General features: G+C 50.2%; 91 protein-coding genes (2 of these 91 running past the window's edge). 19 read left to right on the top strand and 72 right to left on the bottom strand.

Features of this window, described 5'->3' with window-relative positions:
• Both AC1VOR_RS06885 and AC1VOR_RS06880 read left to right on the top strand, forming a co-directional pair.
• Window positions 1-57, top strand: partial view of an ImmA/IrrE family metallo-endopeptidase gene (locus AC1VOR_RS06885; RefSeq protein WP_482616744.1) — the 3' portion only. The gene continues 537 nt to the left of window position 1, outside the view; 57 of the gene's 594 nt are visible here — the last part of the coding sequence; the start codon falls outside the window, past its left edge; its stop codon occupies window positions 55-57.
• A gap of 2 nt (window positions 58-59) precedes the next feature.
• Window positions 60-446: a hypothetical protein gene (locus AC1VOR_RS06880; protein ID WP_482616743.1), complete on the top strand. Its 387-nt coding sequence runs from the start codon at window positions 60-62 to the stop codon at window positions 444-446.
• Here AC1VOR_RS06880 and AC1VOR_RS06875 read toward each other — a convergent pair.
• From AC1VOR_RS06875 to AC1VOR_RS06845, 7 genes are all read right to left on the bottom strand, one after another.
• Window positions 427-1,620, bottom strand: a complete 1,194-nt coding sequence (locus AC1VOR_RS06875) for an oxalate decarboxylase family bicupin (RefSeq protein ID WP_482616741.1) — start codon at window positions 1,618-1,620, stop codon at window positions 427-429. The two genes, AC1VOR_RS06880 and AC1VOR_RS06875, sit on opposite strands and share 20 nt — an antisense overlap.
• Before the next feature lie 86 nt (window positions 1,621-1,706).
• Window positions 1,707-3,854, bottom strand: coding sequence for a phytoene desaturase family protein (locus AC1VOR_RS06870; protein ID WP_482616739.1), 2,148 nt, complete (start codon window positions 3,852-3,854; stop codon window positions 1,707-1,709).
• An 18-nt stretch (window positions 3,855-3,872) separates the two neighbouring features.
• A complete protein-coding gene (locus AC1VOR_RS06865; protein ID WP_482616737.1) occupies window positions 3,873-4,694 on the bottom strand; it encodes a 4'-phosphopantetheinyl transferase family protein in 822 nt (273 codons plus the stop codon).
• Window positions 4,672-9,465 carry an SDR family NAD(P)-dependent oxidoreductase gene (locus AC1VOR_RS06860; RefSeq protein WP_482616735.1) on the bottom strand — a complete coding sequence of 1,598 codons (4,794 nt, stop codon included), beginning with the start codon at window positions 9,463-9,465 and terminating at the stop codon, window positions 4,672-4,674. Before AC1VOR_RS06860 ends, AC1VOR_RS06865 begins: the two co-directional genes overlap by 23 nt.
• 18 nt (window positions 9,466-9,483) lie before the next feature.
• Window positions 9,484-10,695 carry an aminotransferase class I/II-fold pyridoxal phosphate-dependent enzyme gene (locus tag AC1VOR_RS06855; protein WP_482616733.1) on the bottom strand — a complete coding sequence of 404 codons (1,212 nt, stop codon included), beginning with the start codon at window positions 10,693-10,695 and terminating at the stop codon, window positions 9,484-9,486.
• Between the two features lie 60 nt (window positions 10,696-10,755).
• A complete protein-coding gene (locus AC1VOR_RS06850; RefSeq protein WP_482616732.1) occupies window positions 10,756-13,713 on the bottom strand; it encodes a beta-ketoacyl synthase N-terminal-like domain-containing protein in 2,958 nt (985 codons plus the stop codon).
• Between the two features lie 401 nt (window positions 13,714-14,114).
• Window positions 14,115-14,495, bottom strand: a complete 381-nt coding sequence (locus tag AC1VOR_RS06845) for a MerR family transcriptional regulator (RefSeq protein WP_482616730.1) — start codon at window positions 14,493-14,495, stop codon at window positions 14,115-14,117.
• A 121-nt stretch (window positions 14,496-14,616) separates the two neighbouring features.
• Between AC1VOR_RS06845 and AC1VOR_RS06840 the strand changes: the two genes are divergently transcribed.
• Window positions 14,617-15,273: a nitroreductase family protein gene (locus AC1VOR_RS06840; RefSeq protein ID WP_482616729.1), complete on the top strand. Its 657-nt coding sequence runs from the start codon at window positions 14,617-14,619 to the stop codon at window positions 15,271-15,273.
• A 43-nt stretch (window positions 15,274-15,316) separates the two neighbouring features.
• On the opposite strand, the gene AC1VOR_RS06835 is transcribed toward AC1VOR_RS06840, so the two are convergent.
• On the bottom strand, window positions 15,317-15,889 hold the full coding sequence (locus AC1VOR_RS06835; RefSeq protein ID WP_482616728.1) for a TetR/AcrR family transcriptional regulator: 573 nt from the start codon (window positions 15,887-15,889) through the stop codon (window positions 15,317-15,319).
• Window positions 15,890-16,049: 160 nt separating this feature from the next.
• On the opposite strand from AC1VOR_RS06835, the gene AC1VOR_RS06830 reads away from it, so the two are divergent.
• The 3 genes from AC1VOR_RS06830 (at window position 16,050) to AC1VOR_RS06820 (ending at window position 20,162) form a co-directional block, all read left to right on the top strand.
• Window positions 16,050-16,949, top strand: a complete 900-nt coding sequence (locus tag AC1VOR_RS06830; protein WP_482616727.1) for a ketopantoate reductase family protein — start codon at window positions 16,050-16,052, stop codon at window positions 16,947-16,949.
• The gene (locus tag AC1VOR_RS06825) at window positions 16,949-17,935 is read left to right on the top strand and encodes an NADP-dependent oxidoreductase (protein ID WP_482617662.1); all 987 of its coding nucleotides are present in this window, start codon (window positions 16,949-16,951) and stop codon (window positions 17,933-17,935) included. Before AC1VOR_RS06830 ends, AC1VOR_RS06825 begins: the two co-directional genes overlap by 1 nt.
• A gap of 223 nt (window positions 17,936-18,158) precedes the next feature.
• Entirely contained in the window at window positions 18,159-20,162 is a 2,004-nt protein-coding gene (locus tag AC1VOR_RS06820; protein WP_482616725.1) for a DUF4832 domain-containing protein, read from the top strand.
• A gap of 201 nt (window positions 20,163-20,363) precedes the next feature.
• Here AC1VOR_RS06820 and AC1VOR_RS06815 read toward each other — a convergent pair whose 3' ends face one another.
• The 13 genes from AC1VOR_RS06815 to AC1VOR_RS06755 form a co-directional block, all read right to left on the bottom strand.
• Window positions 20,364-20,483: a putative holin-like toxin gene (locus AC1VOR_RS06815; protein ID WP_392396872.1), complete on the bottom strand. Its 120-nt coding sequence runs from the start codon at window positions 20,481-20,483 to the stop codon at window positions 20,364-20,366.
• A 161-nt stretch (window positions 20,484-20,644) separates the two neighbouring features.
• Window positions 20,645-21,343, bottom strand: a complete 699-nt coding sequence (gene sigK / locus AC1VOR_RS06810) for an RNA polymerase sporulation sigma factor SigK (protein ID WP_482616723.1) — start codon at window positions 21,341-21,343, stop codon at window positions 20,645-20,647.
• Between the two features lie 157 nt (window positions 21,344-21,500).
• Entirely contained in the window at window positions 21,501-22,439 is a 939-nt protein-coding gene (locus tag AC1VOR_RS06805; protein WP_482616721.1) for an NAD-dependent epimerase/dehydratase family protein, read from the bottom strand.
• 275 nt (window positions 22,440-22,714) lie between these two features.
• A complete protein-coding gene (locus AC1VOR_RS06800) occupies window positions 22,715-23,353 on the bottom strand; it encodes a TetR/AcrR family transcriptional regulator (protein WP_482616719.1) in 639 nt (212 codons plus the stop codon).
• Window positions 23,354-23,498: 145 nt separating this feature from the next.
• Complete coding sequence (locus tag AC1VOR_RS06795; protein ID WP_059051949.1) at window positions 23,499-25,133, bottom strand: MDR family MFS transporter; 1,635 nt, start codon at window positions 25,131-25,133, stop codon at window positions 23,499-23,501.
• 17 nt (window positions 25,134-25,150) lie between these two features.
• Complete coding sequence (locus tag AC1VOR_RS06790; protein WP_482616717.1) at window positions 25,151-25,588, bottom strand: MarR family winged helix-turn-helix transcriptional regulator; 438 nt, start codon at window positions 25,586-25,588, stop codon at window positions 25,151-25,153.
• Window positions 25,589-25,786: 198 nt separating this feature from the next.
• On the bottom strand, window positions 25,787-27,418 hold the full coding sequence (locus tag AC1VOR_RS06785; RefSeq protein ID WP_482617660.1) for a glycoside hydrolase family 43 protein: 1,632 nt from the start codon (window positions 27,416-27,418) through the stop codon (window positions 25,787-25,789).
• Complete coding sequence (locus tag AC1VOR_RS06780) at window positions 27,387-28,436, bottom strand: pectinesterase family protein (protein WP_482616714.1); 1,050 nt, start codon at window positions 28,434-28,436, stop codon at window positions 27,387-27,389. Before AC1VOR_RS06780 ends, AC1VOR_RS06785 begins: the two co-directional genes overlap by 32 nt.
• Window positions 28,437-28,481: 45 nt before the next feature.
• Complete coding sequence (locus tag AC1VOR_RS06775; RefSeq protein WP_482616711.1) at window positions 28,482-29,417, bottom strand: dienelactone hydrolase family protein; 936 nt, start codon at window positions 29,415-29,417, stop codon at window positions 28,482-28,484.
• Between the two features lie 12 nt (window positions 29,418-29,429).
• Complete coding sequence (locus AC1VOR_RS06770) at window positions 29,430-30,788, bottom strand: glycoside hydrolase family 28 protein (RefSeq protein WP_482616709.1); 1,359 nt, start codon at window positions 30,786-30,788, stop codon at window positions 29,430-29,432.
• Window positions 30,781-31,887: a glycoside hydrolase family 88/105 protein gene (locus tag AC1VOR_RS06765; protein WP_482617658.1), complete on the bottom strand. Its 1,107-nt coding sequence runs from the start codon at window positions 31,885-31,887 to the stop codon at window positions 30,781-30,783. Before AC1VOR_RS06765 ends, AC1VOR_RS06770 begins: the two co-directional genes overlap by 8 nt.
• Before the next feature lie 41 nt (window positions 31,888-31,928).
• On the bottom strand, window positions 31,929-33,482 hold the full coding sequence (locus AC1VOR_RS06760; protein ID WP_482616708.1) for an extracellular solute-binding protein: 1,554 nt from the start codon (window positions 33,480-33,482) through the stop codon (window positions 31,929-31,931).
• Between the two features lie 269 nt (window positions 33,483-33,751).
• Window positions 33,752-34,609: an ABC transporter permease gene (locus tag AC1VOR_RS06755; RefSeq protein WP_482617655.1), complete on the bottom strand. Its 858-nt coding sequence runs from the start codon at window positions 34,607-34,609 to the stop codon at window positions 33,752-33,754.
• Window positions 34,610-35,019: 410 nt separating this feature from the next.
• Here AC1VOR_RS06755 and AC1VOR_RS06750 point away from each other — a divergent pair, with 410 nt between their 5' ends.
• Window positions 35,020-35,904: a carbohydrate ABC transporter permease gene (locus tag AC1VOR_RS06750; RefSeq protein ID WP_482616706.1), complete on the top strand. Its 885-nt coding sequence runs from the start codon at window positions 35,020-35,022 to the stop codon at window positions 35,902-35,904.
• A gap of 67 nt (window positions 35,905-35,971) precedes the next feature.
• Here AC1VOR_RS06750 and AC1VOR_RS06745 read toward each other — a convergent pair whose 3' ends face one another.
• Window positions 35,972-38,221: a helix-turn-helix domain-containing protein gene (locus AC1VOR_RS06745; RefSeq protein ID WP_482616705.1), complete on the bottom strand. Its 2,250-nt coding sequence runs from the start codon at window positions 38,219-38,221 to the stop codon at window positions 35,972-35,974.
• A 172-nt stretch (window positions 38,222-38,393) separates the two neighbouring features.
• Here AC1VOR_RS06745 and AC1VOR_RS06740 point away from each other — a divergent pair, with 172 nt between their 5' ends.
• From AC1VOR_RS06740 to AC1VOR_RS06720, 5 genes are all read left to right on the top strand, one after another.
• Entirely contained in the window at window positions 38,394-39,410 is a 1,017-nt protein-coding gene (locus tag AC1VOR_RS06740; protein WP_482616701.1) for a LacI family DNA-binding transcriptional regulator, read from the top strand.
• Window positions 39,411-39,722: 312 nt separating this feature from the next.
• Window positions 39,723-41,153, top strand: coding sequence for a tagaturonate reductase (locus AC1VOR_RS06735; RefSeq protein ID WP_482616700.1), 1,431 nt, complete (start codon window positions 39,723-39,725; stop codon window positions 41,151-41,153).
• On the top strand, window positions 41,141-42,628 hold the full coding sequence (locus AC1VOR_RS06730) for a UxaA family hydrolase (protein WP_482616699.1): 1,488 nt from the start codon (window positions 41,141-41,143) through the stop codon (window positions 42,626-42,628). The genes AC1VOR_RS06735 and AC1VOR_RS06730 overlap by 13 nt, the downstream gene beginning before the upstream one ends.
• A gap of 62 nt (window positions 42,629-42,690) precedes the next feature.
• Window positions 42,691-43,401, top strand: a complete 711-nt coding sequence (locus AC1VOR_RS06725) for a rhamnogalacturonan acetylesterase (protein ID WP_482616698.1) — start codon at window positions 42,691-42,693, stop codon at window positions 43,399-43,401.
• Window positions 43,402-43,567: 166 nt separating this feature from the next.
• Window positions 43,568-43,909 (top strand): cupin domain-containing protein, encoded by a 342-nt coding sequence (locus AC1VOR_RS06720; protein ID WP_482616697.1) that lies wholly within the window; start codon window positions 43,568-43,570, stop codon window positions 43,907-43,909.
• Window positions 43,910-44,001: 92 nt separating this feature from the next.
• Here AC1VOR_RS06720 and AC1VOR_RS06715 read toward each other — a convergent pair whose 3' ends face one another.
• The 8 genes from AC1VOR_RS06715 to AC1VOR_RS06680 form a co-directional block, all read right to left on the bottom strand.
• The gene (locus AC1VOR_RS06715; protein WP_482616696.1) at window positions 44,002-44,994 is read right to left on the bottom strand and encodes a Gfo/Idh/MocA family protein; all 993 of its coding nucleotides are present in this window, start codon (window positions 44,992-44,994) and stop codon (window positions 44,002-44,004) included.
• Between the two features lie 60 nt (window positions 44,995-45,054).
• Window positions 45,055-46,323 (bottom strand): glycoside hydrolase family 125 protein, encoded by a 1,269-nt coding sequence (locus tag AC1VOR_RS06710; RefSeq protein ID WP_482617653.1) that lies wholly within the window; start codon window positions 46,321-46,323, stop codon window positions 45,055-45,057.
• Between the two features lie 81 nt (window positions 46,324-46,404).
• A complete protein-coding gene (locus AC1VOR_RS06705; protein WP_482616694.1) occupies window positions 46,405-47,490 on the bottom strand; it encodes a glycoside hydrolase family 76 protein in 1,086 nt (361 codons plus the stop codon).
• Between the two features lie 32 nt (window positions 47,491-47,522).
• Window positions 47,523-48,581 (bottom strand): glycoside hydrolase family 76 protein, encoded by a 1,059-nt coding sequence (locus AC1VOR_RS06700; RefSeq protein ID WP_482616692.1) that lies wholly within the window; start codon window positions 48,579-48,581, stop codon window positions 47,523-47,525.
• Between the two features lie 10 nt (window positions 48,582-48,591).
• Entirely contained in the window at window positions 48,592-49,506 is a 915-nt protein-coding gene (locus AC1VOR_RS06695; RefSeq protein WP_482617652.1) for a carbohydrate ABC transporter permease, read from the bottom strand.
• A gap of 5 nt (window positions 49,507-49,511) precedes the next feature.
• Entirely contained in the window at window positions 49,512-50,399 is an 888-nt protein-coding gene (locus tag AC1VOR_RS06690) for a carbohydrate ABC transporter permease (RefSeq protein ID WP_482616691.1), read from the bottom strand.
• A gap of 26 nt (window positions 50,400-50,425) precedes the next feature.
• The gene (locus AC1VOR_RS06685; protein WP_482616690.1) at window positions 50,426-51,706 is read right to left on the bottom strand and encodes an ABC transporter substrate-binding protein; all 1,281 of its coding nucleotides are present in this window, start codon (window positions 51,704-51,706) and stop codon (window positions 50,426-50,428) included.
• Between the two features lie 199 nt (window positions 51,707-51,905).
• Window positions 51,906-53,090 carry a GntR family transcriptional regulator gene (locus AC1VOR_RS06680; protein WP_482616686.1) on the bottom strand — a complete coding sequence of 395 codons (1,185 nt, stop codon included), beginning with the start codon at window positions 53,088-53,090 and terminating at the stop codon, window positions 51,906-51,908.
• A 173-nt stretch (window positions 53,091-53,263) separates the two neighbouring features.
• Here AC1VOR_RS06680 and AC1VOR_RS06675 point away from each other — a divergent pair, with 173 nt between their 5' ends.
• Window positions 53,264-54,112: a M15 family metallopeptidase gene (locus tag AC1VOR_RS06675; protein WP_482616684.1), complete on the top strand. Its 849-nt coding sequence runs from the start codon at window positions 53,264-53,266 to the stop codon at window positions 54,110-54,112.
• A 12-nt stretch (window positions 54,113-54,124) separates the two neighbouring features.
• On the opposite strand, the gene AC1VOR_RS06670 is transcribed toward AC1VOR_RS06675, so the two are convergent.
• The 7 genes from AC1VOR_RS06670 to AC1VOR_RS06640 form a co-directional block, all read right to left on the bottom strand.
• A complete protein-coding gene (locus AC1VOR_RS06670) occupies window positions 54,125-55,081 on the bottom strand; it encodes a 3'-5' exoribonuclease YhaM family protein (RefSeq protein WP_482616681.1) in 957 nt (318 codons plus the stop codon).
• 158 nt (window positions 55,082-55,239) lie between these two features.
• A complete protein-coding gene (locus AC1VOR_RS06665) occupies window positions 55,240-57,426 on the bottom strand; it encodes an FMN-binding protein (RefSeq protein ID WP_482616678.1) in 2,187 nt (728 codons plus the stop codon).
• A 391-nt stretch (window positions 57,427-57,817) separates the two neighbouring features.
• Window positions 57,818-60,538, bottom strand: a complete 2,721-nt coding sequence (locus AC1VOR_RS06660; protein WP_482616676.1) for a WIAG-tail domain — start codon at window positions 60,536-60,538, stop codon at window positions 57,818-57,820.
• A gap of 68 nt (window positions 60,539-60,606) precedes the next feature.
• Entirely contained in the window at window positions 60,607-62,583 is a 1,977-nt protein-coding gene (locus AC1VOR_RS06655) for a glycoside hydrolase family 127 protein (protein ID WP_482617651.1), read from the bottom strand.
• A 208-nt stretch (window positions 62,584-62,791) separates the two neighbouring features.
• The gene (locus AC1VOR_RS06650; RefSeq protein ID WP_482616674.1) at window positions 62,792-63,235 is read right to left on the bottom strand and encodes a disulfide oxidoreductase; all 444 of its coding nucleotides are present in this window, start codon (window positions 63,233-63,235) and stop codon (window positions 62,792-62,794) included.
• 28 nt (window positions 63,236-63,263) lie between these two features.
• The gene (locus AC1VOR_RS06645) at window positions 63,264-63,974 is read right to left on the bottom strand and encodes a DsbA family protein (RefSeq protein ID WP_482616672.1); all 711 of its coding nucleotides are present in this window, start codon (window positions 63,972-63,974) and stop codon (window positions 63,264-63,266) included.
• Between the two features lie 185 nt (window positions 63,975-64,159).
• Window positions 64,160-64,792, bottom strand: coding sequence for a 50S ribosomal protein L25 (locus tag AC1VOR_RS06640; RefSeq protein ID WP_482616670.1), 633 nt, complete (start codon window positions 64,790-64,792; stop codon window positions 64,160-64,162).
• A 254-nt stretch (window positions 64,793-65,046) separates the two neighbouring features.
• On the opposite strand from AC1VOR_RS06640, the gene ppk1 reads away from it, so the two are divergent.
• Entirely contained in the window at window positions 65,047-67,158 is a 2,112-nt protein-coding gene (ppk1, locus tag AC1VOR_RS06635; protein ID WP_482616668.1) for a polyphosphate kinase 1, read from the top strand.
• Here ppk1 and AC1VOR_RS06630 read toward each other — a convergent pair.
• The 10 genes from AC1VOR_RS06630 to AC1VOR_RS06585 form a co-directional block, all read right to left on the bottom strand.
• On the bottom strand, window positions 67,118-68,656 hold the full coding sequence (locus AC1VOR_RS06630; RefSeq protein ID WP_482616667.1) for a Ppx/GppA phosphatase family protein: 1,539 nt from the start codon (window positions 68,654-68,656) through the stop codon (window positions 67,118-67,120). The two genes, ppk1 and AC1VOR_RS06630, sit on opposite strands and share 41 nt — an antisense overlap.
• A 162-nt stretch (window positions 68,657-68,818) precedes the next feature.
• Complete coding sequence (gene ptsP / locus AC1VOR_RS06625) at window positions 68,819-70,531, bottom strand: phosphoenolpyruvate--protein phosphotransferase (RefSeq protein ID WP_482616665.1); 1,713 nt, start codon at window positions 70,529-70,531, stop codon at window positions 68,819-68,821.
• On the bottom strand, window positions 70,524-70,799 hold the full coding sequence (locus AC1VOR_RS06620) for an HPr family phosphocarrier protein (RefSeq protein ID WP_018753147.1): 276 nt from the start codon (window positions 70,797-70,799) through the stop codon (window positions 70,524-70,526). Before AC1VOR_RS06620 ends, ptsP begins: the two co-directional genes overlap by 8 nt.
• 308 nt (window positions 70,800-71,107) lie before the next feature.
• Window positions 71,108-71,953 carry a glucose PTS transporter transcription antiterminator GlcT gene (gene glcT / locus AC1VOR_RS06615; RefSeq protein WP_482616663.1) on the bottom strand — a complete coding sequence of 282 codons (846 nt, stop codon included), beginning with the start codon at window positions 71,951-71,953 and terminating at the stop codon, window positions 71,108-71,110.
• 249 nt (window positions 71,954-72,202) lie between these two features.
• A complete protein-coding gene (locus AC1VOR_RS06610) occupies window positions 72,203-73,777 on the bottom strand; it encodes a flotillin family protein (RefSeq protein WP_482617650.1) in 1,575 nt (524 codons plus the stop codon).
• A gap of 59 nt (window positions 73,778-73,836) precedes the next feature.
• The gene (locus AC1VOR_RS06605) at window positions 73,837-74,367 is read right to left on the bottom strand and encodes an NfeD family membrane protein (protein ID WP_482616661.1); all 531 of its coding nucleotides are present in this window, start codon (window positions 74,365-74,367) and stop codon (window positions 73,837-73,839) included.
• Window positions 74,368-74,523: 156 nt separating this feature from the next.
• Entirely contained in the window at window positions 74,524-75,687 is a 1,164-nt protein-coding gene (locus AC1VOR_RS06600; protein ID WP_482616659.1) for an iron-containing alcohol dehydrogenase, read from the bottom strand.
• 192 nt (window positions 75,688-75,879) lie between these two features.
• Window positions 75,880-77,457, bottom strand: coding sequence for a UDP-glucose--hexose-1-phosphate uridylyltransferase (locus AC1VOR_RS06595; RefSeq protein WP_482616658.1), 1,578 nt, complete (start codon window positions 77,455-77,457; stop codon window positions 75,880-75,882).
• A gap of 15 nt (window positions 77,458-77,472) precedes the next feature.
• Window positions 77,473-78,459: a UDP-glucose 4-epimerase GalE gene (gene galE, locus AC1VOR_RS06590; RefSeq protein ID WP_482616654.1), complete on the bottom strand. Its 987-nt coding sequence runs from the start codon at window positions 78,457-78,459 to the stop codon at window positions 77,473-77,475.
• A 1-nt stretch (window position 78,460) separates the two neighbouring features.
• Window positions 78,461-79,639 (bottom strand): galactokinase, encoded by a 1,179-nt coding sequence (locus AC1VOR_RS06585; RefSeq protein WP_482616652.1) that lies wholly within the window; start codon window positions 79,637-79,639, stop codon window positions 78,461-78,463.
• A 160-nt stretch (window positions 79,640-79,799) separates the two neighbouring features.
• Between AC1VOR_RS06585 and AC1VOR_RS06580 the strand changes: the two genes are divergently transcribed.
• Entirely contained in the window at window positions 79,800-80,666 is an 867-nt protein-coding gene (locus tag AC1VOR_RS06580) for an AraC family transcriptional regulator (RefSeq protein ID WP_482616651.1), read from the top strand.
• Between the two features lie 10 nt (window positions 80,667-80,676).
• Here the strand turns inward: AC1VOR_RS06580 and AC1VOR_RS06575 are convergent, their stop codons facing one another.
• Together AC1VOR_RS06575 and AC1VOR_RS06570 are read right to left on the bottom strand one after the other, a co-directional pair.
• Window positions 80,677-81,450, bottom strand: a complete 774-nt coding sequence (locus AC1VOR_RS06575) for an NAD-dependent protein deacylase (protein ID WP_482616650.1) — start codon at window positions 81,448-81,450, stop codon at window positions 80,677-80,679.
• 16 nt (window positions 81,451-81,466) lie between these two features.
• Window positions 81,467-82,243, bottom strand: a complete 777-nt coding sequence (locus AC1VOR_RS06570) for an HAD family hydrolase (protein ID WP_482616649.1) — start codon at window positions 82,241-82,243, stop codon at window positions 81,467-81,469.
• 244 nt (window positions 82,244-82,487) lie between these two features.
• Between AC1VOR_RS06570 and AC1VOR_RS06565 the strand changes: the two genes are divergently transcribed.
• On the top strand, window positions 82,488-83,546 hold the full coding sequence (locus AC1VOR_RS06565) for an acyltransferase family protein (protein WP_482616647.1): 1,059 nt from the start codon (window positions 82,488-82,490) through the stop codon (window positions 83,544-83,546).
• A 3-nt stretch (window positions 83,547-83,549) separates the two neighbouring features.
• Here AC1VOR_RS06565 and AC1VOR_RS06560 read toward each other — a convergent pair whose 3' ends face one another.
• On the bottom strand, window positions 83,550-83,948 hold the full coding sequence (locus AC1VOR_RS06560) for a hypothetical protein (RefSeq protein WP_482616645.1): 399 nt from the start codon (window positions 83,946-83,948) through the stop codon (window positions 83,550-83,552).
• Window positions 83,949-84,144: 196 nt separating this feature from the next.
• Between AC1VOR_RS06560 and AC1VOR_RS06555 the strand changes: the two genes are divergently transcribed.
• Window positions 84,145-84,399, top strand: a complete 255-nt coding sequence (locus AC1VOR_RS06555; protein ID WP_059051910.1) for a KGG domain-containing protein — start codon at window positions 84,145-84,147, stop codon at window positions 84,397-84,399.
• 193 nt (window positions 84,400-84,592) lie between these two features.
• Window positions 84,593-86,278 (top strand): dihydroxy-acid dehydratase, encoded by a 1,686-nt coding sequence (ilvD, locus tag AC1VOR_RS06550; RefSeq protein WP_482616643.1) that lies wholly within the window; start codon window positions 84,593-84,595, stop codon window positions 86,276-86,278.
• An 85-nt stretch (window positions 86,279-86,363) separates the two neighbouring features.
• On the opposite strand, the gene AC1VOR_RS06545 is transcribed toward ilvD, so the two are convergent.
• From AC1VOR_RS06545 to AC1VOR_RS06455, 19 genes are all read right to left on the bottom strand, one after another.
• Entirely contained in the window at window positions 86,364-87,836 is a 1,473-nt protein-coding gene (locus tag AC1VOR_RS06545) for a polysaccharide deacetylase family protein (RefSeq protein ID WP_482617649.1), read from the bottom strand.
• Window positions 87,837-87,964: 128 nt separating this feature from the next.
• Entirely contained in the window at window positions 87,965-89,749 is a 1,785-nt protein-coding gene (locus AC1VOR_RS06540) for a peptidoglycan D,D-transpeptidase FtsI family protein (RefSeq protein WP_482616641.1), read from the bottom strand.
• A 141-nt stretch (window positions 89,750-89,890) separates the two neighbouring features.
• Window positions 89,891-92,074, bottom strand: coding sequence for a methyl-accepting chemotaxis protein (locus tag AC1VOR_RS06535; protein WP_482616640.1), 2,184 nt, complete (start codon window positions 92,072-92,074; stop codon window positions 89,891-89,893).
• Between the two features lie 239 nt (window positions 92,075-92,313).
• Window positions 92,314-93,648, bottom strand: a complete 1,335-nt coding sequence (locus tag AC1VOR_RS06530; protein ID WP_482616638.1) for a peptidase U32 family protein — start codon at window positions 93,646-93,648, stop codon at window positions 92,314-92,316.
• A 31-nt stretch (window positions 93,649-93,679) separates the two neighbouring features.
• Window positions 93,680-94,615: a peptidase U32 family protein gene (locus tag AC1VOR_RS06525; RefSeq protein ID WP_482616637.1), complete on the bottom strand. Its 936-nt coding sequence runs from the start codon at window positions 94,613-94,615 to the stop codon at window positions 93,680-93,682.
• A 15-nt stretch (window positions 94,616-94,630) separates the two neighbouring features.
• On the bottom strand, window positions 94,631-95,686 hold the full coding sequence (mltG, locus tag AC1VOR_RS06520) for an endolytic transglycosylase MltG (protein ID WP_482616635.1): 1,056 nt from the start codon (window positions 95,684-95,686) through the stop codon (window positions 94,631-94,633).
• A gap of 89 nt (window positions 95,687-95,775) precedes the next feature.
• A complete protein-coding gene (locus tag AC1VOR_RS06515; protein ID WP_482616633.1) occupies window positions 95,776-96,075 on the bottom strand; it encodes a DUF1292 domain-containing protein in 300 nt (99 codons plus the stop codon).
• Window positions 96,068-96,385: a DUF1292 domain-containing protein gene (locus AC1VOR_RS06510; RefSeq protein WP_059051902.1), complete on the bottom strand. Its 318-nt coding sequence runs from the start codon at window positions 96,383-96,385 to the stop codon at window positions 96,068-96,070. The genes AC1VOR_RS06515 and AC1VOR_RS06510 overlap by 8 nt, the downstream gene beginning before the upstream one ends.
• A 12-nt stretch (window positions 96,386-96,397) precedes the next feature.
• Complete coding sequence (gene ruvX / locus AC1VOR_RS06505; RefSeq protein ID WP_482616632.1) at window positions 96,398-96,814, bottom strand: Holliday junction resolvase RuvX; 417 nt, start codon at window positions 96,812-96,814, stop codon at window positions 96,398-96,400.
• 9 nt (window positions 96,815-96,823) lie between these two features.
• Window positions 96,824-97,084 (bottom strand): IreB family regulatory phosphoprotein, encoded by a 261-nt coding sequence (locus AC1VOR_RS06500; protein ID WP_018753169.1) that lies wholly within the window; start codon window positions 97,082-97,084, stop codon window positions 96,824-96,826.
• Between the two features lie 131 nt (window positions 97,085-97,215).
• Entirely contained in the window at window positions 97,216-99,840 is a 2,625-nt protein-coding gene (alaS, locus tag AC1VOR_RS06495; RefSeq protein WP_482616630.1) for an alanine--tRNA ligase, read from the bottom strand.
• 405 nt (window positions 99,841-100,245) lie between these two features.
• Window positions 100,246-101,322 carry an AI-2E family transporter gene (locus AC1VOR_RS06490; protein ID WP_482616629.1) on the bottom strand — a complete coding sequence of 359 codons (1,077 nt, stop codon included), beginning with the start codon at window positions 101,320-101,322 and terminating at the stop codon, window positions 100,246-100,248.
• A 130-nt stretch (window positions 101,323-101,452) separates the two neighbouring features.
• Window positions 101,453-102,604: a mannitol-1-phosphate 5-dehydrogenase gene (locus tag AC1VOR_RS06485; RefSeq protein WP_482616628.1), complete on the bottom strand. Its 1,152-nt coding sequence runs from the start codon at window positions 102,602-102,604 to the stop codon at window positions 101,453-101,455.
• Window positions 102,601-103,038 (bottom strand): PTS mannitol transporter subunit IIA, encoded by a 438-nt coding sequence (locus AC1VOR_RS06480; RefSeq protein ID WP_059051897.1) that lies wholly within the window; start codon window positions 103,036-103,038, stop codon window positions 102,601-102,603. Before AC1VOR_RS06480 ends, AC1VOR_RS06485 begins: the two co-directional genes overlap by 4 nt.
• Before the next feature lie 62 nt (window positions 103,039-103,100).
• Window positions 103,101-105,209 (bottom strand): BglG family transcription antiterminator, encoded by a 2,109-nt coding sequence (locus AC1VOR_RS06475; protein WP_482616626.1) that lies wholly within the window; start codon window positions 105,207-105,209, stop codon window positions 103,101-103,103.
• An 82-nt stretch (window positions 105,210-105,291) separates the two neighbouring features.
• Window positions 105,292-106,728: a PTS mannitol transporter subunit IIBC gene (locus tag AC1VOR_RS06470; RefSeq protein WP_482616625.1), complete on the bottom strand. Its 1,437-nt coding sequence runs from the start codon at window positions 106,726-106,728 to the stop codon at window positions 105,292-105,294.
• Window positions 106,729-107,005: 277 nt separating this feature from the next.
• Entirely contained in the window at window positions 107,006-107,215 is a 210-nt protein-coding gene (locus tag AC1VOR_RS06465) for a hypothetical protein (RefSeq protein ID WP_082673179.1), read from the bottom strand.
• Window positions 107,216-107,246: 31 nt separating this feature from the next.
• Window positions 107,247-107,750, bottom strand: a complete 504-nt coding sequence (locus AC1VOR_RS06460; RefSeq protein ID WP_482616623.1) for a PRC-barrel domain-containing protein — start codon at window positions 107,748-107,750, stop codon at window positions 107,247-107,249.
• Window positions 107,751-107,849: 99 nt separating this feature from the next.
• Window positions 107,850-109,001 carry a cysteine desulfurase family protein gene (locus AC1VOR_RS06455; RefSeq protein ID WP_482616621.1) on the bottom strand — a complete coding sequence of 384 codons (1,152 nt, stop codon included), beginning with the start codon at window positions 108,999-109,001 and terminating at the stop codon, window positions 107,850-107,852.
• Between the two features lie 201 nt (window positions 109,002-109,202).
• Here AC1VOR_RS06455 and AC1VOR_RS06450 point away from each other — a divergent pair, with 201 nt between their 5' ends.
• On the top strand, window positions 109,203-111,533 hold the full coding sequence (locus AC1VOR_RS06450; RefSeq protein WP_482616620.1) for an AraC family transcriptional regulator: 2,331 nt from the start codon (window positions 109,203-109,205) through the stop codon (window positions 111,531-111,533).
• Between the two features lie 76 nt (window positions 111,534-111,609).
• On the opposite strand, the gene AC1VOR_RS06445 is transcribed toward AC1VOR_RS06450, so the two are convergent.
• From AC1VOR_RS06445 to AC1VOR_RS06435, 3 genes are all read right to left on the bottom strand, one after another.
• A complete protein-coding gene (locus AC1VOR_RS06445; RefSeq protein ID WP_482616618.1) occupies window positions 111,610-112,626 on the bottom strand; it encodes a glycoside hydrolase family 130 protein in 1,017 nt (338 codons plus the stop codon).
• 126 nt (window positions 112,627-112,752) lie between these two features.
• Window positions 112,753-114,366: a type 2 periplasmic-binding domain-containing protein gene (locus AC1VOR_RS06440; RefSeq protein ID WP_482616616.1), complete on the bottom strand. Its 1,614-nt coding sequence runs from the start codon at window positions 114,364-114,366 to the stop codon at window positions 112,753-112,755.
• 152 nt (window positions 114,367-114,518) lie between these two features.
• Window positions 114,519-115,343, bottom strand: partial view of a carbohydrate ABC transporter permease gene (locus AC1VOR_RS06435; RefSeq protein WP_482616614.1) — the 3' portion only. The gene runs 87 nt beyond the window's last position; the window shows 825 of its 912 coding nt (coding positions 88-912); its start codon lies beyond the right edge, outside the window; it ends in the stop codon at window positions 114,519-114,521.

Below are 115,343 nucleotides of genomic sequence, written 5' to 3'. Positions count from 1 at the left end.
ACTCAGCGGGTGCTATCCCAATTGGAGCGCCAGTTAGGTGGCAAAGGGGGGCTTTAAGGATGCGCATTGCGGCATTTTGCGATTTTTATGGGGAAGCCTCACGTCCGCTGCAATTAATCATTCGGGGCGGCCCGGGGGAGATGGATTGGTCAAAGCCCGCGTATATTCCGGTTGCAGGTCCCTTTGAGCCCTTCACTGCCGAGGACTTTGGGGATTTGTACGGCGTCTCCGTCTTGCTGGAGGATTTGCTTATTTACGAATACGAAGAACCGCCAGAGTACACCGACGGTTCAGCGGAACTGAATATAAGTCATAGCAACGCCGAGGTTTATATCGGCATTAATTTGCCACAAATCGCAGCACGTTGTGCCAATCCCGAAGACATCCGGTTCTTAGCCATTCAGATGGACGATGTCGAAGAGGTACTCAATTATCGCCGTCGTTAGGCTGAGCAACATCAGGTGTATCGTATTTCACCACAGGCCACTTTTCCTTGCGCAAGGCATTCATCAGCATTGGACCTACATGCAGATTATCCTGAACCAGTTCGCGTGGTGTTAATGCCATCCATTGATTGAGGGAGACATCAGCAAAGCGGTCGCTCTTGAACATCTCCAGGAACCAGATGCTCTGCTCTCCAGTATTCTGGATGTAATGTCCATAAGCAAACGGTACATAACCCACATCTCCGGCCCGAACATTGAAGGTGCGCGCCGCGCCGCCCCCGGCAAATACAGTCATGCGGCCTTGACCCGACAAGTAATACTGCCACTCATCGTTGTTCGGATGCCAGTGCAGCTCGCGCATGGCACCGGGCTTGATTTCTACCAGAGCAGCCGCAATCGTTCGGGAGATCGGGAAATTAGACGAATCGGCAATGCGAACACTACCGCCAGGTGTAATGAGGGGCTTCTGCGCCAATAAACTGAATTTGAAGCTAAGGGGGATTTCTCCATAAGGAGAGGTCACCCGCTCACTGTCGACCGATCCGGGAACGGCATCCTGATAGATATAGACCTGCTTGGAAGGAATATGGTCAAATGCCCGCTCGGGAACTCCGAAATTGGCAGATAAGACCTCCTTCGGGGTATGGGCGAACCAATCTGAAATAGACAGTGTGTTCAAGTCTGAGAAGTTCCCGTCATCGAACACCAGCAGGAATTCGCAGCCTTCCTCCAATCCTTGTATGGAGTGAGGAAGCCCCGGCGGGAAATACCATAAGTCTCCTACACCCACATCAGCAATAAAATTTCGCCCTAACTGATCTACCGCAGTTATTCGCGCTTTCCCCTGGATCATAAACGACCATTCCGCCTGCTGATGCCAATGCAGTTCCCGAACCCCTCCGGGTGTCAGACGCATATTTACCCCCGCCAGGGTGGTTGCAATGGGAAGCTCCCTGGCCGTGATTTCCCGGGACCAGCCTCCATGATTAAGCTGCATATGCGTATCGGAGAAGGAGAATTTCAAATTCGGCACTAATCCGTTATCCGTCACCGGGGGAACCAACATATCGGGATTCTCCAGGTCACGCCAAATATCCCGTGGCCCCGGGTCTGTGGCCCCGCTGCCATCATCCCGAATTGGCTCGGGAATCGAGAATTTTCGCTTTTCCGGCATTCCTGACCACTCCTCTTTCCTGATCCATCCTGATCATTCCATGAAGAGTGTATTCCCTGCGTACACAAAATATGTTCTACAAGCCCTCACGGGCCGATTACTACAGATTCATCCCGTACTCCTTCTTTTCTCGGCCGGTTCCTGACCTGTTCCGTTCGCCAATTACCAATATCCGCTGCACATATTTTGCCCGATATAATGGCCGGTTCCACTCCCGCACCCGGGAAGACAGAGGCACCTGCCAAATATAGTCCTTGAATCGGTGATTTGAAGAATGGCCGCTTCGTAGCTATGGACTGATCCAGTGAATAGACGGCTCCCTCAGGCATTAGATTGTAGCGTTCAAAGGTTCGAGGTGTCGCTGTCTCCTGCAGCACAATTTGATCCTTGATGCCCGGGATATGCCGATTGACCTTCTCAATGAGCGATTGCGCCAGTTCAGCTTTCAGCATGGTATATTCGGGCGTGCTTCTGTCCGGGAAATCCGTATAGCGGATGTCTTTATCCAGTAATACCGTCACACTCGCATGACCCGGAGGTGCCAATTGGGCATCCGTATTGGAGTTGATCGTGACTTCCCAGCCTTCCTCCAGATTCTTGATCAAGTTTGGATAAGCAGTAAGATCCATCTTCACACCCAGATACAGCAAGAAGAAGGAAGTCGACATCTTCTGTTCGTTGAGATCGGCCAAAAATTCCGGGGACACCTCTCCTTGGGGCAGCAGCTCATTAAACGTCGATTTTGCATCGATGTTGGATACAACGACAGGGCTGAAGTAGCGCCCTTTAGCGGTCTTGACTCCCTTCACCCGGCCCTGCTCCACCAGAATTCCCTCCACTTTGTTCCGCAAGAACAAGGTTCCCCCATGCTTCTCGACGCTGGCCCGCAAGGCTTCGGCAAAAGCCTGTGCCCCACCCTTCACAGCGTAGCCTCCAAACATAGGGAACGTAAGACAGGCCGCAAGTGCGCTGATCGCCGAAGTCGTCTTGGCCTCCGTTCCCATGTACACCATCCAGGCCGATAGCAGCGCCTTCAAATCCTCATCTTCAAAAAATTCGTCCAGCTTCTGTCTGTATGTGACCTGAATCCATTCGTAGGCATGCTTGCGCTTCTGTGGGTAAGAGAGCAATTCCTTCATCCCGAACCGCTTGGCCAGCAGTTCCGGGGAGAACACGATTCCACTTCTGCCTGCTTCCTGATAGCTCTCTTCATACGCCGCCTTGGATTCGGCAAAGAAACGGGTCAAATTCCCGCTCTCCTCCGGATACATCCGAGATAGCATTACGATGAGCTCATTCAGATTAGATGGCAGATCGATGCTCTGTCCCTTGAACAAAAATCGGGTGCTGTTGCGTGAGAACAATTCAGCCCGGCTTAAACCAAGCTCTCTTAGCAACACATGGATGGAGCCATGCTCGCCGAGTCCGCTGATATCCTGAACCCCCGTGTTGAAGGTAAAGCCCTTGCGGGTAAAAGACGAGCAATAACCGCCCACATGTTGCTGGTGCTCAAATACAGCCACCCGGTAGCCCCGTTTGGCCAGCAAAGCGGCGCAAGTCAAACCGCCAATACCGGCTCCAGCTATGATAACGTCATATTCTCCCGGGGCAAGCGGACGCTCCCGGTCTACCTTTACACGCCAGTCATTCTTGCTGAATGCCCATAAATCGAGCAGGACAGGAGCCATATAGGTAAAAGCGATGGACAGAAATATAAGCAACACCAGGACGGACAGCATCATGATCGGTGCGGCAGGCGAGGAAAGGCAAGCAAATAGTAGCGCCTGACCGACGAAAATAAACATCCAGGCGGTGGTTAAACAGCGGTTCATCGCTTTAAACGTCGATTGATGATGTCCCGCATCCGTGAAATTCTTCGCTGTGAAACCCGCTGTGATCGGACGGCCCAACAATAGCGAGAGTCCTGTTACCGCTGCCAGATACAAATGGCCCCATGCCGCTGAATTCTCCAGCCATATCGTCGGATGGGCCACCATGGTGGCCCATCCGAAGGTGACGAAATAGACCAGGGAAGCCACATCCAGCCACATGGCGGCAAAGCGACGTAGCCTCCATTTATAGAGCAGCAGCACTAACGAAAGCGCCAGCGGAATAAAGCTGACCACCGACACAAAGCCCGCTTGCACCCACCAAAATACAACCCACGGGACCAGCGAAACGAGAAAATCCAACATTCCGGGATATCCGCCCACAGACGATTTAAAATTGTTCACCGCTAATCTCCCTCTCATTTACGAAAATAACAAGCACACCACGCCGCATACCGAATGCTGAATATCATAATCGTAATACACTATTCCTCGAGGATCAGGCCCCGGTGCGTAGACCTTAAGCTCATGGTCCAGTTCAAGCCAGCAACTTACCATCGATTTGGCCATAGGTGTAGCAGCATGCAGCCGCAAGGAGGAAAAGCCGCGGGAAAAGCCCGTTCCCAGGGCTTTTCCCACCGCTTCCTTCACACACCACATCAACAAAACGCTTATGTCAGGAGCAATTTCTTCGAACAAGAACGGCATCAGTTCTTGCTCCTCCGCAGTCAGGAATAAGTCATTAAATCCCTTGCCTCTTGGCCTGACCTGCTCTACGTCAATTCCTACCAAGCAATTTTCTCCTACCGCTGCTCCCAGCAGCCCGCCTCCGTGAGCTAACGAAATGGATAGACTTAGATGGCTCCAGGCCGAACCGGCTGCAAGATACGGCATCCCTTGGCGCAGGCCCTCTTCCACTTGAAGCAAAACAATTTCCTGTTCATCGATATCAGCCATTCCCGCGGATTTGTGCAAATAATCGTGGAGCAAGCGCTTGGCCAGCAGGCGCGTATGAAGCAACTCCTTTTGCCGGGCCGGGTTACGATAAAGGGCAAGATATCTCCGCAACTGCGCAGGAGCCAGGAATTGCCGGGCCAGCGCATATTCCAAGGGTTCCCTTCCAGGTGAAGGGCTAATCGCCTGGGGAACGGGCATCCAGCGAAAAACGGCCTTCTGTGCCCCGCCCCCTAGGCCATCCGTCGTCGGCTTGTCGAATAAAGGCTTAGAACAAATCGTGAGCTCCATCTTCCTTGGCGATCCGAATCAGCTTGATATCGATCATATCGAAGATCGGGCGATTGTGTTCATCGACCACTTGAGCATGGAAATCAAGGGTCTCCCCTTCATCCTTCAGCAAGCGGCAATGGACATAGACCGTTTCCCCTTTCTTGAAGGGCCGATACAGTACAGCGCTGCCAATGCCCCTAGGCACGATGATGTTACCGTTCTTGTGGAAGTCATTGAACAACATGCAGCGGCCCACATTATCGATCGTAATCGGCGAGATCAACGTCTCTGCACTGCTGGTATAAGAGAAGATATGTCGGTCATCAGGCACCGTCACTTGTCCCACTACTTCTTCCTCATTAACGTATCCGACATAGTCAAGACAACGGAAGGACGGACCGAAGGAAATATAATGATTGGTCAATTCGTAGAATCGCTCAATATTCATTGGGGTTGATTCCCTAACCATCTGCACTACATCAACGTCTACCACGCGGGGCACGGGCCGCTTGCGCTCAAACACAGCATACCCCGTGGAATGTAGACGTTCCTTCTCCAATAACAGGCCTTGCCGATTGTAGAAATCCGAACGAATCTCCGTCTTGATCTCCTTGTAGGTGTCATTTCGCGTAACCAGTTCCGCCTTCATGTCCAGCGTAAGCTGGCTGCCGGGGAAGTATTTGACGAATTTGTTGAATTCCACGCTATGAATACGGGTGCCCACCCAATCGGTATCTTCGGCCCGCAACCGGTTCATCAGTAGTCCCAATTCGCCAAAGGCCTCTACATGCATGACCCCGGCGTATACATATTTGCCCTCTACCAAATGATCTTTTAAATAGATATCTTCATCAATGGTTAATTCCTTCTGCACTTCCAGCGTCTCGCCTTCAAACCGTGTCACCCGTTGCAGAAGGGGGAAGCGAATCCGGTCATGTACCTCACCATGGAGACCGGCTTGAATCCGCAAGCTCCGGCCCGATTCATCCAGGGCATCCATTTGGCCTAACGGCTGATTAGTACCCAGGCTTCCGAAATACAGCACCTCAGGATAGTCTCCTCCGTACACCATTTCCTCCAGAAAACGGCGGGTCCCCTCTCGGCTTCCGATAAATTCAAGTCCACGCTGCTCCTTCTGTACCTTCTGTACCTGCGGATCGGTGGCCATCCCGACTTCATCCCAGGCGGTCCAGCCCATCACGAAGGTTTTGAGTTCGGGGCGGTTACGGAATAACTGGAACGCCATACGAACAATCAGATCAGCGCCTCCGGCATAATCCACTTGCCCATCCATGCCAAAGCGGCCGGAGATGGAGCCGATGCAGGCGAAGAACTTAAGCGGATCACTGGCAAATTCATGATACAGATGAAAGAACCCGTTAGCTTTTACGCGGACCACATTCAGCGAATGAGCTTCCGGCTTCTTCGGAACCTTGCCGAAGGAAGGCAGGCCTGCGCCATGAATAATCCCTGTAACCTTGCCATACTTACCCCGAATTTCCTCGGTCAAGCGGCGAATGGCCGGACCGTCCGATATATCGCAGCGATAATAATGGAAGCGATGACCTGCTGCCTTAGCCTCTTGCAGGTTGCGATACAATGCTGCGGCTCCCTTCAGCTTCTCCAGTTCCTGCTTGATCTGAATTGGCGTAAGGTGGGGGGCTTCCTGCTTTCTCTGTTTGAAGAAGATCGTACTATACTGCTCAAATTCTTCTTCGGTATAATTCACCCACACCTCATTTCCCTGAGGAAGCTCTGTCCGTCCTGTTACAATGACAGTAGGGTTATATAGCTCTGCCAATCCTTTTACACATTCATATATAATTCCTCTGCCTCCACCAGACACCAGAATAACGTCCTCCGTACCCAGACGAAGCGGCTTGGCTACCTGCTGAGGATCAATAGGGGCTGGCAGCACCTGAATCGTTTTTCTCCGTCCACGTACATAGCCTATTTCAATCAGCTTCTCAATTAGACCAAATTCCTGAAATAGCGTATCTGCCAGCAATTCACTATCCGACACTTCCGTAAAATCGACTACCTTGCCGCTGAAGGCATCCAGTTCCTTCTCCATGCTCTTGAAGAATCCCGCCGTCAAGGCCCCAAGCGGATTGTAGGTGGTCTCACGTTCCATCCCGAATACTCCGCCGATGCTTGTCGCGGCAAAGCAGCCGGCTTCACTGCCATGTCGTTCCACATCTTCATAAACAGCCTTGGCAGTGTAGAACAGCAAATTAAAGTGGTTATCCACCTCTTGGCGCCAAGCCGCTTCTTCCAGTTCAAAATAGGATAGCTCCGCTGCCAGGGGATACAGGTAAATAAATCCATGAATTTGACCCAAGCGGGCTTTAGCTTCCTCAAGCGACCTCGCGAACAGCTCAAGCTGGTTGAAATCGGTCCGCACCCCGGATGCACCATACTTCTCTGGCGCAGGGGACAGCACGCTAAGCTCCGCCCCCTCTAGGACAAGCCGCTTCGCCAGCTTGGCCGTAATCTCTCCGCCCAGCCGATCCTCAACGACAATGAAGCCCTTTCCCTTGAAGGAAAATACGCGGCCTGCAGCCTGGTCATATTCCCGCTCCACCGTGACCGGGATGTATCGCTCTGCCACGTGCGCTTGATCATAATTGTCCAGCCACTGGCGAAGTCGCTCGTCCTGCGACTCCTGGCTGTCTACCTGGACGGTCTCGGCTGTTTCAGCCGCTGGCGCCGTCTCCAGCCGACTGAGCGTATAGTCCGTAATCTTCGCAATCGTATTAAACTGCTTAATGTTGAGATCGGGATTTATTTCATATCCAAACGTCTCCCGAATTTGCGAGAAAATCTCGGCCTGTTTCACTGAATCAATGCCAAGATCAGCCTCCAGATCCAGGTCGTCCTCCAGCATTTCTGTCGGGTAACCGGTCTTGGCCTGAATGATAGCTTTCACTTGTGCCATTGCTTCAGTTTGGCTTACGGCAGGCAAGGCGGCGGCTGGTTGCGTCTCTGCTACGACTTCGGGTGAAGCAGCGCCACCAGCTTCCATCCCTTCCACTTGACTTAACGTATATTCTGCAATTTTACGAATGGTATTAAATGCTTTTACATTCAACTCCGGATTGACATCATAACCAAAGGTTTCGCGAATCTGCACAAAGATCTCCGCTTGCTTCACTGAATCAATACCAAGATCCGCTTCCATATCCAGATCGCTCTCCAGCATATCTACCGGATAACCGGTTTTAGCCTGAATGGTGTCCTTTACTTTGGCTTCGACTTGAGCCAGGGACACCTCATCCAGTGGTTTGGCCTCGGTATGTGGAGCCTTGCCAGGAAGTACTCCTCCCTCAATCGACTGCACCACTTCATTCACTTCGTTTGCCCATCCCAGATTGGAGCCAATGCGTTGCAGGATAGCTTGCAGGGATAGTTGTGGATCAAGCGGGAGCCTGTCCACCGATAAGTCGAATTCCTTCCGTAGCTTGCCTAGAATCGTGGCAAATACGGTGTCATTCAGTGCCAGCGCCAGCTTCATCGGCTGATCCGAAAGTTCAATGGCTTCTCTTGGATACCCCGTCTCAAGCTGAATGATTCGCAACAGTGTCCCTGTGACTTCGTCCTTTTCGGCGGGACGCCCCGTCGATCCCCTTCCCCCTTGAACTGCTGAGACCAAGTCAGTTGGCAAGCATTGCGATGCGTCGTCCATAATTCCCTGCACCGCTGGCGCCTGGATCAGTTGATGCACCTTCAAGTAAGCGTGAAGCCGCTCCAGGGATACTCCGCCCCCCAGTGCCGCGGAATTGGCTGCATGCGCATAAATGTCCGAGTCACTTAAAATATTTTTCACCGATTTGGTGAGAATGTCCTTTGGCCCCACTTCAATAAAGACATTAGCTTTATGAGCTTCATGTAAGCTGGTTACGATATCGCAAAAGCTGAATGGTTGCAGCAACTGCTTGGACAGCAGGGAGGCCATTTCGTCTGTGGTGAAATGATGCGCTTCATAGAAAGCGCCCAGGATGGTAGAGAATACCTTGGTCTTTGGCGGCTGGTAGGTGAATTGCAGCAATTTCTTGCGGAAGGCCTTCACAGCAGGCTCCAGCAGCTTGGAATGGAAAGCATGGGATACCTGAAGCTTGCTGTAAGATACTCCGTGAACATCGCAGTGGGTCGCAATTTTGTCGACCGCCGCCTGAGTGCCCGACACAACCAATTGATCAGGAGCATTATGCAAGCTTACCGTATAATAGTCGCTTACCCCTCTTAAGACCTGATTTAATTCAAAGCTGCCCCGAGTGGCCTTCAGGCTAATCATGCTTCCCCTTACAGGAGGCTCGATAATGTTCAAGGATCTGGCCCGGTAGTAGGCGATGGCCAAGGCATCGGCAAAGGATACAACCTCTGCGGCAGCCAAGGCGGCAATTTCGCCCAAGCTATGCCCCAGATGAATATCGGCTGCGCCAAATGTTAATTTCATCAGCCTATATAAGGCCACATTTGCCATAATAATGGCGGGTTGCATCACTTCGGCAGCAGCCAAATTCTTCTCGGCTATACTCTTTCCCACCTCATCTTCATAGAAGATAAGTTCTGTCAACTTGCGGCCCGTCAGCGATTGATAGGTCTCATCTGCCTCTTGCAACGTATCCTTGATGACAGGGATCTCTGCCAGATCTTTGAGCATGTTCGGATATTGGGAGCCATGTCCCGTGAACAGAAAAACAGTATTTCCTGTTACACGCTGTTCGTTTCGACTAAAATAGATGCCTTGCGCCTCCAGCGCCTTATAGTTAATTGCCGTCATACTCATCTCGATCATCCCTCTCCTTTATATAATGCCGAACTCTTTGCCGCATTTTTGAAGCTTGTCCAAAGCGATATCAATATCCTCGTCACTTAAGGAGGAAGTAATCGTGGCCCGGAAGCGGGCTTTATTCATCGGAACGGCCGGGAAGATCGCCGTAGCGATGTAGACTCCTTCCGCAAGCAGCCACTTGGTCATGCGCATCGTCGTAAGATCGTCTCCGATCAGAATCGGAATCACCGGTGACAGGCTGTTCAGAATGTTATAGCCCATCTCCATCAAGCCACGTCTGAACCGCAGTGTATTGTGCCATAACTTCTCGCTTCTCCACGTTTCCTTCTCCATAAGGTCAATCCCTTTGAGGACACCCGCCATGATCGATGGCGGCAAGCTGGCATTGAAGATATATTGATGCGAGACATGCCGGATATAATCGCAAGTGTCCCGGTCCGAAGCAATACTGCCTCCCACACCAGCCACCGATTTACTGAACGTCGCCATCTTGATATGAACCCGGTCTTCTACGCCAAAGTGCTCGGACACCCCGCGCCCTGTTGGTCCGAAGAACCCGAGGGAATGGGCCTCATCAACCATCACACTCGCTCCGTATCGTTCTGCCAGCTTAACGATTTCGTCCAGCTTGGCCAAATCCCCGTCCATCGAATATACGCCATCCACTACGATCAGCTTCTTGGGGAAGCTTTCGCTCCGCGTGAGAATATATTCAAGCTTCTCCATGTTGTTATGCTCGAAGATTCGGACCTGCCCTTTTGCCATTTCGATTCCATCCACAATGCTCATATGATTCAATTGGTCGGTGATGATGACGGACTTCTCATCTGTGGCAAGCGAAGTAATCGCCGCCAGGTTGGTCATATAGCCTGTACTCACATAAACGGCATCTTCAGTATGAAAATATTCTGCGATCCGTTCCTCAAGCCGCTTATGCAGTACAGTCGTACCGTTATGCAAACGCGCACCACAGGTTCCTGAACCATATACATCCAGCGCATCCTTCATCGCCTTGATAATCTCCGGATGAGTGGACAATCCCAGATAATTGTTGGAGGTCAGCATAATGACATTTTTGCCCCGATAAGCCGTATTGCCATCCTGTGGTCCTTCAAACACCGGCTCGAACACATATAAATCATTTCTCTTGCCCTCCTTGATGGGGGCCAAAAATGAAGCAAACTCCTTGGCATAATTCTCCGGTATAGGTGCGGTTTTCAGCATATAAAAATCCCTTCCCTTTCTTCCTGCTTCTTAAATGATGAAGTCCTATGAATGACAGAACTAACGCAAGGCATTCAGCTTTCTTCGCAGCTCATCTTGTGTCTTGTATACGATAGCTACTCGGCAAGCAAATGCAGCAGCTACCTCCGGCGAATCGGAACAAATCTCTTCTTCGTTCATCATACGGGTTAGCTTGCTCAGCAACTGCTCGGCGTTTACTTCGCCCGCATAGAACGTATATGCTGAACGCTCCACCTTGACATCATGCACAACGAGGGACTCAATCCATCTATCACCCTGATGCCCAGTCTGATCCTTTGTGGCCTCATTACGGTCCCAAGTTAGCAAGCATTCAGAGCTTGCTTCATCCAACAGCAGCTCATAGTCCCCACCCAGAATTGAATGGGAATGTACACTGGTCAGATTTGTCGATCCCGGCTGTTCTGAATGATTTCCTGTCGGCTCCAAACATTGCGTTGCTCCATGCTCCAGTGCAAGCACCGCCTTAAGCATCACGAATCCACCATGGGCCCCGAAATAAAACTGATGGCGGCCCACATGATTGCCAAAGCTGTTGCAGCATAAGGAGTAACTCGCAAGCTCTTCTGCTGCTCTCCCTGCTATCTGACCGTAGCTGGCCTTTTTGGGCAAATCTGCTTCATTCAGCACCCCTTTAATCCGCGCATAAACCTTCTCTCCAGGCAATACGTCACTGTATTTTTTTAGAACAAAAAATACTGAGCCTTCCGCCGGGATGAATTGTCCTAACTCGGTAAGACATTTCGGACAAGAGTCCTTAAATACTTCTTGAATTTTGCGGAAGAAATCAATAAATTCCGGGGTCATATTCGCATGAACTCCACCAACAATCACGGTGTTGTTCTCGCCGCTGCTAAGACTCAGCATTCCCTGCTCCAATGCGCTCATGAATGAGGTCGTATCAGAGTCGATGACAACGTTCGGCCCGTTGACGTTATAGAAGTTAGCGATTCGCCCGGCAATGATGTTATCCATATATCCTGGCAGTGTATCTTCTCCGACCTTCGGAATATAACTTCTGAACTTTGCAGTGATATCCGTGATCAGCGTATTTTGTAACGTTTCCGGCAATCGGCTGAATTCCGGAATTTGCTTCAGCATTTCAATATACTCGACAAACCGGATACGTAAATCGGCCATCACCGAGGATTCCAGTCCAAGCATGGCACCCACATAAATCCCCGTTTTGGCGGGAACCAGCTTATCCTGCCCGTAATCGGAGATTGCTTCACCCGCGGCCATTAAGGCCATTTGCTGCCCTTTATCAATCTCCGGCAAAATGATAGGCGGGATCTTAAATTTGATGCTAGGGAATTTAAGATCTTCCACAAAGCTGCCTTGAACGGTGGAATTCTCATCAAATATGGCATTAATTTCTTGATTCCAGCGCTTCTCGGGATAGCCCGTACGGGAAACGAAAACCTCATTGATATTGTCCCACCAGGCCTCCTTGCCTGTTCCGCGGCTATCTACCACACCTACACCAACAACGGCAATATCTGGCTGCGGTTGTGAGGGCTTGTCCGACAAACCTTCCAAGGCCAGCTTTCGGTGGTACGGCTCAAGATATTCTTCAACAACTACACTGGCATTAATGCCCCCAAAGCCAAAAGCATTAATAGAAGCGCGCTTGGGTTCACCCGGCACCCGAACCGGCCAGGGTTTGGTGGCTGTATTGACATAGAACGGGGTGTCCTCTAATCGAATTTCCTCTGGCGTACGCCCGAAATGGTGGGTTGGTGGCATAACATTATGCCTCATTCCTTCGATGACCTTGATGAGATTAGCCATACCCGCAGCAGAGAAGCTGTGCCCGATCTGGGATTTAACGGAGCCCAAGGCCACAGATTTCGGGGGAAGTCCCTCCTCCTCAAACAACAATTGCAATGTGTTCAATTCGACCTTGTCTCCAACCAGCGTTGCTGTAGCATGAGTCTCAATATAATCAATATCCTTGGGGCGAAGTCCGGCCCGCTCGATGGACTTCTTCATGGCAGCAAGTTGTCCATGGGAGCTTGGGGCATAAATCGACTTCCCTTTACCATCGCTTGCTGCGCCAACACCACGAATAACCGCATAAATGGTATCCCCCTCGGCCAGCGCATCATCCAGTCGTTTCAGAATGATAGTGCCTGCTCCTTCTCCGGGAATAAGTCCGTTCGCCTTGTGATCCAAGGGGCTAGAATGTGTCGGAGACAAGCCGCCGATCTTGGCGAAGGCTACGTTGCCCGTAATGTTCATATTGCCGAGAACGGCGGTGGTGATGCAGGTCTTCAGCTTTCTCTCCTGGAGATGCTTGATCGCTTCGTCAATGACGAGCACGCCAGCGGAGCAAGCTGAATCCACAATGATGGAAGGTCCGCGAATGCCCAGGAGATTACGAACGGATTTGCCTAAGGCACTGTACATGATGCTTTCTGTATTGGTGTCGTCAAGTGCGATGAAAGACTCGTCCACCATGCGGCGGAACTTCTGTCTGATTTGATCTTTTTCTTGGGAAGGTAGCCCCGTGTAGGCGGGATGCTGTTCGAGATAATAGATGAATTCCTTGGCTCTGAGGTTGATGGAGTAATCCGAAAAGGCCTCGTCACCAAGCATGTTGCCGACAAAAACGCCGGTCTCGCTATTTTGAAAACTATCCTCAGCCAGCTTTGTCATGGACATGGCCTGAAGAATGCTGTCAAGCAACATAAGCTGAGTTCTGCTGAGCTTGTCCAAACGGGTCCGGGGATAGTGGTATTTGTCGAATGGGAACGAATAGGCATCAATCGTTCCACCCAGCTTGCAATAGGTTTTGTCTTCTGCGCTGCGGTTCTCGTCGAAATAGGTTTCAAAGTTCCACCGCTCGGGCGGGGTTGTACGGATTCCCGGCTTGCCCGAAAGCACATTATTCCAGAATCGTTCCACGTCATATCCGTCTGGAGGAAAAATGCAACCATAACCGACAACCGCAATCGGATGAGTCAAATTTTTGTGCATTATTTCACTTTCCTTTCCATGATTTCCCTGGGTTTACAATGCCTTCGCTTGGATTAACATGTGTTTGCTTCCTTGCCAATCATCACCTCCGTGCCGACTGATTATCTATATGAATGGAGTAAAACCGTAAGGGGGGAGCATCTGAGAATGCTTTTTTGTGGGTTTTCTAAACTGGATTTTTTATGAAAATTATCACTTAATTTCCTAGCTAACTAGATTATAACGGTTTATTGTTAATGCGCAATTAATTATCCATTTCGTCATAAAATTGCCATTTTTGGATTTTGTCGGTTTTTGTTTGTTGAGATAGTTTCCTGTCGGATTGAAATTTCGGCTTCTTATAGCAAAACAAAAACAGGTGCCGGATTAGGCACCTGCTCAGAATTAAGACCGCTATTGCTTTAGACTACCGGTTCATCATATTTTCCAAAACCACCCTCGCAAACGATATTCTTATCCAGAACTTCTCTCAGATTTTGCTTGGACTCCTCCAGCTTCTTTTGAGCTCCTTCAATCTCCGCAATTTTCGCCTGAATGACCTCGATTTGCTCAGCTTTGGTAAATTCATTCTTGGCGACCATTAATTTGACGTCATGAATGGAGAAGCCCACCGCGAGGCAGTTCTTCACAACATTTAAGTGGCGGACAATCCCCACTTCATAGTTCCGATAATTATTTTGGTCTCTCAGTACATATTCATCAGGGATCATGCCCATCTTCTCATAGTAACGAATTGTAGATATCGATAGGTCAACCCTTTCGGCCACTTCGCTAATCTTCATATTTAAGCACCTCATTTTTTTCTGTTGCTATAAAGTATACTTCATAGTTTACAATCCTGATAGTGATGGCAGTTAGACCGCTGGCTGTCTAATCATTATATAAGAAAAAGGAGACAAGAAGATGCAAGCTCTAAAGCACATTAGTCAGTTCCAACAATCCAACGATTTCAACGACATCGTCTTGGAGCGCCGTTCTGTTAAGGTTTATAATCCAGAGGTAAAAATCAGCCGCGAGGAAATGACAGAGATTTTGTCCAAAGCTTCCCGTGCGCCCTCTGCGATTAACATGCAGCCCTGGCGTTTTCTCGTCATCGACAGCGCTGAAGGTAAAGAAAAGCTCGCCAAGTTGGCCTCCTTCAACCAAACGCAGGTACAAACCGCCTCTGCTTCCATTGCCATCTTTTACGATGTGAACAACGTTGAATATATAGATGAGATTTTCAGCAAAGCCGTGGAACTGGGATACATGCCGCAAGATGTTATGGACATGCAAATGCAACAACTTAAGCCTTATTATGCAAACGTAACTGCAGCCGAACTTCACAACATGAACTTGATCGACGCAAGTCTCGTATCGATGCAGTTGATGCTGATTGCTCGTGCTCATGGTTATGATACTAACCCTATGGCTGGTTATGACAAAGAGAAGATTGCAGAAGCCTTTGGCCTCGACCCCAACCGCTTCCGGCCCGTCATGTTAATTTCCATAGGAAAAGCAGCCAAAGAGGGTTATCCTTCCTATCGTCTGCCAGTTGAGACAACTACTACCTGGGCATAATTCATTGTATTGTTAAATGAACTCAAAAAAACGGTCTGGGAACTCAACGGAGCCCCAGACCGTTCATTACATAAGGACGCACCAGATCTGCAAGCCTATCCACTCGATCTTTATCCTCCGCATTTAACCAATACAGCGCAGCCCCATAGATTGCCGAACCTGTCATGGCCGCCATGATCTCTAGGTAATTCCTCTCCGCTCCAGGGTAGGTATCTCCTCTCAGAAAAATATTTTCTATGGTCTGCTGTAGCATTTTCTTGATCTTCTTATCCACCAGTGTTGCCATGGAATTAGAGCTCATTCTACAGATACGGTAAAAATCCACAATATACCCGTGCGTCGCCAAGATTAGCTGGGTGCATATTTCATCCGTAAATTCCTCTGCATTCTTCACTTGTTCAGGAATCATCTCATGGAATACTTCTTCTGTAATTTCTTCAAGCAAAGCATATTTATCTTCAAAATGAGCATAAAATGTGGCCCGGTTAATGGTAGCATGTTGAGCAATATCCTTAATGGTCATTGCATCAAATCCTGTGCTAAACAACAAATCTCTGAATGCTTGTCTAATGAGCTGTCGTGTGCGCAACACCCTCGGATCTTCCTGATTCACCATGTTCAACCCCTTTTTCAGACATCAAATATTACAATGTGTTGCCTAAACAACGTTCCTCTAACTCTGCTGATTGAAATCATATCCATGCCATATTATCATCTTATCAAACAGGTGTTGCTTAAACAATCTGTGACTGATTCTTTTGAAAGAAGGGTTTAGGTTGAAGGCTAAAGCATATCGAATTCTGATATTTGGCGCCGGCGTGATTGGCAGTGTATACGCCCTCCGGTTCGCACAGTCGGGACTGGATGTCACGATCCTGGCACGAGGAGAAAGGCTGAAGACGTTGCAAAGGGAGGGCCTAAAATATAACGACAACGGGAGGGACAAGCAAATATCAATCAGAACGATTGAAGCTCTTGAAGACGACGATTTATATGATTTCATTTTCGTCCCTGTCAGATATGATCAGTCCGAAGCTGCTCTCTCGGCGATCCAGCATAATCGAAGCAAGACCATTGTCACCTTGACCAACACCATTGGATATGGCCCTTGGCTAGACATCGTGGGTGATCGTTTGCTTCCTGGGTTTCCGGGCGCCGGTGGAGATATTAAGGAAGATGTCCTATATGCTCAATTCGGATCTGAAAAACATCAGGGAACCATTTTCGGGGAAATCGATGGAAGGATGACCGAGAGAGTGAATGAACTGGCTCAACTATTTGAATCGGTGGATTTGCATTATGAAGTCCAAAAAGACATTCAGGCATTCCACATTTCGCATACGGCATTAGCCATCGTTAACAAGCATTTCTATACCGATAACGGCATGATGAGCATAGAGCAAGCAAGAAGTGAGGATATCTTAAGCGGGATTGCTAGGGATATTAAGCACAATATTCAGCGGGTCGAGCAAGCTGGCATTTCGGTAATCCCACCTGAAACGAAGGCCATGGGACAATTACCGCACAACGATATTATATCCCGTTATCGCCAGATGCTTAGCAATGACTTCATTATTGATGTCAAGCTTGGGAACCATGCGATTAGCCAAAAGGCAGAGATTCTGTTATTGGACAAGATGTTTCAAAGTACGTTCAATTTAAAAGGAGGATTATGATGAAAGCTATTGCTTTGACAAGCTTTGGAATCCCGGAAGTGCTGAAGGAGCTGGAATTGCCAACTCCCTCACTAACCGATACACAGGTGCTCATCGAAATGCGCGCTTCTTCCATTAATCCGGCAGATTATTTATTTCGCAACGGCGCGATTCTCCAGAGTCCAATGGCCCACAAATTTTCGGATCAATTGCAATTGCCTATGGTTCTTGGTAATGAAGTAGCTGGCATTATTCAAGAAGTAGGCAGGAAAGTGACTCATTTCAAACCGGGAGATCGTGTTATGGGCATGGTTCAACGGGGTTCTTATATGGACTATGTTGCAGCGGAGGAAAATCATCTTGCCGTCATCCCTGAAAATATATCCTTTGATGAGGCAGGTGCTGCTCCCACGGTTGCCCTGACAGCTTGGCAAGCACTATTCGAGCATGGCCATCTTCAACCAGAACAACGTATTCTTATTCAGGCGGGGGCTGGAGGAGTCGGACATGTAGCCGTCCAGTTGGCCAAGCAACATGGAGCCTATGTTATTGCGACCGCGAGGGACTACAATCATGATTTCGTTAGAGCACTTGGTGCTGACGAGGTCATCGACTACACCAAAGTCGACTTTACTACCCAAATAACAGCTCCTGTTGATATCGTATTGGATACCGCCAAGGACCCCTCCACTTTCGGTACAGGGTTACCAGGTGAAATTGGAGAGAAGAACTTCTCGGTTATCAAGGATGGTGGAACTTATATCTCAGTAGTCGCATTCGGCATTAATCAACATCCGAAAATCCGCAATATTCACGCCCATTTCTTCCAAGCCCAACCCAATCGTAACGATTTTGAATCTATTGCTCAATCTATGAAAGACAATAAATTAAAGATTCATGTCAATGAGACATTTGCCTTCACCGCTCAAGGCCTGCTTCAAGCTTATCGCAAAAGTGAAGAAGACCCAAAACGAGGGAAAGTTGTCATCACCAAAACCATCAAGTAAGTAAATTTGAACGATGGTTTGTCTATCCACTCATCCAATATATTTTTTGGCGCAAATATTTATTAAAAACTGTATATTATTCCCTAAATTTTTGCGCCAAACTATATAATTCCTTCCATTTAATCAAAAATCATGCTTGAATTATCTAAATTTTACTCTATAATCTCTAGTTAAGAGCGCAAAACTTAAAGAAAATTTGCGCCAAATTATCTGGAGGTGCTTAATGAATATCAACACCATTATTCAGAAAGACCCGTCCCACCCATCGCTCGGCAAGAAATCGGCAACTCTCCGTCTGCTGTTGGCTTTTGTGCTGGTCGTAAGCAGTCTGGTCAGTCTGGCCCCTGCAGCTTCGGCCGCAACATTTACTCCTGCCGAACTGGACAGTCCGCTTAACAATCCATTTAAGGGCTGGGCGCCTCCCGCTACTGGCGGACCGTATGCGCAACCGCACAAGCTGGTCTATGCCGGTGTCACCTGGAAAGAACTAGAACCCACCAAAGGCGTCTTCGACTGGAACGCCATCGAAACCAAATTCAAGTTTGATTATTGGCGGAGTCAAGGTGTGAGAGTGGTCTTCCGGCTGTTGCTGGACAATCCGACTGGCTCCGCACATCGCGACATCCCCGACTGGCTGTATAACGAAATGCTCACGCAGGAAGGAACAGCCGGCACCGCTTATCAGGACAATACCGGCGGCATGGGAACCGGGAACAACACAGGCTTCTCTCCTAACTACAGTTCATCCATTCTCCTCGCCCGCCACAAAGTGCTGCTTGATGCCATTGCAGCTCGTTATTATACCCAAGACGCTCCTATTGCTTTTGTCCAAATCGGCTCACTGGGCCATTGGGGCGAATTCCATACCTGGCCTTATGTCGGCCCCAACAATGAACAGAACTATACGGGGGCATTTCCACCCAATGCGATCTCCAATCAATTTATTCAGCACTATATCGATGCCTTCTCTAATAAATCCGACCGCATTCAGGTCATGATTCGCCGAAGCGTACAACTAGCCTCTACCCACGGACTGGGCATGTTCAATGATATGTTCGGGGACCAACCCAGCTTCGATTCGTCCTGGGGCTGGTACACTGGCACACAAAATGGTTACTGGGATGATATCGGCCAGTTGCAGCCGGCTTATGCGAATTTCTGGAACAACGCGATCTCGGCCGGGGAATTCTATGGTGGCGCAGGTGGACTGCAAGCCAGTCTGACAAGCGGCGCAGGATTTACGGAAACGATGCGTCAAGCGGAACTTAGCAAGCCAAGTTGGTTGGGACCCAATTCCCCTGCCTCCTACGCAGTGGGTGGACCGTATCAGGCCAACATGGATACCTTGAAGAAACGCATGGGCTACCATCTTGTCGTCAAGCAAGTAACGCACAACGATTCGGCTGCCAGCGGCTCCTCGCTGTCGGTATCGCTTAGCATAGAGAACAAAGGTCTCCAGCACTTCCCGTTCAACTGGCCGGTTGAGTTACAAATTCGCAGCGGTTCTACCGTCGTTGCCCGGACTATAACCGATATCCAGCTCAAAAACTGGAAGACGGGTACTTATGCACACACCAACTCCATCACCATCCCGTCGAGTCTATCAGCAGGCACGTACACCGTCGCACTCGCTATTCTCGACCCGGCAACAAATACACCTGCGGTGGATTTTGCCAATACCGGTCGTACGACCGACGGCGCCTTCCCTGTGAGTACCATTAATGTCACCTCAGGCACCGGCGGCGGTGGTGGCGGCACTTCAATCGTTGTGGATGGCTCCGCCTCCGATTGGAGCGCTATCCCTGCTCTAGCTTCAGGCAGTTCATCCGTCGCCACACTGAAGGGAACACGAGTAGATTCGAATCTTTATCTGCTGGTGCAAGGGAGTGGCTTGACCGATTCCGGGGCGTTCTATATTAATGCAGATAACAACACCGCAACTGGCTACAATGCAACAGGCTGGCCAAACAGCGGTGCGGATTATTTGCTGGAAAACAATACGCTCTATGCATACACCGGTACGGGAAATAGCTGGTCCTGGAACCAGGTAGCAACACTTGGAACCAGTCAGTATGCCAAGAATGCCTCCGTAGTTGAAATTGGCCTGCCGCTGTCGGCAATTGGCGTAAGCGCTGGGCAGACCATCCGGGTTGGCTATATTCTCGCCGGTTCAGTCGCAGAGCGACTTCCGGGAGAGAGCGGCATTTTGCCCGCGCTTGAACTATAACCAAGCAAGATAGGCCACAACCTTGAAGGTGTTTTGACGTTTAATTTGCTCCGCATTGAGGTATAACCTTGCCTGTGCTATGATAACAATAGATAAGGAGCCGTGCTCGACACACGACTCCCCTGTACACTTACCGCTTTTAAAGAGCGGTCGGCTGGAATTAAGCGTGGAATAGACCGCATACCTAATCCCTAGGGCGGTCTATTTCTTTGTGTTTTGATTAATCGCTACGACGATGGCCACCACCAGCGTCAGCAGCGCAATAATAAGCGCCCCAAAGCTAATCATGATCGTCAAAGCATCCTTAATCGCCACAGGCATCACCTCCCTTCCGGGAGATTAGCCGACCGTCCCTTTTAAGCCAGTTTCATGTACATGCTATATTATAGCAGATTTTACCTGTAAAACAGCAAAACAAAAATACCTTCAAGAGCTTGCCCCTATCGCAAGACAGGCAGCATCCTTGAAGGTGTTTTGCATTACTATTTCTTCTTATAAAACTCATGATACAGCTTCATGAGCGCCCTTTTCTCTATACGCGACACATAGCTACGGCTGATGCCAAGCTCCTTGGCAATTTCGCGCTGGGTCCGTTCTTCTCCCCCATGCTCCAGCCCGAAACGCCCTTTGATGACTTCCTGCTCCCGCGCGTCCAAAATGTCCAGATTCCGATAAATCTTGCTCTTCTCCATCTTGAGCTGGACCCGATCTACGACCTCATCGGCCTCCGTACCCAATATGTCAATTAATGTAATTTCATTACCTTCTTTATCAGTTCCGATGGGATCGTGCAAGGACACGTCCTTGCGGGTCTTCTTCAACGATCTTAAATGCATAAGGATTTCATTCTCGATGCACCGCGCCGCAAACGTAGCCAGCTTCGTACCTTTGTTCGGCCGGAAACTCTCGATCGCCTTAATCAGGCCAATCGTACCGATTGAGATCAAGTCCTCCAGATCCTCGCCGGTGTTGTCGAATTTCTTGACAATATGGGCCACTAATCTCAAATTATGTTCGATCAACAGGTTGCGACTAACCGGGTCGCCTTCGGCCATGCGCTTCAAATGAAGCGCTTCTTCAGCTTCTGTGAGGGGTTGGGGAAAAGCGTTGTTTTTGACATAAGAGACGAGCAAGGTAAGCTGTTTGATAAATAAAGCAATCGTACTGATCAGTCCGGGCAAGGATGACACCTCCTGAAGAAATGTGCATTTGTCTGCGGTCTGTTCATTTTATGTGGGCAGAGGCCCAGTCGTGCCTGTACGGGAAAAAGAAAAAGCACCGCCCCTTAAAATAAGGTGGCGATGCTTAACCTACTGTGCAGCAAACAGCCCTCTAGCGTTAAACTTGCTGCTTATACCATTCCAACGTTTCGCGAATCGCTTCGGAATGTGGGGTGGTGTCCGTGCCGAAAGCAGCCGCGTATTTGCCGTGATCTACTACGAACGGCTTATCGAACATATAGATTGTTCCCTTGACCTCCCGCATTTCACCGCCGAACAGAGCAAGCATTTGAAGCAATGGCTTAGGCAGAGCACTGATTTTGGGCTTCTGACCCAGATGGGTGAAGATCAACTCCACGATTTGGCGGGTCGTTAACGTTTCCGCGCTAGGGATATGCCACACTTGGCCCAAAGCGGCTTCTTGCTCCCCAAGAGTAACCAAACCACGCGCATAATCACGAATATAAATATAGGTATGTGGTGCATCTACGTTTCCTAATACCCCAGCCGCTTTCCCAGCCAATACCGCCCGGAATACCCGCGCGCCCAGCGCGGATTCGAGCACGCCAGGGCCATAGAAATCCGGAGCCCGGCCGATTGCTACACGAGCCTTACCGCTGCGGTGGGCATCCAGCAATGTCTTCGCCATGGCAGCCCGCACAATCCCCTTCCCATCGGTCGTCCGCTCTGGCAGATTCTCCTTCAAGGGTTGATCGGTGGGGCCGTACATATACAGATTATCCCCGTAGACCAGCTTCGCTCCCGTAGCTTCGGCTGCTCCCAGGATACCTTCTGTAATCGGCGGGAACAATTCCGGCCAGCGGGTATATGGAGCTTTGGCACAATGATAAATGACCGTAGCCCCCTGGCAAGCTGCCAATATGCTCTCACGGTCAACCGCATCTCCCTTCACCACCTGCACCCCGGCGGGAACCTTTGCGGCTCCGCTCCGATTCACCATACGTACCTGCTTGCCGCGAGCCAGCAGCTCATCCATGACCGCCCTACCCAGTGGCCCGGTGCCAATGACAACGTGTAGTTCCTCCTTGTTTGCCATACCCTGTCTCCTTTTTTGTGAAAAAGTATACAAGCTCTTATAGAGGATGTTCAAAAAGTCGTCTTCCCAGAACGAAGCATTCCGAGGAGCAAAATTCGACATCGAATCTTGAAGTCCCAGCTTCATCCAACTCAAGCGTTTTGAAAAAACGCACCTCGGAAGCATAAGCTATGGTCCTGTAAACCTGACTTTTCGAACACAATCTTATACATGAATTATACAAATATAATTAACTTAAGTAAAGTTTTTTAATCGTGTACACCTTTCGACAAGCACTAAGTATTTTTTTCCAAAAGTTGCAAGTGTTCTTCATAGAATCCGATGATATCCTCCGAACCAAACTGCTGGGCCGTCAGATACGTCCCGTAAAAGATCGTAAACAGCACCTTACTCGCCGTATCAATGGAGATCAAAGGATTCAACGTGCCTGCATCATGGGCTTCCTCCATGGCACGCGTGAATAAATCCAGCATATCCGGCGTCTCCCGCCCTGCTTCTATATGCTCAGGGAATAGCAGCCGAACCTCAGCTTCGCTCAATTCCGGCATGGCGGGATGCATATTCATTTCCGCCAGAAATGAAATCAGGCTGGGCAGCAAGCCCGGCTTATCCTCAGCTTGATTGGCCACCTGAATAAGCAGATGACGGATGGCGTCGAAGCCCCGTTTTTGCAATGTATCAATCTCAATAATGCGCTCTGTCAACCATACCCTCATGAAGTAGACCAACACATCCTCCTTTTTGGGGAAGAATTTGAAGAAGGTCACGCGAGATACCTCCGCCTTACGGCAAATATCCTCCAGCATTACCTCATGAAACATCTTCTTCTCGATCAATTCGAGAGCGCTATGATAAAGAGCCAACTTGGCACGCGCTTTCTTTAATTCCCTAAGCGGAATATTGGATAGTCCCATATTCACCATCCCATCTCATAAACTTAACTCGTGTTAATTATTTTATTCATGATTACATTTAAAAGTCAAGCTACAAAAAAACGGAGACCCCGCTTCACATTCAGCGGGACCTCCGGCTATTCTGTCAAATCAACCTTTTCAGTGTTTAGATATGGTGCGTAACAGGCTCTGCTACGCTACCTTCCTGACTATGCTCCTTGGAGACGAGAGGCGTTGGCTCCTGATTCGTAGAGCGCAGCGGCAACTCCTTCAGGAAGAAGACCAGGATGAACGCAACGACCAAGACCAAAGCCCCCGTCAAGAAGACCGTGGATAACGTGGTGCCCAGAGCATCGCGAATCCCTTGAATCATTTGGGCGAACAGCACTTGCGCATCCGCTGGCAAACTCGCCTGAGTTTGTTCAATCAGCGGCTTGTTCATTAACGTTTGTGGGTTGGCAAAAGCCAACATCTGCTGGGACACCTGCGGGTCTAAAGTGCTCAAATCCGGCGCCAAAGATGATTGCATCGTGGCTTGCAAGTTTTTCGCCAGATTATTGGACATAACCGTCCCCATCACGGCAATCCCGATCGTACCACCCAGGTTACGGAATAACTGAATGGACGCTGTTACGACGCCAAGCTCCTGGTGAGGCACTGCATTTTGCGTTGCCAGTGAGAAGACCGGCATACCGACGCCAAGTCCAAAGCCGAATACAATCATGCTAAGGACGGCCATCGGCACATTGTTCATAAAGACCATAATCCCTACACCAGCTACCATGATTGGCACGCCGATTAGCGCAAATTGCTTGTATTTGCCCTTCTTGGCAATCAATTGCCCTGTCACTGCACTGGAAATAACCATAACAATCGACATCGGCATCGTCACGTAACCGGCATAAGTTGGGGAGATACCCAGCACACCTTGCACGAAGAACGATAAGTAGACCAGTGCCCCCATCATGCCGAAGTTCATAATAAATCCGATAATATTGGAAATCGTTACTACACTGTTTTTAAACAAATGCAACGGCAAAATCGGATTTTCCACCTTGGATTCGGCAAAGATAAATAGAAGTCCGGATACCACGGAAGCCGCCAATAAGCCCAGAATCTGCACCGATCCCCACGAATACGTTGTTCCCGCCCATGAGAAGGCGAGCAATAGTGGCACAATGGTGGTGGTCATGAGCAAAGAGCCCCAATAGTCGATGCTCTGGGAGCTGCCGCGCTCCACTTTCGGAAATAACATCATGATCATGACAAAAGCTACGATACCCAGCGGCAAGAAAATCCAGAACAACCAGTGCCAGTCCAGATGATCGACCAGATAACCGCCGAGTGTAGGACCAAGCACACTGGAGAAACCGAAGATTGCTGTCATGTAACCCATCCATTTACCACGCTCACGCGGCGGGAAGAGGTCGCCTACGGAAGTGAAGGCGCTTGACTGTATAATCCCGGCACCGATCCCTTGAAGCCCGCGATAAGCGATAAATTGAAATACATTAGAGGACGTCCCGGTCATGAAAGCCCCTGCCATAAATAGCAAAATACCAATAAGCAAGAACGGCTTCCGTCCGTACATATCGGACAGCTTCCCTACCAATACCGTGGCAATCGTTGACGTCAGCAGATAAATATTAATCGTCCACGTGTAATAATCCATGCCGTCCAGAATTGAAATGATTCGAGGCATAGCCGTGCTCACAATCGTCTGGTTAATCGCCGCAAAGAACATGGCAGCCATAACCGCGATCATGATTGAAACTTTACGTTTCATTGTTAAGTGTTCCATGGTGTTTCTCATCTCCGTTATGATTGATTTTCTATATTTGAGAGCATAACGTCAAAAATCCGGCGCAAATGCTGCAAATCCTCTTCCTGCAATTGATCAAATACGTTCTCTAGCATTTCCTTCTGCTTCTCACCGACCTGTCGGTTCACTTCCCGACCCTGCTCGGTAATCGAGATATGAACCACCCGGCGATCATGCTCCGAACGCTCGCGACGTACATAGCCATCCGTAATCATGCGATCCGTGATCCCCGTAATGGCCGCTGATGTAAGACATAATGCCTCTGCCAATTGAGATACCTTCTGCGTGCCCATCGTATCGAGCATGTGCAGCATCTTGAACTGCGGAAAGCTCAGATTGTATTCTCCCCCGCGCTTCTTCCATTCCTGGGTAATGGTTTTGATCAAGGTCCCGAAGGTTGAAGTCACCTCAAACAACTCGTCTCTTCTCGTCAATGAGCTAATCCTCCTTGTCAATCCTTGCCGAACGCTGTCCTGCTTAGTTAAACTTTGAATTAGTTTAGTACTTAAATATTTTAGCATTTAACAATATACCTCTTAATGATTACCTCGTCAACTCAAAAAATGCAACAAAAAAAGCCGTCCCCGGTCTAAGCCAAGGACAGCAATGGTCATACAACATCTATTCGGATTTTATTGATCATATCCCTCATAATGAAAATAACTGAAATCTGCATAGCTACCTTGGTGCATCTGCATATCGTGAGCGGCTATGCCAACAAAGTTGCCTGTAAAGCCGCCAGATAGAAAGCTGATCGGCTGAGCAGCAAATTGCGCTTGCCAGCCTGCTTCAGCGGTATGATTCTTCATATGCGGCTCTTCTGCCCGGCAGTAGAACCGGGCTTCTGTGCCCCGTACCTCTACCGCCAGATGTACTGCGCCCTCGTTCGGAAGCAGCACCGGCTCTGGCTCCAGAATAACCTCGTCTCCGGCGCAGCGCAGCAAACGCAATACCTTGCCCTGAGATTCCTCGTGACTAATATACGCATAGAGATAATTGTCTTCGTTCAGATACAGCAGCAGCCCCGCCATTTGCAAATAAGTGTACGGCGCATAGTCCAAGCAGGTCTCCGCACGAAAGTGCACATCCCGCTGACGAATCGCCAGCAGATGATGCCGGAACAAGCTCTGCGGGGATTCCCCCGCGGTTAGCCGTAAATATCCGGGCCGCTTCTTCAAGGAACACCAGCTTTCGTCGGGCATCATCCGCAGCGTGTTCCATTCGGATTGCAAAACATTACCATCAAAATCGTCTTGAAATCGATAAGGCAGCGCATGACGTCCCCGCCCGGAATCTGTGTCACTGGCAGGCTTCTCACCCGAAGCAGTAAGCAAAGTCTCCCGAGGTGCAGGGACCTTAATCTGCGGGGTGTTCCCCCCTGCGGATAGCCGCAGCCAGCCCTCATCATCCCAATACACCTGCTGCAAGGCCGTCTCTCTGCCGAGAATGGCATATTTGCCCTCTACCGGACGTGTGCAGAGATGGGCCATGTACCACTCTCCCCCCGGCGTTTCCACCAAGCTGCCATGACCAGCACATTGAAGTGGTAATGCCGGATCATCCCTTGAAGTCAGCATCGGATTACGTGGGTCCACCTCGTAGGGGCCCTCCAATTGCAGGGATCGGGCAATCGTGACTGCATGTCCGCTGCCCGTTCCCCCTTCGGCCGTCACCAAATAATAATATCCATTCCGCTTGTAGATATGCGGAGCTTCCGTCTTCCTCAACGCCGTGCCATCAAACAATTTAATCGGCTTGCCCACCAAACGCCGCTGGCGAGGATCATACTCCTGCATAACGATACCACTGGACTTGTTGCCTTCCGGAATACGGTAATCCCAAATCTCGTTAAGCAACCACTTACGTCCATCCTCATCATGGAACAGGGAAGGATCAAAGCCGCTGCCGTTCAAATAGATCGGTTCCGACCATGGCCCATTTATGGAAGGGGCCGTAATCAGATAATTATGTACATCCTTGAAGGGCCGCCGGGTGCTCTTGACATCACTATAAATCAAATAGAACAGCCCATCATGCCAACTTAGCTGAGGTGCCCATACACTGCAATCCTTCGGGTTCCCTCTCAGATCAACCTGGTCAGTCAACAAATCGGTGCAATGCTCCCAATCCGTTAAATTATCCGAGCTATACACACGCACTCCCGGCAACCACTGAAACGAAGATACCACGATATAGTAAACATCCCCAGCCCGTACAATGCACGGGTCCGGATTAAAGCCGCGCAAAATCGGGTTCTGAATTATTGTTCTCAAACTCCCAGCCTCCTTCAGACAACCTGAGGATGCGATAGAAAAAATGCTCCTCTGCTTCCCCGAAAACCTCTTGCCTGCTCCAAGCCTCTTCCCCGTGCTCGCAACAGGCAGCCCACGGTACCCGGCTAACTCGTAGTTTGATGGCCCTTGTCCCCAATCCGTATTCTCCATAGCGGACCGTCTTCTCCCGGCCCGAGTCATCCCAAGGGTCCCAGCCCTGTGGATGAATATGTTCCCCCAGCTCACAATTCACAAAGGATGTAGCCGCGTGCTCGCGCCAAGGCCTGCCAAGGAACACCGAGCCCGTGCCCACTTCAGGCTCTGCGCTCAAGCGACATCGGGAGAACACATATCCCGCCGCTTGCTCCGGCGCGGTCGATGCCGCTGTAATATAGCCGGGACTGAGCGGATTCATGCGGGCCAAACTATGAATCTCGCAATCTTCAAAATAAGCCGTCGCCCCGCCAAAGATAAAATCGATATTCCCCTCAATTCGGCACTGATCATAAAGCTGACGATACTGCTGATGATGCTCCCTTAATGGAAATCCCCCGAACGCGGGCCGGGTCAGTGGATAGGGTGGCAGCGGGCCCGTGAACAAGGTATCCTGGTGCCCTATCAACCGGCAATGGCGAAAGACCGCCAGATCACAATGCGCATAGACCGCTAGTGCCTGGCCAGCTTGCTCCCCTGGTCCGGCTGTATTTTCAATGGTCAGATGCTCCAGCACTAGGCGGCTTCCCCCAAGAAACAGGGTTGGCGTTGCGAAGGTTCCGATTTCCTCGCCCGCTTCGTTAAGCTCCGTCGCATGGCGATTCATGCGAATCACAACCTCGCCCAAACCAATCAGGGCCAGATTTGAGCGGTCAATCCGCACCATCTCTTCATATACACCAGGATGGATATAAATGATTGCCGTCCTATCAACCGGCTGCCGTTCCGCCAAGTCCACCGCTGCTTGAATGGTCGAGGTATCACATCCCGGCTGCTTCCCTACCCAAAGCTTCATTCCGTCGCCTTCTCCCCTAGATGATGGAGTCCCGAACATAATCAGTTAGCCAAGCAGGTGTTGTCGCAAGAACGCCAGCCAATCTGTGCGCATCTCGGCCGTTTCCATATGACCGCCGCCGGTCATGATAGATTGCCAATGCTTTGGACGTCCCGCAGCCGCATACGCCTCTTGCAAGCCTTGATCCAGCAGCCGTACGCCTTCCGGTGGACAGAGACGGTCATGAATGCCCGTCAGGCTCATCCGGGGGCGTGGCGTGATTAGCTTCTGAATATCCAGTGTCGTAAAATGCTTAAGTAGCCCCGGAACATAGTAATAAAATCCGTGGTGATCTAGTCCCCGTTTGGCAATCAGTGTGGCTGCATCCACCTGGCCGCATAGATCCACTGCAACCCCGATGCGTTCATCAAGGGCAGCCAGCCACCAGGCCATCAGTCCGCCCATCGACATCCCCACAGTCGCCAGTCGTGCCGTGTCTACATCCTCACGCGTACAAACATAGTCAATAAGCCGGTGGCTATCGTACAGCATCATGCCCCACAGGACACGTCCCTGCCACAGCATCTCCTTGACAAGTTCATGCTCACTCTTGCCGCTTCGTTCATAAAATCCCCACATATCGATGCAGCAGACGGCACACCCCAATTCCGTCAAGACCTTGACATAAGGAGGCTGCTGCAAATAAGAGCTGCCCTCCAATAACTCCTTGCGACCATGCGTATAGTTACCTCCGTGAGAGTGATTCACCACGACTAATGGAAAAGGACCCTTCCCCTTCATCGGCTTGGCAAAATAAGCGGGGACCGGCTCCTCCCCGTTCAAGTCCAGCAACAGCGTCTCCAGTACATAACCTTCCCGCCGCTCTTCCTTCAGCAGGCGGAACGTCAGCGCCCCTCCCTGCGGTAAATCACCCAGCAAACGCCATAGCTTCTCACGTTGCTTATCTGCCGTATCCCCCGAACAAGATTCCTTCGAATTCATAGACGCACATCCTTACTTTGGACTAACCCGCTCATCGGAAGGAATAACCTCAACCTGCTCCACCAATTTTTCTGGCTGCTTCGTGTGCTTTGATGCGCAATCACGGAACTCAACGCCTTCCCCATTCTCGACATAAAAGGCAGGGCCCACATGATTCTCCACCGTAACACGATTGAATGACACATCACGTACATTGCCGAGGTAAAATCCCCGCCCTGCCATTTCCTCAATACCGGCCATCATGGCAGGCACCCCTGGAGTCGGATGCTCCGCCATAGAAATATCTACGTCCGTGAAGGTGACCTCCGAAATATAGCGTTCTGCCAATCCGTACATAAATCCGGCGGCGGCTTGCACTTGCCGGGCCGTGATATGACTGAAGTGAACTCGCCGGAAGCAAGGCGTCTCCTCGGTGATGGGGTACGGATTTTTGTCCCAGACATAACGTTCCTTGCCACGAGGGCCGCAGAAATAATACAGCTTCAAAATAAACGGACAAATAACATTGTCCATCACGATGTTGCTGATACGTATATCTTCCACTACGCCACCCCGGCCGCGTCTCGATTTCAAGCGAATGCCGCGGTCTGTATGCTGGAACACGCAGTTGCTGATCGTCACGTTCCGAATGCTGCCGCTCATTTCACTACCAATAACGACCCCGCCGTGTCCATGAACCATTGTACAGTTCACAATCGAAATATTTTCACAAGGTACCCGTTCCGATGCATCTTCGGTCCCGGCTTTAATCGCAATACAGTCGTCGCCTACATCAATATGGCAATTGCTGATGCGCACATTACGACAGGATTCCGGATTAATTCCGTCTGTGTTGGGCGAATCGGCGGGATTCAGGATGGACACATTGTCGATTGTCACATCGGAGCAGCGAATCGGATTCACTGTCCAGCTTGGTGAATCGGTCAGATTCACATCCCGAATCGTAATTCGCCGACAACGATCGAAGCTGATCAGCTTGGGCCGAGGGAAGGCTAGCGTCTCCGGAGCATTTCGGTGCATATCCCACCAAGGCTGGCCATTCCCGCGAATTGCCCCTCCGCCCGTAATTGTGACCTGCTCCAGGTCCTCCCCGTACAGGCAAGAAGCGTAAACCTCCCGGTCCACGCCCTCCCAGCGGGAAGATACAACCGGATAATCCGTAGGATCGGTGCTGAACGACAGCACCGCCCCCGGGCTTAGCCGCAGCTCGATACGACTCGCCAGCCGCAGTGCACCGGTCAGGAAGGTACCGGCAGGGACGTATACCGTCCCTCCCCCAGCCTGAGCGGCCTCGTCGATGGCCTGCTGAATCGCTGCGGTGGACAGCTTGCTCCCATCCGCTCTTGCCCCGTAATCGACAATGCTACGCACCAGCGGCCTCCCCTTTCCTCAGTGCCTCATATTCCGCACAGGCCAGCAAGAAAGCACCAACGCCCTTCTGATCATTAACAATAATCGGCTCGCTAAGATAGTAGGCGTAAGTGCCATCCCTTTGATCGGCACCTCCAAGCCCGGCTACCTGACAATTCTTGTTCAGGTTCAGCCAGCCCTCCTTGGTCTCCAGTACAAATTCAGCAATCAGACCACTGAACGCATGGTCCAGCACATTGTTCCAGTTCCCATCCAGCAAACCCAGACGTTCCCCCTTGGCCAAAGCATAGACGATCATCGACGAAGCCGAGGCTTCCAGATAATTTCCTTTCCGTCCGCCCATATTCACCACCTGATACCACACACCACTCGCCGGATCTTGCACCTTCCGCAGAGCAACCAACAACTCATTGAACATCCGCTTCAGTTCCCCGTAGTCGGGCTGGGTCTCTGGTAACAGTTCCAGTACATCAGCCAAAGCCATCACCAGCCAGCCCAGCGATCTGCCCCAGAAGTTCTGAGATAATCCCGTCCCCGGATCACACCAAGGCTGTACCCGCTTCTCATCCCATGCATGGTAGAACAGCCCACTCTTATCATCGCGCGTATGCCGTTCACATAACAAAAATTGCTTGGTTACATCCTCCAGCCCTTGCTGGTTCTCATACTCTAGCAAATACTCCAGATAGAACGGTGCCCCCATATAAAGCCCATCAAGCCAGATTTGGTAGGGATAAATCTGCTTATGCCAGAATGCTCCCTCTGACGTCCGCGGATGCGTGCGCAATTGATCCCGCAGTTGATTGGCCGCTAACCGATATTTCTCCTCCCCGGTCTCTCGATAAAGCAGGAATAACAGCTTGCCGTTATTGATATGATCGATGTTGTATTCATCCTTGCGATAACCCTGAATGCTGCCATCTTCGCCGATAAAGTGATCCATATTCTCCTGAATATATTGGAAATAACGTGGGTCACCCGTTTGCTGCCACAAATTGGCGAAGCCCTTAAGCACAACCCCGTAGTCATAAGACCACTTCCCGCCGTACCCCTTATCCTCATACAATTTTGGCGTACGCTGCATCACCGATTCCGCCATTTTTTTGGCCCATGCTGTATAAACTGTCTGTTGCGTCAACTTTATTCCCTCCCTATTTCCTGATACTCTGCTTCATATTCGCTAATGATTTTGCTGCCACCTGACTTTTTCCAATTCTCTACAGCCGCCTTGAAGCCATCGGCATCAATCTTGCCAAGAATATATTGATAGGTCGCGTCGGTAATGATCTTCTGTAGCTCCGACCCTTGTGTATTGAACGTCTCCGATTCCAGTGAATAGGCGGGGTTCAGTACGGCATAGCTAGCATTCTCGGCAATGAGTTTATCTGCTTCGACCTTGAGCGGATCCGCATCATGAATTTGGAAGCCGGACTCCTTCGGGCGGGAAGCCGCAAACGGCTGCACCTCCTGCTTCCATACATCAGAATCGATAATCGTGGCCGCCTGAGCGTCATCCACCGTATAATGCACATCCTGAATACCGTAAGTCATGAGTGCGTAGACTTCTTCATTCATCAAATCATTAACGAATTTCAGAATTCGCTTGAGTTCAGCTTCGTTCTTCACCTCGGATTTGGGAAAAGCCAGCAGCCCCCCAATCCCGTTATTAGCCGCCCAAATGGCCCGTTCGCTGTCATTGCCCGTCACCGTAATATCGTTCACCAGCACCAATTCCATATGATCCTGAATGCCTTTGGACAAATTCTTCAAATTTTTGCTATCGAACAAGGCACCAACATAAATGCCAGCCTTCCCTTGAGCAAACTTCTCTTGTTGATCTGTCTTCGCCGTCACGGCAAAGTCCTGATTGATGTAACCGTTATCATACAATTCCTTCATAAAACTTAGCGTTTGGAGATAACCCTCGGTCTCAAATTCCGGCGTCATCTTGCCGTCCTCGCTGACCTGCCAAATATTTGGTGTGCCAAAATAGGAGCCCAAGGTCTTGAACGCCCCATAAATAAGATCATTGCGGTCCACGAACCCGGTCGTATCTTTAACTCCGTTCCCATCCGGGTCCTGCTCGGTGAAAGCCTTGGCCACCTGCATCAGTTCATCCGTTGTTTTCGGAACTTCAAGGCCCACCTTATCCAGCCAATCTTTGCGAATGACTACGCCGTTGCGAGCCAAATCCTTTTGCAGCGGAATTCCATACAATTTGCCTCCTATAGAAGCTGAACGGCGTGTATCCTCGGAAATCGCCTGCAAATTCGGAAATTCGTCCAGATAAGGCTCCACTTCCCAGAACATGCCTGATTTGAGCGCGCTCCGCACGGATGAATTGTCGAGAATCGTCAATGTCACAATGTCTGATAGTGAATCGGAAGCCAGCGCTGTATTGATTCGTTCCTCCTTGGAGGCATCCGGTACCCAGGAGAATTTAATTTCCGTATTGGTTAACTCTTGAATTTGTTCCAGTACCGGTCCCGATGGTGGGGAAGCAGTATGCAGGACATTGAGCCAGGTAATCGTAGCTTTCTGATTCAGGTCAATCGCCGCAGTGCCGTCTCCCCCGGATTGCCCGTTGCCGCCTGCGCCCGATGAACCTCCGTTCCCCGTTCCTCCTCCGCAAGCGGATACCAGCAGCGCACCGCAGAGCAAAACAACAGCCGTTCTCAACCATCTAGCAGACATGGTTTCAACTCCCCTTTTCGTTTGTTATGGGCAAGCTACATAAAATGGTGAATAATAAGAGCCTGCGGCCAATATGGGCTTACACTCGCTGTTAAACCCGGATTTTTTGGAAGCAGTTGAACCTTACAAGGTAAAAATCCGGCTTTAAAGGCGACCGCTCCCGCTGTTTCAGCTCCATATCGGCTCTCCGGCCACTTATTCACGATTCTTCTATATCTTCCTCTTCTACACTAAAGCAGAAGCAAGAATTCCAATTAGCGGCGAATCGGTCAATATACTCCGTCCTCGCCAAGCTTCTTCGCCAGCTTGTTAGAGCCAACGACGAGAAGCAATCCCACCAAGCCTTTGAACAAGCCTACGGTTGTACTGAAGCTGAGCTGCCCGTTCTTCAAGCCGGCGGTGTAAATATAAGTATCAAATATTTCGGCCACCTCGCGGTTTAACGAGTTCAGCAGCAGGTACATATGCTCAAAGCCAAGGTCCAGCGTGCTGCCGATTTTCAGAATAAGGAGTGTGATAATAACCGGGCGAATCGCTGGCAAAGTAACATGCCATGTCTTGCGCACTCTTCCTGCGCCATCCATCTCCGCAGCTTCATAAAGCTGGGTGTCCACGACGGTAATCGCCGCCAGATAGATGATGGTGGACCAACCGAGCTCCTTCCAGATGATCTGGCCGATATACACTGTCCGTAACCATTCCGTTGAGGTCAGGAAGCTGATCTTGGGCAAGCCTACCGCGGCCATCAATTCATTTAATACGCCTCCGTCCAAGGTCAGAAATACATAAGTAATCGACACGATGATAACCCAGGACATGAAATGGGGAATGTAAATCACCGTTTGAATGATATTTTTGAACCACTTACGGCTCACCTCATTCAGCATCAAAGCCAACAAAATCGGCAATGGAAAGAAAAAAATCAGGTTCATAGCGAACAAGATCAGCGTGTTGCGCAGAAGCATAAAAAAGGTAGGCTCAGTGAACAACCGAATAAAGTGCTTGAAGCCAACCCACGGGCTGTCGGTAATACCCAGATAGGGCTGATAATCCTGAAAGGCGATGATTAAGCCACCCATAGGCAAATACTTAAAGACCAGAAAATATAAGACGCCGGGAAAAATCATAAGATACAGCAGCTTATTGCGCCGTATTCCCGCCCGGAACGACGAGATTCTCTGCTTCCGGTCCGGCCCCACGGGTAGTTGCTCTGGATCGATGACTACAGTGCCTGATGCTTTCACGGGGTAACCTCCTTCATCTCCAAGGTGGTGTAGTAACTCGCACCTTTAGCGTAAGGCACCGCCCGTATTCCGTATATAATCATTACATGATAGCGATTTCAGTCCAGCTTATATCGGGGTTTTGCGGCTTGTGGACCTTAAGCTATGATTATCAGCTAAGCTAATGAGCATCTGCCTCTGCCCTTTGTTTTGTCCCCCTACAGAACACCTCAGAATCGGATTATATACGGAATTCCAGACCCCTGTTATGGTGAAGCTGGATACGTTAACCCATTAGGAGGAGGATTCACTTCATGGCGCAAGCTCTACGCAAAAAAACAACCATCGGCAGCCGTATTTTTACCATTGCTAACAGCACGCTTCTGGTTCTGATCGCTCTCATCTGTTTGCTTCCCTTCATTAATGTCATCGCCAGTTCCTTCGCCTCCACCCAAGAGATGGTGGCCAAGCGCTTCATTCTGTTCCCGACGACCTTCTCACTGGATGCTTACAAATACATTCTGTCTACGCCTACGATCTTCAAAGCGCTGGGAGTTTCCATCGGTGTCACCCTGGCAGGCACAGTGGTCAGTATGATCTTGACCTCTCTGATGGCATATGGCTTATCGCGAACCTATCTTTACGGAAGGAATTTCATCAACTTCGTGGTTGTATTCTCCATGCTGTTCAGCGGCGGGATGATTCCTACCTTTCTCGTCGTGAAGAGCGTTCACTTGATCGACTCCTATTGGTCCATGATCATTCCTGTGGCCATCAACGCCTTTAATCTGATCATTATGCGCAACTTCTTTCAGGCACTTCCGGACAGTCTGGAGGAGTCGGCCAAGATTGATGGCTGTACCGATTTTGGTGTATTTTTCAAAATTATGCTACCCCTGGCCTTGCCCTCCATCGCCACCATTTCCTTATTTTACGGCGTGGCCTACTGGAACACTTATATGAATGCCATTCTCTATATTAACGATTCGCTCAAATGGCCGATCCAGGTATTGCTTCGCCAAATCGTCATCGTCTCCAGCGGCATGCAGGCGGATAACACGTCAGTGGACGTCATCCCACCAGCGCAAACCATCAAGATGGCCGTGATCGTCATCGCCACCGTGCCGATGCTGCTCGCCTATCCCTTCGTACAGCGGCATTTCGTCAAAGGCGCTTTGCTTGGCTCGGTCAAAGGATAGTCAGCCAGAGGCCGGGGCGCGGAGCTTTCCTCTAAGCGGAAAGCTTCCGTCAACTCACATGCATCCCTTAGTTGGCCTGCTTCATCCGGCGGAATTCTCCTGGCGTGATATGTTCTTTTTTGCGGAAGGAACGGATAAAGTTTTGCGAGTTATGATATTGCAGCCGCTCGCCAATTTCCTTCACGGTCATATTAGTCTCTACCAGCCATTTTTTGGCCATTTCCAAGCGGTAGCCCATCAAGTATTCACTGAACGTCATTCCGTATTCCTTACGGAATATACTGCTTAAATAATTGGGATTGTAATGCAATCGATCAGCGATATAGTCCAGCGACAGCTCCTGATCATATTCGGCCCGGACAATGGCAGCGATCTCCTCGGATAGACTGCGGAACTGCTGGTTTGTCTTGTCCTTGATGCTCCGTACCATAGGGAAAATGACCTCGCTAACCAGCATACGTTCGATTTCCTCGGGATTACGGGTGTCGAGCAGCACATGATAGAGCGCATAGTTGTTCTGGGTTAATAGCACTTCTATCCCAAGTAGTTGCTCCAGTTGAATCAGATTGTTTACGAATCGCACGAGGGCAACCTCGAAATTCATAGAGTTCTTGTTCTTCTTCATCATTTCAGCGAGCAACAGATACAGACTTTGACTTACCTGCTCCTCATCACCCAAACGAATGGCATCGAATAGCTGGGATTCCAGCTCTACCGGATAATGCAGCAGTACAGAGCCGGACACGACCATGGAGATGTCTTCGTAGAAAATAATCGATTCCTTGCCAAGGTTCAGGCGGTGATGCAAGGCCTGCTTGCCCATTTCACATGCCAGCTTGCTATCCAGTAAGCTGTCGTAGATCTCGCTGATGCCAACGCTGATCGACGCCTTCAAATATTCACGGACGCTCTTCATCAACAGGGTGGCTTTCTCCAATACCTGCTTGCGAATATCCTGATCCGTCTGCCCCTTGAACATCAGAATGGTGGCCTGCGTCTTGTCGTTAAGCAAAATTGGCAGCATTCGCTGATCTGCGGAAATGTTCTCCTCCACCAGCTTATTGATGGCGAGCAGCAGCAAATCCCGGTCCGAAGGCTGTCGATCACCCAGATGATCCAGTTGAACGAGCATCGTCACAAAGCGCCACCCATCCAGCTCGTGGTATCCAATCCGGTTCAGCTTCTGAGCTAATTCCTCGGCCGAGACCCGGCTGCGGAACAAGTTCAATATCAACTGCGTCTCAAGCTGCGGACGTTCTGCCTCCATGAGACTCTCTAAGCTTTGCTTCTCGGAGACAATGGTATCGATAGAAGAGATAATCCACTCGATTTCGTTCTTGGCGGCGGGAAGCGTATCTCCAGGCAGCCGATGCTTGATTTGCTGAATGGGCTTCGTATAACGGGAAGCAATGACATAAGCAACAATGACGATCAACAAGGTCAATACCAAACTTAACGTAACGAGGCCAAAGCGGGTCATTTTCAGCGCTCCCGCAATCTCCTCTTGATCCAGCACCGTCACATAAGTCCAATTGTTATAACTGGATTTGGCGTAAATTAGCTTGGCAGGCAAATGGCCGCCTTCCGACTTCTCCGGAGTCAGTGTCCCATTTGAATCACCGGCAGCAGCCAGCTCGGCAATCCGTTTCAGTTCCCCTGCGCTAAGCAGGCCTTGGCCTGGATGCGTTTCATACATCAAGTCTCCCTGCTTGTTCAGGATAAACACTGGGGTAGACTCCTCCGTCTGGATCATCTGGTCTAACGTTTCCAGGGAGATATCCGAGAGGGCAATCGCCTGCTTTTGAGTAGAGAATACGGGCAGCGTATTCACAAACCGGATACCGGTATCGGTACGAATCCAGAACAAACTTTGTGATCCAGGCTTAATATACATATCCACGAGTTGCGCACGTTCTTCGTTGGTTAGCAAGGTCAGGCGGCCATCAGCCACCTGCCAGTTATGTACCAGGCTGATCAGGGCATACTCCGTCCCCTCCATCCCCATGGTGGCGATATAGTTCAGTTGCGAATTTACATTGCGGTAAGCGATGAAGTCCTGTGCAGTAAGCGGATTGTTTACGACTTCGCGAAAGGAGGTGGTTGTGCTGTAAGTATCAAAGGCGTATTCGATGCTCTGGATTTTGTGTTCGAAGTTGTTTTTTGTTTGCGTAATGAGACTCTGCTTGCTTCCGGCCACCCGCTCGATGACCGAACCTACAGTACTGAAATAAATATAACTGCCAAATGAAGCGACGAGACCTACGCCAAGAATCAGAATAGGGATAAAGATTTTGTAAAACATCCTGCCTTTATTCATAACCATTGCCCCTTTTTCCAATAGATACCACTCTCATTATAGCGCTTACAGTAAATTAATGACAAACTAATTTTTACGTGTGCATAGTTTATTTTAATTGACTTTTTTAGAATTTGGGCCTTAAAATGAAAACGTGAAACCTATTCTGCTTATTTGGAGAAGATACGATGCTATGATTACGATTAAAGACATTGCCCGCGTAGCCGGCGTCTCCCACACCACGGTATCCCGGGCCTTGAACGGGAACCCGCTGATCAAGAAGGAGACTCGGGACAAAATTGAGAAAATTGCCGCCGAAATGAACTATGTGCCTAATTTCAGCGCCAAAAGCCTGGTCATGAAGAAATCCTATACGATCGGCCTGTTCTTCTCCAGTATTGATGAGGGAACTTCGGACAGCTTTCTGGTTGAGGCCATCAAGGGAATTCATCATGCCCTGGACGAGAATTACAGCCTTACTGTACACGGCATCGACGGTATCCTTCATCTGGAAGGCATCTCCTCCCAACGCTTCGACGGCATTCTGGTTATGAGTCAAAGCGAGGCCGACAATGCCTTCATCTATCACGTCAAGCGTGCAGGGATCCCGCTGGTTGTGCTTAACCGCCAGTTGGATGATCCGGGCATCGCCAATGTGGTAGCTAATGATCGCGAGGGCGTGCGTGAAGCACTGGATTATGCCATCGCCCAAGGACATCGCCGACTAGCGATTATCGAGGGCAAACCCGGCTTCAAATCAGCCGTCGAACGCAAGCAAGGCTTCCTGGAAAGCCTGCTCTCTCACAGCCTTTCACTACCCACAGCCTACCAGGTGCATGGTGATTATAGTATTGATAGCGGATACCGGGTCATGGAGACGTTGTTATCCCTTCCCGAACCGCCAACGCTGGTCTTCTGCGCCAACGACGACATGGCCATTGGAGCGATGAACGCTTGCTTCGCGCATAACATCACGATACCGGATCAAATTTCTTTTATCGGCTTTGACGATATCGTATTCGCCCGATATACCAACCCTGCTCTCACGACGATTCGCAAGCCCGTGGCTGATATTGGGGAGCTTGGCACCCGCACACTGATTGAATTAATGCAGCCGAAGAACGGCGACTCTACACAGGATGTAACAACTGGTGGGCAAGTATTTGTGCCGACAAGGCTGATGACCCGTCACTCGGTAGCCAAACTTTAAGAGGTCGTTCAAAAAGTTGCTTTCTTGCAGAAACATTTGAGTTGCTCACGTACCCGTACGCTTCCGAAATCGTTTTCTCCAAAAACGTGTAGCTCCGCTACTTACGTCCCTAGCTTCATGAGGGCTCAAGCGTTTTGGAAAAACACACATCGGAAGCATAGCCTTCGGTCCTAGTTAAGCACAATTCGGAGCCTATTGACCTCTTGAGAAATTTTTCACTTATAACTCCGTGTTTTTTTACTCAAAAATGTTCACGTGTGCATTCACCATTCTGTTATTCTCACTCTATTATAAAAGGAGACGATGATTTCTATGTCCACCATTCTATCCCGCACTCTTTACCCTAATCTGCCTTCTTATCCTGAGCGTGTCATCCAATTCGGTGACGGTAACTTTCTCCGCGCCTTTACCGTGTGGCAAGTTCAGCAGATGAACAATCAGGGCTTGTTTGAAGGCAGCGTCGTTATGGTCAAAACGCTGGCCAGTCCGCGGAACGAGCATTTCGACAACCAGGACCACCTTTATACCGTGCTGCTAAACGGAATTATGGATGAACAAACCGTACGTAAGCCGGAGATTATGAGCTGTATAAGCCGGATTGTGGACCCTTATGGCGAATATGAACGTTTCCTGGCCTTGGCCGAGCAGGATTCGCTGGAGTTCATTACTTCAAATACTACCGAAGCGGGCATTGCCTATGATCCGAAGGACCGTCTGGAAGATGCACCTCAGAGCAGCTTTCCCGGCAAGCTAACGGCTCTGCTCTATCGCCGTTTTCAACTCGGCAAGAAGGGCTTCACCATCATCCCTTGTGAGCTGATCGACCGGAACGGAGAACAATTGCGGGACATCGTGCTTCGTTACGCGGCAGACTGGAACCTGGGCAACGATTTTATCCACTGGACGCAGCAAGAGAATACCTTCTGTTGTAGCCTGGTTGACCGGATTGTCCCCGGATTTCCGCACGACACTGCCGCAGCGTGGGAGCAAGAACTGGGCTACAGTGATCGCCTGATGGTTACGGCTGAACCCTATCTGCTCTGGGTCATCGAAGGCCCTGAGGAAGTGGCCGAACGGCTACCCTTGCGACAAGCAGGAGTCAATGCCGTCTTCACCCGAGACATGACCTTATATCGCGAGCGGAAGGTCCATCTGCTGAATGCCCCGCACACCGCCATGGCTGCCCTGGGACTGCTGGCTGGTATTTCTACCGTTGAAGAGACGATGACCGACCCGGATTTCTCTGTATACGTCAAGCGGCTGCTGGAAGACGAACTGATTCCGATGCTGGATTTGCCAAAGCCAGAGCTTGCGGAATATGCTCGCACTGTTAGAGAGCGCTTTCTGAATCCTTTTATCCGGCATGAGCTGGCTTCGATCTCCTTAAACAGCGTATCTAAATTCAAGGCCCGTTTGTTGCCAATACTCCTACGCTACCAGCACGAACGTGAAGACTTGCCGAAGCTGATCACCCTTGCCCTGGCCGCCCTTCTACTCGCTTATCGTGGAGATCGTCTGGAGCGCAAGGATAATCCCGAGGTATTGGCTCTATTCGATGAAGCATGGAAGCAGCCGGAGAATTTGGTTCCAGCTATTTTGCAGAAGAGTGAATTGTGGGGCCAGGATCTTTCTACGGTTCCGGGCCTTGCTGACAGGCTCAAAGAAGACATTCAGCAGTTAGATGCCCTGGGTGCCCGGGCCGTATTACAAAAAACGGGAGGCGAAATTCCGTGCAACGATTAATGAAAATGAACGCTCGCGACAATGTCGCCGTAGCCTTGCAGCCGATTGAAGCTGGTGAGAGTCTGGAATTTCAAGGATTACAGCTTATTGCTCATGAAGCGGTGCCTCAAGGCCACAAAATGGCTTTGCAGCCAATTGCAGCAGATCAGGATATCATCAAATACGGTTATCCCATCGGTCATGCTACCCTGGATATCGCTGCCGGAGATTGGGTGCATACGCATAACGTCAAGACCAATCTTGCCGGAACCGAGCAATATGAATACGTGCCAGATTTACAGCCGGTCACTTATCCAAAGCGTGATTTGACCTTTGAGGGTTATGTCCGGGCGAGTGGTAAGGCTGGTATCCGCAATGATCTTTATATAGTACCAACGGTAGGTTGCGTCAATGGGATCTCCGAGCTGTTGATCAGCGCCTTCAAGGCAGAGCACCCTGATTTGGGGGCATTTGATAATATCACTGTCCTGAAGCACCCCTATGGTTGCTCACAACTTGGCGACGACCACCAGATGACCCGCAGCATTCTGCTGGATATCGTCAAGCATCCCAATGCTGGTGGTGTCCTCGTTATGGGGCTGGGCTGCGAGAACAATATTGTAGCTGAGTTCCGCGAGCGGCTGGGTGATTATGACGAGAATCGCGTCAAGTTCCTCGTTGCCCAAGAGGTAGAAGACGAATTAGAGGCCGGACTGAAGCTGCTGGAGGAGATTTACGAAGCAGCCAGATACGATCGACGCGAGTCGGTGCCGCTTAGTGAGCTGAACGTCGGCTTGAAGTGCGGCGGCTCCGATGGATTCTCAGGGATTACAGCCAACCCGCTGCTTGGCGCTTTTTCCGACTTTCTCATCTCGCAAGGGGGCTCCACCATTCTGACTGAGGTACCTGAAATGTTCGGGGCCGAGAAGATGCTGATGGCTCGTGCCGAGAACCAGGAAGTATTTGAGCAGATCGTTTCCCTGATTAATGATTTCAAGCAATATTTCCTGTCCTATGGCGAGCCTGTATATGAGAACCCTTCTCCCGGCAACAAGGCTGGTGGCATCAGCACGCTGGAAGATAAGTCGCTGGGCTGTACCCAGAAGGCAGGCACCGCGCCGGTGGTTGACGTTCTGCAATATGGGGAGAAGCTACGCAAGAAAGGCCTGAGCCTGCTGCAAGCCCCCGGCAATGACCTGGTCGCCTCCTCCGCTCTGGCTGCGGCGGATTGTCAGCTTGTGCTGTTCACTACCGGCCGCGGTACACCATTTGGCAGCTTTGTGCCAACGGTGAAGGTAGCGACTAACGAACAATTGTTCAAGCGTAAGCAGCATTGGATGGACTTCAACGCTGGCACCGTGTTGGAGACGCCGATGCAAGAGGTACTGGAGCAGTTTATCGCTGACATTATCGACATCGCCAGCGGACGCAAGACACAAAACGAACAAAACGAAGTTCGTGAGCTGGCCATTTTCAAAACAGGTGTCACCTTATAGTGCATTTTAGGAGAAACGACTTTTTGAACAACCTCTTATAGGACTTGTTAGGAGGAGTAAGCATGTCACTTACCGTATTTATTGCGGGTGATTCCACCGCAGCGCTCAAGGGAACCACCGAGAAGCCAATGACCGGCTGGGGAGAGTACCTTCAGGATCATTTCGTCGACTCCGTACGAATTGATAACCGGGCCGTCAACGGTCGCAGTACAAAATCCTTTCTGGATGAAGGCGGACTGGAAGCTATTGAACGGGACTTCCAACCGGGCGACATTCTGCTGATCCAGTTCGGTCACAATGATGGCAAGCAGGAGGACCCTGCGCGTTATGCCGATGCCAAGAAGGCATACCCGGACAATTTGCTCCACTTCATCGCCACAGCTCGTAGGCTAGGAGGTACTCCGGTGTTGCTCACCTCCGTCAGCCGTCGCATGTTCACGAGGGAGGGAACACCGGACCCGCTGGCTGTAGGCGCTTATCCGGAGGTCATGAAGCAGGTCGCCGCTGACTCTGACACGCCCCTGCTCGATATCTTCACCGCCTCCCAGCGCCTTTACGGCGCACTAGGCGAGGAGGGCTCGCGGCATCTGTTCATGCATTTGCCGCCAGGAGCCCATGCGAATTATCCTGATGGCATTCAGGATAATACCCATTTCTCCGATACAGGCGCCCGCCACATCGCCAGACTGGTCGCCCAGGCCATCCGCCGCGCGGAAGGATTGGATATGCTGAAGCAACATCTGCTGGGCGGTGCGGTGGGCATCGACGCTTAAATTCAAAAGGCAAGAACCTGCGGCATAACTTCTGCCCAGGTCCTTGCCTTTAATATTTTCATTTTCTTGATCTGAATCAAGTATCTAACAAACGGGTAGTGTTAACATGTGAAGTAACAAAGAAGAAGCTCCGGTCTCAAGCAACCGGACAAGGAGGATGTTGCTCATGGAAAAGCTAACATTAGAATCATTGCAGGATTATCAAACGGACAAGTTCACGAAGCGCATCGCCTTCAAGAAAGGCGAAAGTGTCGTATTTGTACTGAATTTTATGCCTGGACAGGGTTTGCCTACACACACTCATCCCGGTACAGATGTCTTTATCTTGGCACTGGAAGGTAACGGCACCGTAACGGTCAACGAACAAGCCTCTCCGCTGAACAAGGGGGATATTATCCATGTGGAGGGAAGCGAGGCCTTCGCCTACACCAATTCCGGACTTCAGCCTGCCAGCCTGTACGTGACTTTGACCAAAGTACCTTCGCCGGAATACGCACAAAATATTTAATAACAGCAAAGGATAGGCTCTGCGGCCAGTAACCATGACAGCCGTGAGCCTATCCTTTGTTTATGTTTCCTCTACTTGTGTACCTATGCTTCCTATAGCTGAATGATCGACTTCTCGCGAATGGAGCGGTAAGCAGCCTCCATCAGGCGTGTCAGTTCCACCGCCGATTGAATATTTTCCTCAGCCTCGGTTCCCTGCTGAATATGACTAATCCATTGGCTGAATGCACTTGGACGCCGTTCTGGCAGCGGTAATTCCTGCCAAGTCTTGGCAAGTTCCTCTCCTTGCTTCGTGGTACGAAGCAGCAGCTTCGGCTCAGGTGTGCCGTATAGCAGGGTGCCTTCTGTACCGTGAACCTCAATCGTGAACGGTGAGAAGGCATTGACGAAGCCCGCCTCTACGATGCCTGTTGCACCGGATGCCGTGGTCAGTGTCAACACCGCATTGTCTTCCACCGCTTTGCCCGTTATGTACCCGAACTGAGCAGTGACTTGAACAGGTGCTTCGCCCAGGAATAAACGGGTCAAATAAGCGGGATGGCAGCCCAAATCAATCAGCGCCCCACCGCCGCAAGCCTCTGCATCATAAAAATGCTCGGGCAACCAGCCTGCCAGAGACCCATTATGCGACAAGCGTACGCGCACCTGCGTAACACTTCCCACCAAACCTTGGCCCAAGGCTTCCGAGATAGCCAGCGTATAGCCATCATTCAGCCGCGGCAGGGATACGGTCAGCTTCACATGATGCTTCTTGACCTCATCCAGAATTTCATTCACTTCCTGAAGCGTAGGAGCCAGCACCTTCTCGGTAAAAATATGCTTGCCCGCACGTGCCGCTGCTACCATCACATCCCGGTGCATATTGGTCGGAGCATCCACAATTACGCCATCGATGTCACTTGCCAACAATTCATCCAGCGTCTCAAAGAACGGAACGCCCAGCTTGGCCGCCTGTTCCTGGCCTCGTTCCGGCAATTCGTCCCATACTGCCGTTATTTCCGCATCTGGATGTGCCTGAGCCTCCTTCGTGTAGTCCCAGGCATGCACATGCCAGAAGCTAACTTTCCCTATCCGTATAGCTGCCATAATAACCATCCCTCCCAAGGTGAGTAAATATCTCTAATGTATCATACGTCTGGCTGTATTTTAACCCCGTTTGATCTCCAGTCCGCACAAGCTTAATACGAACTCAACGAACATGGCGTTGGACCAGGAGAACCACTCGCGAGTATACTCATCCGGATTATCCTTGTGGAAGCCCTCATGAACAAGCCCTGTCCCGGCATCGGTCCGTTCGAACATACCCAGAATCTCCTGCTTCTCGGCCTCTTCCGTCGCTGTAATGCCCTGAATGGAGAGCGCGATATGCCAAATATAATTTTCCGGCGTATGCGGGCTGCCGATGCCCTTGGCGTATTCTCCTTCATAATAGTAAGGGTTCCTCTTGCTCAGTATCATTCGCCGCGTGTTCAGATACACCGGATCATCCTTGCCGCAATAGTCGAGATAAGGCAACGACAACAGACTTGGTACATTGGCATCATCCATGAGATGAACGCCACCAAGCCCGTCTACCTCATACGCGTACACCGGACCAAATTCCTCGTCCTGGATAAGAGCAAACTCCCGGATTCCCTGCTCAATTTCCTGCCGCAAGGAACGTGTCTCCTGCTCCAGTTCCGCATCCTGATAAGCTAGCTCATTGATCTCCAGCAAATAGCCAAGGACAACCACAGCGAACATATTAGACGGCACTAGATAGCCATACTTACATGCATCATCGCTCGGACGGAAGCCCGACCAAGTCATCCCGGTATATCCCGTCTTGCCCGGCAGCGTATTCGTCTCGCCCCCATTTTCCCGGATGAAGGTATATTTCGACTGCTCATCATGGTGCTGCTCGATTCGCCACGTCTGCAGAATCAGCTTGGCCGCCTGCTTGAATTCCTCTGTAAAATGCCGGGTCTCCCCGGTATTCTTCCAATATAGATAAGCTAATTGAATCGGATAGCAAAGCGAATCCACTTCATATTTACGTTCCCAAATCCAGCCCGACATCTCGGTCAGGTCCGTATGATGGCCATGGAAATTATCAAATTCATTAAACGCATTGGCGTAAGGGTCCCGCAAAATATTGCGATATTGAGCAGCCAGTACCCCTTCAATCACTGCCCGTAAATCGCCGTCCTGACCGGCGGGAATAAGATAAGGACGAAGCTGATTGACGGAATCCCGCAACCACATCGCCGGGATGTCCCCGGTCAACATAAACACGGTGCCATCTTCCTGACGGCGGATCGTCGTTTCCAGTGTATTCTGGTAGCAACGTTTGAACATGTCTACAATTTTAGGACGGTCCTGCAACTTCTGCTCTACCAAAGCGATAATATCAGCCTGCGTAAGCGGTTGAGTCATCATCATTCTCCTTTTTCCTGTCATCATTAAGTCATCATAACGCTGTTCCAACTCACTCTCGGCTGTCCATCAGCTTGTTCACTACGCCTCAGTCAGTTCCCCGGTCAAGATAGCCGCCGCTTCCAGCAACATCAGTCCGCTCAGTTGCACACTTAGCTGCACCGGAAGCGTAGGCGGTTCCTTCCAGGATGGGCCGCACAATCCCGTAGGTTGCAGTAATCCTGCGTTCCAGAGCCGCTCCGCGTTGGCCAAAATGACACTGCGAACACGCGGACATTCCGGATCTACCCGAAGCAATTCCACCAGGTAACGAATCAGGATGCCCTTGAACAATCCCGTATCATCGATGCCCTCATCCGGAAGCAAGTCGGTATCCGGCTCACATAGCTGGTCGAAGCAAGCCCCCGCAGTTCTTCGTGCCTGCTCCAAATAAGCGGCGTCCCCGGTGCATTGATACAACTCCACGCCCGCCCCGATAAAGACCCCTTGGCAATACGTAAATGTCCATTCCATATCGATCTGTCCATCCCCCAGCCGATTAACACCATCCCAGACAAAGCCTGTGATCGGGTCTACCAGATGGGTTAGATTCCAAGCGTAGATCTTCTTGGACCAAGCCAAATTTTCGCTGTCGCCAAATCTCCGGTAGAGCCGGGCGGCCAGGATAGCAGCAGGGGCATTGGCTGGCGTGTTTTTATAATCGAGTTGATCCTTCTTCCAGGCCATGCCGCCCCCATAGTGCTTGTTCCAAGCCGTCTTGATGTCCTCCCAAAGGTCCAGCGTCTTTTCTTTATACCATGAATCGCCGGTCGTGTCATAGGCACGAAGTAATGCCAACGCCGTCCATTCCATATCATCGTAGTAATTATGCTTGAACGTATTCCCGTTATAGCTCTCCAGACTGTGACAAAATCGGGCAATACGCTGCGGCAGCTCAGCCTCTCCACTCCGTTCCCATGCATCTACCAGCACATCCAGAACATGCGCTTGCCACCAATAGTAGAAGTTCTCCCCTTCTTTGCTGGCTGCTTGCGGATACCACTGAGCCAGAATCCCCGTCTGCTCATTCGTATAACAAGTAAACAGGTCATTATGCATTTGTGCTGCGCGTTCACTCCAAACTCCGGTATATTTTCCCGAAGGCCTACCTGCGCTTGTTCCTGACATTCGTCTACCTCCTCTGCCCTTGACCAGTTGGTTCAATCCCTGGAATGAATAGCCGCCATCATTTCCAGCAGCATCGTCCCGCTAAGCTGCGAGCTAAGCTGGACGGTATCCTCCGGCAAGGGACGCTTCGCCCATTCCGTACCGAAGAGTGGAAGCTCGGAGTCGTCTTGCACGGTCCAGACTCCTTCCGCTTGCGCCGCTAGAAATTGGGGGACTTCGGGATACTCAGTCGCCTCTAGTGACAATTCCGCCACATAGCGCATCAGAATTCCTTTAAATAGCCCGGCGTCGCCATTCCCCTCATCGGGAAGCAGTCCGGAAGCAGGCTGCACCAGGCGGTTTTTCACCATACGGAACGTGCGCATTGCCTCCTCCAGATAGAATGACTGACCCGATATCCGGTATAATTCTACGGAAGCTCCTATAAATACACCTTGGCAGTACGTGAACTCCCAATCCTTATCAATGGTCCCGTCTCCCGTCCGATTCATGCCATCCCAGACAAACCCAGTATCCGGGTCGACCAGATAGGCCCGCTGCCAATCATAGATTTTCTGGGCCCAGGCCAAGTCCTCCTCATTACCAAAGCTGCGATACAGCCGGGCAGCCAAAATGACCGCCGGGGCATTAGCTGGCGTATTCTTGTAATCCAGTTGCGACTTCTGCCAGGCAATCCCTCCGCCCATGGCCTCATTCCACCCCGTCTGGATATCCTCCCAAAGCACCCGGACCGCCTGCAAATACCTGGGCTCGCTTGTGGCCTGGTAAGCACGCAGCCAAGCCAGTGCCATCCATTCCATATCATCATATAGCTCATTAGGCCATACGCCGCCATTGCGTTGCAACAGTCCATCATATAATTGCTCCAGGCGGCGCGTATATCGATCTTCTCCCGTACGCACCAACCCATCCACCAACGTATCTACGGCATGAGCCATCCACCAATAATGAAAAATATCGTTGCAATTTCCGTTCTTACAAGGAGTCTGGATATCATACATCAGGATGCTTTCGTTCCAGAACTGCTGGTCCAGTGCTTGCTGCGCCCGGTCTGCCCGTTCTCCCCATAAGCCTGTCGTTGTCTGATTCATCTTATCTCTCCTATCCCTTGATTCCACTAAAGGCAATGCCTTGGATAAAATAACGCTGCAGCAGCAGGAATAACACCAGAATCGGTAAAATCGCCACCAGCGCCCCTGCCATCATCGGACCATAATCGGTCTGGTAGTTGTAAGAGAACGCCTGCAATCCCATCTGAATCGTTGCCTTCGCCGGATCATTCAGCACAATCATCGGCCACAGGAAGCTGTTCCATCCGGCCTGGAAGGTGAATATCCCCAAGGTCGCCAAAGCCGGCTTGGTCAGTGGCAAATAAATGCGCCAGAAAATTTTAAACTCCCCGCACCCTTCAATACGCGCCATTTCCATCATGTCCTTCGGCAAAGTCAGAAAGAACTGGCGCATAAAGAATACCGCAAAGGTCCCCGACGCCCCGGGTAGGATAATCCCCCAGAACGAGTTCATCAAGCCGTAGCCCCCGCTACCGAACAGATCATTGCCGCCCATCAGCGGAATATGTCGCAGCACGTAAACGCTTGGAATCATCGTGACGATGCCGGGAACCATCATGGACACCAGCAGCAGCCGGAAGAACGGCTGGTTCATCTTGAAGTTCAGCTTGGCGAACGCATACCCACTGAGCGATCCAAAGAACAGATTGAGCAGCACGCCGGAAGCAGCCAACACGAAGGAGTTCCAGAAGTAAAGACCAAACGGGACCGTCGTGAACGCATTTAAATAATGCTCAAAGGTCAAATTCGTCGTGACCCACTTGATGGGCATGCTGAACATTTCCTCATCCGGCTTGAACGAGGTCAGCAAACTCCAGTAAAAAGGCAGAAACATAATGATTGCGATAATGCTGCATAGTAGATAGAACAGAATATTCAACGTACGTTTTCTAACGGGAAGCCCCAACTTCATAGGGGAAATATGATTCTCCCTTGTTGCGCCCATTTCCCTCATACGATCGGCTCCTCTGCCTTGGTGATCTTCATGCTGATCAGTGAGAAAATAAGAATTGCCATCGCCAGCACAAAGGCTTGCGCTGAGGCATACCCCATCTGCAATTGATTGAAGCCCTGCTGATAAATGAGATACACTGGCGTCTTGGTCACGTTGGCTGGGCCGCCCTGCGTCAAGACAAACGCCTGATCGAACAACTGCAGCGCGCCAATAATCGCCAGGACGCTGACAAGGAAGGTCGTTGGCCGCAGTTGTGGCCAAGTGATATAGCGGAAGCAGGCGAACCGTGAGGCCCCGTCCAGACGGGCTGATTCGTAGAGATAATCAGGCACCCCCTGCAAGCCTGCCAAATAAATAATCATATTGGAACCCACTGATTGCCATAAAGTCATCAGAATTATTGAGATCATAGCGGTCTCCGTCTGCGATACCCAGGCGGGACCAGCGATACCGACATAAGACAGCATTCCGTTAATTAACCCGTATTCGGGATGCAGCATCCAGATCCATACCGTCGCTGCAGCAACGGCAGAGGTTAATGTCGGCAGGTAATAGAAGGTTCGAAATAGCTTCACCCCGCCCTTACGCTTGTTCAGCAGTATAGCCAGCAGCAATGAAATCAAAATATTAAAAGGAACGAACACCACCGCATAAAACAACACGTTGATGAAAGTCTGCCACAACAGCGTATCGCCGATTAAACGGCGGTAATTCTCCAGGCCTACCCAATCGTTTGTACTCAGCACGTCGTAGTTGGTGAAGCTCAAGTAAAGCGCCATCACGACGGGGATGACCATGAATACGGCAAACAGCAGCATAGTAGGTGTAATAAACAGATAGCCCATTCTGGCTTGATGCCGCTCCAGCTTATTAATGGATGCCATTTTCCCTTCCCCCTTTGGCGATCCTTCTACTTAACGACCGCATTGTCCGCAAGCAACTTATCCCCTTGCTCCTGGGCCTTCTTCAATGTCTCCTCGATCCCTTGCTTATTTTGCTGCAATAGCTCCAGGTTGGGAATCAGCGCATTCTCCTCCATCACGGAATACCCCGGATGCGTTGGGCGCGTCTTGGCGAATTCCAGTGTTTCCGTGAACGGCTTCCAGAGTGGATCGGCTACGAAGAAGTCATCCTCAAGCGCCGGCTTGTAACCTGGCATATTCAGACTCGTTTTAGCCCACAACATGGCGTTATCTTTATTGGCTGTCCACCATTTGATAAACTCCCAGGCTTCCTCCGGATGCTTGGAGCCTTGGGGAATAACCAGACCAAATCCGCCCATAACGCTGCCTTGGTCTCCATTAGGACCGCTTGGCGGTGGCACGATACCGTATTCCAGGTCCTTTCCATATTTATTGTAGGTGCTCATCATCCAAGGTCCGGTGTACAGCATGGCAACCTTGCCGGTAACAAATGCATCATTGCCCTCGCCCAGGCCTTCCTCAAATCCAACTTTATACACCTTATTGTCGTTCAGCAGACGTTGCCAAAATTCCAGGACCTGCTTGCCCTGCTCGCTGTTGAAGCCCGTCTTCCCGTCTTCACCAAGCATTTGCCCGCCGGCTTGCTGCAAATACATGCTAAACAGACCAGGATCGGCCATGGAGAAGCCGGCGACCTCCAGTTTGTTGCCGTTCCACTTGGTCAAGGCGGTGGCAGCCTTCTCCAGTTCATCCCAGTTGGTGGGCGCCTCTAAGCCCGCTTCCGCAAACATTTTCTTATTGTAGAACAACGCCCGTGCGTCTACCGTTAACGGCAATCCATATAACTGCTCGTTGTATGTCAACTCCTTGAGCGATTCCTCATAGAAATCTCCTGCATTAATTCCGTCCCGGGTCATGTACTCATCAATGGGACGTAGCACATTCTTTGGAGCGTACAATGAAGTTCTCCAGCGATCCCAGAACAGAACGTCTGGCGACCCGCCGCTTGTCGCAGCCGTCAGGAATTTCGTAATCATATCCTGTTGAAGCACGTATTTAACCTCGATTTTATCTTGTGACTGGTTGAAGGCATCTACCATCGTCTCAAACTGCTTCTGTCCTTCTCCGCCCCAATCGCCCCAAAACGTCAGTTGAACCTTGCCATCCTTGCCCTCGCTGCGTTTGCTTCCCTCATTACTACCTCCGCATCCAGCCAACAGAGCGCCTAGCATAACAATCACCAATGTAACCATAAGTCCTTTTCTCATGCCCAAACCCTCCCTTTTCGTTTCAAGCATCATGGTTTTTGAAGCGCTTTCAATAGATAAAGTATATTAGCATAATATCATTATGTCAACGACTCATAAATAATTCTCCTGATATATAAAAAAACTCCCTGATCGCTGCTATGAAAGCGATCAGGGAGTTGCTTATTGCCTTGCTATGAGAAATATTCTTTAGGCTTATTCACCCTTGCGAACTACGAGCAGGTCCCGTAGATTGGCCCGGAATCAGTTCAGCAGACAGCTTAACTTTGCTGGCTACCGGGCGTTGCTCCATAATTTCCATTACATTGTCGATCGCCAGCTTGCCCATGCTCTCTTCACCTTGGCGCATATGGGTGAAGACATAACCCTCCCCCATTCTGAACTGCGGGTTATCGAAGCATATGATCGAGATATCTTCAGGGATGCTGAGGCCCAGCCGTTTGACCGCGGCCTTGGCAAGCAAGGCGATATAGTATTCAATCGCAAAGAACGCAGTGATTGACGGGTTAGCCTGCAAATGTTTCATTATCTTCTCAATGTCACGCTCGATATTCTCGTCGCTGAATGAATTGGGCAAGGTGGAGGTCAGATTGCATACCCATAGACTGCGGTCTACCGCCACCCCTCTTGCAGCATGAGCCTGTACGAATCCCTCAATCCGGTCCTCCACGGCCGAGGTATCGACCGGGGGAGGAGATAAGAGCGAGATATGGGCATGACCCAAATCGAACAAATACTCCGCTGCCATCGAAGCTGCCGCAGCATTGTCGGTGCTGACGGAAGCTGCTGCGACCCCCTTCAGCTCACGGTCAATCAACACCAGCGGGAATTGCTTGATCACCAGCTTCAGAATTTCCGCATTGAAATATTCTCCTTGAGCGGGGAACACAATCAGACCGTCCACACCAAGCTCCAACAACTTGCGGATGGTCTCTTCCTCATTCTCCTGAACCCCGAACGTCCGCCGCAATACTACGTAACAATCCCGTTCACGTGCCGCGTCCTCAATCCCGTAGATGAGCCGGGTACCATAACTGCCCGCGAAGTCCGTCAGAACGACACCGATCAACTTACCGGTACGCTCTTTGCCGGAGGCAAATCTTCTTCGTTCAGACTCTGGACCTCCCACTCCCGCGGCCTCGAATCCCTCCGATTCGGGGTCTGCCACAAAGGAGCCCCGCCCCGGCTTCCGTACGATAAACCGCTCGGCTGCGAGCAGTTCCATTGCCTTCTTACTCGTAATCCGGCTTACATGGTATTCTTCCGCCAGCTCTTTTTCCGAGGGAATCCGATCCCCCGGCTTATAGCCATGGTCTATAATCTTCTTCTTTACATCATCGAATATTTTTTCGTACATCGGCTTTGACGAGGCTGTTTCGTTCATACCCATCCTCCTACACATCCTCCTACACATCCTTACAGACTTACAAGAAATTGATATATAGAATAATATATCATGATATATATCCAATGTCGAATGATGTTTAAGTAGTATGTTATAATCAAGGCACCGCAACGAAGGTATTAGTCTACTTTTGCATATGAGAGGAGCATGCTATGTTGTCCCGCAAATCCCCACATACCACCGATACGGCTGCCCGTATCCCAACTTCGCCCTTACTTACTCAGAATGTATACATTCGACTAGGAGTCGGCTTGCTTTGTACCGCAGTCTTCATGATGCTCCTGACCTGGAGCACGGCAAGCGAACCTAGCCAAGCTGCAGCAATGCCAACTAAACTGGCCTCGGAGAGTGCTCCGGATAACGAAATACCTGTGAAGCAGAACCGTTTGCCAGAAGGCAAGGGCTTTGTCTACCTCGACGAGATTCTCCCGGATGCGCTCTACGACATCCGCTATTACAGCGACGAGAATTTTATCGGCAAGCGCATTGATGGTTATAACGCGCCCTTCGCCATTATGACTTTGAGATCTGCACGAGCTTTGAAGAAGGTAAGCGACGAGGTTGATAAGCAGGGATACCGATTGAAGATCATTGATGCCTACCGCCCGCAAAAAGCAGTAAATCATTTTCTAGCCTGGTCCAAGCAGCCGGGAGACACTGAGATGAAGGAGATATTTTACCCGGATATCGACAAGAAGAATTTGTTCAAGCTCGGATACTTGTCCTCCAAATCGGGACATTCCCGCGGCAGCACCGTCGATTTGACCCTGGTCTACAAGCGAACCGGCGAAGAAGTCGACATGGGCAGCCGGGTAGACTTTCTCGGTGCGATCTCAGCCCATGGTGCGAAGCACCTGACCAAGGAGCAGCGGACGCACCGTTATATCCTGAAGACCGCGATGGTCAAGCATGGCTTCAAGCCATACAGTAAGGAATGGTGGCATTATACGTATAAAGACGAGCCTCACAAGAATACCTACTTTGATTTTGATGTCGAGTAGTCCTATATTCCCCTACCATTTCAAACGGTAAATGCCCTTGTTCTCCAGGCCGCGAATGTACGGTGTCCATTCCTCCGACTCCGGCGTGGTGGACAAGGCATCCTCCGCCATTTGCAATTTGGCATCCAGTGCATCGATATGATGCAAGGCTACTGCTTCGGCAATCTGAGGTTGCACCGGACTGCCCCATTCCCCTAAATTATGATGCGACAACACCAGGTGCTGTAATCCGACCACCTTGGGCGAATCAAGCGCAATGCCAAGACGAATTGCCGCTTCGGTGATCCACTGGGAAGCCATGGAGATATGTCCAAGCAGCTTGCCTTGCGTACTATATTCGGACACGATACCAAGTTCGGCCACCAATTCCTCGGTTTTGGCGATATCATGCAAGATAATGCCTGCCTTTAACAAATCACGATTCAGGAAAGGGCGCTGTCCGCACAGGAACTCGCCAATCTCCAGCATCCGTACGGTATGATAAGCCAATCCGGCAAAATAGGCATGATGATGCGTTTTCGCTGCCGGATACACGGCCAGCTTCTCCTCCACCTTGCCTACACAGAACTGAACAAGCGAGCGAATCTCATCATCCTTGATTTCGGCAATGATTCCTTGAATGGTCTGAACCAGCGTTTCCGGGGTAATCGGTGCTGAACGAATGAAGTCTGTTAACTTCACCTCGTCCTCTGGCTTGACCGGGCGAATCTGCATCACCTTAACTTGCAGCTTCTCGCGATAGGTTTGCACAAGTCCCCGAACCTTGACCAGTCCCATAGGAAAGAATGTTTCTTTATCTGTAGATGAAGCGTCCCAGAACTTGGCCGGAAGCTCCCCGGTGGCGTCACACAGGACCATATCGAGATAATCCTTCGGCGGATTAGCATTTGTCTGCTTCACTTCCAGCGTTTTCAGCAAATAGTAGCCTACGAATTCGTCCTGGGTTTTTAATTGATTAATTTGCGTCAACGATAATTCCTCCCGATGTATAATATCCCTATTATACATCGGGACTGTGAAAAGCTCAGCCCAAAAACATCTATTTTTTCTATGACAAGAAGCCCCGGCAGGTGCCAAGGGCTTCTTGTTGTTAAGCTTTGAGCGAGTTGATTGGCAAATGCTGTTGCCTATCTTCCTGCATTCTCAAGCGCGTTTTTGACAGCGTCTACTACTTTGGCAGAAAGCTCCTTAACGCCATCCGTATCCCCGAAGGCTGCCGGACGATATCCGTATTTATGCAACGGACCTTCCGTAGTCGGAGTTTCAATTTCGTCCTTGACTGTCTTCTCGTCTTCCGTCAATTGCTCTACAGGCTTCACCTTGCTGTTCTCGTCAAGATAGAAAACCTCCATCTTGAATGGCACGTTATTCTGCACCGTAACCATGACGTAAACGGAACGCTCTTGATCCACCCCGGCAAAAATACCATTGATATATGCCGCCTTGTACGGTTCGCTAATTTCAGCTTTCTTATACGCATGATCCACAGCAGCCTTCAACGCGTTGCTGCTGCTTGTTGCACCAGCGACCGCATCCACCGTGGCAGCCCGTTCTCTCGTACCCGCAAATAACAGATCACGAGTCAAAATCGGAATGCCTCTTACCACATCGGCATAAGCCGATTCTCCACGATCAATCATGTTGACGCCAACCCGGTACAACTTCAACCCTACGATAATTCCGTTGCGCAATGTAACATCAGCGCGATTCGTGCCTTTATCATAAGCATCTCCGTAAGCGACGAACTCGCCATCCTTGTAATTCCCCTGTACCTTTGAGGCATTATTTAACAGATCGGCAAAGGCGGCTCTGGCCGACATGGACAGATTCTCTTCGCCTACGATAGGTGTCATATTCGCTCCCTTGGCGCTAAGACCCTTCTCCAGTTCCAGCACTAATACTTGTTGCTCATCCGTCAGCTTATCATTAGCAATCAGCTTACCATCAGCGCCGAACAAATGAACTTTGACCTTGGTAACCAGGTCTTCCTGAATGTCAGCTAATACCAGCACTTTGGACAAATTATCTACTCCGGCAAAGGTACCCTCGAAATAGCGAGCTTTGCCAGGAACCTTCAAGGCTTTCTCAAATGCCCGCTCCACGGCCACGTTCCAGCTATGGCAGCTCTCTGTTGCACCAGCTACCGCATCCACATCATTTTTGAACTCAGCTACATACGAGCCCTTCTCCAGCAGTTTGGCGACCATGGGTGCATTGGATTTAACGACATCTGCATACGCCGTGTCGCCACGATCCAGCAGGTTAGCCCCCAGTCTGTACAGCTTCACGTCAACGAGCTTGCCGTTACGGATATAAATATCAGCTCGCTCTACACCCTTGTCACGTGCCGTACCGTAAGCGGAGTAGAAACCATCGATATATTTCGAATCGTTATTCACCTTTGCGTTCTGTTCCGCATCCCAATAAGCATTCGCCGCAGCCTTGAATTCGGCCTCCTGGCCCTTAACTGCAACCGCATCGCCTCCGTTCACCAGCAAGGCCGAAGCGAGGGATTTAACAAGTGCCGCTTGTTCTTCAGTCCACTTGGCTTCGTCTACGGCACTGCCGCTGGCATCCAGTGGGTATACTTTGATGACCGTACGCTTCGTAGCATCGAAGCTGGCGAATACCATATATTTGCCTTCAGGATCTACGCCCATATGCTCACCGGCAAAGTAAGTTACCCCTTGCGGCTTCTCCTTCAGGGCTCTCTGGAAGGCGCGGTCGATGGATAGCTTCCAGCCTTCGGCAGAACGGGTAGCTCCTGCCACAACGTCCACCTTGGCAGCTTGCTCTTGCGTCTTGCCTAGCAGATTCTTCTTCATGATTTCATAAGCCTGCCACAGGCCGCTGTAGTTGCTCCGCGCATCCCGGTCGATTAGCTTGGGACTGGTTCTGAGCAACTCCAGCGCGCTAATCTTGCCATCCTTAATTGTAACCTTGGCTCCTTCGGTACCCTTGGAATAGGCATCTCCATAGGTAACGTACACGCCATCGGCATAACGGCTTTCAGCGGGTTTAACAACCGGAGCCTGTGTTTTGACAGGTGTGGTTGTTTTCGCAGGTGTAGGAGTAGTTTTGCTTGGAGTCTTGGTCGTTGGTGTTTTGGTTGTGGTTTTACTTGGCGTGGTGGCTTTAGTAGGAGTCTTCGTTGTTGGTTTGGCTGGTGTCTCCTTGGCTGGCGTTTCAGCAGCTTCCGAAGCCGCAGATACGGCGTCGATGCCCGTCAATTGAAATCCGGACACCCCTACCGTCAGCGACAAAGCTGATAGGACCAATGTCGCGCTAATGGTAAGACATATTAACTTTTTCAAATACAATCCTCTCCCTTATGAAATTCATCGGACGTTGCCCTTGCTTATGTATGTTCATGATGTTTACCCCAACTTTTTATCTGCCCTTTGCCCGACAATGGCGATCCATTCTCCGGGCAGTCGCGCCCCTCCCCGACTATGCAGGTATTGTTCATACCACTCACTTGCATTAACGTGAAATCATTCACATAACAAGATAAAAAAATAATTTGCAAGCGGTTTCCACTATAGTAGGTAATTCGTCGCAGAATTGCTGTACGTAAAATCACAGGCACTGAAATATATGTCACCCTCATGTAAGAAGCACCTTTCTCAACACAAAAAAAGGCCGCAACAGGGCGACCTTTTCTTGTGTTACAGCCATTAATACTTGCCTATAGAGCTTAAATGATCAGATATTTCCAATGGCAACCCAGGTGACACAACCGTAATTAACTGAACTGTCCTTGAGTCTCGAGACCGTCAATACCGCCGAATCTGTAGCTTGCTCTTTGAGTGTCGCATAATAAGCGGAATGATTCGTCATCGCTACAATGACGATCTCGGATGAAGCAAACGGAATCTCAAAGGTAATGGCAATTTCCGTCTCCGCTTCATGCTGTTGCAGCAAGAATGCCGCCATGCCAAACTGCTGCTGGGCGACTACGCCACTTGCCGATTGCACAGGAGCAAAGCTCAGGTGCTCAGGGCCAAGAGCCCCGGATTGCACATGGCGGCTGCCCACCGATTCTGCGCCAAGCTGTTCTGCGCCGATGGCTCCTATGGCCAGATGCTCCTGCTGTACCGCCTCTGATTGTAAGTGAAGGGAACCCACCGCCGCTTGATCCAGCGCCTCAGCATCCACAACCCCAAGCCGCAAGTGCGCGCGACCAATTGAAGCCGGCTGAATATCCTTGCCGTTGATGCCATCCTCCGGCAGCAAGCCCTGTTGCAACAACTCAGGAGCCAAATGCTCCAAATCAATAGCTTCGGCCACAAGGTGATAGCCATTGACCGAGCCGGCTGACAAATGTTGCCCGGCTACGCTATCCTCAGCCAGATGGGAGGAACGCACAGCCCCTTCGCCTAATTTGTCTGCCGTAACTACTCCCCGCTGCAAAGCCCGCTCCGTCACTGAATCAGCCGCCAAATGCCCCTCTTCCACCGCTAGTGCACCCAATTGCTCCGATGTGACTGATCCTGGGCCAAGATGCGACTTATGGATGGCCCCCGCAGCCAATGCTGCTTCGCCAACAGCTCCCGGAGCCAGATGTCTGGACTCTACCGCCTGAAGCCCCAGCTTCCCGGAGGTTATACTACCTTCAGATAACTTGGAGGAAGTTACGGACAAATCGCCCAGTTTGTCTGTGGTCACACTCTCAGGAGACAACTTGAGGCTTGTGACCGCTTGGTCTTGAAGATGCTGTGAGAAGACAGACCCCTCGCCCAGATGTTCCTCTCGAACTGCCCCCTCTTGCAGCAGTCTTCCATCCACACACCCCGGAGCAAGATGGATCCCGTGAACTGCTCCCAGCGCCAGATGACCCGAAGTAATTTGCCGGCCTCCAATCGCCGCTTCCGTGATCGCGCCAAATCCGATGGACCGCATCGTAACACTGCCCGTTCCCAGCTTCTCCGCCGTTACGCTGCCAGCTTGCAAATGATGGGTGCCGACTGCTCCCGAGGCGAGATGTTCTCCCGATACCTCGGCACCTCCCAGCTTCTCACCGGTTACCGCACCATCCGCCAAATGCCATTCCTGCACTGTCAATGGGGCCAGTTGTCCGGCCTGCACCGAGGCGGGAGCCAGATGAGTGTCCGTGACTGCGCCCGGGGCTAGATGTCCAGACTGCACAACGCCTGGAGCGAGATGACGGGCCAGTACGGCCTCATTGGATATTTTCCCCGGGAGAATACTTTGGTCGGCAATTTTGGAGGAAGTAATGGACTGCTCGACAATATGCGAGGTTCCGACGCACTGGTCGCTAAGCTTTGTGAAGAGGATCGACTTGTCGGCAACATGCCGGCCTTTGATTTCTCCATCTCCAATATGAGCTTGCCCGATGCTTCCCGTCTGCACATGCCCGCTGGTTATGGCCCCTGGCCTGATATGACGGGATTCAATAATCCCTTCCCCCACATGATCTCCCGTAATGCTCCCTTCCTGCAACTGGTCAGTCCCTACACTTGACCAGGCCAGATGCTCCTGGCCAATTTGCCCTGGAGCCAGATGTCTTGGAGAGACAGCATGATCCGCCAAATGGCGGCTTTCCACGGCTCCTTCCGCCAGCTTGCCTGAAGTTACAGAAGTGTCACGCAACTTGGACGTCGTGACGGATTGGTCACCCAGCTTGGAAGTATCCACCGCCCCATTAGCCAACTGGGATGCCTGAATTGCGCCGCTACGAATTTTCTCTCCGGTGATGGCTTGATCCTGCACCAGATCCGACGTAATCATCCATTCACCGAGATGACGACTTTGAATGGTTCCTTCCGCCAGCTTCTCGCCCGTGATGGCCCGATCCGCCAACTTCTCCGGTGTGATACTGCCATCCGCCAATTTCTCCCCGCGGATAGATTGGTCACGGATAGCCCGCCCCTCGATGGACCCCTCCGCCAGATGATTGCCGTTCACCGACGAAGGAGCGAGCTTCTGGGAGGTTACGGCCTGGTCGGCCAACTTGGCGTTCTCCACCGCATAGTCCGCAATCCAGGCAGTACCAATGGAGCCACGCATAATCCGGGACGCATCAATGGTAAATGGAGCAATTTTCTCTCCCGTTACAGCTGCATCGATGAGATCGTCCGTATAGATAATACCCGCTTCCTGATGAGGTGCTTCCTTCTCCAGCAACTGCTCATGCAATAGTTGTTGTTGATTCCGGTCCAAGGCATCCTCCTTCCCTGGCAGACCGGTTGCCAAGCTGGGCTGGTCTTTCCTGGGGGGTGCCGGTGACAACGTTGAAGTCTGGTGAATATGAAGCTCCTTCGTTTTGGCTTGCGCCAATCCTTTCCGTTCTTCCAACATCTTTAATTCGTTAATCTCGGGATTATCCACATAGTAGAGCGATTTTTTCGCTCTTCCGGATTTCACAGGCTTGATCTTTTTCAGAGCCGCCCTCTCCTTTGTCAAAAGATGATCATCTCCGGTATCATATGCGGATAATTAGGCACTTGTCACAGCCTCACCCGAGAAGGCAATCAACGTTCTCGCAGCCACACCGTCATCTCTCCCTCGCCGCGGTTCGCCCAGGCATAATACGGGATAAATTTGAGCGCGACCTGCTCCTCGGATGGATGGGCAGCGGAACTGTACAAGCCACCTTGCCAGCCCTGCTCCGACAGTCTGATTCCCTCTGCCTCGACCGTAACCACTCCACCAAGCAATTCCTTGGCCCAGGTATCACGCAAAGCGGCAGACCTTGGCAAGATGATCTCATGCAAATGAGGCCCTTGGTCCGCTTCTTCTAGGCAGTAGACCAGCGGCCCACGTTGCAATGCCACCTTCCCGGCATTGGCTCTTACGAGCGGATGGCTGTACATCCGGGTAACAGGCATTTGCAAAGTCAATTCCACCTTATCTCCGGCCTGCCAGTCCCGCTGCAGCCAATAGTACCCATTCCGAACCAGAGCTGCATCCAGCGGCTGAACCTCTCCATTCACCGCTATCTTCGCCTCAGGACACCAATCCGGAATTCGAAGAGCTAACGTGAAGCGCTCTACTCCTGCTGGCTCCACCGCAAATTGTACAGTCCCCTCCCAAGGATAGTTTGTCGTTTGCGTCACCTTAACAGTTCCAGCCCCTACCTTAAGCTCCGCTTCCCCGCCGATGTATAAATGGGTGTAGAGGATATCCCCTTGAACTGAATAGATATACTCACCCAGAGAGGCCAGCAATCGAGCTACATTGGGCGGACAGCAGGCGCAACCGAACCAGCCCTGACGTACCGGTTTGACATGATCTACGCTATGATTGCCCCCTCCGCAAGCCTTGGGATCTACCTCAAGCGGATTGACGTAGAAGAAATGCTTCCCATCCCTGGCCATTCCACCAACTACTGTGTTATACAGTGCGCGTTCCAGCACATCGGCATATCTCGATTCGGGAGCAATGCGCAGCATCCGATGGGCAAAAAAGATCAGGCCAATGGAGGCACAAGTCTCCGCGTATACGGTATCATTCGGCAAATTGTAGTCAAACGAGAAGGCTTCGCCCTGAGGCATGGAGCCTACTCCGCCGGTAATATACATCTGCTTCCCGGTCACGTTATCCCAGAGCTTGCGGCAAGCGGCCAGCATGGTTTCGTCCCCAGTCATTCCCGCTACATCCGCCATCCCTGCCAGCATATACATGAGCCGTACGGCGTGTCCGGTGGCCGTCTCTTGCTCCCTGACGGGGAGATGAGCCTGATGATATTCCAGGTCCACTCGTTCTCCCACCGTGCCGGGCCAGAACGTCTTGCCCCCTCGTTGCTTGAACTCCTCCTGGAAGAACGACGGCTGCTGCCCGCGCTGATCCAGAAAATACTGACTGAGCTGCAAATAGCGCTTTTCTCCAGTCACCTCATAAAGCTTCACCAATGCAAGCTCAATCTCCTGATGCCCATCATAGCCAGCCAGCTTGCCGGGCTCGTTGCCAAATACTTGGTCAATATAATCCGCGAACTTACTCACCACTTGAAGTAGCTTGTTTTTCCCCGTAGCCCGGTAGTACGCAACCCCTGCCTCAATCATATGTCCAGCGCAATAAAGCTCGTGACACTCCGTCAGATTGGTCCAGCGTTTATCCGGCTCCTTCAACTGAAAATACGTATTTAGATACCCATCCTCCCGCTGAGCTAGAGCAATAATATCGATCATTTCATCGGCAATTTGCTCCAACTGCGGATTTGTATCCGTTTCCAAAAGATAAGCCACCGCTTCCAGCCATTTAGCCACATCGCTATCCTGGAATACCATCCCATAGAATTCACCCTGCTCCAAGCCGGCGGCAATCCGAAAATTACGTACCGCACCACTAGGCTCGGCTGCTTCTACCCGATCGTTCAGCGCCTCCCACTGATAAGGCACCACTACATCCTTCACCAGACCAATATAATAACTCCAGAAATCATCCTGAATTCGTACTTGATGAAGTGCCACTCTTCCAGACCCTGATTTTGTATGATTAGCTTGCATCACGAGATATCCTCCTTTGGGGAATTAAGATACTAACCTCCTTCATTTTAGCTCATCTGATCCAAGCCGCCCATTCATCCCCTCAACCGAAAATTACAATATTTCACACTCCTTATCCTGGGAAAATATCCTGACGATTCTCCCTAATTGCTCGCAACACAAAAAACGCCCGTCACAGCCAAGGCCGCACGGACGTTACATGTTATTATTAGTCCTCCAACTCTTCCTCAGCGGGCTGCTGCCGGGCCGCCAGCAGGAACAAGACAATCAATATTGCGGCAATTAGCGCCATGAAGGGAATCGTGATAAAACCGAACCACCCGCTGCCGAGGTAATCCACGTTGCAGGGAACCCCTACCTTGCAGGGAAGCAGGCGGGATAAGGCAGGAATTTTTTGCTCAGCGTAATGATATACGGAAATTGCACCTCCGACGATGCTAAGCAGCAGAGAGTACGGAATGATATGACGATCCTGACGGTACGCTGCCACACCCAGCAGCAGAACCTGGGGATACATGAAAATGCGCTGGAACCAGCACAAGCGACAAGGCTCATAATGCAGCACCTCACTCAGGTACAGGCTGCCCGCCGTAGCCACCAGCGCCACCAGCCAGGCCATATAAATACCGTAATTCCTCAAAAAAGCCCGCATACCCTGTTATTCCTCCCGTCTATCCCCTCTATTTTTCCAATTCCAAATCAATGGTCTTCTTGAGCGCCTCGTAATCTCCCAAATGACCGACATATTCAATGCCGTTGATGAAGAAGGTCGGCGTGCTGTCCACCCTCAGACTGTTGCCTTGCGCCAGATGTGCTTCAACCTCGCTCTGATAAGTCGCTTCGGCGATGTCTTGCTGCAGCAGTTCGTAATCAATCGGCAATTCCAATTGCTTAGCCAGCTCTACCAGGAACTCCTGCGAGGCCCAACCGGCATTCTCCTCTCCCTGATGCTCATAAATCGCATCGAAATAAGGCCAGAAGGCTTCCTGATTCTGATGATACACGGCTTGTGCAGCGAGGGCTGCCGTGAACGAATCCGTCCCGATAAATGGCAGGTTCATGAAGTAGAAGGCCACCTTGCCTTCATCTATGTAGTCTTTAACCAGGTTCGGCTTAACCATTTCATTGACGCTCTTACAGGCCGGGCACTGATAGTCCCCGAATTCTACCACTTTAACTGGCGCGTCAGCTTGCCCTAACACGGGCAGATTGGCATAATCAAATTCCGCAGCCTTCGGTGCCGGCTGGAACGCCAATACGGCAATGATCAGGACAATCAGTAGTCCAACCGTCGTGAACCAGATCAAACGTCTCGTTTTCATCTTTTGCTGTTCTTTCAATTGCTCGGCTTTGCGCCGGGCCAAGGCATTGGTTTTGGTTTTTGGCGGCATGCGACCCCTTCTTTCCTATCATATAAATTCTATTAATCCTGCAACCATTCTAGTTACAAAAGCTGGATTCGTCAAGCCGGACAAAAAAGCAGGCTACCCCCTTGAAGTCGAGATACATGGGATAACCTGCCTTCCATTAGCCTGAAATGACTTGATGTTCCTGACAACAGTTCCGAAGACCAGGCTTAGCCCTCGTCCGTGTTCTTAGCCCCTGCATCCGGCTCACTATCCGCTGCACCCGCATCCTCCGCTGCCGTATCCAGCGTTTGTTGCAGAACGACCGCAAGTACCTCCTCCGGTTGAGCGTGCAGGATAATGCCTTTCGGCAATTCGACTTCGCTGGCTGTCAGCTTGTCACCGACATCAAGCGCAGTAATATCTATCTCCAGGCTTGCAGGCAATACGCCCGGCAGCCCCTCTACGTCCAACTCCGTTGCCTGAAATTGCAGAATTCCTCCAACCTTGGTGCCTTGCGCTGTACCCGTAAAGCTTAAAGGTACTTTTACGCGAATTGGCTTGTTCTTGGACACCTGCTGAAAATCGGCGTGAATAATTTCTCCTCTGCGTTGTTGAAGGTCCTTAATCAGCACCGGTAGAGTTTGTCCCCCTTCAACCTTCAGGTCGAAGAATTCCGATCTTCCCGTACGTGCTACCTTCACAAGCTGCTTGACATCCACATGAACCGCAAGGTTCTCGGACTCGCCTCCATAAACGACGGCCGGAACACGGCCATTTTGTCTCAACTCGCGCAGCGAAGAGCGATGGAATTCCGTTCTGGGCGTAACGTTTAGTTGGAACGTGTGATGGTTCGTACTCATCTTGCAACAACCTCCTCAGAATAGTTCCCTGTCTGGCGCGCATTGGCGCCCTACTCATATATTACCCATCTTTAGCAACAACCTACCAAGAAACTCTCAATTTCTCGAATAAACTTTACATAGAGTTATAATTTTTACATAGAGTTTACAAAAGTATGCAATTCGCTTCTTTCCGGCATAGTAAAATGAGGAGGAGGACAGCTAACTTGCCTGTTTCTCAGTCAGAATCGTCACTTAAAGCGGAGGTCATACAAATGGCGCTTACGGAAATTAAAAAACAAGGACCACGGTACTTGAACCGCGATCTCAGTTGGGTAGAGTTTAATCGGCGGGTGCTATTGGAAGCCAGAGATGCAAGCACCCCTTTGCTGGAAAGGGCCAAATTCCTGTCCATCGTCTCCAGCAACCTGGATGAATTCATGAGTGTGCGTGTCGCCGGCATACAGGATCAAATCCGGGCCGGATATGTGAAGAAGGACTTTACGGGTTATACCCCGGCCGGGCTGTACAAGCGTCTGATTAGTCGCATTTCGGCCATGGTTACAGAACAGTACCGTACCTTCCGGGATATATCCAGACAGCTTGTTCGGGAAAATATCATGTTCCTCAAATACGATGATTTGAATATGGCGCAGCGTAAATCCATGGAGACCTACTACCATGATATTGTCTTTCCGGTCCTCACTCCCATGGCCGTCGATCAAAGCCGCCCTTTTCCACTGGTACATACAGGATTTGTCTATTTAGCCGTTGTGCTCAAGCGAGAAAATGAGCCGCAAATCGATGAGGACGGGGAGGAGAGATCACCCTATTTCGCCATTGTGCAGATCCCGTCCAACTTGTCCAGAATTATTCCCTTACCGAATCATTCCAACAGTAAGAAACAAGCGTTCATCCTTATTGAAGAACTGATCCGTCACCATATCCAAACGTTGTTCAGCGGTTACGAACCGCTGGCCGTTCATGAATTCAGGCTTACGCGTAATGCGGACCTGGCCTTCGATGAAGAAGGAGCCGAAGATTTGCTGGAGGAGATTGAGAAGGAACTGCGGAAGCGGCGTTGGGGCTCACCCGTCAGGATGGAAATTCAGAAGGGTATTCACCCTTACGCCCTTGAATTGCTGGAGGAGGAATTTGAGGTCGGTGAAGCCATCTTTGAGATTGATGGGCCGCTGGATCTCGGCTATCTCGGCCGTCTCCCTGGTGCGGTAAAAGGGTATCCCAAGCTTCGTTATCCCCAAATCGACCCCGTATATCCGCGGGAATTCGGGCACAACACCGATTTCTTTGAAGTGTTGCAAGAACGCGATGTGCTAATGTATCACCCTTACGAGAGCTTTGACGCGGTTACCGATTTTATTGACCAGGCCGCAGAGGACCCGGCGGTGATGGCCATCAAGATGACGCTGTACCGGGTCAGTGGTAACTCTCCATTGATTCAGGCTCTGGCCAATGCCGCTGAATCCGGCAAGCAGGTGACCGTCGTCGTCGAACTGAAGGCCCGCTTTGACGAGGAACGTAATATTGCCTGGGCGCGTAAGTTGGAGAAGGCCGGCTGTCACGTAGTCTATGGCTTGGTCGGCTTGAAGACCCACGCGAAGATTCTGCTTGTCGTTCGGCAGGAAGGTCGCGACCTCAAGCGCTACATCCATGTGGGGACTGGTAACTATAACGATACCACCGCCCGCCTGTATACCGATATCGGCTTGTTTACGACAGACCCGCTTATCGGAGAGGATGCTTCCCAGTTGTTCAACCTGATCACGGGATACTCGGAAGCGGGGCACTGGAAGACATTGACCGTAGCTCCGACGAGCATGAAGGACAAGCTACTTGAGTTAATCCAGCGGGAAGCTGAACATGCCACTGCCGGAAGGCCAGCACGAATCATTGCCAAGATGAATTCTTTATCTAATCAGGAAATGATTGATCAGCTATATGAGGCCTCCTCGGCTGGCGTTAATATTGATCTGATTGTACGTGGTGTCTGCTGTCTTCGTCCGGGTGTTGAAGGACTGAGCGAGCAAATTACCGTACGTAGTATCGTGGACCGCTTCCTGGAGCATTCCCGTATCTATTACTTCGAGAACGGAGGGCAACCGGAGGTTTACATTTCGAGTGCTGACTGGATGACCCGTAACCTGACCCGCCGGATTGAACTGATGTGTCCCGTCACCAAGGAGGAGACCCGGGAGACCTTGGTGCAAATCCTGAACCTATCGCTTGCTGATAATGTCAAAGCAAAAAGGCTGGTATCCAGCGGAAAGTATGAACCGATCCGCAATACCCAGCCTGATTGCCGCAGCCAGTTCTCCGCCCACCAGATTAATTTATGGAAGACGGGTGAACCGACCAATCTAGTGTAATTCCCCAAGCTCGCTTGAAGCTTTTGGCCGCAGTCGTAAGCTGCCTGATTTCCAGGTAAGTTTGACTGCGGCTTAATAATTTCAGCCGCAAGGCATCCCCCTTTAGCGCTACCTCCCAAATTTGCAACGACTGTGTCTCGCTGGCATCCATGGCAAGAGCAACCTCCACCAAAGCACCCAGTCTTTCAACTAACTCATCGTCCTTTTCCTTAAGCAGACCCCGATATACGCCAAAGTTCACTTTCTTGCCGTGGTTAGCTGGATAATCCACAATCAAGCTGCATAATATAGCCTCCCGATGGGTTAAGGCCCCAAGGGGAGCTTGAGTCATCCAGTATAAGGTATGCTTATCGTATTGATGGTAACGAATATCCCCACCAATCTTATATAGGCGCGAAGCAGTCTGCAGGAGCCGACTGATTTGCGGCTCCTCCGCACCTGCCGCCAGCAGATGGTAAAGCTGCTCCGCATGGCGACTGACTTGGCGAAAGTGCTCCCGTGGGGCTTGCGTATGAAAGGTCAGCAAAGTCTCGGCCTGACGCTCCAGCACCTCAGCCGCAGCAGGCAATTCCAGCCCCAGCGTATGCTGAAGCAGCCCCTCACGCAGGCCTGCGCCGCTGACCTGACAGTAAATGGCCCCGACCCGGCGGAGAACCGTGTGCAGGATGATTGTCCCCGGCACAATAATATCCACACGCGATTTGGATAAGCCATCCAGGCGCCTACGCTTCTCTAGCGGAAGGTCGGGTAGCGTTTCGGCATAATACCGAAGACTGTCCGTCTCCAGCCGATAGTTATGGGCCAGGCGGAGTGGATACTTCCGCCGCCGCTGATCCAGCTTGCCCAGCGTACGAATAGTCCCTCCCAAGCCGATAAGCGGCAAGCCCGGATGCTCATCGATCCAGGATAAGCCGCTCAGCAAGCGCTCTACCTCACTCTGCAAGCGCCCGATCTGTTCAGCCGTCCAAGGCTCCGAAGCCGGTCCGAACCTGACCTGGGCATTGACGGCTCCGATCGGCAGCGATACGCTGCTTATCATGCGCCGCCCCTGGAACAGCACAATCTCCGTGCTCCCCCCACCGATATCAATAATAAAGCCGTCCTCGTCGGTCATCCCCCCTGCAACGGCCACGAAACCATAATAGGCTTCCTGCTCCCCGGAGAGAATCTCAATGTCCAGGCCTGTCTCAGCTTCCAGCAAGGTCTTGATTTCCTCGGCATTCGCCGCATTGCGGATCGCTGCCGTAGCCGCAACTCGGACCTGTTCGCACGAATAGGCTCGGCAAACCTCACGAAACTGGCGAAGAATGGGCACAATAGAGAGGATTTCAGCCTGCTCCATGGCTCCTTCCGAGTTCATCTTTTCACTTAAACGAGCCGATTCCTTCTTCTCATTAATTAGCCGATAAGCACCTTGCGGTGCGGTTTCATATATAGCCAGCCGAATCGAGTTGGAGCCGATATCGATAATGCCTATATTGGTATAGTTAGTCTGCATATAAAGTTACTCCTGTGATCCTAATAGAGTTAGTTCAAATAGTTGATTTTAATTCACTTTATCCCAAAAGCGACCAAAAATAAACCATATTGCAAAAAAAACCGGCGCACAACGGCGCCGGCCTATAGGAAACCCGCAAAACGGTTGGAAAAGCTAACCCTGTTATTCTTCGATGCTGCGAACCAATTCGACCACTTGCTCAGCGGTCTGCATTAGCAATGCTTTGGCTGCCAGTTCCTTCATTTCTGCTCTGGACAACCGGGAAATTTGCGAACGTGCTGGTAAAATGGAGGTTGCGCTCATGCTGAATTCATCGAGACCCAAGCCGAGCAGCAGCGGAATGGCTGTAGCATCGCCTGCCATTTCACCACACATGCCAGCCCACTTGCCTTCCTTGTGAGCAGCTTCAATCACCATGCTGACCAGACGCAGAATCGCCGGGTTGTATGGCTGATACAGATAGGAGACACGTTCATTCATGCGGTCTGCGGCCATCGTATATTGAATAAGATCATTGGTTCCAATACTGAAAAAGTCGACTTCCTTCGCAAACTGATCTGCCAGAACGGCAGTTGAAGGAATTTCTACCATGATGCCCAGTTGAATTTCTTCGGATACCTGAACGCCCTCGGCCTTCAATTTGTCCTTCTCTTCCAACAGCAGTGCCTTGGCCGCCCGGAATTCATCCAATGTAGCGATCATCGGGAACATAATCCGCAGCGATCCATACACACTGGCCCGCAACAACGCGCGAAGCTGAGTACGGAAGATATCCTTTTGCTCCAGGCACAGGCGAATGGCCCGGAAGCCCAGGAACGGATTCATCTCCTTCGGCAGGTTCAGATAAGGCAACTCCTTGTCGCCACCAATATCAAGCGTTCTGACGACTACAGGCTTACCTTCCATTTTCTCCAATACGGTCTTGTAGGCATTGAACTGGATGTCCTCCGAAGGCAGCTCTGTACGTCCCATGTAGAGGAACTCGGTCCGATATAGACCTACGCCCTCCCCGCCGTTCTCAAGCACGCCCGTCACATCGTTAGGAGTCCCGATATTAGCCGCAAGCTCCACGTGCACGCCATCCTTGGACTCTGTCTTGACCCCGCGAAGCTTCTTCCATTCTTCGATCTGACGAAGATGGTTGTCACGTTTGTCCGTGTATTCACGGATCACTTCTTCGCTAGGATTGACAATCACATGACCATCCAGACCATCCACAATAACAAGATCGCCGCTGTTCACTTGCTCCAGCACGTCCTTGGTTCCTACCACAGCCGGGATTTCCAGGGAACGAGCCATAATCGCGGAGTGCGAAGTGCGTCCACCGATATTCGTGGTGAAGCCTTTGACATAGTTACGGTTCAATTGCGCCGTATCCGATGGCGTCAAGTCCTCGGCAATCACGATGACTTCTTCACTGATATCGGCCGGATTGACATAGGTCAATCCGAGCAGGTGCGTTAGTACCCGCTTGGTGACGTCCCGCATATCTGCGGCGCGTTCTTTAAGATAAGCGCTCTTCATGTTCTCGAACATGGTGATGAATTCAGATGCCGTTTCATCCAGCGCAAATTCTGCACTAGCCTTAGCCGATTCAATTTTATCACGAACCGGAGTCAACAGTTCAGGATCGTTTAAGATCAGCAAATGAGACTCAAAAATCTCCGCTTTCTTCTCACCAAGCTCTTGAAGCGTGCGCTCTTTAATCGCCTCAAGCTCCTGCTGGGATTTTGCCAGTGCATCATCCAGCCGCGCAAGTTCTGCGGCCGGATCAGCAGCTTCCCGGCGAGTTACCGTGTAGTCGGGATGCTCCAGCTTAAATGCCTTGGCAATAGCCACGCCGGCGGAAGCGGCAATACCGGCAATATTAAGCATTCACTTCTCCCAACCCTTCGTTGACCATGACATCAGTGAGCGCTTGAAGTGCATCTGCAGCTTCTTCTCCTTCAACGATCAGTTTGAACGAATCTCCTTGTTCCAAGCCCAGGGACAATACGCCCAGAATAGATTTCAATGTTACTTTTTTGCCGTTAGCCTCTGCAAAGGATTCGGCTCCCTTAAATTTATTTGCTGTATTAACCAGTGCCGTAGCCGGGCGTGCGTGAATTCCATCCTCATCGGTAATTCTGAACGTTCTTTCCATATTCGATCCTCTCGCTTTCTGCTTATAATTTTAGGTAGATGTATATGATACGCTCCCTTTATTGTAAGGGATGGCGATAACCAAAGCCAAATGTGTAACGAATACAAAAATAAAAAGCATGAGCTAATAGAGTCCCCTCTCATGTATCAAAGCTACCTAGGGATATGTTACCCCGGATTCACGCGATACAATCAAAAAAACTATAATCAACTCATGCCTGATCGAATCAGTCACACATTGTGATTATGAAGTTAGTTGGTTACAATTCAAAAGTATAACAGAGCTTTTTTTCACATGCAAGCGAAGTTCTATTGAACATTCTCCGGAGCGACTCGGTGCAAATGCAGCGTCAAGTAGCTAACTTCTGCCTGATACACCGGCATCTTTAAACGCTGCTCCATGATGAGGGTAAGCTTCTCGGCTAGCAGATAAAGCGCCGGGTACTCCTTCTCTAGCAAGCTAGCTAACTTATCGACTTCGCTCACCTGTTCCCCCCGGCGTACCCGTTCAATGGCAAAACGCAAATGCGTAAGCAACCGGGAATAATCCAGGGAATCTCTCAAGATCGTGAAGTGGAGTTCCTCTTCAATAATCTTGACCAAATCAGCGATTAATTGAGCATGTCCACGAACCTCGCTAATATGACGGTTGGTCATGGCACTATTGATGTGCAAGGCAACGAACCCTACCTCGTCCTCGCCCAAATCAACCCCCATTTTCCGATGAATCAAATCAATGGCATATTGCGCCAGCTCGAATTCTAACGGATAGATTTCCTTTGTTTCGAACAAGAAGGGATTATGGAAGGCGAGATCCTGCTCGGCACGCTTGATTGCGAACGCCAAGTGATCCGTGAGAGCGATATGAATATGCTCATTAAGCTGTACATCCGTCTTTCCCGAAATATACATAATGATCTCGCCAATCGTCTCGATTAACTGCTCATCCACCTGAGGCACGAGTTGCTTATATTGCTCCTGTTCTTGCTGGCTCGTGAGAATAAACAGTTTCTCAATCGCTTCCAGCGGGATTGAGTCTCCCGTCTTGCGATTGAATCCGATGCCTTTGCCGATTACAACGACCTCGCCATGCTCCGGGTGTCTTGCAATAATGACGTTGTTGTTCAACACTTTGGCTACGCTTAGGCTGTTCACAATCGGTTGCACCTCTTCTTGTCTGATTCTCGGAAATCGCTTACACCCATTATAATCGATTTGCTCCGCTTCTGTCAGCGGATTTCACGGCAATTTGAAAGCGTCCTCGCCCAAGCAGGGCGGGACGCTGCATTTCTTGCATTCAGTGATCTCTATGCCAAGTTACCTTTCTCCTTAGACATTGTCAAGCGTCAAGCGGAGAAATTTCATGAGCAAATGAGGGTCTTCCCCTGATAGTTCATTGCTCTTCTATATTTGAGGGTCCAAAGGAGGCTCCACAATCTTCGGAGCAGGCTGCTCAGCCTGTGGTTGTGGCGGAAGAACCGCAGCCGGTTTGTTCTCAACGGAAGCCGCGAGCGGAGCTGGTGTAGAAACGACCTTACCCTTGGTCAAGCCCTGGATCAGCTTATCCAGTTCAATTCCCGATACGCTCTTCAGCATATCCGGTGCCGTAGCCATCAGTTCAGTTACATAATTGCTAACCCGTGCGGCGCCTTCACCTTTCCCTGTATCCACTACAGTCAACTTATCGATGCTGGACAACGGCTCGGCAATTTGACGAGCCAAGTCAGGCAGCATCTTGACGACAATATCGAGTACAGCCGCTTCGCCAAATTTTTGGAACGCTTCAGCCAATTTCTCCTTCGCTTCGGCTTCAGCCAAACCACGCAAGCGGATTATTTCCGCATCGGCGGTACCTTTGGCACGTTCGGCATCAGCAATTGCCAGACCTTCGAGACGCTTCTGTTCCGCAGAAGCCTTGGCTTGCGTCTCAATCGAATATTGCAAGGCATCGGCTTCCCGCATTTTACGGGCTTTGTCGGCTTCTGCCGCTTGTTCTACCGCATAACGATCGGCATCGGCTTTCTTCTTCACTTCAGCATCATATTGTTTCTCACGAACGGTAATTTCTTTCTCTTGCAGATCAATTTCCCGTTCCTTACGGACGAGTTCGACCTTCATTTGCTCCTCGACCATCAACTGCTTGGCTTTAGCCTCCTGGATATGGTAGGCCTGGTCCGCTTCCGCCTTGGCCGTATCCTGAACCTTCTTAAAGGAAGCTACCTTCAGTTCCTTATCCTTCTCGGCTTCGGCAATGTTGGTATCACGCAGCACTTCCGCCTTCTGCCCGGATTCTTCGGCAAGCGCCTTTTGAATCCGCGCATCCCGCAGCGCTTCCGCCTCGGCAATGTCGGCATCCCGCTTAACTGCAGCGATCCTTGGTTTACCCAGCGCCTCCAGATAGCCGTGCTTGTCTCTTACATCCTTAATAGTGAAGGAGACAATTTGCAGACCCATCTTCTTCAAGTCGCGGGCAGCTACACCTTGCACTTCTTGAGCAAATTTGTCGCGGTTACGGTATACTTCCTCAACCGTCATGGAGCCCAGAATGGAACGCAAATGACCTTCCAGTACTTCCTGCGCCTCACCCTTCAGCGATTCAATAGGCTTGCCCATGAATTGTTCGGCTGCTGTCGCAACATCCTCAATGGAGCTCCCTACCTTGATAATCGCAACCCCGTCCGCGGATACCGGAACGCCCTGCTCCGTATATACTTCAGGGGTCATGACATCAAGCTTGTGAGACAGCAATGACATGAATTCGGCCTTCTGGAAGATCGGCCAGATAAATGCACCGCCACCGCGTACGATTTTGATTTTACGACCGGACTGGTCGTCAGAAATATTTTTGTTGCCCAGGAATGAACCGGTAACGATCATCGCCTCATCCGGGCTGACCGTTTTGTATCTAGCCCAGAAGGCCAGACCTAGAACCAGAATCACCGCAATAACAATCAAAGGAATAAACAAAAAATCCGGAATGTTCTCAAAAAACAACTCACATCAGCTCCCTCTTCTTAGATAGATACTTCGTTTCGTCGCTACAATGAGCCAGTATCCAGTTCCGCCACCTGCACAGTCCCTTCCTTCGTCGTATCTACCACGACGACAGAAGTACCGGCGGGAATATCTTTGCGATCCCAGCTAGAGGCAATGTGAATCGTATTGCCGGCGACCAGCCGTATCATGATCTCCCCATAACCCTGTGCCGGAATCGGAACGGTGACCTCGCCCATTTTTCCGGGCAGTTCAGAGTTTGAGAAGCCGGTAGAATTTTCGCTATTTTCCATGGGCTTAACGTAGGCGAAATAGACTCCCACTGATAATAAGCCTGCAATCAATATAGACGCAATCACGATGACTGCCGGACCAAGTCCGGTATAACGGGTTAGCAAGATGCCCGCTCCACCAAAGGAAGTAACCGCCGAAGCCGAAATGACCGGCTTCAGGAAATCAACGGACATAAAATCGAACAGGCCGTCCAGCCAGCTTCCAATCAGATCCCCCAGCACCGCGCTAATGACTGCGAACAAGGCCCCTCCAACAAAACAGCCCCAAAACAGCGTCTCCATGCTCTCTCCCCCCTCTGCCCAAAATATGCAACTCTAAGTGGTATTTTGAACTCGCACTCTATTTGTTTCATACGTTCTTCCTGCCGTTTTCGTTTCAAAAAAACAGTCGGACTACGGGGCCAAGCCCCCTTAAACCGGCTTGGTAACTAAGTTTTTTTACAAAGACATGCGATAAATCTCCAGGACATCAGCATGGTCCAGTACTGCAAAATTGCCGAAGGGACCAAACCGGACTGCTTTACCAGCCATGACTTCTAGTTGGCTGTCATCAATGCCATAGTCGGCCAGACGGCTTGGAGCGCCGATGGAAGACCAGAAGGACTGCAGCGCCGCAATACCTTCAAGAGCAACCGTCTCGTCATCTTTGCCAGTGGGATCGATATGGAACACCTTCTCCGCCAGTCGCTTAAACCGGGCAACATCATGCTGCAAATTGTATTTCATCCAGTTCGGGAATAGAATAGCCAATCCGCCGCCGTGCGGAATATCATAGACTGCAGACACGGCATGCTCGATGTTATGAGTCGCCCAGTCACCGGAATAACCCATGTCGAGTACCCCGTTCAAGGCCATTGTGCCGCAAAGCAGAATGGTTGCCCGATGATCCTCGTTCTGCAAATCCCGGACCAGTTTAGGGGCCGTTTCAATGACCGTACGCAATAAAGCTTCGGAGAATTCGTCCTGCAGCGAAGTATGATCCGTATGATGGAAGTAATGCTCGAACACATGTGACATAATGTCAACCATGCCATATACCGTTTGCTCCTTAGGTAACGTAACCGTATAATGCGGATCTAGAATAGAAAATGCGGGATAAGCGAACTTACTTCCCCAGCCCAACTTCTCCTGCGTAGCTTCGTTAGAAATGACGGAGTTCCCGTTCATCTCTGACCCTGTGGCTGCCATCGTAAGCACCGTACCCAATGGAAGGGCATCCTGCGGTACCGCCTTATGCTCTGCAAAATCCCACATATCACCCTCGTATTTGGCTCCCACGGCAATGGCTTTGGCACAATCAAGCACGCTCCCTCCACCAACCGCCAGAATCAATTCAATCTCCTCAGACTTGCACAGCTCAACCCCGCGATGAACTGTCGACAGACGTGGATTCGGTTCAACGCCGGGCAGTTCCGTCCATACGGCTCCAATCTCCTGCAAGATAGCCACGACCTGATCATACAAACCGCTGCGTTTAATGCTGCCGCCCCCATAAACGAGCAGCACCTTTTGCCCATATGCAGGTACTTCGGTGCTTAAGGCTTTCAATTGACCTTTTCCAAAAATAAGCTTCGTTGGATTATGAAACACAAAATTGTCCAACTCATATTCCTCCCCGCTTGTTATGTATGTCTTGAATAATATTGACATCACCGTAAAGGCCTTCCACCTCTAATTATACCGTCAACGGCAAGCCAATCACAAACCAAAAACACGACTTCGGCCCTAAGTCCCAAAACAAAGAAGCCGTCCAGGTCTTAATCTCCCCGAGACGGCCTTGTTTCTTATTCAGGCTTATTGCTTGCGATATCCGGCGGATACGACAAATCGGTCAAACGCCGCCCGTCCTTCATCCGTTGTCTTGAACACACCCGCATGCTCAAGAATCTCGGCAAATTTACGCCCAACCTGATCCTGGAGTAAGGCCTCTGCCGCTTCCCGGGTCAATGTTCCTGCGGCATTCGCCACCAGTTCCTTCACCCATTCAGCATGCACAGCGAGCGGTGCGGCAGGATCGGAAATTGTCTGCTCATAGAGGGCTGTATTTCCTGCCAGAATATCGGCGATATCCGCCAATTCTTCCTTCAGACGGCCGGGAAGAATAGCCAGACCCATGACCTCAATCAAGCCGATGTTCTCTTTCTTAATATGATGCATCTCGCGATGGGGATGGAAGATTCCTTCTGGATGTTCCTCGCTGGTACGGTTGTTCCTCAGTACGATATCCGCTTCGTATCCCCCGTCAGCACTACGCCGAACGATAGGCGTCACTGTATTATGCGGCACCGATTCTCCGTTCTCCTCGCTAAAAGCCAGCACCCCTGCGGACGGATCGCTATAGGTCTTCCATTTCTCATACAGGTCATCCGCGGCATCCAGTACGGTTGCCGGGTCCATGCCATGAATACGGAGGACCGTCATAGGCCAGTGAACAATGCCTACGGTGACCCCGGCAAACCCCGGGTGTGCATAAGAGATTTCCACAGGCGCCTGTTCCAGTGGGAAGGTGTGTCTTCCCCCTTGAAAATGGTCATGCGTCAAAATCGAGCCGCCCACAATCGGCAAGTCAGCATTTGAACCAATGAAATAATGCGGAAATGCCGTGGTGAAATCCAACAAACGTTTAAATGTATCCCGCGTCAGCTTCATCGGTACATGGTCGTGGTGGAACACGATACAATGCTCGTTATAATAGACATACGGCGAATACTGGAAGAACCAGGGTTCTTCGTTTAACATTAACGGAATTACTCTCAGGTTCTGTCTGGCCGGATGATTCAGCCGACCGGCATAACCGACGTTCTCCCGGCAAAGCTGACATTTGGGATAAACCGGAGGAGGCAGCAGCTTCGCCATGGCGATTTCCTTCGGATTCTTCTCGGGCTTCGACAGATTGATCGTAATTTGCATCTCTCCGTACGTCGTGGACTGATTCCAGGCCACATTTTGCTGTACTCGATCCATACGAATATAATTGCTGTCTACCGATAGCTTGTAGAAAGCTTGGGTAGCGGCTTCGATGCCCTGCTCACTTTCTGTTTTGCGGAAGGCGGCAATCGTCTCGGAAGGACGCAGCATCAGCAAACCCATAATTTTAGCATCCAGAAGGTCCCGATAAGTCGCCGTATTCTCTGGAATCAGTCCGATTTCCAGGCCGTAATCAATCAAAATTTCAAGTGGCTCCTGTGGTCCCTGCAATACCTCCGCAGCAATTGCGCCAGCATAAGGTTCGTCGAAAGCAAACAACTCCATTAAGCGGTTCCGCGAATAATCTACATCCCACCAATCAATCATCCCATGCTCGAGCGCATAATGGACCAACCGTTCAATGGCATGCCGGGCTTGCTGGCCCTTGTTCTCTCCTGCTCCCATCGCTTCTCTCACTCCTTAATCGTTGTAGCCGTTCGGATGGTTCTCATGCCATTGCCATGCACTTTGGATGATATCCTCCAGCTTGTCACGGGAAGGTTGCCAGCCCAGAACGGACCGGGCCTTATCTGATGAAGCAATCAATACAGCCGGATCTCCGGAGCGACGTGGACTGATAACGACGGGGAAATCGCGTCCTGTTACACTTTTTACCGTCTCGATAACTTGCTTGACCGAAAATCCTTGCCCGTTGCCGAGGTTGAATATATCGCTTGCCCCGCCCTCCAGCAAATGAGCAACTGCACGCAAATGAGCATCAGCCAAGTCGCTTACATGAATGTAATCGCGGACGCAGGTACCATCCGGAGTGCTATAGTCATCACCGAATACCTGAATCGATGGACGCTGACCTAAGGCGGCTTCAATAATTAACGGAATCAGATGGCTTTCCGGACGATGATCCTCGCCAATTTTGCCACCCTCATGGGCACCAGCGGCGTTGAAGTAACGCAAGGAGACGTATTTAATGCCCAGTACCTGATCGAACCAAGCCATCATCCGTTCCATCGTCAGCTTCGTTTCGCCATACACATTGGTCGGACGAGTAGGGTCACTCTCTTCAATCGGCACCTTCTCAGGCTCGCCATAGGTTGCCGCTGTCGAGGAGAAGACAATTTTGCGCACATCTGCCTGGTCCATCGCTTCCAGCAAACATAACGTACCGTACACGTTATTATCATAATATTTCACGGGGGCCTTCATGCTCTCGCCTACCAGTGAGTTGGCCGCAAAATGAATGACCGCTTCAATCGAATTCTCCGAGAATAACTTGGCCAATAGCGCCTTATCACGGAGATCACCTTCGTAGAACTTTCCACCCAGCACCGCCTCACGATGCCCGGACTGCAAATTGTCAATGACCACAACCTCTTTGCCTTGACTAAGCAGCGCTGCCACTGTATGCGAACCGATATATCCTGCTCCACCAGTCACCAAAATTGCCATGTTACTTCTCCCCTTTCATTTCATGTACTCCGTCACCCACGCCACATACATAGAATTCGCCTTCCAGTCCGGTCCGCTGCTGATAAGCCTTGCCAACCTCAGCCACAAATCGGTCTACAGATGCCTCATGCACCAGGGATACCGTACAGCCTCCAAAGCCAGCGCCGGTCATACGCGCGCCAAGCGTTCCTTCGATCTTGCGAGCTTCCTCGACCATCACATCAAGTTCCAGACAACTTACTTCATATAAATCCCGAAGGGAATCATGGGACGCGTTCATCAATTCACCGAAAGCCTCCAGGTCATTGCCGCTGAGCGCCTCCACCGATTGCAATACCCGAGCGTTCTCTTCTACCACGTGCTTGGCTCGCTTGTATAATACTTCGTTATCAAAATCGCCCTTCCACTTTTCTAGCTGCTCCGGCTTCAGATGGGCCAGGTAATTCAGTTCAGGTTCACGCTTCTGCAAAATTTCCAGCGCGGCATCACACTCCGAGCGGCGCTCATTATACTTGGAATCGACCAGCCCGCGCCGCTTCTTCGTGTTGCTAATGACCAACTTATACGATCCTGTGCGGAACGGAACCAACTTGTATTCCAATGTGTCACACATTAGAAGAATCGCATGATCCTGCGCCCCATTAGCGACTGCGAACTGGTCCATAATGCCGCTGTTCACGCCTACATAATGGTTCTCTACCCGTTGGGAGAGCCTGGCGATCTCCACCTTGTCCGTCTTCTTACCCTCCATGCTTAACAAGGCAAAGGCCGTAACCACTTCGATAGATGCGGAGGAAGACAGGCCTGATCCATTGGGAATCTCACCGTGGAACAGCAGGTCGTAACCACTCGTTAACGGAGTACCCATATTCTTTAACTCCACAGCAACCCCGATGGGATAATCAGTCCATTCGCCGGTCTTGTATCTTCCGAGCTCCTCCAGAGCAATTTCAGTGGTAAAAGGAAGATTTGTTGAAGCGAAGGATACCTTATTGTCCTGGCGCTTGCGAATAGCTAGCGATGTGCCAAATTCCAATGCTGCCGGAAATACGTAACCTCCGTTATAATCAATATGTTCTCCAATCAGGTTCACGCGTCCTGGCGCATTGAACACGCGCAGCACAGCGCCGTTATCCTCGTATTTAGACATAAACAATTGTTCCATTTCCTGTTTGTTCATTAATTAACACCCCATCGTCATGGAATCATTACTTCATGTATCCAGTATAATAAAGACATGCCAAAATGATAATGAAGGATTGCGAGTTGTATATAGATAAATGTGACTTTCGAAGATAGAATAGAAGAAGAAACATACCATACCAAAGGAGATAACCAGCATGAATCGAGAAACCTACAGTGCGGCGGCCAACCCCGAGTTAGAAGAAGCCAAGAATCTGCATGTGTTGTTCGCAGGGGAAAGCCAAACCCTGCCGGATCACCGGCTGGGGCCGAAGGTGTACGATTATTTCCTGCTGCACTTTGTAGAGCAGGGGAAAGGGCGCTTCCGCACCGAATCCGCTGCTTACGATCTGCATGAGGGAGATTGCTTTCTGATTCTACCCGAGCAGTTGGTCAGCTATGCGTCCGATTTGACCGAGCCCTGGCGTTACCGCTGGATCGCCTTTGCCGGGACAAGAGCCGCAGAGCTTGTCCAACAGGCTGGCTTTGCACCGGAGCAGCCCGTGTTCCGTCATGGTCCGGGAAGCCCGATCCCGGCTATGTTGGACCGTGTCCTGCGAGCCTTCCAAAGCAAAAAGACCAGCGCTCATTTATTGTCGCTGGGTCTTCTCTATCAACTTATGGGGGAAGCTCAGGAAACGCTGGTCAAGGAATCGGCTTTGCCCGCTGGCGAAGCCGGTGTACAGCGCATCGTCAAGCAGATGATTCACTATATGGCCAGCCAGTATGCCCATCCTGTATCCATTGAGCAGATGTGTTCCTCCTTAGGGTACAATCGGGCGTACTTATCCCGCATCTTCAAGCGGGCTACCGGACTTGCACCTGTTACGTATTTGCTGAAGCTGAGAATCGATAAATCCCGACAGCTTCTTCGCGAGCGCCCGGAACTGTCCATCGAGCAAATTGCCGCCTCTGTGGGTCTGACTGATCCGTTATACTTCTCGCGGCAATTCCGCCGTTTCCATCACGAATCCCCCAGCGAATATCGCCGATCCGTCAGCGGTGCCGAGAATTCGGCGCCCTAGCTGGCTGTACTTATTCACTTTCAATCGCAGAACCGTCAGCAGAGCCAAAGCCCAGACGTCTCCCAACTTCACCCAATACCGCACCAATCGGTTCGGTTATGAGCAGGTCTGCCCGGTGGTCATAGGCTGTGGCTGAAGCGTTGAGCAATACAGTCCATTTTCCCCGGAAATAAGTGACCAGGTGCGCCGCCGGTTGTACCGTCAGCGAAGTCCCCCCAATCAACAGCATATCTGCCCCAGCGATAGCCGTCACGGTACGCTCAATGACCCCATCATCCAAACTTTCTCCATAAAGCACTACATCCGGCTTAATCACACCGCCACAACTGCAATAAGCCACCGTATGCTCGCTCCTCATCACCTCGTCCAAGGTATAAGCCCGCCCGCAGCCCAAGCAGGTATTACGATGGATCGAACCGTGGAGTTCAAGCACCTTCCGGCTTCCTGCCAACTGATGCAATCCGTCTATGTTCTGTGTAATAACTGCATCCAGCTTACCTGCCCGTTCCAATTCAGCCAGAAATACATGCGCTGCATTGGGCGTTGCTTCGGGATGAATCATCTTTGTCTTGTAGAAATCATAAAACACTTCGGGATGTTGATCGAAAAATCGACGGCTCAAAATCTCTTCCGGCGCATAGGGCGTATCATTCTCCATCTGATAAATACCCGCAGCGGAACGAAAATCGGGAATACCACTCTCCGTAGAGACCCCTGCACCACCAAAAAATACGATTTTGGAGCTCTCCTTCACCCATGAGGTTAATTGCTCTATAGCTGTCATATTATTCTCTCCCTTCCTATTCAATCGTCAACTCATCGTATCCTTGAATTAAAAGATCCGCATCCCTGAGATAAGAAACAGCCGTAGCTAATTCCTCATTAGCCTCCGCCAGACCAATAGTTAGGCGAACCCCGGCATAACGACCCATCTGCATGTCTGCATTGCTGTCTCCAATGACTATGGCTTCACCGGGTTCAACCCCAAGCTCCCGGCAGGCCAGCAACGCCATATCCGGCTCCGGCTTGCCTCGCTTGACCCGATCCCGCCCCACAATGCTATTGAACTCATTCTGGATTCCCATCCACGTCAAATGCTCCAAGGCTTCAGCGGTGCCGTCGGACGTAACAACGCCCAACTTCAGCTTGGCAATACGACACATCTGCACAAATTCATATAGTCCCGGGAGTGGCCTAGCCTCCCGCCGTTCCCTAAGCTCTGCCATGGCCAAAGCATTAAGCCTTCGCACCGCCATGATTGCCTCATTCCATGGAAGTCCGGCAGCGTACAGGGAAGAAGCTAACAAGGCAGTGACCTCGTCTTCCGTTCCCATAGCAAGAGGACCTTTTTTATCGTAAGCCACAACTCGGCCCGTCTCATCCATCTGTACTCCTGGCAAGATAGCCTCCTGCAGTGCCTCGGCAAATCCCAGTGCCGTGAGTTCCTGCCGAACCAAACGAATCAGCGTTTCCGCCCAGCTACCCCAAAGTCCCATAAAATGAAGTATTGTCCCATCTTTATCAAATAAAATGGCCTGACACTCTATCGCCTTACCTTGTACCCGAATGATCGCCATTGTTCATCTCGTCCCTTCATAGGTCGGCATACCATCTAACCTGCTTTCCTGATTATAACATTTCCATCGGCCTATGACGCCTTACGACATTCAGGGGTTCGTCACATTTGAAATCGCTACCAATTCATTACTTGTGATTATTATCACAAAATTAAATCTCTGAACATCGTATTTTTAACTTAAGCTAATATTTAAATTTTTAAACTTTCAAAAAAGAAACAAGAGCTGGAGGAAAAGAGCAACCATGAGCATACCGGTATCAAGCAACCATGCGCAAGGCGAGGTGTTTTTTCTTAATTTACGTTTCCTGCTAATCGTTAGCGTCTTTGTTGGCAATGCCATTGAACCCCTCATCTGGCGGATGGATAGCATGTACTCGCTGTACCAGTGGATTTTCACCTTTCACATGCCCTTGTTCGTGTTTGTTACTGGCTATTTCGCCAAAAACAACCTAAAGGGAACTCCTGGCCGAAAGGTAATGCTGCAAATCGGCTTGCAATATATGATTTTTCAAAGCCTTTATTCAATGCTGGATATGTTATGGTTCCAAGTGGACTCTGTTCACCGTTCCTTCTTTGCCCCTTATCTGCTGCTCTGGTTCCTTGCCAGTCATTTGGGGTGGCGGACCTTTATGCTGCTCACCCGCCAGTGGACACCAGGCCGACAGCTCGCCCTCTCTGTTGTTTTAGCTGTTCTTGTCGGCTATCTGCCGATTGATGGTGTATGGCTTAGCATCTCACGAACCTTCGTATTCCTGCCCTTTTTTGTACTGGGGTATCATTTCTCTGATCGGCTGCTAGCCTATTTGCAAAAGCCCAAGGTCCGCATAGCTGCCGCCTCTGCTTCACTTGTCTGGCTGCTCGTCCTTGGCCTGGGCCTACTCCATATCGCACCCGGCTGGCTATACGGCAGCCTGACTTATAAGGAATTAGGCTCTGCGGCCTGGATGACCGGCTTGTTCCGTTTACTATTGTATCCTGTGCAATTACTGGCAGGTCTGGCCTTTCTGGGTTTCGTTCCCGTCCGAAGTGGCCGAATTACAGAATGGGGCCGTCGTACGTCGTATGTTTTTTTGCTCCATGGGTTTGTTGTACGTTTTGTCGCCCTGTCTCCGATCTATGAGCATATCCATAACCTTGCAGGAGCATTGCTGCTCATTCTTGCAACCACCGCTCTTACCATACTGCTGACCCATCCGCTCGTCCGCCGTTGCACTGCGCCATTAATCGAACCACCTACGGGCTGGTTGCTGGCACCGAGACGGCATACGCTGAATCAACCAGGAACAGCAAGCAAGTCGTAGCACTTAAAGTGCGCGGATAAGAGAACCTATTAAGATCTGATATATTGCAAACACGACTCCTGCAACTCCAAATTGAATCATGAGTTGCAGGGAGCTGCTTGTAAACGTGAGATTCCTAAATAATAAAAAAAGCAAGCCAAAACCAACTCCAAAACTAAAATACAGCCCTATTCTCAACAACTGCTCCGCAATGTATCTTCTTTTTTTAATACACCTATACACCCATTGGTCTGCCAACAGAGTTAAAGGAATCCCGAACACAATATAGAAAAAAAACAGCATTACACTCCCCATTAAAAGCATAGATTCCATGGAATAGCCTGTTTTGCCTATTTGTAACCAAGTGTAGACAGCAGATAATGTGATTGCGGATAGTAATGCCGAGAGCATCTTAACCAACATATGCTAATCCCCCATAATAATAATAATGCCTGCAAGCAAAATATAAATCGCATGGTGCCCATTACGCAATAGCCTGGGTCCCCCAAAGGGGGACTTTTTACGTTATTTCAACTTTCTGCTACCAGGCTCGTTTCAAAATGGATATACGTGGTAAATAGAACATACGCAGTCCAAAAATGGAGCAAGGAGGGATATGATGGCACGAAATCACAACAAAATGACCCGAGAAGAGGCCGGACGTTTGGGGGGACTGGCCACTGCCAAAAATCATGGCAAGCAATTTTACCAAGAAATTGGTCAAAAAGGCGGCGAAGCAACTTCCCGAACTCATGATCGGGATTTTTATCAGGAAATCGGCCAAAAAGGCGGCGAAGCAACCTCCCAAAAACATGATAAGGACTTTTATCGTAAAATCGGCCGTAAAGGCGGGGAATCCCGCAATAAAACATAATAAATCGACTATAGTGTCTAAATCTCCGGAAATCCGGGGATTTTTTATTTTGTGCAGAAAGAATCGCGTCCCCATGCGGGCTCTCCCATAGATATGCTGTAGAAAAACCTACCTACTTGTGATAGACTTTAGAGAAAACCTTTAGCGGTGTAAAGCTACAAAATACACTCTATACCTGGGGGGAGAAGGAATCATGACAGCCAAGAAAATGCGTTCAGATATGATTAAAAAAGGCTTCGATCGTGCGCCTCACCGCAGTTTGCTGCGAGCAGCCGGCGTAAAGGAAGAAGATTTCGGCAAACCGTTCATCGCGGTCTGCAACTCTTATATTGATATCGTACCTGGACATGTGCATCTGCAAGAGTTCGGTAAGATCGTTAAAGAAGCCATTCGGGAAGCCGGAGGTGTTCCTTTCGAATTCAACACCATCGGGGTAGATGACGGCATTGCGATGGGACACATCGGCATGCGCTACTCCTTGCCTAGCCGGGAGATCATTGCAGATTCGCTGGAAACTGTCGTTTCCGCCCACTGGTTCGACGGCATGGTCTGCATTCCCAACTGCGACAAAATTACACCGGGCATGATGATGGGCGCCCTTCGCGTTAATATTCCGACAGTCTTCGTTAGTGGTGGACCGATGAAAGCTGGCGTGGACAGCAAGGGTCGCAAGCTCTCGCTTACCTCTGTCTTTGAGGGCGTTGGTGCACACCAAGCTGGACAAATTGATGATAGCGAGTTGCTTGAGCTTGAACAGTACGGCTGTCCAACCTGCGGCTCTTGTTCCGGCATGTTCACAGCCAACTCCATGAACTGTCTGGCCGAAGCTTTGGGCCTGGCATTGCCTGGTAATGGTACCATTCTAGCCGTTGCTGATGAACGCCGCGATTTCGTGCGTCAATCCGCTAAGCAATTGATGGAATTGATTAAGATTGACTTGAAACCTCGGGATATCGTGACCAAGGAATCCATCGACAATGCGTTTGCTCTGGATATGGCGATGGGCGGGTCCACCAATACGGTGCTGCATACCCTCGCTTTGGCTCAGGAAGCCGGGATCGAATATTCATTAGAACGGATCAACGAAGTGGCTAATCGCGTGCCTCATATCGCCAAGCTAGCACCAGCTTCAGACCTGTTCATCGAAGACGTACACCGCGCCGGGGGCGTGAGCGCCGTAATTCATGAGCTCTTGAAGAAGCCGGGCGCTGTATTCGGTGATCAAATGACCGTTACTGGCAAGACGCTTGCTGAGAACGTAGCAGGTTGCGAGATTACAGATCACAGTGTAATCCATTCCATTGATAACCCTCACTCAGAAAGAGGCGGACTTGCCGTTCTCTTCGGTAACCTGGCTCCGGAAGGTTCCGTGATCAAGGTAGGGGCTGTTGATAAGTCCGTTGGTGGCTACCATAAAGGCCCTGCCATCTGCTTTGATTCGCAAGAGCAAGCCTTGGAGGGGATTGCTTCGGGGAAAGTCAAGGAAGGCAGTGTCGTGGTCATTCGTTATGAAGGTCCTAAGGGAGGCCCGGGTATGCCAGAAATGCTGGCTCCAACCTCGCAGATCGTTGGGATGGGACTCGGCGCCAAGGTGGGCTTGATTACTGATGGACGCTTCTCTGGAGCCTCCCGCGGTATCAGTATCGGGCATATCTCTCCGGAAGCCGCAGAAGGCGGCCCGATTGCCTTCGTCGAGGATGGCGATATCATTGAATTGGATCTCAACAACCGTAAAATTGAATTGCATGTCAGCGAAGAAGAATTCAACAGCCGTAAAGCAAATTGGAAGGGCTTTGAGCCGAAGGTTAAAACCGGTTATCTGGCCCGTTACTCCAAACTTGTTACAAATGCCAGCTCCGGCGGCGTAATGAGAATCTGACCAACGATATAGGTTTAAATAAACAACTTAAAGAAGCCGTTCCTTCATAGGAACGGCTTCTTATTTGATATTACATGTAAAGCAACTACGGACGAGTAGGTACCGTGGCTGCTGCACCTAATAAAGCTTCCTCCTCATGCTGTTCGGGCTCCGGCTTGCTCTCTGCCGCTGCCGTGGGCAGCTCCTGCTTGACAGGTTCCTTCTTCACCGTGTGCTGACGATGGGAACCATCCTCCGTGAAGGTACCCAACAAATGGTCTATCGGCATTACGATCATTTTGGGTACAAGCTCCAGGGAAGCTTTTACCCTTGAAGTTCCTGCGGGATGAATCACGCTCATTAATAATTTCAGATAGATCTGAGAAGACCAGGCGAACCAGCCCTTTGGCAAATCCGTGACAATAAAACCAAACTTCTCTGTCCCCCGATTAATCATGCTAACGCCATATAGAGCCTTAACATCCTTTAACTCAGGGTGCTCCAGGATATATTCAGCCAGCTTCGGCAAGCTCTTCTCCACGCCTCGAATCATTTGAATAGCCAGTTGGACCGACGTTCTCGAACGCATTCCGAAGTCAAACAGCTTCTGATTATCGAAGTGAAGCTCCATGACCTGATCTCCATTTTCCAACAATTTTCCTTCGTTTAATGGTATGGTCTGCCCGTGATAGGGACGAATTCGGAAATGTAACAGCGGCTCCTGCTGATTGGGTGTTTTGATTTGAAATAGAACATGGAACAGCTTCTCCCACAACAGCCATAAGGATACAACCATTCGCTTGAACCAAGAGATTTTAGCAGCCCCCTTCCGTTTGGAAGCCGCAGCCGCAGGCTCCTTGAATGTCCGCCGGGCAGTCTCCCCGTCCTGAATCATATCGTCAATACGTATGCTTTGCAGGCCGCGGTCATCCGCTACCTTCAATAACCGTTCCAAGGCCGTTAGCATTTCTCCGGGAGCCCCGCCATTAGCTCCAAGGGTCGAACCACAATCATGGAGCAGGAATACCTCTCCGCCCCGTAGCTTCTTCACCATACGTTTGAACAGACGATCGGCACCAACCCTCTGCCGCCAGTCGCCAAACATCGCCGACCATAACACAATTTGTGTATTATTGCGGTTGGCGAAGTCGAACAGATTAACGATTCCCCATGGTGGGCGATAATAGTGGGAATCGATGCCAGTAACCTTGCGAATAATCGCATTGGTCTTCTGAATCTGCTTCTTCACCTCTGCCGGTCCCATAAGCCAGTTGGTTTTATGTACATAGTTATGTGAGCCGATCAAATGTCCCTCATCATGAATGCGTCTAAGGAGCTCAGGATGTTTCTCAGCATTGGAGCCAACGACAAAGAAGGTCGCCTTGGCATCATGACGTTTGAGCAAATCCAGTAATTGCGGCGTATATTTCGGGTCAGGACCATCGTCAAAGGTAAGTGCAAATTTATCCGCTGCGGTTCCATGCTTAAATACACGAAAGCCGAAAATCCGGGTAATCAATCCAGGTATAAACGCATAAAGCGTTGAGATGTAAAATAGCCATAGCAGCAAAGTCTCCATATTCTGCTTTCCCCACTTCTCTATGATCAATGCCTTTGGCATGTCTCCAAAAAGCATGGCATCTACACTATTTTATCACAGACGTCTGTAGATTAGGCGCATTATTTTGGGAAAGCGATGGAAACGGTTCATTCCCGGGTAGCCAGTAGGTCCATCGTGCGCCGAAATAGCTCGGTAGCCTGATGTACGGAGCCTGCTGGCCGGTTCTGAACCAATACAGCAACAGCATATTTGGGTCGACTCACTGGACCGTAGCCTATGAACCATTGATGATTAAGCTTATGTTCTGATTGGATTACTTCGGCCGTTCCGGACTTTCCGGCCAGCGGCCACTTGGCTTGCTGTAAACTGCGACCTGTACCATCTGTAACCGTAAGCCTCATCCAGGACAATAATTGACTCGCTGTTCGCCGGGTAATCTGTCCCGCTGTCGAGGCTGTCCGCTGAATGGGAAGCTCCGTCAGCAGCGAGCCATCTTTATAGCGGATCTCGCTGACCAGGCGTGGAGCTGTGACCTGACCCCCATGCAGCAAGGTCACGACCAGATTAGCTGCCTGAAGGGGGGATACAAGCACATCGCGTTGACCAATGGCCGATTGAGCCCGAACCCCACCGTCCGCTTGAGTAACATCATTAAATATCCTCCCAGCTTCCTCCTGGTCAAGCTGTACCAATGGTTCACCATCAAGAAAATGCTGATCCCTCCAGCCAATCGTACGTCCGAAGCCAAGTTGATCAGCAGTTCTGCGAATAGCTTCCCCGTTCAGGCGCTCTCCCAAGGTAGCAAATACAACATTGCAAGATTGGGCAAAACCTTCCTCCAGGGTCAACTCCCCATGCCCGCCCTTCTTCCAGCAAGACAGTCCATACTTTCCGTAATGTCCATCGCAATGGAATTTCTCGCCTGGCGCACTTACCCTTTCCTCTAGTGCAGCCGCGGCAATGACGGTCTTGAAGATGGAGCCAGGGGGAACCGCCTTAACAGCTTTGTTGCCCCAACTGCCTTGTGCAAGATTGATCTGGTAAGGAGTGTAATAAGGCACGGACACCATAGAGACAATATCTCCTGACAAGGCATCCAGCACCACAATGGCTCCTTCCTGCACATTCATGTCAGCAGCCAACTTCTCGAGCTCACGCTGCAAGTCCCCATCCACCGTAGTCCGGATTTGCAACGGATAATACTTGCTGGCAGCAGCATTTAGGCGAGTATCCATCCCCCCAAGCGGTTCTCGCCTTCCATCTACCATATAAGCCGCCCGGACTCCACCAATACCCCGCAAGAAACGATCAAACGTTTTTTCCAGTCCCGCTGCTCCTACCTGTAATGACAAAGACAAGCCGGAGCGTTGTTGTTTCTCCCGCAACTGACGAATAACGTCCGGACGTTGTCCCACATAGCCTAACCACTGATTGCCTCGCTGCCCAGTCTCATAGCGGGTCACATAGGGCAACACCTCAAGCCCTTCCATCACGGGGAGGGCCGAGGCATCCTCATGACTTAGCTTAAGGAGGTCATCCCTTCCATTCTTGTGGGTAGACCATGCAAAGGGCCTCTCTAACGTCTCCCACTTGTGTTGCAATTGGGAAACCGAGGTGCCCAGTGCCGTTGCTAGTTCAGCCAGCTTATGCTGGTCTGGCAATTTATGAATGGGAAATAGCGTGGGGGTCCAGTCTATTTCACCAGTCAGTGCCTGACCATTCCGGTCCAGAAAATGTCCCCGACCCGAATCCAGTTCCACGCTCTCCTCCCGCTGACGAACGGCCAATTCATTCATGGTCTTGCCGCCAACCGTAATTGCTCGGAAAGCAGAGTTCATCTGAATCCAGGCTAGCCGTAAAGCAAAACACCCTATAATGACAGAAAAGGACAGAAGAAGATAAAAAATTCGTTTCTTAAGTAGCAGCGACATGAAGTCTCCTCCTTCTTTCCCCATTATTTCCCGGGAAACCGACGATAAACCAATATTTCCAGCAATCACGGTAAATAAACAACAGCCCGTTTAATCCATAAAGGATCAAACGGGCTGTATTTATAAGTAATATTGCGAAATTTATACCGTAAACTTAGACAGGGATTCTTTCAAGCCGGATGACACGTTTTCGAGCTTGCTCGACAACTGTACCAAATGCTCACCAACCGTCTCCTGCTCATTACTCAACGAGGCTACCTCTTCAGAGGTAGCTGATGATTGCTGAGCAACCGCACTTACGTTGCTCATTGCTTCAGACAATACAGATTGGGAATCGTTAAGCTCGTCAATGGAGGTCGTTACTGAATCCAATTGACGCACAAAACCTTCCATTTGCTCCTGCACGGAAACAAAGATTTGGCTGGTTTCCTGTACAGATGTAATCTGCTCCTGGAAGAGCGGACTAGCATCAGACAATGCTTTGACCGTCTCGTTCATTTCTTTCTGAATCGTATCCGTAATCTCGCCAACCATAGTGATGGATTGACGCGATTGATCGGCCAATTGACGAATCTCATCGGCGACTACCATGAATCCACGGCCTGCCGCACCAGCACGAGCTGCTTCAATCGTAGCGTTCAGAGACAAAATGTTCGTTTGCTGTGTAATATTCTGCATCACATCCAGCACTTTCATGACGGAGTTCGTACTGGCCTTCAGGGAATCAACCTTCTCCGTCAATGCATTAATCATTTCAACCGTAATATTCGTCTTCTCCAACAACCCGTTCAAATACTCCGTACCTTGTTGACTAGAGCTTTCTACTTGGCGGGCTGCCGTTTCCATCTCTTTGTTGCTTTGAATGACGCGTTCCATTTGACGGGAAATGTTCTCTGTCAACTCATTACCGCGTTCAGCTTCATTCGCCAAGCTCGTTGCCCCGTTGGCGATTTCTTCGGTAGCTACAGCAATCTCTTTAGCAGACAAAGCTGTTTTATTGGAAGCTTGCGCCAATTCGGTGGCTGTATCCAGCACATCCTGCGCAGAGTGGTTACTTTGCTTAACCAACTCCGTAATTTTCTCCATCATCACGTTAAAGCTTTCTGTCAGTTGTCCAATCTCATCTTGGGCCTTGGTTTTCATACGGACGTTCAGGTTACCCTGGGAGCCCTCTTCCATGAGATTTCTCAACTTGCCGAGTGGATGGGCGATCATGCGAACCATCCAGATCCCGATCAATACCGCAATAATAGCTACAATGATCAAAGAGAAAATGGTTACCAGCATAATTTGGTTGGCACTTTGAGCAAGTTCACCAGCATCAACTGTTCCTAACAATTTCCAACCGGAGACCTGTTCATTAAATACAGCCAATACCGTACTGCCGTTGGCATCTTTGGTCCGCAGACTGTTTGAAGCGCTGTCTCCAGCCGCGCTCAAATCAAACTCAGTTGCCTGACCTTCATCGCCAGCCACCGAGGAAGCAACGACAATATTATCTTTGGTCAGCATTTGCAGTTTGGAGTTACTGCCCAGATTAACCTCTTGCAGATAGCTTGTCAGTATATCAAGATTGACATCAGCTACCAACACAAAGCGCTTCATACTATTTACACTTTGAACTGAACGAGCCAGTCGGAATACTTCTGCATTAGAGGATTCAGAAGGAACCTGAAGCCACATCGTCTTTGTTGCTTCGCTCAATTCCTTGAACCAGGCTTCATCCCGAACACTACTCAAGAAGGCTGTATTTGCACTTCCCGAAGTGACGTCCTCGACAATTTTGTCAGCGGAGAGCATGTACACCGCAGAAATTCCTTTGGTAGAGAATGTTAGCGTATTCAAGCGTGTTCTCATTTTATTGGTTGCAGTAAACCGATCATAGTCTGTGATGTCTGACAAGGAAGCATCCATAATCGCGCTTTGCATCTCATCGTCCAAGAACATTTGCTGCAAGTTTTCTTCATACTTCTGCATCACAATATCCAACTTCTGAGAAGTTTGAACAATGGTTTGCAGGTTGGCATTTTCTGCATTATCCTGAATAGTGCTCTTGGCCATTTGTGTAGACATAATGCCAATTGTTAATACGAAGAACATAATAGCGATAAAGAAAACTAAAAACAACCGAATACCTACTGATTTGGAAGGATTAATTTGCTTAGGCAGCTTGTCTCGCAATGATGTCAAGGTAGACTTGAAGTCGAAGCTTGCCGCACTCTTCGTCTTTTTGTTAGCTTTTACCCCTGCCCCTTCTCCCTTCTTTTTCTTCTGCTTCTTCTCGCTGTCCGTTGTTTGGTCCTCGTTCTTTGGAACCAGACTCATGTTGATCACCCACCACTCATAATAGTCGCATCCCCAAGACTGGGCTTGAGGTCATGCGTAAATACTGCCATTTTCAACATTCATCGTTAACTGTCGGATGACATTTTTAACGTTCTCTTCTTAATATCGGCTATGTACGGCCTGGATTTTAAATAATCCTAACAAAAAAGTCCTAAATATTAAAAAATAGGCCTTTCGTCCCATCGGAAGAAAGACCTAGTAGCCTATTGCAATTTTTGTTATTTCTTTTTCCGCATCATATCAAAATAGGAAACGGGGTGATCCACCTTCATTTTAATTCGTTGCAGCGGGTGTCTTGCAGCATCCAGCACATTTCCTTTTTCATCATAGATCGCTTCCACCACTTGCTTGAAGAAGGTGTCTCCCGGGCCGAAGAATTCCACTTCTTGTCCTGGCTTGAAATGATTTCGTTGCTGTATAGTCGCCATACCGGTAGCTGAATCATAATCCATCACTAATCCGGCAAAATCATACGGAGCCGCCTTCTCCTCAGGCTCATAAATATGATCCTCGTGGTCAGGGGTATCATAGAAGAACCCCGTATTTAATGGCCGATTCGCCGCCTTGTTGATTTCCTCAACCCACTCCGGCTTCAGCACATAATTGTCTGGATCAGCCATATAGGCATCAATCGCCTTGCGATAAACATTCACAACCGTAGCAACGTAATGGATGGATTTCATTCGGCCTTCAATTTTGAAGCTATCCACACCCACATCCACTAAATCAGGCACATGATGAATCATGCATAAATCCTTGGAGCCCATCGTAAAGGCGTTGTCCTGCTGTTCGAACAATGGCAATTGCGTTACACCCAAGCGGAAGGGTTCCGGCGCCGGGCTTTGCATTGCCTCTTCCTCAGACACCCAGGCTTCCTCTTCACGAGCATCCTCGAACAAATCGTATTTCCAGCGACAGGACTGACAGCAACCTCCCCGATTGGAGTCACGATCTGTAAAATGGTTGGACAATACACAACGCCCCGAGAAGGAGGAACACATGGCTCCATGAATAAAGGCTTCTATCTCAACATCAACATGACGTTTGATTTCTTCGATTTCCTCAAAGCTGGTCTCACGGCCTAGCACGACGCGCGGAAGTCCCTGGTCCTTCCAGAACTTGACCGTCTGCCAGTTCACCGTGGATTGCTGGGTGCTCAGATGTACCTCCAACTTGGGGACCACACGCTGAGCAGTTTCAATAATGACCGGATCAGCCACAATAATTGCAGAGATACCTGCCTCATACAAGTTCCGCAGGTATTCTTCGATGCCTTCCACATCTTCATTATGCGCATAAATATTCGTAGCCACGAACACCTTGGCTCCGTATTTCTTGGCAAATTCTACGCCTTCTCGCATTTCCTCGAAGCTGAAATTATCCGCATTGGAACGAAGGCCATATTTCTGTCCTCCGATATACACGGCATCCGCACCGTAATGAACGGCGAATTTGAGCTTCTCCAGATTACCCGCAGGGGCGAGCAGTTCCGGTTTGGCCAGTCGGTTGCGCTTACCCGCATATTTCCGGACATGTGTTTGTACAGTTTGCATCTTCGTTCACCTCTTGCTTTTTCATTCAATTTTAATAAACCTGCTCCTTGTAGAAGAAGCCAAAGGAAAGTTCTCGTTCGGGGTCCTGTATCTCGCGAATAGCATCGATCCAGGCCTCATCCAACTCGTATTGCTCAGGGTCCTGAACATACGTATCCATTGCTTGACGATAAGAAGCGATAACTGTCTCATTGTATCCGATTGGCTTTAATATCGTCTCAATTTTGAAGCTGTCCACATCAGCCGCCATCAACAGATGAAGATCTTCCAATATGCAAATATCATCTGAACTCATGATATGTGTTCCGTTGACATCTTCGTAAATAGGAAATTTCTCGTCCCGCCGCTCTGCTTCGATGAGGAATAACCCCCGGGTCAGCCCGAGATCGCTCTGCGGGTCAACCGGACGTCCCTGATGAGTCATATAGCTTTGTACGAGACTGCGTTTGGAATGATAAATATTTGTCATTCCATGCACTTGAACCTCGGCCTCAATCTTCAGCGCAGGGTGCATGCCCGTCAACTCATCCATATTCAGCTCCCGAGCCAAAACAACGCGGGTAGCTCCCTTGCTACCCCAATAATTGGCGGTTGCAAAATTGGTCGTCGTCATCTCGGAGTTCCAATGCAACTTCAATTGCGGCGCTTCCTCCCGCACAATTTGCAGCACGGCCGGATCGCCGAACTCTACTGCATCGACACCAAGCTCTGCCAGACGCTTCACATAACCTCGTACATCCTCCAGGATGTGATTGCCCATCAAATTGTTCACGCGAACGTAGACCCTTGCTCCACGCTCATGAGCGATGCGAACGGCTTCACCAATGTCCGGCAACTCCATGTCACCAGGGAGCCTCATGCCGTATTTGGCTTCGCCAATTAATACGGCACTTGCCCCGGCTTGCAAATAACGCTCGAGTTCCTTCAACGAGCCGGCGGGAACCAACAGTTCCGGTTTTCTTGTCATACCTGTCTACCACCTTTAATTATTGGCCATGGCCTTGCTCTTCTCGATATTGCTCAAATGCTCTTTATAGGTCTTGGCAAAGAGATGCTCTCCGCTGCCGTCCTTCTTCGTCACATAAAATAGATACTCCGATGCTGTCGGCGCCAGCGCTGCCTCTACGGACTTCAAGCTTGGTGCCGCAATCGGCCCCGGCGGCAGACCTGCATACAAGTAAGTATTATAAGGGCTATCCACGCTACGCAAATCTGAATGAAGCAGCCGTTCCTTCGGCTTGTCGAGTACGTACTGCACTGTAGCGTCAATTTCCAGCTTCATATCTGCCTTCAGACGATTGTAGATGACACCGGCCACCATGCTGCGCTCCGAATCTGCCACTACTTCCCGCTCCACCAATGAAGCTATCGTCATCAGTTCATTCAACGTAAGCCCGCTGGCGGTCAACTTCTGATCAAAATCAGCAATAGAGCCTAGCCGTTTACCGGTCTCTTCGAACATACGCGCTACGATATCCTGCTCTGTACTGCCCTTCTCCAGCTCATAGGTCTCGGGGAACAAATAACCTTCCAGGCGATGAGTAAGCTGACCATCCTCCGGGATATCCGCTAACAGTTCTCCGCTTAACCCCGATGCCTCATCTACAATCCCCAAGAAGATCTCTTGGTCCGCCAGTCCTTCTTCCGCCAGCTTCTCAGCCATCTGCTTGACGGTAAAGCCTTCCGGAATGGTAAAACGAATCATCTCCGCCTTAACCACATCCCCCGTATTCAGCTTACCGATGATTTCGTCATACGTCACCCCTGGATTCAGATCATAGATGCCGGCTTGGAAGCGACTCCCCTCCGACTTCCATTTTAAATAGGATACGAATAAAAATGAATTTTTAATTAATCCCTGTTTTTCCAGTATATCTGCAATTCCCGATGTTCCTGTCCCGGGCTCAATCGTAATACGAATGGCTTCCTCCGAGGCTGGAACAGGCTGTATTTGCGTATATACATAAGTTCCTGCTGCCGCTACAGCTATCACAGCAAGCAGAAACAATATCAGTAGCCACTTCATTACCTTCTTCAACAGCTCAACCCCTTTACAGCCAAAAAGAGCGGTTAAAAATCCCGCTCTTCCCAGACCGATCTATCATGCTCCCCTGCTAGTAGTTACACCTATTCAGGGAAAGTCAATTCGTCGTAAAGCTCGGATACGTTCTCCCATTCATCATCATCGTCAATGGTGGTCAACTCTAGCTCATCACCGGACGTAATGATTTTGAATATTTCCGGGTCATCGCCTACGGATGCACTCTCAAGGCGAAGCACGGCATATGCAGCCCCCGCTACGTCAAATTCCTGCACGACCTGATAATAGGAGGCGCTTCCCGACTCATCCTCAAGCTCCACAACGGGGCCAAAGGCATCGCGAACACGCGAGGTAACTACAACATCGCTTGCTGAATACTCAGTCATGTTGGTCTTCCCCGTCGAATTCATCGATCAGCGTGTTGAATGTTTCCTCAACGATTTCCCATTCCTCGTCGCTTTCGATCGTGTACAGCTTAAGATCGTCGCCGTCTTCCTCATAACGGAACGCGTATACCTCTTCGCTCTCCTCATCCTCATTCTCGTCAGAATCCAGAGGAACGACCATCATATACTTTGCATCCGAACCGTCGACTTCGAATTTCATAATCACTTCGAACTCTTCTTCATTGCCCTCTTCGTTGGGGATATAGATAATTTCCGGTTCTTCTTCATTTCCGATACGATCCTTAGCCATACGCGATCACCCTCACCTTTTACTCATAGAATCCAAATAATTTTGCAGAATCAAGCCTGCAGCCATTTTGTCGACGACATCCTTGCGTTTCTTCCTGCTCACATCTGCTTCCAGCAACGTACGATGCGCGGATACAGTCGTTAGCCTCTCATCCCACAGATGGACCGGCAGGTTCAGCTTACTGCGCAAATCCTCGGCAAATGCCATGCATATTTCTCCACGGGGACCGATCGTGCCATTCATATTTTTCGGCAATCCTACGACAATCGCTTCAACTTCATGCTCTTTCGCCAGTTCGCCAATACGATGGAACTCCTCGCCTTCCTTACGTCTCTCGATGGTCTCCACCCCTTGGGCGGTCCACCCGAAAGCATCGCTGATGGCGACTCCGATCCGCCGGTCCCCGTAATCCAAACCCATTATTCTCATGCCTTGCTCCTAACGATGGCCCGCCATGTAATAGCGCACCAGTTCTTCGATCAGTTCGTCGCGTTCCTTCTTGCGCACCAAGCTTCTTGCATTATTATGGCGCGGTATATAGGCCGGGTCACCCGACAATAGATAACCGACGATCTGATTAACCGGGTTGTATTCCTTCTCCTGCAGTGCTCCGTAAACCGTAAGAAGGATTTCCTCCGCGGACGCTTCCTGTTCGTCGCCCTTGACATTGAATTTGACGGTTTTATCCATGGAGTCCATGATGACACCTCGCTTCTTCGACATACGTCTTGATGACCGTAACAGTGATACCCTTAGTCTAATCCTACTATATCATATCATGGGTTCCATAAGGAAATTTTCACTGGACTTACCCTGCTTGATGGAAGCTGCTAGGCTTGAGCTGCGATCCAATCGGCAGCAGCCTTCAAGGCTTCGCTTAGCTTGCTGGCATCCTTGCCCCCAGCTTGGGCCATGTCTGGACGTCCGCCACCGCCGCCGCCGCACACTGCGGCCACTTCCTTCACTAGCTTACCAGCGTGAAGTCCTCGTTTGATTTCCTCCTGCGGTACAACAACTACAAAGCTTACCTTGTCCTCCATCGGAGAACCCAACACCAACACGGCATCCGGCAGTTTGACCTTCAACTCATCGGCCAGCGTGCGGAGCGCATCCATGCTTCCTGCTTGAACCTGAGCAGCCAGCAGCTTGGTTGGTCCCACGCTGACAACTTGACTGGTCAATTCCCCGGCTTCAATGACGCTTAGCTTACTTTGCAGCGACTCATTCTCACGAGCCAATTCCTTCAATTGCTGGAACAAGCCCTCAATCCGCTTCGGCACATCGTTGACATTTGCTTTGAGTTGACCGGCGGCTTGCTTGAGCAACTCAAGCTGTCCGTCCAGGAACAGATAAGCTCCGCGTCCCGTAACCGCTTCAATCCGCCGCACACCGGAGCCGATGCCACTTTCGCTCACAATTTTGAGCAACCCGATCTCCGAAGTGTTGTTCACGTGACAACCGCCACACAGCTCCAAGCTGTAATCGCCAATTTGCACAACGCGAACGATATCACCGTATTTCTCGCCGAACAGGGCCATTGCCCCCATCGCCTTGGCTTCATCAATCGGCTTCAAGTCAATGTTCACTGGCAAGGCATTCCAGATTTGCTCATTCACACGACGCTCGATCTCTACCAATTCCTCAGCGGAGATGCTACCAAGATGAGAGAAGTCAAAACGCAAACGTTGAGGTTCAACTAAGGACCCCGCCTGATTGACATGCTCACCCAAGGTATCCTTCAAAGCCTGATGCAGCAGATGCGTCGCCGTATGGTTCTTCACGGTATGACCGCGTTGTTCTTTATTAACGGCAGCCGTAATGTCTGCATCTACCCGCAATTCTCCAGAATTTACCGTGACTTGATGCACATGTTGCCCTTGTGGAGCCTTGAATAATCCAGTGACCTCCGCATTGCCCGATTCGCTGCGAAGCACGCCCTGATCACTCACCTGGCCGCCACTTTCCGCATAGAACGGCGTGGATGCCAGTATGACCTGTCCAGATTGCCCCTCACTTAATACATCGACAAAAGCATCGTCCACGATTATAGCTACAATACGGGTTGGGACTTCAAGCTCATTATATCCAGTGAAATCGGTTTTAGTCGTAAAGTCGGCAAGTACGCCGCCTTGCACCTTCATGCTGCCACTATCATGGCGAGCAGCCCGGGCACGTTCCCGTTGCTCTTGCATCGATGCTTCAAACCCTTCACGATCCACTCCCAGGCCATGCTCTGCTGCAAAGTCCTCAGTCAAATCAAGCGGGAACCCGTAAGTATCGTACAATTTGAAGGCATCTGCACCGCCGATCAAGGTACGCCCTTCCTCCTTGGCCTTCGCGCTGATCTCTGCCAAGATAGCCAGTCCATCGCTCAGGGTCTCATGGAAGCGTTCCTCCTCCGCACGAATGACCTTTTCGATAAATTCCTGTTTCGTCACGATGTCAGTATAGTAAGCTCCCATTATTTCCCCTACCGTGCCTACCAGGTTAAACATAAAGGGTTTGTCCATTCCAATCAGCTTGCCATAACGAACGGCGCGGCGCAGCAGACGACGAATGACATAACCACGTCCTTCATTGGAAGGCAGAACACCATCGGCCACGGCAAAGGCTACCGTACGGATATGGTCGGCAATTACCTTCAGAGCAACGTCGCTCTCTTCGTTAGTCCCATATACCACTTTTGCCAGTCCGGCTGTCTTTTGAATTATGGGTTGGAACAGATCGGTATCGAAGTTGGAATTCACATTTTGCAGAATGGATGCAAAACGCTCCAGACCAGCCCCGGTATCAATATTCTTGTTCGGAAGCGGCGTGTAGCTGCCATCCTTGTTATGGTTAAATTGCGAGAAGACCAGGTTCCACACTTCCAGGAAACGTTCGTTCTCTCCGCCAGGGAAGCATTCGGGATCAGAAAGATCACCATAAGCCTCTCCACGGTCATAAAAAATTTCAGTACATGGTCCACAAGGCCCTTCCCCAATGTCCCAGAAGTTGTCCTCCAGCTTCACAATCCGTTCAGCGGGAATGCCTACCTTCTCGTTCCACAGCTTATAAGCCTCTTCATCCTCAGGATATACCGTAACGGACAATTTCTCCCCGTCAAATCCAATCCAGTCCTTGCCTGTAAGGAACTCCCAAGCCCATGTAATGGCTTCTTCCTTAAAATAATCACCAATCGAGAAGTTGCCCAGCATTTCAAAAAAGGTATGATGCCGGCGTGTCTTTCCTACGTTCTCTATGTCATTGGTACGAATGCATTTCTGCGAATTGGTCAGACGCGGATTTTCCGGCTTGACCCGACCGTCGAAGTAAGGCTTGAGCGGTGCCATCCCCGCATTGATCCAGAGCAGAGACGGATCGTTATGGGGCACGAGCGAGGCGCTCGGCTCGATTTTATGGCCTTTGCTGGCGAAGAACTCCAGCCATTTAGAACGAATTTCACTTGCTTTCATGAATTTGACCCCCTGAATTGATATCAATCTGATTCTGTTCTGAAAATACAAAAAACGCCCCTGAACATCAGGGACGATTCAATCTTAATCGCGGTACCACCCTGGTTATCACAAGACTCTGCCGCCATCAGCCGCAAGAGTTACCTGCAATCGCCTCGTTAGTCCGGTAACGGGGACCTGCCGGTGGATTTCACGTCCACACTCCGAAATCAGCTTTCCGTTCAGGCACATTTCGGGTCCTCTCAGCCATCTCTCCGAATCAGCCGCAAGGCTTAAAGGAGCGAAGGGGCCCTTCTCTGATAAATCCGCCAATTGAACGTACTTCATTTCATCAACGTTTTGGGTTCATTCAACAACATATCGTTTTAAGTATAAAGGGCAGATATCCCCCTGTCAATGCGCCTTTTACATCGCTTTTCGCCGCACGAAATAAGCGTGGAAATGCTGTAGAATGACTTTGATGACGGCAAAAAAAGGCACCGCCAAGATCAACCCGGGAATACCGGCAACCTCACCGCCAATCAAAAGAGCCAAAATGATCATCATCGGGTGCAGGCGCAAGCTCCGTCCCACCACCTGAGGGGATATCACATTACTTTCAATCGTTTGGCAGAGCATATTGACGAGTAGAACAAGCAGAACCATCTTCCATGAAATCGTGGTAGCCATCACCATAGCAGGGGCTGCCCCCAGGAACGGCCCCAGGTACGGGATGATGTTACAGATCGCCACAACGCCGGCAAGCAGTAAAGCAAAGGGCATTCCAATCGATATGTAACCGATATAAGCCAGTACCCCGATGATGACGCAGACCAGGAATTGACCTCGCACGTAGTTGCCCAAGGCCTGGTCAATTTCTTTGAGCAGCGAAATCATGGATTTTCGCCGGGAACGGGGCAAGTATTGCAGCATCAGCCGCTCAATGAGCTCAATGTCCTTCAAAATATAGAAGATGAGGAACGGAATGATAAATGCGTTGAATACCACCTCAATCGTCGCTCCGATATTGTCCAGAAACCGGGTAATGCCTTGCGCCATCCTGCTCTCGAATTGGTAGAACCAATGATTCATCCCCATGCGGATGCTCCCTGGCAAAATACCATTATCAAAACGGTTCATCATCTGCTGGGTATGAATGGTCAATTCCGGCAAATGCTCACTCAACTCCTCGATCTGCTCCACGAACATCGGAATAACATTAATCAGAATGACCGAGAGAACGGTTAGAAATACCGCATAGATTAGTAATACAGCCATGGTCCGGGGTACCTTGCGCGCGCCCAGCATGCGGACAACTGGGTTAAGCACATAGGAAATAATTACGGCCACGACAAATGGAGCAAATATGGCTTTGAGAAAATGGTATACGAGTGCAAACATAGGCCGAAGCTGCCAGACAAAATAGAGAATGATCAGCCCGAGCAGCACCCAAACCGCATAGCGAAATAGCTTATTCTTATGAAGCTCGTCCCTCGGCTCCATGCTTATCCCTCTCTTTCGGTTTTCGTACAGTTCATTATTGGCCTAGAAAGGGAAAAATATGAAAGAAAATAGAAAAGCCCGTCTTAGACCACATATGTGGTCTAAGACGGGCTTTGTCCGTGCCTTATGATTACCGCTTCAATTGTTCATAATGGGCAAGTGCCGCTTGGTGAATCGGATGACCCGCTTCCAGCCCGGTGTACCGGGTGAGAGTTGCCGAAGCACCCACTTCTTGCAACGAAGCCTGCAATTCTACGGCCTCCGGATCATCGGCGGAGACGAATAGCAACGCCATTCCCATCGTCTTGGCCAAATGGTCGTAGCCAAGTGCATGCTCATATGCCTGCTTCGCCGGGGATACCAGGCGGTCTCCAGCGGACAGCTTGCGGATCGGTGAACGGCCAACCCGCGAAACCTCGTCCGTTAGTGCCGGATTTGCGAAACGCTCCAAAATCGTTTCAATATAGGCCTGATGCTCGGTCTCCGAGAAGCCATGCTTGGCCACCAATACCGCTCCGGTCTCCGACAGAACTGAGCGTACATGCTGAACGACCTGCTTGTCGTTCATCGCCTCTTGAATAGTGGCATGCCCTTGCAGATATCCCTGATAAGCAGCCGAACAATGGCCGGTATTTACTGTAAATAGCTTGCGTTCAATATAAGGCTCCAGACGTTCAACATAATGTACACCCTCTACGCGATGAAAGCCCGGGAACATTTGCGATTCGTCTACCGCCCACTCATAGAACGGCTCGACTACCACCTGGAGTGGATCTTCATGCTGCTGGAGAGGAACAATCCGATCCACAGCCGCATCCGGGAAAGCTACATTCTCCTCGGCCCAACGGCGAGTATCTTCGTCCAAGCCAGCATAGACATGCTCCTTAAGCTGGGAGCTGCCTCCAATCGCATTCTCGCATGCAATAATGTGCAGCTTGCCCCGGGTGCCATCCGCTTTGCGCAGGACAAGCCCTTGCGCGATGGTTCCCGCGATATGCTTCAGAATGGATACACCCACAGCCGTGGTTACCAGATCGGATTCCGCAATCGCTTGTGCCGCCTCTGCAGCAGCCGTCTTGCTATTGATCGCCGTCACGCCAGTAACGATAACTGTCTCTTTCTGGTCACTAGCCAGTGTAACCGGATATCCCTTGCGCCGCGCCAGCTCCGAAACGACCGTATCATTCACATCTACGAAGCAGACTTCATATCCCGAGCCCGATAACAACAACCCGATAAAACCTCTCCCGATATTCCCTGCGCCGAAATGAACTGCCTTCATGCTTCCATTCCTCCTTCAAGGATGTCCGCAACCTGCTCTTCCGTTGTAGCATTCATAATACGCTCCAGATTGGATTCATCCGTAAATACCATGGCTACATTCGTTAATACTCCCATGTGATCGCCACCCGCAGCAGCGATACCGATGACGATGAAAGCTGGCTCATCTCCGCCAAAATCGACGCCTTCCGGGAAGCGGACTACGGACAACCCCGTAGACGAGATCAGCGATTTCGCTTCCTTGGTGCCGTGAGGAATGGCTAGCCCACCACCCATATAAGTAGAGACGATTTCTTCGCGTTCGAGCATTTTATCAACATATTCTTCCGTAACATGACCTGCTTGAACGAGCAAATTGCCCGCCATGCGAATCGCTTCATATTTATCTTTGGCTTGACCATTCAGGATGATTTTCTCTTTAGACAGTAGTTTCATTGTAGCTCTCTCCTTTTTATGTCAGTTCCTATCAATGCAAATCCTTGGTGAAACAGTTAAACTCAGATGTGCTCAAAATAGTCTAGCAGTTCTGTAGCCAGAAAATTGCGAATATCCTCACACCTTCCCGTCTCCAGCAGCTCAATGAGTTCAGGATTTAGCAGCATTGCACTAATCTCACTAAGCACTTCCAGACTTTCGTGAGGCAATTGGCGTGGGGCGAGCATGAACAGGATGGCGCCAACCTCGGTATCTCCATCCAGCAGCACAGGCTCGCTTAAGCGGAACAATGCCAGTGAACGGTAATTCACGAAGCGGGTCCGGGTGTGAAACAACGCAAGTGATGTACCCGGAATGACCTGGCTGGCCATCTTCTCCCGTTCAAGCAACCGATCCGTCACCGCCTGCACATCTGCCACCAGAGCCACTTCCTCAGGTCCAGGGTTGCTAGAAGCCAGAGATGCGGTGGCAACCCGGCTCATTTCCTCTAAAGCCGCAGTTACCGTCTCGCGTAGTGAACAGTTCGCATTCTCAAGCTCAATCACCACAAATTGCTGGAGTAGGCTGACCACCTCATTTAAGGAGGCGGTTAATCCTTGCAACTTCTCGAACGCCCGGGATTTAACCGGTTGCTCTGACTCAGGAACAGGCTTACGAGATTTCAAAGTCGTGTCCTGAACATATTGCAGCAGGCGTGCGCTATCCTCCTCCGTCAACAATGGACTCAGCTTGACGTAACGATCAGCGGGCAATGGCAAATCAATGGTAGAAATGATCAAATCATAATCTTCCTCTGGCAGCCGCTTGGCCTCGTACCATGATACATTACCCAAAACTTCGATCTGTGGCATCTCTTTCGCTAGCCGTGTAGCCAGTAATTTCGACGAACTCAGACCGCTGGAGCAGACCAGAATGGCCCGGACATTGCGCCCTAACTGATTCAACCGCTCAATCGAGGCTCCAAAGTGCATCACCAAAAAACCAATTTCCTCATCTGGCACATCCAGATCGGCAATGCTCTCGTTCATCGCCTCACGCACGATGATGAACAATTCCTCATAATCCTTGCGAATCGCTCCGAGCAGTGGATTGCGAATTCGCGAGCCTTCGCGAATCCGTTTGAAGGCCGAACCCATATGCTCCAATAATCCACTCCCTAATAGCCGATCCTCCTGGAACGGAATTCCCGTCCGTTTCACCACATTCTCGGTCAAGCGATAGACGGTATCCACCAGTTCCAAGTCCGCCTGCACAAGATCCGGGGAGGCGTCCCTCGCCCGATTAAACAAATGAATAATATAACCTATCTCCTCAGGGGGGAAACGCAGCGACAGCTTCTCCCCCAAGCTCCGGGCAAAGCGAATCGCCTCACTTTCATCCCGTTCATTCCCCGATGTAGAAGCAGATTTCCCCGGATCTGCTACAAAAATGCCCGCCTTCATCCGATTAATGCATACCGAGAGATGAATCAATAGCTCTGTATAGGCATTTTCGGACAAATGCTCCGTCCAGTCCCAATTCATTTCCCACAATGTATTCTCTACCGTCATCAGATTGTGGGTTCCAACGATGGTTAGCAGCTTGGAAATAGCGGATGAGCCCTGACTTTCCATCGATCCTCCGATCAGATCGGAGTAATCCAAATGATCGACCGCCAGTTGGCATAAGGCATCACGCTTGCCATGCTCCTTACCGGCAAGCTCAACCCCATAGCCTCTGCGGCGAACCAATTCCAGATGGAACCGCCTAACCCAAGGCTCTACTTCATCCAAGTCATTGCTGATGGTTGCTACCGTCACCTTCAAGCTGTGAGCCAATGCAAATAACTTGCAAGGCTCGTGCTCTTCCAGCAGACGGCAAACCAGCCAAATCTTCCGTTCTTCTCCGGAATAATCGCTGGGATTATCCACGAGCAGCAGTCTTCTGGCCTCTTGCAGCCGCTCTCCCTCGTCATTGCCGCCGGAGTCGCTCCATACCGAGATTCCGGTACCGGATTTACGATGAAGCACCAGGCCAAAGAAGGCGAGAATCTTCTCAATTTCGTCCAGTTCCCGATGGACGGTTCTGACGCTAACATTGATTTCTGCCGCAATTTCTGCCGCAGTCATTCCGTTTTTACGTCCGAGGAGGAGAATGAGGATTTGCTTTTGACGTGCGGTAACCTTCCTCATTATCTGACCCTCCTAAAAATAGACGCAAAACACCGGCGAATTAGCTCGCCAGTGTTCTGCCCCCTCATTGTAACTGGCGCAATTAACCTTTCAGTCGTTCAACCAGTTCATCATATTTGGGACTCTTCAAGAAGTTGTCGATGGAAATATGCTCTGCGTCCGGTTTGTTCGCAATGGCACGTTCCGTTAATGTTTTCTGTGTAATGACGATATCAGCATCCGCTGGGATTTCGCTAACTGCGGAATTGACGACCGTGATATTGATACCGGCATCCTGCAGTTTCTTTCTCAAGACCGAAGCCCCCATGGCACTAGAACCCATCCCGGCATCACAAGAGAACACGATTTTGTTAATGTTCTGCTTTTGGACACCCGTCGTTGCTGCAGATGCAGCAGCTTGGCTCTTCACTCCTGCCGATTTCATTTCCTTCACCTTGGCAGATGCTTCATCCAAGTCCATTTCCTCGTCGTTTTGCTTGCCCGTCTTGAGCAGCAAAGCAGCTACAACGAAGGAAGCAATTGTTGCGGTGAGCACACCGCTGAACATCGGCAGGAAGCCACCTCTAGGTGTCATCGCGATATAAGCGAAGATACTACCTGGAGAAGGTGAACCGGAAAGAGCTGCACCCGTCAGTTGGAAGGTAAATGTACCAACCACACCACCGGCAATAGCTGCCAGAATCAATACAGGTTTCATCAAAATGTACGGGAAGTAGATTTCGTGAATCCCGCCCAGGAAGTGGATAATCACTGCACCCGGTGCAGATTGTTTTGCCGAACCGCGTCCTACCAACCAGTAAGCAAGCAGGATACCAAGTCCTGGACCCGGGTTGGATTCAAGCATGAACAGCATCGATTTACCTACACGAGCCACTTCTTCTGCTGCGATTGGTGTAAGTACACCATGATTGATTGCATTATTCAGGAATAATACTTTACCTGGCTCAATCAGCAGGTTGACCAAAGGAATCAATTTGGCTTCCATCAGGAAGTTTACGCCCGAAGATAATACTTGACTGATACCTTGAACGAATGGCCCTACACCGGCATAAGCGCCCAGCGCCATAATCCCGCCGAAGATCCCGATCGAGAAGTTGTTGACCAGCATTTCAAAGCCGGAACGAATTTTACCATCAATCGCTCTGTCAAACTGCTTCATTACCCATGCCGAGAGCGGACCGACGATCATCGCTCCAAGGAACATCGGAATGTCTGCCCCTACGATAACCCCCATCGTGACGATGGCACCGGTAACAGCACCACGCTTGCCGTGAATCATCTGTCCACCGGTATAACCGATCAACAGCGGCAGTAAGTATTTGATCATCGGGTCAACTAGCTTGGCCAAGTATTCACTTGGAATCCAGCCGGTTGGAATGAAGAGGGCAGTGATTAACCCCCAGGCGATAAATGCGCCAATGTTAGGCATAACCATGCCGCTCAGCGCACGTCCGAATTGCTGTACTCTGACCCTTACTCCGCCAGAACCTGTTTTCTCTTTCGTTTGTGCTATAGCCATAAAGAGAAACCTCCTTAAAATGATGTACGGACCATCAACAATCTTGACTTGTATGACTACCGTGTTTCTATATTCATCCTAATTCAAAGCGCTTTCTTTCTCAATCAAATCAAAATACGGTTTCGTCATGATCATTGTTGACAACATTTGAGAAGTAGTTCCCCCAGGTTAATAAAAAAGCTGTCCTCTCTATTATGTACTAAATAGGGGACAGCTTCTGGTATTTCCACCGGACGTCATGAATACCTTATAAAAGTAGCTCAGCACGACTTAATATTTATGAGGAAGCATGCATTTGCGGGAAATCCTGCACCATTTCCTCACCGAAGAACAGATCGTCCAGGGAACTGAGCGTACCGTCCTCTTCAACTTGGTAGACGGACATTTTATCTCCGTTTACCGTCAATTCAATAAAGCAACCCCAGCAGTAAAATTGATGGGAACCAATCTTCCCAATATCCTTGGAGCTGCAATTCGGACATTTCATCATCCATTTATCACCTATCCATCAACAGAATTCATGGTTTTTCAAGCAGTTCGTCGCTGCTAGCGGGGACCATGATCGCACTCTCCCCGCGGGTCATTTCCGGTGTGAAAGGCAATAATTTGCGCCCTTCCAGCAAATCGGTGAAAAACCCGTCACTAATTTCAATTCCAGTAATTGTGTTTCCCAATTCATGCTCAAAATAAACATCCGTCATAAAACCTAACTGAATTCCGTCCTCAGTCAGAACGGGTAATTCCTTCAACTTGACAGTTCCCGTCAAGAAGGTATTCTGTATATTCTCAGCCTTCCACTTGCGGATGGCCTGTTGATTACGAATCATAATCGCATCTTCCCCATAAGCGACAATGTCTTCCCAGAGCACCACCTTGACGGAGGAACTCCACCGCAGGCGATTCTCTAACTGAATGCCTGCAATCGACCAATCATTATTCAGCATCATATCGATCACTTTCCCCACCTGTTTGCCTTGATCTACATCAAAGACAGCCAGGCCGATCATTTCCTGCATTCTCATGGCGATAAGGACACTCCCCGCTGGGCAAATAGTTGACGCGCAGGCAACTTGCATACCCTCCTTCCTCAAAATCGTCGTAATCCCGATAAAAGCTGCCCATTATTTCCTTCTACGGAGACGTTCCAGGATGGTTCCAATTTTTTGGGTAACATCATCAATTTCTTTCCTAGTATTACCCATTCCTACACTAAATCGAATCGCTGAACGCAAAAAAGTTGTCGGAAGCTGCATAGCTTCCAGTACATGAGAAGGCTCAAGGGACCCTGAGGTACACGCTGAGCCGCTAGAAGCGGCAATTCCCTCCATGTCCAGATTCATCAGCATCGTCTCCGAATCCACTTCCGGAAAGCTGATATTAACAATATGCGGCAACCGCTCGGCCGGATGACCGTTCACATGGAAGTCCTCGCTGGTCAATCGTTCTCCCAAACCCTCCAGCAATGCCGCAATCAGCATGCTCTCATGAGCGTTGCGGGCAACCCGCTCTTCCACCGCCAGTTCTACCGCCTTGGCAAAGCCGGCAATCCCGGCCATGTTCTCCGTTCCCGCACGCCGCTTTCTCTCCTGAAGTCCCCCATACTGAATCGGGTCCAGTAATACATCCTTGCGTACATAAAGAGCTCCAACGCCTTGCGGACCATTTATTTTATGGGCCGAGAAGCTCATGAGATCCACTGGGAGATCCCGGCAGGATATCGGGATGGAGCCAAGTACCTGCACAGCATCCACATGGAACAAAATTCCCCGTTCCCGGGTTATCTCCCCAATTTCCATAATGGGCTGTAGTGTTCCCACTTCATTATTACCATACATAATGCTGACCAGAATGGTATCAGGACGAATCGCCTCTGCCAACTGCGAAGGGTTGACTCTTCCCATAGAATCCACTGGCAAGTAGGTCACCTCGAAGCCCTTCTGTTCCAAACGCTCACAAGTATGAAGCACCGCATGATGCTCTATAGCTGTGGTGACAATATGTCGTCCGCGGGTCTTGCGAGCCTCGGCGGCTCCGAATAGCGCAAGATTGTCACTCTCCGTTCCTCCGCTGGTAAACACTAATTCATCCGCACGGCAACCGATGCGTTTGGTAATGGCATCACGCGCCCCGTTAACCAGACGTTTGGCCTCTCGCCCGAAATAATGAACACTCGAAGCATTTCCGTATTGATTGCCCATCACATGCATCATCGTCTGCACCACATCCGGATGAATCGGCGTAGATGCTGCATGGTCCAGATATATATGTTTCATAGCCTTAACCACCTTAGTCCACTTACTGACAAATTTTGAGCGATTTTAATTCTATATTATTTTGAACGAAAAAACTACTCATACCTCGGAAATGTCTCTCCTTAGCCTACTATTTTTAGCGTGGTTCTTCCTTTAAACGCAAATTTAATGCATAATAAATATAACGTTATAATGATTGGTAAAGTTTGGAGGAGATGCTTCGTGCGGAAAACAGCCGCCCCGTCTAACTTAATATCTCGTATTCCGGCAAGCTGGAGCCATTTCAAATCCAAGCTATTGCTCAAGTATACAATATCCTATATTTTAATGTTTCTTGTTCCGCTCACACTGGTCACAGCACTCGTTTATGAAAGCGCCGTCAAGAGCTTGCAGACCGAAATCGAACAAGCCAATGTCAATCAGCTCAGTCAGGTCAAAACAACCATTGACGAACGGATGAGTGAACTGCAAGAAATAGCCACTAAAATTTCTTATGACGAACGTTTGACGCCATATATGCTGCGTCACCCCTTATACAGCGGCGATGCCATTCGAGCATTGGCCAGCTACAAAGCGAACAGTAGCATTTTGGAGGATCTGTTCCTGTATCTCCACAAGGACACGATCATTTATTCTTCTACAGGGCTAACCTACGTGGATGTCGTCTTCGAGCGCATGTACAAATTTGAAAATTGGTCCAATGAAATGCTGCTCCAGGATTTAAACGAGTTGAAGCAGCCTATGATGCGACCAGCGGAGAAAGTGAGTGTCTACTCCCGTAGCGATCCAATGTTGACCTTTCTTGTTCCAATCAAGCCTAATGATCCATATCCGTATGGAACAGTCGTCTATTTAATGAAGGAATCCAAACTCACGGGGGTCATGGATTCGATATTGAATGACTTCGCGGGCAGTAGCTATATCTTTGATCAGAAGGGAAAAGCGTTAACTATTAATAACCATGGCTCAAGCCTGCCGGAGCCTGATTTGATGGCATTGCCTTCGCTGGAGCCAGGTATCCACAGCCTTTCTATGAATGGCGAGAAATATTCAGTGGTGGTGGTCAAATCCCAATATAACGGCTGGACCTATGTGACCACGATGCCAAGCTATCAATTTTTTGGTCGCGTGGCTCACATCCAGGAACTCGTAGTTATTGTCTTTGGCATTGCCGTCTTGACAGGTATTGTCGCAGCCATGCTGCTGGCCAGACGGCAATATCATCCCATCAAGGATTTGATGGAGTTCGCCAAGCTGAAGACCAGTTCGCCTGATAGTAACAAAATTCGTAATGAATGGGAGTGGATCCGGCAAACCCTGCACGATTACAGCGCAAGAATTGACATCCAGCAGCCCTACGTTCGGAATCAATGTTTGATGCTTCTACTGAAACATGGCAAACCAGACGACCCGGAAATCGCCCAAATGATGGAGGGTTCTGGTCTAATGCTACCGCAAGGTCACGGCTATTATTTCTCTGTCATATTGGCATGGGATGAAACGGGAGAGGGGGATAAAACCTGGGAAGAGCAGCAGAACCTGCAAGAGATGCTTAGTGAATTTGAACTGGCGGAAATGAATACCCATATCTACGGGCTGGAGTTCTCGCCAGCAGAGCAGTTTGCCTTAGTTGTATCGTTGTCTGCTGAGAGCAAAGCCGAAGCGGAGGAACGGGTTCTTACGATAATTGAAGCGATCAAGGTACTGGTTATTGATAACTCTCGGGTCGTTCCGTATTTCGGAGTAGGCACCTTGTATGAGAGCCCCGCCGACTTGAACCAGTCCTTTATTGAAGCTTCGGCTGCCTTGGAATACCGCATGGTGGGCAGCAATGGACGTGTGACTTATTTCGAGCAAATTGCCGAGCTGGCGGTTCCTTCAGCAGAGACGTTTTGGCTTCCACGCAAAACGATCTTGAAGTTGGAGCAAGGACTGAAGCAAGGGAATGAACTGGTAGCCAATCAAATGATCGCCGCTATTATAGATGAGTTAAAGGTTGAGCCGCTCTCTGTTTCCCTGCTGCGCTGCATTTGCTTTGATTTATTGAATTCACTGCTGCGTACGGCTTCTGAACTGGGGATGAACGAGGTGTTCCTGAATTTATCCAGCTTGACCTCGTTTGAATCATTGGAGGAGCTTGAGGCTAAACTTGGTTCACTCGCTTCTCAAATCTGTTTGCAGGTAGAACGCAATGCCGAAACCGGGCAACATTCGTTAATGGATGATATCGTAGATTATGTAGATCAGCAATTTGCCGATTACACCCTCAGTTTGGAGCACGTTGCCCTCAGATATTCGATTTCTACATCTTATCTGAGTCGTTGCTTCAAGGAGAAGACAGGTCTTAATTTCTCGCAATATATCTGGCAATGTCGTATGCAGGAAGCCATTCGACTGCTCGTTAACACCCCGGCCCCACTCAAAGAAATTGTGGAACAGGTGGGTTATTTGGACGCGCCGAACTTTATCCGCAAATTCAAGAAGGAAACCGGGCTTACGCCAGGTCAATACCGCCGGGAACATGCTGCCAAGGGGCCTGCGAATAATAGCTAAATAAATGACGTCCCCAAGCTGACTTTATAGCCAGCCTGGGGACGTCTTTATTTCCTTACCCTACTTTATATCCTTCCTAGCTATCTTGCTGCAAAATATGATCGACCAATTCTTCTACTGGCACGGTGGCCAGCGCAATCGCGGTATCGGTCACCCCGTAGTAGATGTAGAGCAGGCCGTCCTTCACCACATTCCCGGTCGGGAATACCACGTTGGGAATTTGATAGCCGAACTTCTCATAATACGTCTCTGGCTCCATGATGAAGTTATGCGTCCGCGCAATCACCTTCTCCGGATTCTCCAAATCCAGCAGCAGCGCACCTACCCGGTACACGATCTCATCATCCACCCCGTGGTACAAGACCAGCCAACCCCGGTCCGTCTTGATCGGCGGGGTTGATCCTCCGATCTTCCGCGATTCCCACGTCATATTCTCCGCCTTCGCCAGCAGCTTCGGCTCTTCCCAGTGAATCAGATCCTCCGAGTACGTGATCCACATCGCCGCCTTCTCCGTACCGTACTCCTCGCCGATGTATTCCTCCGGACGGCGCAGCAGCACGAACTTCCCGTTGATCTTCTCCGGGAACAAGATGTTGTCCCGGTCGTTAATGTCCAGCGGGGTCGTATCTGCAACGAATTCCCAATCGAGCAGGTTCTTCGAGGACAGGATTGACGAACGGGTCAGCCAGTGCCCTTCCTCTTCTCCCCAGCCATCCGGGTATTCCGGAATCGAACGTTCCGGTACGCCCCGGCCGGTCGGGTAGTAGCTCATCGCGCAAGGACGCAGCGCGTAGTTCAGGTAATACGTATCGTCAATCTTGACGATACGCGGGTCCTGTACGCTTCCGTACGGGAAGCCCAGCATATCTGGGGTTACGATCGGCTCGTCCTTCACATGCGTGAAATGCACTCCGTCCTCGCTCTCCAGCAGGCCCAGATAGTTCTTGCAAGGGGTCAATGAGCCCGCTGTCCGCTCGATCATGTAGAACTTATCATTATCCAGAATCACCGCCGGGTTAAATACAGTGACCATTCTCCACTCATATCCACCAGGTACTACAATAGGGTTCTCCGGATGTCTTGTAATTTTCATCTCTTCTGCCTCCTGCTCTCCACTTGATAGTCTGTATAAACCCAAACCCCATCCGCTGCTTCTCCGAAGGGAAGCCAGCCCCCAGAGATCAAGTCTCAGAGGGCCGGCAGGCCTTACACTATTCGCTTAATTGCTCTTCCATTGATCGTAGGCGTCTTGATAAATTTGTTGCATACGATCCCCGCCCATTTTCTTGACGGTCGCCACATAGTTATCCCAGTTGCTCATCGGCTCAGCGCCGGTAACAAACTTGGCTTCCATTTGACGAACATAAGTATTCAGGTCGGAAGTCAGTGTTGTTACTTCGGCTTGCTGCTCAGGAGTCAGGAATAAGGTTGGGAACGGAATTCTTGCGCCGCGATCCAGCAATTTCGTCTTGGATTCGCTGTCCACCCATACCTCAAAGTCAGTCTTCAAGCCTTTGAAGATATCATCGAAGGAAATCGTTGGTGCTGGAATTCCATAGTTCGGAGTCAGCGTGGCACGATATTCACCAGGGTCCATACCATTTGGCGGATCTAGATTTTTCTTAACCCGGTTTTCCTTGTCAGTGTACTCCCATAACACACCCTCAGGTCCTTTGTTAAATACCATCGCACCTTCATAGGAGTACAGGTAGTCTACCCAACGCATGGAGGCTTCTGGAGCAGGATTGGTAACGCTAATAGCAAATGCACCTGTTGTTATTCCTTTATTCTTGGCGATAGCTGGCTTGTCCACCATATCGCTGATGATTGGTGCAAACATTGGATCATCCTTGCTTGGCTCGCCTCCAAGTGTCATGTAAGCATTCCATTCGGAGAAAAGGCCAACCTGGTTGTTTTGAGCTTTCGCCTTTTTCTGTTCGGCCGTTTGCGAGAAGGATTCATGATCCAGCAGGTCTTCTGCCCATAGACGATTCAAGAAGACCAGGTATTGTTTATACCCTTCTTCCATAGGGGTGTAATGAACCACATCCTGGTCATCCACATAAATTTCCTCTTCATAGATACCGAATGCTCCTAACAGCCAAGTACGGATATCCCGAAGACTCGGCGTGGAGGCTGAAGACAATGGAATTTCATCGGCCTTGCCGTTGCCATTTGGATCTTCTTCTTTTACGCGTTTCAGATAAGTGTAAAGCTCTTCCGTGGTTTCCGGAAGCTTACCCATATTGAGCTTCTCCAGGAAGTCACCGTTATACCACATTGGGTTACGGTACCACGGTTGGTTGAATTCAATTACCGGCAACGAGTAGATATGTCCGTCTGGAGCCGTAATCGACTTCCGTACATCCGGGTTCTCTTCAAGCACCTTCTTGAAGTTAGGCGCATAATTTTCAATCAGATCTTCCAATGGAATTAAGATGCCTTGTTCCCCATAGTTCATTTGCTCAGCCGGAGTCAGACCAGCCGCATAAAATACGTCCGGGTACTCTCCACTGGCAAATACGAGGTTTTTCTTGGTTTCAAAGCTGTCCTTCGGTGCATTATTGAATACAAATTTGATGTTGGTCAGTTTCTCCATGTCCTTCAGTACAGGCATTTCATTCCAGTTCTGCAAGCCTACATCCGGTGCCATCATGGTTAACGTGATCTGCTCCTCAACGATTGGGAACCCATCCTTGCTAACCACATTTGTCTCCGTATTCCCGCTAGCCCCGTTCTTTTGAGTGTTGCCAGAGCCTCCGCAACCGGACAACAATGTGACAACCATAGCGGTGAGTAGAAGCAGGACCCATCCTTTTTTACTTCCCTGCATTAGTAAACCTCCCTTTTAAACTTATGTTGATTATATAATAAGCGAAGGACCAGCCCTCGTTATTATCACGAAACCACATGACTTTTACTATAAAAGGCAGTTCGGGTAGTTCAAAAAGTCATTTTCAAATCACGAGCGATTCGACTTAGGGCTTAACCCTTAACCGATCCAATCATGACCCCTTGCACAAAATAACGTTGTAAGAATGGATAAACAGCAACCACCGGTAAAGTAGAGACAATAATCACCGCATATTTGACCAATGAGGCAATTTCAGCTTTATTAGCCATGGACTCGGCAATATCGCCACTGATGGCGGCTCCCGTCGTCTCTGCGGACATCTCCTGAAGTACCAGAATTTGACGTAATACCATTTGCAGCGGATATTTCATCTCATCGTTCAGATAGATCAAGGCGGGGAAATAACTGTTCCAATGACTGACCCCATAGAATAGCGCCATAACCGCGATAATCGGAGACGACAGCGGCAGCACAATGCGCATGAATAATCTCATATTCGTACATCCATCCACATGTGCGGCTTCTTGCAATTCCTTAGGAATGGTCGAATGGAAGAACGTCCTGGCCACGATGATATTCCACACCGATGCTGATACTGGCAAAATCAAGGCACCAATTGAATTGATCAACCCCAGGTTCTTGACCATCAAGTAAGTAGGGATAAGTCCTCCACTGAAGAACATAGTGACCAGGAACATCCCCATGATCAGGCCCCGACCCACGAAGTCAGAACGACTTAAGGCGTACGCAGCCGGCAGAGTAACTACCAGATTCAGCACGGTTCCGATCAAGGTGTAGAAGATGGTATTGCGGTAACCGATCCAAATCTTTGGATTGTCGAATACCAGCTTGTATCCATCAAAGGTAATTCCTTTGGGGAACAACCACATCTCCCCCGAACTGACATATTTGGGACTACTGACCGAAGCGCTAATGATATAAATAAGTGGATACAG

Source organism: Paenibacillus sp. 1SOY10, from assembly GCF_056836745.1.
This window is presented reverse-complemented; position numbering and strand designations above follow the sequence as displayed.

Excerpts from the sequence above, each read along its gene's own strand:
- AC1VOR_RS06530 (WP_482616638.1), bottom strand. The coding sequence starts at position 93,648 with ATGCAAACTGTACAAACACATGTCCGGAAATATGCGGGTAAGCGCAAC.
- AC1VOR_RS06690 (WP_482616691.1), bottom strand. The coding sequence starts at position 50,399 with ATGGCATCCATTAATAAGCTGGAGCGGCATCAAGCCAGAATGGGCTAT.
- AC1VOR_RS06535 (WP_482616640.1), bottom strand. The coding sequence starts at position 92,074 with ATGAGTCTGGTTCCAAAGAACGAGGACCAAACAACGGACAGCGAGAAG.
- AC1VOR_RS06500 (WP_018753169.1), bottom strand. The coding sequence starts at position 97,084 with ATGGACTCCATGGATAAAACCGTCAAATTCAATGTCAAGGGCGACGAA.
- galE (WP_482616654.1), bottom strand. The coding sequence starts at position 78,459 with ATGGCAATTTTGGTGACTGGTGGAGCAGGATATATCGGTTCGCATACA.
- AC1VOR_RS06465 (WP_082673179.1), bottom strand. The coding sequence starts at position 107,215 with ATGAAATGTCCGAATTGCAGCTCCAAGGATATTGGGAAGATTGGTTCC.
- AC1VOR_RS06525 (WP_482616637.1), bottom strand. The coding sequence starts at position 94,615 with ATGACAAGAAAACCGGAACTGTTGGTTCCCGCCGGCTCGTTGAAGGAA.
- AC1VOR_RS06655 (WP_482617651.1), bottom strand. The coding sequence starts at position 62,583 with ATGCAAGCTAATCATACAAAATCAGGGTCTGGAAGAGTGGCACTTCAT.
- AC1VOR_RS06650 (WP_482616674.1), bottom strand. The coding sequence starts at position 63,235 with ATGCGGGCTTTTTTGAGGAATTACGGTATTTATATGGCCTGGCTGGTG.
- AC1VOR_RS06445 (WP_482616618.1), bottom strand. The coding sequence starts at position 112,626 with ATGAAAATTACAAGACATCCGGAGAACCCTATTGTAGTACCTGGTGGA.
- AC1VOR_RS06640 (WP_482616670.1), bottom strand. The coding sequence starts at position 64,792 with ATGAGTACGAACCATCACACGTTCCAACTAAACGTTACGCCCAGAACG.
- AC1VOR_RS06715 (WP_482616696.1), bottom strand. The coding sequence starts at position 44,994 with ATGGCAGCTATACGGATAGGGAAAGTTAGCTTCTGGCATGTGCATGCC.
- AC1VOR_RS06795 (WP_059051949.1), bottom strand. The coding sequence starts at position 25,133 with ATGGAACACTTAACAATGAAACGTAAAGTTTCAATCATGATCGCGGTT.
- AC1VOR_RS06565 (WP_482616647.1), top strand. The coding sequence starts at position 82,488 with ATGAGCATACCGGTATCAAGCAACCATGCGCAAGGCGAGGTGTTTTTT.
- AC1VOR_RS06755 (WP_482617655.1), bottom strand. The coding sequence starts at position 34,609 with ATGATTTTTCCCGGCGTCTTATATTTTCTGGTCTTTAAGTATTTGCCT.
- AC1VOR_RS06850 (WP_482616732.1), bottom strand. The coding sequence starts at position 13,713 with ATGCACAAAAATTTGACTCATCCGATTGCGGTTGTCGGTTATGGTTGC.
- AC1VOR_RS06675 (WP_482616684.1), top strand. The coding sequence starts at position 53,264 with ATGTTGTCCCGCAAATCCCCACATACCACCGATACGGCTGCCCGTATC.
- AC1VOR_RS06455 (WP_482616621.1), bottom strand. The coding sequence starts at position 109,001 with ATGAAACATATATATCTGGACCATGCAGCATCTACGCCGATTCATCCG.
- AC1VOR_RS06575 (WP_482616650.1), bottom strand. The coding sequence starts at position 81,450 with ATGACAGCTATAGAGCAATTAACCTCATGGGTGAAGGAGAGCTCCAAA.
- AC1VOR_RS06645 (WP_482616672.1), bottom strand. The coding sequence starts at position 63,974 with ATGCCGCCAAAAACCAAAACCAATGCCTTGGCCCGGCGCAAAGCCGAG.
- AC1VOR_RS06515 (WP_482616633.1), bottom strand. The coding sequence starts at position 96,075 with ATGACTGAGTATTCAGCAAGCGATGTTGTAGTTACCTCGCGTGTTCGC.
- AC1VOR_RS06765 (WP_482617658.1), bottom strand. The coding sequence starts at position 31,887 with ATGGCGGAATCGGTGATGCAGCGTACGCCAAAATTGTATGAGGATAAG.
- alaS (WP_482616630.1), bottom strand. The coding sequence starts at position 99,840 with ATGAAAGCAAGTGAAATTCGTTCTAAATGGCTGGAGTTCTTCGCCAGC.
- AC1VOR_RS06485 (WP_482616628.1), bottom strand. The coding sequence starts at position 102,604 with ATGAAGGCAGTTCATTTCGGCGCAGGGAATATCGGGAGAGGTTTTATC.
- AC1VOR_RS06710 (WP_482617653.1), bottom strand. The coding sequence starts at position 46,323 with ATGACTCAACCGCTTACGCAGGCTGATATTATCGCTTTGGTAGAGCAG.
- AC1VOR_RS06700 (WP_482616692.1), bottom strand. The coding sequence starts at position 48,581 with ATGAATCAGACAACGACAGGCTTATGGGGAGAACGGGCAGACCGGGCG.
- AC1VOR_RS06880 (WP_482616743.1), top strand. The coding sequence starts at position 60 with ATGCGCATTGCGGCATTTTGCGATTTTTATGGGGAAGCCTCACGTCCG.
- AC1VOR_RS06860 (WP_482616735.1), bottom strand. The coding sequence starts at position 9,465 with ATGAGTATGACGGCAATTAACTATAAGGCGCTGGAGGCGCAAGGCATC.
- AC1VOR_RS06760 (WP_482616708.1), bottom strand. The coding sequence starts at position 33,482 with ATGTCTGCTAGATGGTTGAGAACGGCTGTTGTTTTGCTCTGCGGTGCG.
- AC1VOR_RS06800 (WP_482616719.1), bottom strand. The coding sequence starts at position 23,353 with ATGGGACTATCCAATATTCCGCTTAGGGAATTAAAGAAAGCGCGTGCC.
- AC1VOR_RS06815 (WP_392396872.1), bottom strand. The coding sequence starts at position 20,483 with ATGCCTGTGGCGATTAAGGATGCTTTGACGATCATGATTAGCTTTGGG.
- AC1VOR_RS06780 (WP_482616714.1), bottom strand. The coding sequence starts at position 28,436 with ATGAAGCTTTGGGTAGGGAAGCAGCCGGGATGTGATACCTCGACCATT.
- AC1VOR_RS06725 (WP_482616698.1), top strand. The coding sequence starts at position 42,691 with ATGTCACTTACCGTATTTATTGCGGGTGATTCCACCGCAGCGCTCAAG.
- AC1VOR_RS06740 (WP_482616701.1), top strand. The coding sequence starts at position 38,394 with ATGATTACGATTAAAGACATTGCCCGCGTAGCCGGCGTCTCCCACACC.
- AC1VOR_RS06685 (WP_482616690.1), bottom strand. The coding sequence starts at position 51,706 with ATGAGAAAAGGACTTATGGTTACATTGGTGATTGTTATGCTAGGCGCT.
- AC1VOR_RS06570 (WP_482616649.1), bottom strand. The coding sequence starts at position 82,243 with ATGGCGATCATTCGGGTACAAGGTAAGGCGATAGAGTGTCAGGCCATT.
- AC1VOR_RS06555 (WP_059051910.1), top strand. The coding sequence starts at position 84,145 with ATGGCACGAAATCACAACAAAATGACCCGAGAAGAGGCCGGACGTTTG.
- AC1VOR_RS06680 (WP_482616686.1), bottom strand. The coding sequence starts at position 53,090 with ATGAACGAAACAGCCTCGTCAAAGCCGATGTACGAAAAAATATTCGAT.
- AC1VOR_RS06775 (WP_482616711.1), bottom strand. The coding sequence starts at position 29,417 with ATGAATTCGAAGGAATCTTGTTCGGGGGATACGGCAGATAAGCAACGT.
- AC1VOR_RS06855 (WP_482616733.1), bottom strand. The coding sequence starts at position 10,695 with ATGCTGAAAACCGCACCTATACCGGAGAATTATGCCAAGGAGTTTGCT.
- ppk1 (WP_482616668.1), top strand. The coding sequence starts at position 65,047 with ATGGCGCTTACGGAAATTAAAAAACAAGGACCACGGTACTTGAACCGC.
- AC1VOR_RS06745 (WP_482616705.1), bottom strand. The coding sequence starts at position 38,221 with ATGAATAAAGGCAGGATGTTTTACAAAATCTTTATCCCTATTCTGATT.
- AC1VOR_RS06620 (WP_018753147.1), bottom strand. The coding sequence starts at position 70,799 with ATGGAAAGAACGTTCAGAATTACCGATGAGGATGGAATTCACGCACGC.
- AC1VOR_RS06475 (WP_482616626.1), bottom strand. The coding sequence starts at position 105,209 with ATGAGGAAGGTTACCGCACGTCAAAAGCAAATCCTCATTCTCCTCCTC.
- AC1VOR_RS06865 (WP_482616737.1), bottom strand. The coding sequence starts at position 4,694 with ATGGAGCTCACGATTTGTTCTAAGCCTTTATTCGACAAGCCGACGACG.
- AC1VOR_RS06820 (WP_482616725.1), top strand. The coding sequence starts at position 18,159 with ATGAATATCAACACCATTATTCAGAAAGACCCGTCCCACCCATCGCTC.
- ilvD (WP_482616643.1), top strand. The coding sequence starts at position 84,593 with ATGACAGCCAAGAAAATGCGTTCAGATATGATTAAAAAAGGCTTCGAT.
- AC1VOR_RS06545 (WP_482617649.1), bottom strand. The coding sequence starts at position 87,836 with ATGGAGACTTTGCTGCTATGGCTATTTTACATCTCAACGCTTTATGCG.
- AC1VOR_RS06825 (WP_482617662.1), top strand. The coding sequence starts at position 16,949 with ATGAAAGCTATTGCTTTGACAAGCTTTGGAATCCCGGAAGTGCTGAAG.
- AC1VOR_RS06580 (WP_482616651.1), top strand. The coding sequence starts at position 79,800 with ATGAATCGAGAAACCTACAGTGCGGCGGCCAACCCCGAGTTAGAAGAA.
- AC1VOR_RS06440 (WP_482616616.1), bottom strand. The coding sequence starts at position 114,366 with ATGCAGGGAAGTAAAAAAGGATGGGTCCTGCTTCTACTCACCGCTATG.
- AC1VOR_RS06845 (WP_482616730.1), bottom strand. The coding sequence starts at position 14,495 with ATGAAGATTAGCGAAGTGGCCGAAAGGGTTGACCTATCGATATCTACA.
- AC1VOR_RS06540 (WP_482616641.1), bottom strand. The coding sequence starts at position 89,749 with ATGTCGCTGCTACTTAAGAAACGAATTTTTTATCTTCTTCTGTCCTTT.
- AC1VOR_RS06560 (WP_482616645.1), bottom strand. The coding sequence starts at position 83,948 with ATGTTGGTTAAGATGCTCTCGGCATTACTATCCGCAATCACATTATCT.
- ruvX (WP_482616632.1), bottom strand. The coding sequence starts at position 96,814 with ATGAGAATAATGGGTTTGGATTACGGGGACCGGCGGATCGGAGTCGCC.
- AC1VOR_RS06490 (WP_482616629.1), bottom strand. The coding sequence starts at position 101,322 with ATGGAGCCGAGGGACGAGCTTCATAAGAATAAGCTATTTCGCTATGCG.
- AC1VOR_RS06585 (WP_482616652.1), bottom strand. The coding sequence starts at position 79,639 with ATGAACAAACAGGAAATGGAACAATTGTTTATGTCTAAATACGAGGAT.
- AC1VOR_RS06735 (WP_482616700.1), top strand. The coding sequence starts at position 39,723 with ATGTCCACCATTCTATCCCGCACTCTTTACCCTAATCTGCCTTCTTAT.
- AC1VOR_RS06805 (WP_482616721.1), bottom strand. The coding sequence starts at position 22,439 with ATGGCAAACAAGGAGGAACTACACGTTGTCATTGGCACCGGGCCACTG.
- AC1VOR_RS06875 (WP_482616741.1), bottom strand. The coding sequence starts at position 1,620 with ATGCCGGAAAAGCGAAAATTCTCGATTCCCGAGCCAATTCGGGATGAT.
- AC1VOR_RS06840 (WP_482616729.1), top strand. The coding sequence starts at position 14,617 with ATGCAAGCTCTAAAGCACATTAGTCAGTTCCAACAATCCAACGATTTC.
- AC1VOR_RS06460 (WP_482616623.1), bottom strand. The coding sequence starts at position 107,750 with ATGAGAATGCAGGAAATGATCGGCCTGGCTGTCTTTGATGTAGATCAA.
- AC1VOR_RS06835 (WP_482616728.1), bottom strand. The coding sequence starts at position 15,889 with ATGGTGAATCAGGAAGATCCGAGGGTGTTGCGCACACGACAGCTCATT.
- AC1VOR_RS06605 (WP_482616661.1), bottom strand. The coding sequence starts at position 74,367 with ATGGAGACGCTGTTTTGGGGCTGTTTTGTTGGAGGGGCCTTGTTCGCA.
- AC1VOR_RS06630 (WP_482616667.1), bottom strand. The coding sequence starts at position 68,656 with ATGCAGACTAACTATACCAATATAGGCATTATCGATATCGGCTCCAAC.
- AC1VOR_RS06695 (WP_482617652.1), bottom strand. The coding sequence starts at position 49,506 with ATGGGCGCAACAAGGGAGAATCATATTTCCCCTATGAAGTTGGGGCTT.
- AC1VOR_RS06595 (WP_482616658.1), bottom strand. The coding sequence starts at position 77,457 with ATGGGAGCAGGAGAGAACAAGGGCCAGCAAGCCCGGCATGCCATTGAA.
- AC1VOR_RS06750 (WP_482616706.1), top strand. The coding sequence starts at position 35,020 with ATGGCGCAAGCTCTACGCAAAAAAACAACCATCGGCAGCCGTATTTTT.
- AC1VOR_RS06510 (WP_059051902.1), bottom strand. The coding sequence starts at position 96,385 with ATGGCTAAGGATCGTATCGGAAATGAAGAAGAACCGGAAATTATCTAT.
- AC1VOR_RS06480 (WP_059051897.1), bottom strand. The coding sequence starts at position 103,038 with ATGAAACTACTGTCTAAAGAGAAAATCATCCTGAATGGTCAAGCCAAA.
- ptsP (WP_482616665.1), bottom strand. The coding sequence starts at position 70,531 with ATGCTTAATATTGCCGGTATTGCCGCTTCCGCCGGCGTGGCTATTGCC.
- AC1VOR_RS06470 (WP_482616625.1), bottom strand. The coding sequence starts at position 106,728 with ATGGCTATAGCACAAACGAAAGAGAAAACAGGTTCTGGCGGAGTAAGG.
- AC1VOR_RS06720 (WP_482616697.1), top strand. The coding sequence starts at position 43,568 with ATGGAAAAGCTAACATTAGAATCATTGCAGGATTATCAAACGGACAAG.
- AC1VOR_RS06705 (WP_482616694.1), bottom strand. The coding sequence starts at position 47,490 with ATGTCAGGAACAAGCGCAGGTAGGCCTTCGGGAAAATATACCGGAGTT.